Source organism: Corynebacterium sp. TAE3-ERU30 (assembly GCF_019209925.1).
In the GTDB taxonomy this organism is placed as follows: domain Bacteria; phylum Actinomycetota; class Actinomycetes; order Mycobacteriales; family Mycobacteriaceae; genus Corynebacterium; species Corynebacterium megadyptis.
On the sequence record NZ_JAHUTO010000001.1, the window covers coordinates 57,672 to 173,014 of the forward strand.

Consider the following 115,343-nt stretch of genomic DNA (forward strand, 5'->3'; position numbering starts at 1 on the left):
ACACCCGCCGGTGTGGTGGAGGTGCGGGTGAGCTCGGCGTCGACGGCCAACTCGCCCGAGACAAACACGGTGGGCTTGTTATGCGCCAGCACGGTGGTGATGAGATCTTCCCACCAGCGATAGCCACCCAGCAGCCGCGCGACGATGATCTCGGCGTCGCCCACCAGCTCATCGATGCGTTCAGAGCTCAACCCGGTGGGATTGGCATAGCGGAAATGAACATTGTCCTCGGCATTGGCGGCCTTAGCGGAGAGCAAGTCCGTATCAGACGTGGAGAGCAACAGAATCATGGAGCAGATGACTCGCTTTCATCGTGTGTGGGTGTGCGCGCCCACGCGAACAATGGGGGTACAACATCGGCAGCGGCCTTGAGGTCTGGCTATCACAGTGGCGCGACCGCGACCGGAGTTGCACCGGTTTCCCAAGACACTGACTGTGACCTAACCCTACACATATGTGATGTGTCTCAAGGGCACTAGCCGGTCAATCTACCGTAAGTTTTTATCTCTCTGCGTCATAGAGATGATCGCACAGCCACTGGGCATGACGACGCATCGTTAAGGCATAGGTGCCAAAGTGGCCCACAGTGAAGTGAAAGACGGTGGGCAAAAAGGCGTATACCCGATAGTCCAGATACTCCGGGCTGAGCCTAGCCCACCCGTGCGCCACTTCCTCTACCTGTGGAAAAGGGATCACATCGTCATAGCGGTTGCCCCACAATAGCGTGGGGTGATGCAGCGGCTGGGTGCCTAAACGATGCCGCTCTAACTCGGCGGTAAGCGCCGCAGACTCATCAAGACTGGCGCTAAGACGCTGGTCATTCGTAGTCCAGTGCCTACTGCCCCGCCAGCCGCCGCGCAGCGCCGCGCCGAAGGCCGAGAGCAGCGCTGTGGCCCGGATCTGCTCCAGCCCGTAGTCACTGACATTCGCCAATGCCGCGCGCACCGTCTCCGGATGGGAGGTATAGAAACCGAGCACGGCAAAGGAAACAATGCCGGTGAGGGTGTGGTGATCCACAAAGCGCAATACCTTCACCAGGTCCGAGGGCGGTGCCCCCACCACCGCTGCCCGGGGCAGAGGCTCAGCCGCAGCGGCCAGTTCGCAGGCCTTGCCCACGGCTCCCCCGCCCTGAGAAAATCCCCACCACCCCACCGGGGCGGCTGCGGGAAAGAAATGGCTACTGCAGGCGCGGACGGCGTCGATAAGCGCATAACCGCAGGCGATGTTGTTGGCGTAGAGCTGAATGCCGGTGCGTGGATCGCGGGGATAATCGATGACCACCACCCCCATGCCGCGGGAGACAAAGTGATTGATCACCGGCAGCTCATAGGCAAAGATCACATCCTCGATACGGCGGCCGCGGCGCCGCACCTCCCAGCCGATCGGCGCCGACTGCGAAGGATCAGAAGAAGCCCCCATGCCCTGGGTGGAGGGAGCGAACGCCACCACCGGGCGCGGCCCAGGCCCCGTCCACGGGCGCAACGGGCGGATATACAAGCCGGTGGCGGGAATGACCCGGCCGGTCGAATCGTCGGTGGTATAGCTAAAGCGCCAGCTGCGCGCCGGGATGGCGCGCCCACCCACCCCGACAGTGGAGGTGGGCTGGGCATCAATGAGGAGTCCTCGCGCATCCGGGTGCGGCTGGGTGCGCACCTCGACCGCAGGGGCCGCGGGCGGCCGCCGCAGCGCATGGCCAACCAGACCGGCCACCACCCGCAGCTGCGCGGCCACTCCCCGACCCGCAGGCATGCTGCGCCGCCGCTGCTCGTTAGGAGGAGACTGAGGATCATCCATGCCAGATAGGATAAACCCATGTCTGAATTTGACCAGAACATTGCTCTCGGAAGGGAGCTTTTCGGCGACACCCTCGATAGCTATGAACGCAGCGCACAGTCCCTGCTGGAGTCCTGGGACCAAGACTTCAGCGATGCCGCGCTCACGGAGCTCGACCAGATTCTGCTGCGCGCCTATGGTCTCGAGAGCGACTACGCAGATAAGGTTCTCGGCGCGTTGGGGCTGCCTGTTCCCGAGGAGGCGGAGTATGTGACCATGCTGCTCGGCCAGGCCCTCGTGGCCACTGGGCAGTGGGAGTGGGCGCTGGTGTGGGCGCCGCCGAAAATCCCCGGCGAAATCACCTTCACCTACTGCCTCGCCCGCGCCGACCACGAGCAGCTGCTCTTTCCTGGGTCCTGGGTGAAAATGGCCGTATTCGGCACCGCTCCCGAGGAGCCGCTCGACGCCGCGCCGGGGCTGGCATGGGCTCTGGGCTCGGCACGGGACTATCTTTAAAGCTATGGAGAAGTTCGATCACGTCCCCTCTGTCGCCGACACGCTCGGTCTTGGCAATCGCCAGCGCGGTGATGGCTGCCCTGGCGCGTTGAAGATGCATGAGGCCGCCGATGGGTTCATCGGCCGCATCCGCATCGCCGGTGGTCGCGCCAGCTCGGAGCATCTTGCAGCGCTCGCCCACCTTGCCGAGGAGCATGGCGATGGCGATATTCACGTCACCACCCGCGGCAACGTCCAAATCCGCGGCATCCGCCAGCGCGAGGCGTTTTCCTCGGCGGTGTGCGAGCTCGGACTTTTACCGAGCATCGCCCACGACAAGATCCGCAATATCATCGCCTCTCCCCTCTCCCGCGACCTCGACCCGCTCGTCGCCGACCTCGATCGCAGGCTCCTGGCCAGCGAGGAAGTCACCGGCTTATCCGGCCGCACCCTCTTCGGCCTCGACGGCGGCGACGGCGGCATCACCGCCCAGCACCCCGACTTCGGCATCCAATTGATCTCGCAGCGCGAGGCCATCGTGATCCTCGGTGGTCTCCCCACTGCTCTCTCGGTGCTTATCGACGCCGCCCCGCAGGTCCTCATCCACGCTGCTGAACAGTGGCAACGAATCCGCGGCGAGTGCTGGCGCGTCCAGGAAAGCCCAGAGTTGCGTGGCCAGCTGCTCGACTATCTGGCGGAGCTGCCGGAGTGCAGCCCCACCTGCGAGACCGTGCAGCTGACGAAGCGGGCCAAAGCCGAGGACGCCCCCATCGGCTGGCTGGAGCGCAGCGATGGCCGGGTGGATCTCGGCGCCTCCTTGCCTTTTGGCGTCCTCAGCGCCCGAGTGGCGCAGATGCTGGCCGCCAGCGACAAACCCGTTCGTATTACGCCGTGGGCCGGCGTGGTGGTGTGCGATCTCGACGAGGACGAAGCCGAGGCCGTGGCCAAGGTGCTTGCGCCCCAAGGGCTGGTATTTGACCGCCACTCCCCGTGGCTGCGCGTCAGCGCCTGCACCGGGCTTCCCGGCTGCACCAAATCCCGCAGCGATGTGCGCGGCGATGCCCTGAGCGCGATCCGCACCCAGGCCCTGCCCGATCCCTCCACCGCCGACGCGGTGCACTTCTCCGGCTGCGAACGCCGTTGTGGGCACCCCTTGCACAATTACTGGGACTATGTGGCCGAAAGCGATGGCGACTACGACGTCACCGTCGCCAGCGGCACTCCCGCTACCGCGCGCACCTTCTAACCCCGAGAGGAAACCCTGTCAGGTGTACACCTACGAAACAGACGGCAACGAGATTTACCGGCAGTCCTTCGCCATGATCCGCGAGGAATCCGATCTCTCCCCCTTCGATAAAGAGCAGTCCCAGGTGGCTGTGCGCATGATCCACGCCGCCGGCGCCACCGACCTCGCAGCCGATATCGAGTTCTCGGCGGGACTTGTCCCCGCCGCGCGAGAGGCACTACGCAGCGGAGCTCCCATCATTAGCGATGTGAATATGGTGCGCTCAGGCGTGACGCGCACCCGGCTGCCCGCGGACAACGATGTTGTCTGCATGTTGCGCGATGAGGAGACCGTCGAGCTGGCCCGCAGCAGAGGAACTACGCGCTCTGCCGCGGCCGTGGAACGCTGGGAGCCGATCCTCGAAGGCGCCGTGGTGGCCATTGGTAACGCCCCCACCGCGCTATTCCACCTGCTCAACTGGCTCGCCGAGGATCCGCAGCGACCTCGCCCGGCAGCCGTGCTCGGCATTCCCGTCGGTTTCGTCGGCGCCGCCGAATCCAAGGTGGCCCTGGCGGAGTCCGCTGCCGATCTCGGAATCGAGTTCCTCACCGTTCATGGCCGCCGCGGCGGCTCTGCCATCACCTGCGCCGCCCTGAACGCCCTAGCCACCGAGAAGGAGATCATCTAACCGTGGCTTCCGGAACACTCATCGGCATCGGGGTCGGACCCGGTGATCCCGAACTACTGACCCTCAAGGCCGTCGCCACGTTGAAGCAGGCCGATGTGGTGGTCTATCACGCCGGCCCGAAGCGCAGCTCGACCGCGCGATCTATCGCCGCCGACTACCTGCCCGAGGACTGCGAAGAGGAACTGCTCGCCTATCCAGTGACCACTGGGATTACCAACCACCCCGGCGGTTACGCTGGGGCCATGGCCGAGTTCTATAGCGAGGCCGCCGAAAGGCTCAGCGCGCATCTCGCCGTCGGCAAGACCGTGGTGGTACTCAGCCTGGGCGATCCCATGCTCTACTCCTCGTATCAGCACCTGCACCGGCTATTGGCAAGCGACTTTGAGGCGAGGATTATTCCCGGTATCCCGTCTATTACCGCTTCCGCTGATGCCTTGGGGCTTCCCCTCGCCGAGGCCGAGGACATACTCGCTGTGCTGCCCGCCACCGTGGGCGTGGAAAACCTCAAGCGCGCACTGAGCACCGCCGATACGGCCGTGATCATGAAGCTGGGCCGCACCTTCACCGCCGTCCGAGACGCCTTGGAGGCCACCGGCCGACTGGAGGACTCCTATATCGTCTCCCGCGCCAGCATGGACGGCCAGCGCATCGTGCCTGTCCGCGAGGCCGATCCGGAGAATATTCCCTACTTCTCCTGCGTTGTGGTGCCCAGCCAGCGTCAAGGCTTTGTGCTTGAGGATCAACAGCCCTCCCACGGTGAGGTGGTGGTGCTGGGACTCGGGCCAGGCGACTCTGCATGGACCACCCCCGAGACCTCATGGGAGCTCGCCAGAGCCACCGATGTGGTGGGCTACTCCACCTATGTGCGGCGGGTGCCGCAGCGGGCCGGACAGCGCCAGCACCTCTCGGACAACAAGGTGGAAGCCGAGCGCGCCGCCATGGCTCTCGACTTGGCGAAGGAAGGCAAGCGTGTGGCCGTGGTCAGCTCCGGTGATCCGGGAGTATTCGCGATGGCCTCAGCGGTGCTCGATGTGGCCCAAGACCCGCAATGGGCCGATGTATCGGTGCGGGTCGTGCCGGGAATGACCGCAGCGCAGGCTGTGGCATCGCGCGTCGGTGCCCCCTTGGGGCATGACTTCGGCATGATCTCCTTGTCCGACCGGCTGAAGCCGTGGGAGGTTATCGAGAAGCGGATCCGTGCACTTGCCTCCGCCGACATGGCCTTCGCGGTGTACAACCCGGCATCGAAGACTCGACGCGAGCAGGTGGCGAAACTCGCCGAGATTGTCGGCGAGTACCAGTCGCCCGAGCTGCCGGTGATCGTCGCCCGCGCCGTGGGCTCCGAGCAAGAACGGGTGCAGGTGACCACGCTCCGCGACTTCGACCCGGAGATCGTGGACATGCGCACCATGGTGATTATCGGCGCCTCCACCACCACCGTGTATCGCGGCGGGCCGGAGAAGACCACGAGGGTGTTTACCTCTCGCCGCTATGACACCCAGGACCCGTTGAACCTGTTTTAGGGTCTGAATCAGCAATGATGAAGCCGGCTGCGCACCTCTTAGGGTGCTGCAGCCGGCTGTGCTGTGTAGCGAAGCAATAAGAGCCTAGTTTTTCTTCGATTCCTGGCGCTTGTCTGGGCTCTGGCGAGCCCACGTGCCGATGGGACCGGCCACACGCGGAGTTTGTTTGCCCAGCAAAGCGCGTTTATTCGCGTCCTTTTCCTCCGGCGCGAGGACGGAGATGACAGGCCCCTTCCCCTGCGTCTTAGGGCTGCGCCCCGCAGTGGGGCCGAATGCCGCCATGGGGCCGCGACCAGGGCTGGGCTTGCTGTTGCTCGTATTCTGCCCCAGCACCGCCGGCGGTGGCGTGGCGGCACCGCGTGGCGACGCCGTCGGGTTCGGGGAGTGATTCGGAGTAGAAGTAGCCGCGGGCGGGATCAGCGGCTGAGCAGAGCGTGCCAAGGGGGTAGCCCCTGCCCCACTGCTACTACGCAGGGACGCACCTGGTGCGGAAAGCCCGGCGTGCCGCGGCGTAGTGGATGTCACCCCGCGGGCTGAGCCGGTGGCGTGTGGGATCGCTCCGAGTGGATGCACTGGACTGGTTGCGGTGTGGCGTCCGGCAGATGCTGGGGATGGCGAGCCCAACGTGGTGGGCGTGGTGAGCGCATTGGTGAACGTCTGTGGGCTTCTCGCGCCGCCCACCGTTCCGGCGAGCGGGGATGCCTGCGGTGAAGAAGGATGGAGCGGGTTCTGCGACAGCTGTGGTGCAGCCGCTGAGGTGCTGGGTGCTGTGGTGGTGCCGGCGGTCTCGGTGGAGGGCGCGGCAATACTGGAGAGTTCGTTGAGGGCGGCGTGGGCACGCGCCATAGAACCCGGCTGGTTGCTGGTGCTGTTGTGGGTGATGGCGTCGAGCGTTCGAAGTGTTTTAGGGACGTTGGCTCCTGCGGCGTCAACGGCGTGATCCATTCCCGTGGGAATGAGATGGGCGTAGCCGCCTTGTGGTGGAGTGGCCATGAGATTGCGGAGAACCGGTACACCCATGTGCAGTGTGGGCGGGAAGAGTGTGGTGGTGAAAGTTTTAACGAAGGCGTCCTCGGCCTGAGCCTTGAGGGCCGGATCGGTGATGTGGGCGGTACGCGCCGCCGCCTCGTTAACGAGGGAGTGGCCGTAGCTATGGATGGTGTGCAGGTTCTGCACCGTCATGCCCATCGCCTCGGCATTGACGGAGAAATTCTGGGCTTGTTGCGCAGCTTCCCGGATGGTGGCTGCAGAGGCTTCGACCGCTTCGCCCTCATTGGTGCCGGCGATATCCGCAGCTATGTGGTGCAGATCAGCGGAGATGGCGGCCGATTCAGTAGAAATCCATCGCCAAAGGTCGGCCGTAGCATCAACAAGGTTGATCCGTGTCGCGGCGAAGGCCGTCTGGAGCGCTTGCAAGGAGGTGGCTGGATTAACCACCGCTGGAGCGAAGGGGAAATCACTGTAGAAGATGCTCGGTTTCGGTGGAAACGTTCCCAAGACTTCCGCAGAGGATGTTCCGTAAAGGCTTTCACGCATAGCCTCATCCTGAAACTGGAACCCGCCATTTGTTGCATGCGTGGCGTCGCTGAGCCAGTGAACGTGCTCCACAAAAAGCGAGGCGACTTGTGTCAAGCTGCCTGGAGTGGACAGAAGAACATTCCCATGCTGCATGCCCAGCTGGTCTAGCCCGGAGACTTCGGTGAAAGTTTTTATGAAAGTACCGCCGAGTACGCGTATATTTAGCGCCTCCATCCTTTTTAGACATTCTATTAATCGGTCTCCGTTGGTGCCAAGATTGCCAGTGCAGACGTCCATGATGATTATTCCTTCGTATTCTGAGATATAAGTTTTAGTACGTTATATGCAGAAGTGCATGCATCGTCTTGGGTGTGCTTAAAGAAATGTGTTGTGGAAATAACCGACACCCGTCCTTCTGGGGTGAAACTTCCGACGCCACAATGCGTTGAAAAAAAATCTCTACTCTCAAAGGTGTGTACCTTTTCATCGGCGATGAATTTTCCTTGAGGGTGGACTAGTGCCTTGCCTTCGAGTGTCTCTAGAGTATTTGGGTCCGTCATCGTTAAATAGGTTCCGGACTCTGGTGGGTCGGTATGGTATGTGCATGAATCAATGCCGAAATTGAAAATATGGGGCACAATTTCACGGTCTCTTAGGCCAAGCTTTTCCATGTCTGCCGGCGAAATTACTTCGCAGGTATTGAAATAATCAAATCCCGGCGCCTGGTAGTCGAAGTTCTCTGAGGTGGCTTCGAACCAGTCGGATAATTCAGTTCCTGCTTCCTCAGTGGTCGTCGAATCTTCCTTGGTGGTGTTGCTTGTTGCCTCCTCAGTTTCTGCTTGCCCAGTCACTGTTGCGCAGCCGCTGGTTGTGATCAGCGCTAGGGCTAGGACGGTGCCGAGGGCGCGGCGGCGGTGTACTGCGGAGTGTCGGAGGTTCCTCATGGGGTCCTTTCATTAGGTGGGTAAAAATAAGAGTGGATGAGGATGGACAATCGTGCAGTACAACTCACTGCGGGTGCCCTTTTAAGGGGTAGCGAAGTGGGTGCAGAGACGACATCCCCCGAGGCCATCTCTGCACCACTTCGCCAATGTCGCCGCCATTGCCAGTGGATATGGCGGCGACGGGGCGCGCTGCTCAAACAACCCCTATGTTTGAGCACGCAGCCGATGCTGCCGGGGTGTGCGTCGCCACAATACGGTCCCCGCTGGAAGCGGATTCCGCCGCTGGGTGTGCGGTGGCGAGCACGCGCCTTCTCGGAGAGGCACCCCTCGCCGGGATCGCCGGCGTGAGGCTTTCTCCATGGGCGCACGCTGCGGTGAGAGGCAGTATCTTTCGAGTTCCGTTCCCACATCAGAGCCGCACCAAAGTGAAGCGAACGGTGAAGCGCCGCCGCGTCACTCTGCTGCGTAGTAGCACCACAAACCATGTGTGCTGCTTCCCCCTTAGTCTCAGATATTGGTACGTTCACTCGGCCACAGCGCTGCAATACAGTGTGGTTGCGAGCTCATGGTTCGCGCCGTGGTGTCATGGGTGGGACACCGCGGGCACTCATGCGCTCACAGGGAGTAGACGTATCCACGGGGCCGCGAGGTTCCCTTGGCCCTTTTAGGGGGTAATAGCCGATTGAGATCAGGACAAAGACCCCTCTCCCCTGCCGCTGTTATGCAGAAGGGATGGAGAGGGGTCGGAGAGATATCCGGTCTCGGAGCCTCGGGCCTCGGGGTGGGGATAGGAGCCTGTCGGCTAGACCAGCCGAGCTTCGCGCATAGCGTCGGAGGCGTTGTCCACCACGATCACGTTGGAGCCGCCCGGTAGCGGGGGTCGTTCGACCATGACTACGTCGATGCCGAGCTCTCGGGCAGCGTCGAGCTTGGCCCGGGTGTAGTTGCCGCCAGAGTTTTTGGTGACGACAACGTCAATCTGGTTGCCGATCATGAGTTTCTTCTCCGCTGCGACATCGAAGGGACCGCGATCGAGGAGAACGCGGTTGCGCGGCGGCAGCGCTACCTCTGGCGGATCGACGCAGCGGATGACGTAGAGGTTATGGGTATCGGCGGCGAAGGGCGCGAGCTTCTGCCGCCCGATGGTGAGGAAAATATGCGAGTAGTCGCGGGCCACCACGCGCGCTGCCTCGTCCACACTGTGCACGGAGTGCCAGCGATCCCGCGGCTGCGGGCTCCAGGCGGGACGGTGAAGAGCGATGAGCGGGCGGCCGGTGGCGCGGCTCGCCTCGGCGGCGGATTCGCTAATGACCTCGGCGAAGGGGTGGGTGGCATCGATGAGCACGTCGATATCGTTGCTCACGATCCACTGTGCCAGCCCCGCCGGTCCGCCGAAGCCGCCGATACGCACCATGCCCACAGGCAGGCGTGGATTCGCTACCCGGCCCGCCAGCGAGGTCGTGACCTCCCAGTTCTCGGCGAGCATGCGCTTAGCGAGGTCGCGTCCCTCCGAGGTGCCGCCCAAAATTAGTGCACGCATGGAATCGTCCTTCCGTGTTCATCGCGGGGCCGGTCATCCGAGTAGAGGAAGGAATCCGGGAACTGCTCGGCGGCGAGGACCTTGCCGACGATAATCATGGCAGTACGGGTAATTCCTGCTTCGCGAATGGCGGCAGCGATCGTCGATAAGCGCCCACGCACGATCTGCTCCTCGGGGCGGGAGGCATAGGCCACCACGGCCACTGGGCAGTCGCCATAGTAGGGCTCGAGAGTGGCCACGACCTCGTCAATTGCGTGAGCGGCGAGATGAATGCACAGGGTGGTGCCGGTGCGGGCGAAGTTCTCCAGCTCCTCCCCTTCGGGCATCTGGCTGGCGCGACCATTGATGCGGGTGAGCACCACGGACTGGCCCACGGTGGGCACCGTCAGCTCATGGCCGAGGCTGGCGGCCGCGGCGGCGAAGGAGGGCACCCCGGGCACGATCTCGTAGTCGATGCCGAGCGCGCTCACACGCCGCGCTTGTTCCGCTAGCGCCGAATAGACGCTGGGATCCCCCGACTGCAGCCGGGCCACGTCCTTGCCCTCCTTGTGGGCGCGCTCGATGACCTCCATGATCGCGTCGAGCGGCATGCGGGCGGTATTAATCACCTCCGCGCCGTCTGGGGTGTGCTCCAGTACCTCCTCCGGCACGATACTGCCGGCGTAGAGGCACACGGGGCAACGCCGAATGAGGGCATCGGCCCGCAGCGTTAAAAGATCGGCGGCACCGGGGCCAGCGCCAATGAAGTACACAGTCATAGGGGTTGTCTTTCTATTTGCTTACACGCCACTGCCATACAGGATAGGCCGGCTTATAGGCGGTGAAGGAACCGATCGAGGTTTCGTTTTCAATCGCGATGCGCCGCAGCGTGCCGCCGTAGTCTCGTTTCAGCTGCCAGAGCTTGTCGACGCTTTCTGCCGTCACCGCATTGGCCACCAGTCGCCCGCCTGGGCGCAGGGCCCCCCACGCCGCCTCCCAGACTCCCGCGGCGGTCAGCCCGCCGCCGATGAAGATGCAGTCGGGAGAGTCACTACGCAGTAGCGCATCGGGGGCGGCGCCGCTGATGTCTAGGTGGGGCACGCCGAGGGCGCGGGCGTTGGCCGCGATACGTTTGGAGCGCTGCGGATGGCTTTCGAAGATGCGGGCGCGGTTACGGGGATCGAGCCGCAGCCATTCGATGCTGATCGATCCCGAACCGCCGCCAATGTCCCACAGCAGCTCCCCCGCTCGGGGCGCCAGCGCGCACACGGTGAACGCACGAATATCTTGTTTAGTCAGCTGTCCATCATGGTCGTAGCTGTCATCGGGCAGCCCAGGGGCGAGGGTACGCGCCGCCCGTGCCGGCGGTTCGACCGCGATAACGGCAAGGCCGCTGTCTTGTTCCGGTGGCGCGGCGGCAGTACCGGTGGTGATGCACTCGTGTGCCGCCCCGAGATCAGCGAGCACCGTCACGGCCGTGTCCTCGAGGCCGCGTTCGCGAAGATAGTCGCATATCGTGGCCGCGGAGGAGCGATCGCGCCCGAGCACGAGGAAGGGCCGGGCCTGATCCACCAGCACTCCAATGCTCGCGACATCGCCGGTCACCAGCGAAGTGTGCGGGGTGTGCTGCTGCGCCCAGCCGAGACGCGCACAGGCCATAGCGAAGGAGGACACCGCCGGATAGATACGCAGCTGCGCCTCCGGCACCTCCCGCTGCAGCGTGCTGGCAATACCGTGGAAGAGCGGATCACCGCTGGCGAGCACAGCGACGCGCTGCTGCTGCAGCTCGGCGATCATGCCCGGCAGCGCGGGCACGAGCGGTGAGGGCCAGGCGCGGGTGGCGGGTGCATCGACCAGCGCGAGCTGGCGCGTCGAGCCCAGCACAATCTCGGCGGAGTCGAGGGCGGCACGGGCGGCCGGGCTGAGCGAGGACAGCCCCTCGGCGCCGATTCCGATGACATCAATGATCACAGAAGCTGACCTTTCTTAACGCGGCATCCGCCGCCATACCGGGCGCGGAACCAGAGACATGATCCACGCCAGCAGCCGCAGCCGACGCGGCACCCACACCGTGGCGCTGCGGCCGCGGGCAGCCAGCACCGCCTCGGCAACCTGATCGGGCGTGGATGACAGCGGCGCCGGCGACATACCGGTGGTCATGGACCCGATCACAAACCCAGGGCGGGCAGTGAGCAGATGCACCTCCGTGCCATGCAGCCGATCAGTGAGTCCTTGGCAGAAGGCATCTAGGCCGGCCTTGGTGGAACCGTAGACGTAGTTGGCGCGTCGGGCCCGCCAGCCGGCGATAGAGGAAAAGGCGTAGATGGTGCCCGAGCGCATCACATCGGCCAGCACGGTGAGCATAGATACCTGCGCCACGTAGTCGATGTGGGCGATCTCGGCGGCGTGCTGCTCCTCGTGTTCCGCGCGTTCTTGTTCACCGAGAATGCCGAAAGCGACGATGGCATCGGTGATCTCCGCTCCCCCTGCCTGTTCAACGAGGCGGCGGTGCGAGTCCAGCTCCGTGGCATCCCACTCGATGATTTGCACGCTGGCGGCTCCCAGCCGGCGGAGCCGCTCGGCCACCGGTTGCATTCTTTCCGGGGATCGCCCGGCCAGCACAACGGGCCGTCCGCGGCAGAGCCGGGACGCCATCTCGCCGCCGATATCAGAGGTGCCGCCAAGCAGCAGAAGGGTCTCTGACATCAGTGATCCTCGGGGTGCGCGCCGGAGCTATCGGGATAGAGATTCCGGGGACGTGTGTTGAGCACGCGGACCCCGTCATCGTCTACCGCCACGATGTCTTCGATGCGGGCGCCGAAACGCCCGCGCAGGTAGATACCCGGTTCCACAGAGAAGCACATACCCGGCTGCAGCACGAGATCATTGCCCGCGATGATGAAGGGCTGCTCGTGTACCTCGAGCCCGATGCCGTGGCCGGTGCGGTGGAAAAAGGCCTCGCCATAGCCCGCGGCCTCGATGATGTCCCGCGCGGCGGCGTCGATGTCTGCCGCGCGCACCCCAGGCGCAATGGCGGCGATGGCGGTGCGCTGCGCCCGATCCAGCACGGAGTACATCTCCGCGACGTCGGCGTCGATCTCGCCTACCGCGTAGGTGCGGGTGCAGTCGGAGTGATAGCCGCTAGGCATAGTGCCGCCGATATCCACGACCACGATGTCGCCGGCCTGCAGCCGGCGATCGGAGAAGCTGTGGTGCGGATTCGCGCCATTAGGCCCAGAGCCGACGATGACGAAGTCCACGGTGCTATGTCCTGCGCGGAGGATGAGCGTGTGCAGCTGCTCGGCGATAGCGCGCTCACTCACGCCCTCCTGAAGCAGCGCGGGAACCTGGGCGTGCACCGCGTCGATGGCGGCTGCGGCCTCGGCGAGCCACTCGATCTCGATGTCTTCTTTGACCACGCTCAACTCCGGAAAGGCGCTATCGACCCCACGGATCGGCCGGTCCATAAAGTGCGCTGCATGCGCGAGGGGCATCTGCTCACTCAGCGCCAGCGGGGCGTCGCTGGCGGCATCGTCGAATACCGCGCGAACCATGCCATAGGGATCCTGCCCATCGCGCCACCCGCGGACGGTGACGGAAGCGGGTGCCTCGTGGGCGTCCACTTCGGGGATCACCACCACGGGCTCGCCGTGGGCGGGAATCACCAGCGCGGTGAGCCGCTCGTGGGTATCGAACCCGAGGCCGGTGAAGAAACGAAACTCTCGCCCTGGGCTGGCTACCAGCGCGGCATAGCCTTTCTCCGCGATGAGCGCCTGGGCGCGTGCAATACGTGCTGAATAATCGATACTCACTACAGCCTTCACCTTCTTCTTCATGGGCACGGGGATACTGTGCGGTGCTGCCTGCCCACTACATTAGGCGGGCGGCGTCGACAAGCGTGCTAGGTGCCCACCGCCACCACGCCGCGCCGCATGGCGTCGATGGCCTGCCGTGCAGCCCGCTTGGTCTCCTCGTTATAGCCGGTCTTGCGCACCTGCTCGAGCAGATCCGCGACCTGGCGCACCTGGCGCACGAAATCGCCGGGGGTCAGCTCGGCGCCGCACTCATTGGCCGCAGCGAGGCAATAATCCAGGGGCGCGCCGGCGCTCCACTGATGGATCGCCAAGGCAAAGGCCGCATCCGGGACCGCCGTCTGGTCGAGCTGATGGCGCTTTTCATCCACCACCAGCTCATCCCACACCCGCATCGTGCCGTCGATAGCGGCTGCGAGCGCATCGGTCGGCGCTTGCGGGCTGCCTTGGCCCGGCTTGCGGTTCTCGAAGCTGGCGCAGCTCGCTGCCCCCGCCAGCTCAGCGGGGTCGAGGCCATCCCAGATTCCGCGCCGCAGACACTGGGCCACGAGCAGATCGGATTCGCTATGGATATGCGCGAGCTTCTCGCCTTCCTCGGCCACCACGGGCTCCCGAGTCTCGGGATCGAGTTCGACATAGTCCAGCTCGGTGAGCAGCCCGAGAATCCGGTCAAACTTTTTGCCGAGGCTATCGGTGGCGGTATCGATGCGCGTGCGCAGCTTATCGACGCGACGCTGCGCCTTCGCCGACTCCATGGCGATCGCCACCAGGTGCTCGCGCTCCGGATAGCGATGCGCGGGATGTTCAGCCAGCGCCGCGCGGAGAGCATTCACCTTCTTATTCGGGCGCGTGCGCACCCGCATCCGCTTGGGCCGGGCAAAACCGCCGTGGCGCAGCTGGCCAGTCAGCTGGCTGCGCTGCTTCTTCGAGGCTTTGCCGTGGACTATCGCCCGCGGCAGCCGCATAGTGCCCAGCCGCTCGGGCGCCATGCCCACCGCCTCCGAGTCGATGCGACCCATCCAGCCGCTTTCCAGCAGCACCAGCGGGGCCGGGTTATTAGCGAAGCGGGCCTTTTCAATCACCACCGCGAGCAAGGGCTTCTTTTGGCCGGGCACGGCGATAACTTCGCCCACCTCGAGCCGCCGCAGCGTGGCGTCTGCCTCCTGAAAACGATCGAGCAGCGAGGCACGTTTGGCCTGTTTTTCCTCTTCGCTGAGCCGCTGCCGCAGTGCGGCATAGTCGCTGAGCTGCTGGGCGGCCTCGGCTGCGGGAATATCGAGCTCGACATCCTCGAGGCTGCGTTCGAGTGTGGTGCGCGCCTCCTCGAGGCGTTTTTCTGCCCGCTGCAGCGAGCGAACCTCCTCCACCACGGTCCCATCGGCCTGGAACTGGGCAAAGGACTGCTCGATGAGGGTGAGCGCGGCCTCATAGCCTTGGGTGGCCAAGAGGTTCACGCTCATGTTGTAGCCGGGTTCGAAGGTGGAGTTGAGCGGATAGGTGCGGGTGGAGGCCAGCCCCGCCACGCGGTGCGGATCCATCGCGGGCTGCCACAGCACCACCGCATTGCCCACCGTGTCGATACCGCGGCGGCCGGCGCGGCCGGTGAGCTGAGTGTATTGGCCAGGGGTGAGATCCACATGTCCTTCGCCGTCGAATTTCACCAGCTTTTCCAGCACGACGGTTCGGGCCGGCATATTGATGCCAAGCGCCAGGGTCTCTGTGGCGAAGATGGCTTTGAGCAGCCCCCGCGAGAAGAGATCTTCCACGATGTGCCGGAACGCGGGCAGCATGCCGGCATGGTGCGCGGCAAAGCCCCGCATAAGCGCCTGCTTCCAGCGGCGAAACTGCAGGACTTCGAGATCGTCGGCGGGAATATCCGCCACGCCGGCATCCACGGCTGTGGCGATGGCCTGTGCCTCCTTCTCATCGGTGAGAACCAGCTTGGAGCGCAGGCACTGGTAGAGGGCGCCATCGCAGCCGGCACGAGAGAAGATAAAGGTGATCGCGGGCAGCATGTCGTGATCCTGCAGCACCCGCAGCACCTCGGGGCGAGCGAGGGGGCGATAGGCGTCCTGGGAGCGCGTCTGGCCCGAGCGGCGGGCCGAACGGGCGGGCGCACCGCGGGAGCTCGCCCGATTCCGGAAGGAGCCAGAACGCGGCGCGGCCGGGGTATCGGCGCGGGATTCGAGCTTGGTGATTTTTTCTACCAGGCCGCGATTGACCTCGGGATCCTCCGCGCCATCGCCTTTTTCGAAGAGCGGAAACAGCCGCCGGCCCACGAGCATCCACTGATCCAGCGGCACGGGGCGGGAATCGGTGACGATCACATCGGTATCGCCGCGCACGGTGCGCATCCATTCGCCAAACTCTTCCGAGTTGGACACGGTGGCAGATAGCCCGATCACGCTCACCCACTCGGCCAGGTTGAGGATCACTTCCTCCCACACCGCGCCGCGGGAGCGATCGGCGAGGAAGTGGATCTCATCCATCACCACATAGCCCAGCCGGTCCAGTGCTGGGGAGTCGGCGTAGAGCATATTGCGCAGCACCTCGGTCGTCATCACGAGGATATCTGCGGAGCCGTTAATAGAGACATCGCCGGTGAGCAGCCCCACCTCTTCTTCGCCATGGATGGCGACGAGATCGTGGAACTTTTGATTACTCAGGGCCTTGATGGGAGTGGTGTAAAAGCATTTGGTGCCGCGAGCCAAGGCGAGAGAGACGGCGAACTCCCCCACTATCGTTTTGCCCGCGCCGGTGGGCGCACAGACCAGCACGCCACGCCCGGCCTCGACTGCTTGGCAGCCCTCGATCTGGAAATCATCGAGCTCGAATCCGAGTTCCGCGGTGAACACTCCCAGATGAGATAAAGGATCAATCTTTAGCGCCATGCACCCCACTTTAAGGCATGCCCGCGACACCAGCTGCGGGCACCCAGTGCCTAGCGGAACTAGAGGACGTCATCGAAGTGCGAGGAGGGCGCACTGCCATAACTGGAGGAGGGTTCTTGGTCTCCCGGCTGGCTGGGACTGACCTGTCCTGGTTGGGCGATCGGGTTCGGCTGGCTGACGCCACCTGGCTGCGAGATAGCCCCGGCAGAGTTCACCGGCGCTGTCGGCGCTGTGGGGCGCACCTGCGCGGTGGCGGAGGGATCCGCGATCGGCTGCGGGGCATCCACCCCACCAGGCTGGGTGGACAACGTCGAGGCGTGTTCATCGTCCACATCCATCCAGTCGGGGCGCTGCTTTTTCCGACGCTTGTCATTGAAGCGGGTGAACTGCAGCGCTCCCTCGACGAGCAGGATGAGGCTCAGGGCGAGAACCACCATGGAGAAGGGGTCTTGGCCGGGGGTCATCACAGCCGCAAAAATGAAGAGCAGCACGATGATGATGCGGCGCTTATCTTTGAGCTGATCATAGGAGACCACGCCCATGATGTTGAGCAGGCCCAGGATGAGAGGCACCTCGAAGCTGATTCCGAAGATCAGCACCAGCGCCAGCAGGAAGCGGAAATACGAGTGGGCGTTCAGGCCCGCCACCGCCACATCGGAGGCCATGGTGATGAGGAATTCAAGCCCGATGTCCACGATGAAATACGCCAAGCAGGCACCCACGATGAATAGGGTCACGGCCAGCACCACAAAGGTGACCGTCCACTTGCGCTCGTTCTTCTTCAGCCCGGGGGTAACAAAAGCCCATAGCTGGTAGAGCCAGACCGGGGAGGCCAGCACGGCCCCCGCCAATGCACCGACCTTCATGCGCAGCAGGAACATCTCGAAAGGCGAGGTCACCAATAAGCGGCACTCGTCTCTCATCGTAAAGTCCGCCCGCAAATCTGGATCCACGCTGCAGTAGGGGCCGCGCAGAATCTCGCCGAGAGACTGGATCGGCCCCACACTCACCTGGAACCAGGCGAAGCCCACCACCGTGCCGATGCTGAACGCGATCAGCGAGATGATCACGCGCGTGCGGAGCTCGCGGATGTGATCCGACAGCGACATCGTGCCATCGGGGGACTTCGGTGGTTTCCGGCGCTTCGTCTTGCTGCGGCCGGCAGTACTCACCGCGCGCCGCGGAGAGCCGGGAGTGGAGCTGCTCATATGGATAGAATTCCTCTTCAACCCAGATAATGAACAACCGCGCGCACCACCACCACAGCTACTGGTGGCGGTCGCGCGCGGCGGCGGTTAACTAGCCCTGCTGGTTCGGGTACTGCTGCTGGTTCGGGTACTGCTGAGCGGCAGGATCGGGCTGCGGCTGCTGCACCGGCTGGGGCTGTTGGACGCCCTGCGGCTGCTGCATATAGGCACCATTAACCGGCTGCTGGCCCTGCTGTGGCAGCTGCTGTTGCTGGGGCTGGGCGGGCTGGGGGTTATCGTCGTTGCTCATCTCCTTGACCTCGGACTTGAAGATGCGCATGGAACGGCCCAAGGATCGGGCAGCATCCGGCAAACGCTTCGCACCAAAGAGGACAAGGATGACGAAGACGATAAGGGCAATTTCCCAGAAGCCTAGAGTTGGCATAGTTACCTCTCAGTAGCTGTCGCTGACGTGTGGTCGTTTATGAACTGATCATACGCGTCGAGTGCAGCACGGGCGCGCACGAGGCTCGCTTCTTGTGCCACCGCCGGCGAGGAGATTCTCACATTCTCTCCCAGCGATGCCACGAAGCAATAGAGCCAGTGCGGATGCAGCATGCGCACTGTGGCTGGATACCATCCGTCGATAGGCTCCAGCTGAAGCTGTACAGGATAGTATTCTGCCACCCATAGCGCTTCTTCTTTTAACTGGATGTGTACGTCTTCCCCCGAACTCGTGAGATCGAAGGGATCATCGGCGTCCAGGGTGACGATGCTGGGGACCTCCCGCGGCAGATCAAGCACGTTCGCGCTGTGGGCGCGGTCGGCGCGAAAGGTGCGCTCCGCAGCGCGGTCGTGGTCCCAGCCACGCACATAGGAGTGGCCATCGTGATCGAAAATGGCGACGGGGCTGATGGTGCGCAGCTGGGGCTCGGCGTCGAGCGCCCCGGAGTAGCTGAAGCGCAGCCGCTTATCCACGGCCACGGCGTGGCGCACCGTGGCGAGAAAATCTCGTTCCGCCGCGGAGAGACTCTGCTCCACATCCATCACCGGCGCCCCAGCGGCGCCGAGCGCGGTGCGTAGTTTCTCCGCAGCTGAGGTGATGGAGTCCACATCGGCCACCGAGCCACGCGATTCCAGGGCTTCGAGGGCGAGCAGCAGCGTGCCCGCCTCACTAGCTGTGAGGTTGAGCGCTTTGTCCATGCCCTGGCTATTGGTGATGGTCACGGACTTAAAATCCGTTTCGAAATCCACCAAGTTATCGGGCATCAACCCCGGGGTTCCACAGCACCACAACCGGCGCAAATCGGCGGCGATCTCACCGGGTGAGCGGCCCAGATCGGCGGCGGCCTCAGCGATGGTGGTGTCGGGATGCGCCTGGAAATAGGGAATGAGATTGAGCAGACGAACGAGATCATTGACCCGCTCGCCGGTGTGTGCACGGGCCATGAGATCAGTGTCCTTTCGCGGTGTCCGGGTCGAGGGACTCCTGGGTGGCTATGAATCCACGCAAGCGATGTGTGATGGCCTCGACGGCCTCCGGCGGGGAGATGACTAGCACCTCCGGCGCCTCACCTACCGCGGTGGTGACCAGCCAGTTGAAGTCCACACCGCTGAGGCTATAGTGCCCAGGCTCTGTTTCCTCCGCGGCACGCAAGAGTTCGGAGCTGAAACTGGGAGATTGCTGTAGCACGAGGTGGGCGTCGACAAGCGGCTGGCGAAAAGACAACAGCTCGGTGATGATCTCCGCGGGCGTGGTATCGGCGGGTGGCTCGTGGGTGCGCGGGCCGTTAGCGGCGATGTTATCGATACGGCTGATACGAAACGCGCGTGGGGCCGCGCGGTCGAGATCGAAACCGAGCAGGTAGATACGGCCGCCGACCGGGGCGAGCGCCCAGGGATCCATGGCGCGTGGCTGCGGGTCGGCGCCGACATGACGGTAGTAATCGAAGGTGATGGACAACCGGCGATGGCACACCCGCACTAAACGCTCGAAGGTGGTGGTACTCAGCGTGGAGAGATCACTCACACTGGTGTACTCCCCTGCTGGGCTGAGCTCCCCGCGCTGCGCCCCGCCGGCGGCGATCTTGGTCCAGCCGGAGCGGGCGAAGGTGGCGAGCTCGCCGCTCATGCCCTGCTCCCCCGCGAGCGCCAGCACACTCGCTTCCTCGGGGGTGAAGGTCATCTCCGGCAGGGAGTAGCGCGACTCCACGAGGCGGAAGCGCTTGGTGTTGAAGATATCTTCCTCAGAGACGATGGGCACGCCCACGGCGCGCAAGACCGCGCGGTCGCGCTGGAACATCTTGTCAAAGGCGGCATCGCTTTTGTTCTGGTATCCGGACACATGGGCGCGGATCCATTCCTTGCTCAGCCCGCGGCCCTGGGCCGGGGCATTGAGCAGAGCGAAGGTGAGGTTGATGGCTCGTTCCAGAGCCTCTTCGCTCGGCGTGCGCGTACTGGAGGAACTCATAGCCTCAGGTTATCGCGTTGGCGGCAGCAGTGTGCGCCTTCGCACAAAGGAAAATGCTTCTCCATATAGGCGATGAGCGCGTCCACGTCCGGATCGGCGGTGGCGAAAGGATCGCCGAGCTCCACCAGCTGCGGCTCCGGTCGTGAGACCTTCATCCGCATCCAATCCACCGCCACCGGCGCCGCGCGGCTATAGGCCGCATCGAGGAAACGGCCCCGCAGATGGGCGCGGGTGGTCGTCGGCGCGTGGTACATCGCGGCGTCAATGGCCTCGTCGCTCGTCCAGCGATTGATCAGGCCTTTGCGCTGCAGCAGCAGCGCCAGCCCGCGATCGGGGGCGATGTCATGATAGGTCAGATCCACCTGCGCCAAGCGGGGATGATCCAGTCCACAGCCGAGACGCGTTTGATAGCGCTGCAGCAGCGAGCGCTTGATTACCCAGTCGATATCCCGCGAGACAGGGGTGAAGTCTCCGGTGTCGAAGCAGTGAATCACCTTCTCCCACAGCTCGACGACCCGCTCGAGTTCAGCGTTCGGCTCGGGTCGCTGCTGCAGCCACTGTTGGGCGGCGTGGAGATAGATGCGCTGAATTTCGAGCGCCGGCAGCGTGGAGCCATTGCGCAGCGGCACGGCGGCCGCCCCGCTGAGATCGCGGGAGATCTCGCGAATCGCGCCCACCGAGGATTCCAGCTCCACATCGGGTAGCGGCATGCCTGCCTCGATGAGTTCGAGCACCAGCAGGGTGGAGCCGAGCTTGAGGGCGATGGTGGGCTCAGCCATATTGGCGTCGCCGACGATCACGTGCAGCCGCCGGTAGCGCTTGGAATCGGCATGCGGCTCATCGCGGGTGTTGATAATCGGCCGAGTGCGGGTGGTGGCCGAGGACACCCCCTCCCATACGTGGTCGGCGCGCTGGGACAAGCAATAGCCGAGGGAGAAATCATCCGCCTGCGGCAGCCGTGGGTGATGAATCATTCCGGCGCCGCAGATGAGCTGGCGGGTAATCAAAAAGGGCAGCAAGGTGCGCGAGAGCACCTTCAGCGAGGTCTCGCGAGAAACAAGGTAGTTCTCGTGGGCGCCATAGGAGTTCCCGCGCGAGTCCACATTGTTTTTGAAGAGATAGATCGAGCCGGGATAGCCCATGGTCTCCAGGCTCGCTTGGGCCTGCTCGGCCAGCTGATTGACCAGCCGATCACCGGCGATGTGATAGTTGATGAGCTGCTCGATGGAGTCGCATTCCGCGGAGGCGTATTCGGGGTGATCGCCCACATCCAGATAGAGCCGGCCGGCATTGCGGGTGAAGATATTCGTGGAGGAAAAACGCTCGCGGATCGGCCGATAGAGGTGGCGGGCCACCTCGTCCGGGGTGATCTCGCGGCAGCGCTGTCCTGGGGCGCAGCGGAAACTCACACCGTATTCGGTTTCAATTCCCATGATGCGCCGCAGAATTGCGGACTCGGCTGATTCCGCTGCTGCGTTCTGAGCTGCTGGCGTGCTATCCCCGTGTGTCATCGTGCTGGCCTACTGTCCGCCCTTTTGCACATAGGCGCGCACGAATTCTTCGGCGTTGTCCTCGAGCAGATCATCGATCTCGTCGAGCAGCTCGTCGGTGCCCTCGGTGGTGATGCTCAGCTGGCCGAAACCGCTGTCCTGGTTATTCTCCTCTGGCCCGCCACCGGGGGTGGTGATCTGTTCTTGTGCCATCGTCACTGTCTCCTTGAGTTATTCGGGGTTGATCATTCGTGCCGCGGCGGCGGCTGTGGGCTGCTCGAAGGCGGCCGCGGTATCGGCGCGGGTATATCCATCGACGGCCACCATAGGCACAGTGAGCATCGACTCGCCCTCGGCCACCACCACGCGGTCCCAGTTGGCACCCACGACCTCATCGGGGTAGCGCGTCATAAACATCCCGCGGGTATAGGCGCGCGAGTCCGTGGGCGGCTCATAGGCGGCGCGCCGGATGGTCTCTTCATCCACGAGAGTGCGCATGCGTTGTTTGCGCACCAAGGCGTGATAGAGCGAGGTGCGCGGATCGATATCGCTATATTGCAGATCCACCAGCGCAATCTTGGGATGATCCCAGCTGGCCCCGCGTGCCACGAAGCCCTTCATAAGCGCGTATTTGGCGACCCAGTCCAGCCGGTCCGCTGCCGCCAGCGGGTTGGTAGCAAGTAAGTCCGCGGCCTCATCCCACTCCGAAAGCAGGCGCTTATCGACGCCATCTCCTACCGCAGCAGCCGCACGGCGGCGGTATTCGCCGAGGATCTCCAGCGCCGTGAGGCGCCGGCCATCGGCGAGCTCGAGGCGGTGGCTCAACGTCAGATCCCGGGATACGGCCGAGACCTCGGCCACGGGATGCGCTAGGGCCAGATCGCTGAAGCGTTCGCCGCGCTGAATAGCGGCGATGACAAGGGAGGTCATACCGAGCTTGAGGAAGCTCGAGACCTGCGACATAGAAGCATCGCCGATAATCACGTGCAGTCGGCCATAATGCTCATCGTCGGTATGAGACTCGTCGCGGGTGTTGATGATGCCGCGGTTGAGCGTCGTCTCCAGGGAGATCTCTTGCTCGATATAGTCGGCGCGTTGGCTGATCTGAAAGCCCGGCTTGTCTCCATGGGGGCCCAGCCCCACTCGGCCGGCGCCGGTCACGACCTGGCGGGTGACGAAGAAGGGGATGAGCGCGGCCGCGAGCTCATCGAAAGGTACGGCGCGGGAATAGCGATAGTTCTCGTGGGAGCCATAGGAGGCGCCCTTGCCGTCCACATTGTTTTTATACAACTTCAGCGGCGGGCAGGGCTCGTGCTTATCCAGCGCGCTGATCCCAGCCTCACTCAGTTCCGCCACTGCGGCGATGGCGTCGAGCGCCACCCTATCCCCCGCCTGGTCGAGCACCATAGCGTAGAAGGGATCCGCGGTTTCTGGCGAGGACACCTCGGGATGGGCGTGATCCACATAGAAGCGGCCGCCATTGCCGAGCACGAGATTGGCCACCCCGAGCGCATGCGGGTCGATTGTCGGCGCGGTGTGATAGCGGCGCAGATCAAAACCGCGGGCATCGCGCAGCGGGGTTTCCGGTCCGAAGTCCCATTGCGTGCCCCGCCGTGCACCCCGCGAGGTGGCATATCCCACCACCGCGTGGGTGGAGGAGATAATCGGGCTCAGCAGCGGTGCGCTCGGGGTGGAAATACCGTACTCGGTTTCGGTGCCAATGAAGATCATGAGAGCACCACCTGGGCCTCCACGACGCGCGCGCCGTGCCGGCCGGTAATCCGCGCCCACTCATCGGGGTTGGAGGTATTGGGTAGGTCCTCGTTTTCTTTCATCTCCACCCGCACGGCCTCACGGAGGTGCTCGGCAGAAACGCCACACACTGTGTCCTGCGGATCCGCCAAATGCTGCTTGATGGCCAGCTTCTTAGCGCGGTCCACGATATTGGCGATCATGGCGCCGGAGACGAAATCATTGGTGTAGAGAGTCTCCTTGCAGCCATTCGACAGCGTCAGCACCACATAGGGGCGCGGGGTAAAGAGCTCCTCTGTGGCGAGGTGAATGAGCTCCTCGCGCTCGCACGCCAAAGGAATCGTGTCGGTGATATAGCGGCTAAAGATCTCATGGGCCTGTTCCCTATTCGGCCGCGATACCTTGATCTTCACATCCAGACGGCCAGGACGCAGGATCGCCGGATCAATGAGCTCCTCGCGGTTGGTAGCGCCAATCACGATGACATTGGCCACCGACTCCACACCGTCGAGTTCCGCCAGCAGCTGCGGCACCACGGTGGTTTCCATATCCGAGCTCCGCCCCGAGCCGCGGGTGCGGAAAATAGATTCCATCTCGTCGAAGAACACGATCACGGGGCGGCCCTCGCTGGCCAATTCCCGGGCGCGCTCGAAGATCAAACGAATCATGCGCTCGGTCTCGCCGACAAACTTATTCAGCAGCTCGGGGCCCTTGACGTTGATGAAATAGGAGGAGCCGACCTCCCCAATACGCGCCGAGAGTGAGTTCGCCACGGCCTTGGCAATCAGAGTCTTGCCACAGCCAGGCGGGCCATAGAGCAGCACCCCCTTGGGTGGGTGCAGATCAAAGTGCTTATAGAGCTCGGGGTGGGTAAAAGGAAGCTCCACGGCATCGTGGATCATCTCGATCTGCTCATCCAGGCCACCGATATCGGTGTAGGTGACATCTGGGATCTCCTCCAGCGCCAAACGGTTGATCTCCGTGTGCGCCACCACCTCCAGCGCCATCAGGGCACGGGAATCATAGAGCACCGTGTCACCCGGTTTGACCGCGCCGGGCTCGCGCAGCGCCTGAGACACGGTGAGTACCGCATTATCGCTGGTGGTGGTGCTAATCAGGATGCGAGAGCCATCCAGTATTTCCGACACAGTAGCTAATTGCCCGGTGGTTTGGGTGCCGCATACCTCGACCACCGCGGAGCTCTCCCCTAGCCGCACCAAGGCGCCGGGCACCAGCTCGGAGGCAGCGACCTCGGGGCTGACCATCAGCCGCATTCGGCGTCCGCCGGTAAAGACGTCCGCGCTGGAATCCTGATAGCCGGCGTCAAGCACGACCCCGTAGGTACTGGGAGGCTGGGCCATGGATTCCATCTGCTCGTTGAGCAGGGCGAGTTTATCGCGCGAGGACTTTAACAACTCCACGAGCTTGGTGTTTCTGCCGGCTAGCTCGCGGTTGATGCGCTGGAGGTGGCGGACCTCAAAGGTCGTCTCCTGAGCGTCGGTGGTCAAAATAGACGCATCTCCTCTAACAGTGTGTCGTACTTTTAAGGCATAGCTTACTTGCGGGCGCGGCGCTGTGGACGAGGAGGGGTCACTCCATCGGCCAATTTGCGGGTCCACACCAAAAATGCGGTGTGGGCATTCATCCGGTGCTCGGGTCGAGTGGCCAAGCCTTCCACCTTCCATTCGCGCACCAAGGACTCCCAAGCGCGCGGCTCGGTGAAGCACTTCTTGTCTCGAATGGCCTCCATGATCTTCATTAGCTGCGGCACCGTGGCCACATAGGTCATGAACACTCCGCCCGGCATGAGCAGCTCAGCGACATTGTCGATACACTCCCAGGGCTCGAGCATGTCGAGGATGATGCGATCGACCGGCCCGTCGGTGTCCTCGGGGCCCACCTGCGTCATATCTCCCAGCCGCAGCGACCAGTTCTTCGGAGCGGTGCCGCCGAAGTATTCGCTCACATTGTTCTGCGCCACCTCCAGGTGATCTTCTCGGATCTCATAGGAGATCACCTCGCCTTCGTCTCCGACAAAGCGGAGCAGCTGCATGGTCAGCGCTCCCGAGCCGGCTCCGGCCTCCAGCACGCGGGCACCGGGGAAAATATCGCCCTCGATGAGAATCTGCGCGGAGTCCTTGGGGTAGATCACCGCCGCGCCGCGCGGCATGGAGAGCACGTGATCTACCAGCAGGTGGCGGAAACAGAGATATTGCCCGCCCTGCGGGGTGGTTACCACCGAGCCTTCGTCGAGGCCGATGATGTCATCGTGTTTGATCTGGCCCTTGTGAGTGAACATGCTCTCACCCGGGGTGAGCTTGATGGTGTGGTGACGGCGCTTGGGATCCGTCAATTGCACCCGGTCACCGGGCTGAAAGGGGCCGGAATAGGCCATGGCGATTGTGCTCCTTTATTTAAGGGTATGAGAGGCGAAAGAGGGTTCTAGGACAGCAGATAGGCCTGCATCGCGGTGGCGAAGTTATCCACATCCTCCGGCGCGGCCAGCTCGCGGGCGGAGTGCATAGACAGCATGGGGATGCCCACATCCACTGTGTCGATGCCCAGACGCGTGGCGCTGATCGGGCCGATCGTCGAGCCACAAGGAACATCGTTGCGGCCCACGAACTGCTGGCATTGAACCCCGGCGTCATGGCAGGCGCGCTCCCAGAGCGCCCAGGTGTGGGCGGTGGTGGCATAGCGCTGATTGGCGTTGATCTTCGTCACCGGCCCCTGGCCGAGCTGCGGCAGATGCTCGGGGGCGTGCTTGTCTGCGTAGTTGGGGTGCACCGCATGTGCGGCATCGGCAGATAGGCAGCTGGCCTGCGCCAGCATCTGGTGATACTCCTCCCGATCGCCACCGAGGGCGGCGCAGAGCCGGCTCAGGACCTCCTCCAGCAGCGGCCCGCCGGCGCCGGTGGGCGATTGGGAGCCCACTTCCTCGTGGTCAAAGGAGGCGAGCACCATGATCGAGTCCGGTTCTGCTGCGGCAGCCTGGCGCAGGGCGAGCAGCGAGGGATAAAGGCTGGAGAGATTATCCAGCCGCCCAGCAGCCAGCATGGACTGCTCGGCGCCCAGCAGCGCCGGGGGCTGGGCATCGACGGTGATCACGTCGAAGCTGGCAATATCCTCTACCTTCACCTCGGCGCAGCGGGCGAGTTCTTCGAGAATCACCGCGCGGTCGGGGCGGCCGAATCCGGCGATGGGATGCAGCTGGGTTTGCTTATTCAGGGAGATATCGTTGTCGCGGCTTAAGTGGATAGCGAGATGCGGGATACGGGCGATCGCCGGGGTATGGACGAGCCGCGAGGTGGCGTCGTGAAGCACCAGCTCGCCGGCGAGGGCAAGATCCCGATCCAACCACGAGGCGAAGATCGGGCCGCCATAGACCTCTACTTCTACTTGGTTCCATCCATGCTGGTAGCTATCGGCATGGGGCTTGAGCTTGAAGCCTGGCGAATCGGTATGGCTGCCGATAATGCGCAGCGGCGAGGTGGCGCTGGCCTTCGCCGGCACCCACCACGCGAGCAGCGCCCCGCCGCGCACGAGATAGTGGCCGCCGGGCTGAGCGTCGAAGGGCTGGCTGCGGTTATAGGGGCGGAAACCCGCTTCGGCGAGCAGCTCGGCGCCGCTGCGGGCGGCGTGAAAGGAACTGGGCGAGGAGAGCAGAAAGTCGCGGAATGAGGTCATGGCACTTAAGGATAGTGCCGCCTACTCCCCACGCTTGCGCGGGGAGGCTTAGACTACATAGTCACTATGGCACAGCTAGCACTTTCTCCCTCCCGCGCCTCGGACTACCAGCGCTGCCCGCTGCTCTACCGCCTCCGCGCCATCGATAAAATCCCCGAGCCCACGACCCTGCCCCAGATCAAGGGCACTCTCGTGCACGCAGTGCTCGAGGAGATGCACAAAGAGCAGCGCTCCAGCCGCGACTTTCCCCGGGCCGTGAAAAAGCTGAAGCCACTATGGGCGCAGATGGTGGAGAAAGACCCGGAGCTGCTGGAGCTGGTGCCCGAGGAGGACCTCTATGATTTCCTCGTGGAATGCCGCGCCCTGCTGCGGGGGTATTTCGAGATGGAAAACCCGCAGGGCTTCGACGCCAAGCAGTGCGAGATGTATGTGAACACCACCCTGCCCAATGGGGTGCCGGTGCGTGGCTTCATCGACCGAGTAGACGTCGCCCCCACGGGGGAAGTGCGCGTGGTGGACTATAAGACCGGCAAAAAGCCACTACCCCGCTATTCCCACGACGCCACTTTTCAGATGCGCTTTTATGCCCTCGTGTACTGGCGGCTTTATGGGGTGATCCCGCACCAGCTGCGGCTGATGTATCTCAAGGTGATCGACTCGATGTTTCTCACCCCCTCCAAGGAAGAGCTGGAGTATTTCGAGCGGGATCTCGGCGAGCTCTGGGAGAAGATCCTCGCCGATGGTCGAAGCGGCACCTTCCGGCCCCGCACCTCGAAGCTCTGCGGCTGGTGCGCGCATCAGTCCCTCTGCCCCGCCTTCGGTGGCATCCCGCCGGAGTATCCCGGCTGGCCGGGGCCGCAGGACACGCTGCCCCTGCACGAGGTCAGCGCCGCGCAGTCCGCGCAGTCCGCGCAGGAGACCGGCCAAGACGCTAAGTAGAGCGCGGCCGGATCGCTAGTCTCGTCGTATGCGCGGCGGTGCCTCGCGTGCGCTCACCTCGCGAGCCGCCCGCAGCATCAGTGCTGCGGCCCCGCGCGGGCGCGATCCGGTGCGCCACAGCGCCCGAATGGGGCGGCGCAGCGTGGCATCGGCGATATCCACCTCCACCAGCGCCCCGCTGGCACAATGCTCGGCGACGCTGATTGCCGGCACCACGGCCGGAGCGCCGGTGCTGAGCGCGAGATTGATCACCGCCATGGGGCTGCTCGCCTCCGCAACGGGAGGAGCCCACGGCACCCCAACGGCAATGTCGAGCACCTCCCGCGTGCCGGAGCCATGCTCGCGCAGGATCAGCGGGGTGCGTGTCAGCTCGGCGCTGCGCACCGAGACCGCTGTCGCCCACGGGTGATCGGGGCGCACGACGAGACAGAGCCGATCCTCGCACACGACGGAGGTGCTGAATACCCGGTGGCCGCCGAGAGAGTCGGGGACGGGAACATTCACCGACTCAATAAATCCAAGACTGGTGTGGCCCTGCGCCACGGCGGTAGCCACCTGATCGGAATTGACGGCGACCATCTCCAGCTGGGCCTGCGGATGGCTGTGGCGTAGCGCGGCAAACCAACGCGGCAGGTAGTACTCGCTCACCGTCCGTGAGACGTAGACGCTCACCTTCGGTGCAGCGGGATGGCGTTCGAGCTCAAGCGCATCGCCCAAAGCAGCCGAGGCCCCCACAATCTCCTGGGCGGTGGCCTGCACCTTCTCCCCGGCGGCGGTGAGTCGGGTGCCCGTGGGGCCGCGATGAAACAAGGTGACACCGAGTTCGCCTTCGAGTCTCCGCATGCGTTCCGAGACGGCCTGTTGGCTCAAGCCATGGGCACGGGCCGCAGCCCCAAAAGAGCCTAAGCGGGCACTATCCACCAGGATCTGGAGGGCGCGAAGATCAGGAAGATCACTAAGCGACATGCCTTGATAGTAACCCTCACAGGCAGCGCTTGTGACCGCATCGGAAGAGGCGGTCTACTCTCCACATCACGGTGCTGGCACAGTGGTAGACGTGACTCAAGAAACAACCACCTCTCAGGCTCGCCCTTCCCTGCCGCACGCCCGCGTTCTGGGCAGGCAGCGTCCCCTCCTCGTTCCCGGACCCGGTCCCGCCTGGTTCGGTGCGGTAATGGGTACCGGCATCCTTTCTAATCTGTTCATCACCGTCGGTGGCTTGCGCCTGCTCGGCACAGTCATGCTCGTGCTGGGCTGGCTGATGCTGGTGGGCATCACCGCCGCGTTTTTCCGCCGTTCGCGGCGTGATCGGGCCGTGCTTTTTACCTCGATTACCGATACCGGCCAGTGCACCGGCTGGGGCATGGTGGCCATGGGCTATCTCTCGGTGGGCGCGGCCACTCCCGTGGTCTTGGGGGCCTGGGAGGCCCCAGCAGGGGTGATGGATGCCGCCTGGAACGTGGACATGCTGATGTGGCTGATCGGCACCACGATCGGCATCATCGGCGCCTTCGGCATGGGCTATGTGATCATCAGGAACCGCCTCGCCGAGCCGCGCCCAGTATGGGGACTGCCGATCGTCGCGCCGATGGTGGCGGCGACTACGGGCGCCTCGCAGGTACCGCAGCTGGCGTCGACAGGCGCCAAGGTGTGGCTGCTTATGGCGTCGACCGCCTGTTTCTTCATCGCCCTCGTGCTGGCCTCGATCGTCTTTATGCTGTCCTATGTGCATGCGTGGCGACGCTCTCCCCTGCCGCCGGCGGCGCTGACCTCGGCGTGGATTCCGCTGGGCATTATTGGCCAGTCGAGCGCGGCGGCGCAGGTGATCGCGCGCCAGGCAGCATCCTTCGCGCAACCGGAGCCTGCCAGCCATATCCTGCATATCGCCGACGTCTATGGGCTGGTGATGATGCTGCTCGGCATTCCGATGCTGCTGGCAGCCTTCTATCTCAGCTATAGCGGTTTCTTGAGCACGATGCCGGTACATCCCGGCTGGTGGGCGCTGACCTTCCCGGTGGGAACACTCGCGCTCGGCACCCACTTTTTGGGTATGCACATGCCACTGTTCGCGGCGCTGAGCCACGCCTTCTTGCTGCTCCTCGTCTTCCACTGGCTCGTCGCCGGCTATGGTTCGGTGCGCAGCATCGTCGCTGCGCACCAGCATCGTAAAGGCGCATCCAGCTAGAGGACGACGCCACCGATGAGAAAGCCCAGCCCCACGGCAAGGGCGATGCACACGGTGCCCGGTACGAGGAAGGGATGGTTAAACACTGCCTTGCCGATGCGGGTGGAGCCGGTATCGTCCATTTCCACTGCGGCCAGCAGCGTGGGATAGGTGGGCAGGATAAAGAGCGAGGACACCGCGGCGAAGGAGGCCACGGCCGTGAGCGGGGCAACGCCCACGGCTAGGGCGGCCGGCATGAGCGCCTTGGTGGTGGCGGCCTGGGAGTACAGCAGGGCTGCGGCGAAGAAGAGAATCACCGCCAGAGTCCAGGGGTAATCGGTGAGGAAGTCCGCCGAGAAGGCCGTGATCTGCTCCAGGTAGTTATTGATAATGGTGGTGCCCAGCCAGGCCACGCCCATGACGCAGACGCAGGCGCTCATACCGGCCTTGAACACCTGGGTGCCCACAATCTCTGCCGCCGGAATCTTGCACACCATCACGATGATGGCGGCGGTGCTGAGCATGATCGTCATAATCGCCTCATTGCGCGGCAGGCTCGGATCACTGATCAGCCCCACTTGCTCGGAGATCAGGGTGGCATAGACCATCACCAGCGCGATAGCCGCGAGAAAGATCAGCACCGAGGCACGCGCCCCAGCGGGAGCGGTATAGTCCCGTGCGCCCTGTGGCGGGGAGACCAGCCCTTGTTTCAGGCGGGACTGGTAGACGGGATCGTCCTCGAGTTCTTTGCCCGAGCGATTGGCGAGAAAGGCTGTGGGGAAGATCGCGAGGAATGTCGCGGGGATCACCACCGCGAGCAGCTGCAGATACCCCACCCCGAGTGGCTCCATGATCGAGGCCATAAACACCACCGCTGCGGAGATCGGGGACGCCGTGATGGCCATCTGCGAGGCCACGACCGCCACCGAGAGGGGACGCGAGGGGCGGACTTTGCCTTCCTTGGCCACCTCGGCGATCACCGGCAGGGTGGAAAAAGCAGTATGGCCGGTGCCGGCGAGCAGCGTCATGAGATAGGTGACCACCGGCGCGTAGTAGGTTACCCGCTTCGGATTGGATCGCAGGACCTTTTCTGCCCAGTGCACCAGATAGTCCATACCTCCGGCGCGCTGCATCGCGGCAATAGCGGCAATCACGGCCATGATGATGCCGATGACATCGAAGGGGATGTCCTCTCGGCTCACGGGCACGCCCGTGGCTCCCAGCAGCAGCACGCCCAAGCCGCCGGCAAAACCAATGGCGATCGAGCCGAGCCGGGCACCGAGGACGATCGCCGCGAGAACAATAAGGATCTGTAGGGCAACAAGCACGAAGGGCTCCTCACATCTTTGGGATGCTGCGCTGCGGTGAGCACAACCGCGCCCGCGGCTGCAGACACCGCCTAGCGCATCCCACACCTGAGGGCCTCAGAGAAGCCCTCAGCACTACAACAGGTACGTACACGTGCCGTCTGCGCTGCGGCAGGGGCCTTCACGTCTCGTGTGGAAGGCATGAGCGCACAGGCGGACACCGCATGCCTAGAGCCAGTGCGAGGGAGATGCGCAGCGGGCGAGCCAACGCCACAGCACGCATGGAAAATAGCTTCGAGGCATGCCAATAAAGGGGCAGTAGATGAGCCAGTGATAGCGCGGCTCATCCCCATGCCCGAGACATCCTACCTCACGTATGGGGGTGTCTGGGTGAAGGTACTGCTCCCCTAGCGCCCAGCAGGTAGAGCTACTGCTGCTCCTGCTGCTGGTGCGCGGCCTTGAACTTCGGGTGCATGAGATTGTCCACACTCAGCACCTCGTCCAGTGTCTCCTCATCGAGCAAGCCACGCTCCAAGACGAGCTCCCGCACGCTGCGGCCGGTACGGGCCGCCTCCTTTCCGATGAGATCGCCATTGTGGTGGCCAATGAAGGGGTTGAGATAGGTGATCACTCCAATGGAGTTATCCACGTAGTCGCGGCACACCTGCTCATTGGCGGTGATGCCATTCACGCACTTCTCACGCAGAGTGTCGCAGGCATTGCCCAGAAGCGAGATGCTCTCGAAGATCGCTTGGCCGATGGCCGGCTCCATCACGTTCAGCTGCAGCTGGCCGGCCTCGGAGGCCCAGGTGACCACGCTGTCATTGCCGAAGATCTTGAAGCACACTTGGTTCACGACCTCGGGGATCACCGGATTCACCTTTGCCGGCATGATCGAGGACCCCGCCTGCATCTCCGGCAGGTTGATCTCATTGAGGCCGGCGCGCGGGCCCGAGGAGAGCAGGCGCAGGTCATTAGAGATCTTGGACAGCTTCATGGCGGCGCGCTTCAAGGCGCCGTGCAGCAGCACATAGGCGCCGCAGTCGCTGGTGGCCTCGATGAGGTTCTCGGAGGCGGAAATATCGAGCCCCGTGACCTCCCGCATCGCCTCGATGATGGTGTCTTGATAGCGCTCGGGGGTATTGAGCCCCGTGCCAATGGCGGTAGCGCCCAAGTTCAGGGAGAGCAGCCGGTGGGCGGCGTGCTGGATCACCTCGTGCTCCTCGCCCAGATTGACCGAGAAGCCGGTGAACTCATCACCCAAGGTCATCGGAACGGCGTCTTGGAGCTGGGTGCGCCCCATCTTGATGACGCCAGAAAATTCCTCGCCCTTGGCCGCGAAGGCCTCGCAGAGGGCGTCGATCTTGGCCACCACGTCCTGCACGGCCGCATAGACGCCGAGCCGGAAACCGGAAGGATAGGCGTCATTGGTGGACTGGCTCATATTCACATCGTCATTGGGATTGATAAAGACGTATTCGCCCTTGTTCTTCCCGATGTGCTCGAGCGCGAGGTTGGCCACCACCTCATTGGTGTTCATATTCACCGAGGTGCCTGCCCCGCCTTGGAAGACGTCGATCGGGAACTGGTCCATGGCTACCCCATGGTCCAGAATCTGATCGCAGGCCCACACAATGGCATCCGCCTTATCCTTTGCCAGCACCCCGAGCCGATGATTGGCCATAGCCGTCGCCTTTTTCACCATCACCATTCCCCTAATAAATTCAGGGACGTCATTAATGGTGGTGCCGGAAATCTGGAAGTTCTGCATCGCCCGCAGGGTATGCACGCCATAATAAGCGTCCTGCGGAACCTGCATTTCTCCCAGCAGGTCTTCTTCAGTACGAAAAGCGGAGGTCGAAGCCATGCGAACCCTTTCAATTCACTCGATTCTTTGTCTATCCACCCAATGGTAACGCCGCTTCTGGCGCGGCGAATCGGGCCGCAAGAGTCTCGGCAGAAAAGAGATCGGGGCGAATATAAGAGGAAATGAAGAGTTTTTGTATAACGGTTGTACTGGATCAATATCCGTGCTGAGTATCCCCCATCGTCTGCGCTCCCGAGCTGAGAACACGTTGCGGTTTCAGAAGCGAGCCTTGCGGCTCCGGCGGCCGCTCCCCCAGAAACACAGAACGCCCACCTCCACCTATTTCGGGGGTGGAAGTGGGCTGGCTATGGCGCCGCCAACCCGTATGTATGCGGGTAGTGGCGGAGCGTAGAGTTCCTCGGCCGCAGCGACCGTTGAGCGCGGGCGCGGCTAGATGCGGGCGATGGCGATCTCGGAGGCGAGGATGGCCTTGGCGCCAACGGCGGCTAGCTGATCCATGACGGTATTGGCGTCCTCCCGCGGCACCATGGCGCGCACCGCCCGCCAATTCTCCAGCGCCAGCGGCGAGACGGTGGGACCGGATAGGCCGGGAGTAATGGCCACGCATTCCTCGAGCTTGTCGGCCTCGACGTTGTAGTCGAGCATCAGGAAGTTGTGGGCGTGCAAAATGCCCTCGATACGGCGCAGCAGCACGCGCTGCTCCTGGGTGACTTGGTGGCCCTTGCGGCCCACAACCACCGCTTCGGAGGTGATGATCGGATCACCGAAGGGAGCGAGGCCCTGCTTGCGCAGGGTGCGGCCGGTAGAGACCACATCGGCGATCACATTGGCCACGCCCAATTTGATGGAGATCTCCACCGCGCCCTCGAGGCGGATGACGCTGGCATCGATGTCGTGTTCCTGCAGGAAGGAGCGCACGAGGTTGGGATAGGAGGTGGCGATGCGGGCGCCTTCCAGATCCGGGATGCTCCACTGCTCGTCCTTGGGCGCGGCAAAGCGGAAGGTGGAATCGCCGAAGCCGAGGGCGAGCACCTCCTCGGTCTCCTCGCGGCAATCCGCGGCCAAATCGCGGCCGGTGATGCCGAGATCTAATTGGCCACTGGCCACATAGATGGCGATGTCCTTGGGGCGAAGGAAGAAGAACTCGACGTCATTGCGCGTGTCCATCACGGTCAGCGCTTTGGAATCACCGCGGGAGGGATATCCGGCCTCAGTGAGGATGGACATGGCCTTCTCGGATAAGGAACCCTTGTTGGGGACAGCTACTTTCAACATGATCTAGCTCGCTTTCTACGCTGGGTCGCACTGGGCGCTGCTTAGTGCCGCGGGAGCGCTGTGGGGTGCATGCTGCGCTGCACTGAGTAAAGGAGCGCCCGTTGCGGGGCGCCGTCGATCGTGCTTAGAGGTACTTGTACACGTCCTCGGGGCGGATGCCACGAGCCACCATAATCACCTGAGACCAGTAGATGAGCTGCGAGAGTTCCTCGGCGAGTTCCTCATCCGACTGATACTCCGCGGCGAGCCACACCTCGCCGGCTTCCTCAATAACCTTTTTGCCTAGGGAATGGACCCCGGCATCAAGGGCGGCTACAGTGCCCGAATCGGCGGGCCGATTCTTCTTGCGGTCGAGGAGCTCTTCATACAGCGATTCAAAATCTTTCACAATCGATCATTCTTTCACAGAGCCGCCGCGGGCGTGCGCTGAGGCGGTGTTTTCCCCTACAGCGAGGGCAGCCGCGTAGGGCTAGGGCAGCTGCTCGAACCACTGCTCGACCATATCGGCGGTGATCGTGGAGAAGTCGATGGAGCCATGGAGTTCGGCGAGGGTACGCACCCGCTCGGGCGTGGGTGTCGTGGCATCCGCCACTACGCCGATTACCCGACAACCAGCTGCGGCTGCAGCCTGCATGCCCGTGGCCGAGTCCTCGAAGACCAGGCAATCATGGGGGTCGAGGCCGTATCGCTGGGCGGCGAGAAGGTACATGTCCGGCGCCGGTTTGGCCCGGGGCACCTCATCGCCAAAGAAGGCGGTGTCAAAGAAGTGCTCCCCCACCGCAGAGACTGCGTGATGAGCCAAGGCGCGCGGGGTGTTGGTGGTGATCGCCATGGGGATGCCGCGGCGAGAGAATTCGCCCAAGAGCGCGCGCATTCCCGGTACCGGCTGCAGCTGATTATCAAAGAGCTCGGTCACCCGGGCATACATCTGCTCGCGCAAGCCCTCATAGTCGAGATCGGCCACCTCTACCCCGGCGTGGGCGGCGCAGATAGCCAGCGTGTTATCGAAATTGCCGCCCACTGTCTTTTCCCGCAGCTCTGGGGTGAGCCGGCGCCCTATCTGTTCGGAGAGTTCATAGGTAGCCACCCCCCAGAGCGGTTCGGAATCGACAAGGGTGCCGTCCATATCCCAGAAAATAGCTTTAAGCACTACGAATAATCCCTTTGAGCATGGAAGAAAGAATGAAGAGGTGGATGGGCAAAAGCGCGTACCAGTAGAGATTGCCGACCACGGAGGTGCTATGAAAGCGCGCCCTTTGAGTCAGGGTGTGGCCATGAATCTCCCAGGCGAGCGTGGCCTTGCCGGGAAGCCGTGCGGCGACCTTCAGTACCAGCCGCTCGGGGCGCTCGATCTCGGAGACCACGAAGAAGCCCACCGCATCGTCTTCGCGCAGGGTGCGCGGATGCCGCCTGGGTCGGCGCATTCCCGGCCCGCCGAGCAGCTCGTCCACGCGACCGCGGATGGCCCATGGCAGGGCCAGGGAGAACCAGCCATTCTCGCCACCGATACGCTCCAGCGTGGCGAACACAGCGTGGGGAGAGTGGCAGAACACGGCGCTGCGCTCGTCTTCAAAGGTCCGTTTCGGGGCAGTGAGCATGCGTTCGAGGATACCGCACGCCCCGTTTTCGGCCGGCGCTAGACGTTGAAGTACTTCGCCTCGGGGTGATAGAGCACGAAGGCATCGGTGGATTGCTCGGGGTGGAGCTGCAGCTCCTCCGAGAGGCCCACGCCGATACGCTCGGGCTCGAGCAGTTCCACGAGTGCTGCTCGATCTTCGAGGTTCGGGCAGGAACCATAGCCGAAGGAAAAGCGCGCCCCGAGATACTCGAGATCAAAGAAGCCGCTGACGTCGGTGGGATCAGCCTTGGCCGCATCGGAGCCATCCGCGAAGGCCAGCTCGGCGCGGACGCGCCCGTGCCAATACTCGGCGAGGGCCTCGGTGAGTTGAACGCTGATGCCGTGGATCTCGAGGTAGTCGCGGTAGTTGTCCTTGGCAAAGAGCTCATTGGCAAAGTCAGCGATGGGCTGGCCCATGGTCACCAGCTGCATCGGCCACACATCCACCGTGCCGCGGGCACGCGCCTCCTCCCAAGGCAGGATGAAATCGGCGATACACAGGAACTTGCCGCGCTGCTGCCGGGGGAAGCTAAAACGCATCCGCTCTGGGGCATCCGGGCGGGGCTCGGAGAGGATCACCACATCATCGCCCTCCGATACGGCCGGGAAGTAGCCGTAGACCACGGCGGCATGATCGAGGATCCTCTCGGGCTTGAGCCGATCAATCCACGCGCGCAGGCGCGGCCGGCCTTCGCTCTCTACGAGTTCTTCATAGCTTGGTCCGCCGTCGCCACGGCTGCCGCGCAATCCCCACTGCCCGAGGAAAAGGGCCCGCTCATCGAGGCACGTCATATACTCCTTCAAGGCAATACCCTTGACCACGCGGGTGCCCCAGAACGGCGGGGTGGCGACCTCTTCGGGGATACTTACTGCGGAGCGGCTGGGAACCTCCACTGGTTCCTGGGCGGCCTTGCGCTCGGCGGCAATACGCTTGGAGCGTTCGCGGCGCTCACGGCGCGCCTTCTTCTTCTCCTCGCGTTTCGCTTTCTCGGCTGCCTCGGCCTCGCTGAGTTGGCCCTTGTCGCCACGGGCATCCTGCATGACCTCGTTCATCAGCCGCAGCCCCTCGAAGGCATCGCGGGCGTAGAACACATCGCCGTGATAGAGCGCATCGAGATCGTCTTCCACATAGGTGCGCGTCAGCGCCGCCCCACCGAGAAGCACGGGATAACGATCCGCTTCTTCGCGCTCCGCGAGCTCGTTGAGCTCGAGCAGGTTGTCCTTCATCACCACGGTGGATTTCACGAGCAGTCCCGACATGCCGATGACATCGGCGCCGTGTTCCTTCGCCGCGGAGGCGATGGTGGCGATCGGCTGCTTAATGCCGAGGTTCACCACGGTGTAGCCATTATTGGAGAGGATGATATCCACTAGGTTCTTGCCGATATCGTGCACATCACCCTTCACCGTGGCCAGCACGATGGTGCCCTTAGACCCGGTGTTATCGGAGGCCTCCATGAAGCTTTCGAGATAGCCCACCGCCGATTTCATGGTTTCGGCGGACTGCAGCACGAAGGGCAGCTGCATCTCTCCGGAACCGAAGAGATCACCCACCGTCTTCATGCCCCGCAGCAGGTCCTCATTGATGATGGCAATCGGGCTCTTTTCCGCCATCGCGGCGTCGAGATCCTCCTGCATGCCGTTTTTCTCGCCATCGATGATGCGCTGTGCCAGCCGGTCGAGCAGCGGCAGAGCGGCGAGGGCTTCTTGGCGGGCATCCTGGGCAGAGGCCGCGGAGACGCCGTCGAAAAGCTCCATGAACACCTGCAAAGGGTCATAGTCCTCGCTGCGGCGGTTGTACACCATATCCAGCGCCACCTCGCGCTGGCGCTCATCGATGCGGTTGAAGGGGATGATCTTGGAGGAGTGCGCGATCGCGGTGTCGAGGCCCGCGTTGATGCATTCGGAGAGAAACACCGAGTTGAGCACCTGCCGGGCTGCCGGATTGAGCCCGAAGGAGATATTGGACAGACCCAGCGTGGTGTGCACCCGTGGATACTTCGCCTTGAGTGCTTTGATGGCCTCGATCGTTTCGATGCCATCGCGCCGGGTCTCCTCCTGTCCCGTCGAGATCGGGAAGGTGAGGCAGTCGACGATGATGTCCTCGTGCCGCAGCCCGTAGGTGCCCGTGATGTCCTCGATGAGGCGGGTGGCGATCTCCACCTTCTTCTCTGCGGTGCGGGCCTGGCCCTCCTCGTCGATGGTCAAGGCCACCACCGCGGTGCCGTGCGCCTGCACCAGCTCCATGATGCGGCGATAGCGGGAATCGGGGCCGTCTCCATCTTCGAAGTTCACCGAGTTCACCGCGCAGCGCCCGCCGAGTTTTTCCAGCCCCGCCTCGATCACGGCGGGCTCGGTGGAGTCGATCATGATCGGCAGCGTGGAGGAGGTGGCCAGCAGCTCTGCAAAGCGCGCCATGTCCTCGCGGCCATCGCGGCCCACATAGTCAATACACACATCGAGCATGTGCGCGCCATCGCGGGTTTGGGTCTTGGCGATATCCAGGCAGGTCTCCATGTCCCCAGCCAGCATCGCCTCACGAAAGGCCTTGGAACCATTGGCGTTGGTGCGCTCGCCGATCATGGTGATACCGGTGTCCTGGGTGAGAGGCACCGCCGTATAGAGCGAGGACACAGTATCCTCCGGCTCTTCTTGGGGCCGTGCGGTCGGGTTATCCCTTTTGCCCTCGAGCTTGTCGACGACAACCCGGATGTGTTCAGGCGTCGTACCACAGCAGCCGCCCACCATGGCCAAACCATAGTCATCGACGAAGCGGGCCAGCGCATCGCCGAGTTCTACGGGCGTGAGGGGATATTCGGCGCCATTGGGCCCGAGTACCGGCAAGCCAGCATTGGGCATCACGGACACCGGCACCGAGGCGTGGGTGGCCAGATAGCGCAGGTGCTCGCTCATCTCGTGCGGGCCGGTGGCGCAGTTGAGGCCGATCATGGAAATACCGAGCCGCTCCAGAGCGGTGAGGGCGGCGCCGATCTCGGAGCCGAGCAACATCGTGCCGGTGGTTTCCACGGTGACGTGGCAGATAATCGGCCGACTGGCCTGCAGCTCTGCCTCGGCCTGATGGATGCCGTGGATAGCGGCCTTGACCTGCAGCAAATCCTGGGCGGTCTCCACTAGGAAGGCGTCGACCCCGCCGCGGAGCAGGCCCTTGGCGGCCAGATAGTAGTACTGCTTGAGATCGCCGAACTGGGCGTGACCCAAGGAAGGCAGCTTCGTGCCTGGCCCGAGACTGCCGAGCACATAGCGCGGCGTGGCCTCGTCAGCAGCGGAGTATTCATCGCACAATTCGCGAGCGATCTGCGCGCCCGCGTAGGCCAGCTCCTCGCAGCGATCGGCGATGTCATAATCGGCCAGGTTCGGTAGGTTGCAGCCGAAGGTATTGGTCTCCACCAGCTCGGCACCGGCATCGAGGAAGCCGCGATGGATCTCGCGGAGCACATCGGGGCGGGTGACGTTGAGAATCTCGTTGCAGCCCTCGAGATTCAGAAAGTCGCTGTCTAAGTCCAGATCAAAGTTTTGCAGCTGGGTACCCATGGCCCCATCGCCGACGAGCACGCGGGTGCCGAGAACCTCGGCAAGAGGCGGGGTGGTGATCTGCGAAATAGCGTCAATCTGGCTCATGAAATAGACAGCTTAGTACGCAACTAGCGTGTGATCCAAGCCAATGGCCCTGCTCGCAAGAAACCGAGCGGTCTAATCAGTGCCTGAGCTCCGCTCTCTCTACCCCCGCCGGTGCTTATCGGCCAGCGCGAAGGTGCCCGGAAGGCGCAGCTCAGCAGCGTCTACTCGGTGTCGTTCGCGGACTCGCCGAGCTCCCACTCCTGCTCTAGCGGCGCGCCGAGGCTGCGGCATACAGCGCGGAAAAAATCACTGAACTCAGCGGATTCCTCGGTATCGAGGAGGGCATAATCGACGCTGCGGTCAATGCGTTCGAGTTCGGTGATGGCGGCATCTACCTCGCGGTGCAGCGCCGTCTCGCTCGCGGTGCCGGTCTCCTCGGCGCAGCGATAGGCGCGATCGAGAAAGCCCCGCAGCACGGATTCCACCAGTGGCACGATGGCCGGTGGATAGGGCTCCTCCCAGTAGTCGGTATCACCGTCGGAGAGATAGGCGCCGGTGGCGAAGTCACTGAGATCAGCACATAGCGTGCTGATCTGGGAATCGAAATGGCTGCGCGGTGTGGGCGTGGTCTGGCTCATGATGAGTATTCTGCCTGAGCACCCGCCGCCGCGCAGCCTCGGAGACCGCGGCCAGCCCCACCCCAAGCTGGATCGCGGTGTCGGCAGAGCTAGTTAGAGTTCCACGCCAAGCAGGGCGTCGAAGGCGGTGCGCACATACTCGCCTGCGGCCGAGAGCTGCTCCTGCCGGGACGCTGCTTCCGTACCCTCCGTATCCTGCGCTGCGGCCCAGGCATCTGCGGCCTCCAGCGCCCCCGGGGTGTCAAGATCCGCAGCCAAGCGTTCGCGCAGCTGCTGCACCAGGTGCTGCGCGGCAGCCTCATCGGTGGTGGCGGCCATCGCGGCGCGGTAGGCGGCGAGGCGCTCTTCCGCGCGTGCCAAGACGGCATCGGACCAGTCACGGTCCCCGCGATAGTGCGAGGAGTAGATGCCGAGGCGAATGGCGGCCGGCTCGTGACCGGCAGCGGTGAGCTTATGCACGAAGACGAGATTGCCCAGGGACTTGCTCATCTTCACCCCATCGAGGGCGATCATTCCGGCGTGCACATAGTGCCCAGCCATGCGCTGGGAATCGGTGAGCGATTCATAGTGGGCGGCGGAGAATTCGTGGTGCGGGAACGCCAGGTCGGAGCCGCCGCCTTGAATATCGAAGATATCCTGCAGGCGGTTATTGGCGATCGCGGAACACTCGATATGCCAGCCAGGCCGGCCCGCACCAAAGGGGGCGTCCCAGCTCGGCTCGCCCTCGCGGGCGGCGCGCCAAATCAGCGCATCCAAGGGGTGGCGCTTGCCGGGGCGATCGGGATCGCCGCCGCGGTCGGCGAAGACGTCCCGCATCTGCTCGGCGGTATAGCCGGAGATATAGCCAAAGTGCTCGGTGGCGTCGATCGGCGCGTAGATATCAGGATACTCCGGATCGTCCACCACATAGGCGGCGCCCTTGTCCAGCAGCTGCTGCACCACCGTAATCACCTCGCCGACGGCCTCGGACACCGAGACGAAATCGCGCGGCGGGATCACCTTCAGCGCAGTCATATCCGAGCGGAAGAGCGTGGTTTGGTCGTCGCCAAGCTCGCGCCAGTCCACATTATCGCGGGCGGCGCGCTCAAATAGGGGGTCGTCGACGTCGGTAACGTTTTGGACGTAGACCACCTCGTGGCCGTTATCCAGGAGCTGGCGGTAGATGAGATCGAAGGCGACATAGGTTGCCGCGTGGCCTAGATGCGTCGAGTCATAAGGGGTGATTCCGCACACGTACATCCCGGCGGTTGCTGCGGGGTGGACGGGGCGCACGCACTGATCTGCGGTGTCGTATAGCTGAAGTTCTACGCAGTCCCCGCTCAGGGCAGGAACATCAGGTTGAGGCCAAGAATGCATGCGCCCCACTCTAATCCATCGCAGAGTGGATCAAAGAGCGGGGCGATAGCCACGGGCACAGGCGCAGATAACTCCCTAGGCCTGCAGAACTCCGAATCCGAGCAGCGCCATCACGAGAAGGCCGAAGGGGATGCGGTAGGCCGCGAACCACGCGAAGGAGTTATTGGCCACGAAGCGGAGCAACCAGGCAATGGAGACATAGCCCAGCACGAAGGCGATCGAGGTACCGACCAGCAGCTGCAGGCCGCTGGCGGCTTGGCCGGCGTCCGGCGCGAAAGCGTCGGGAAGCGAAAATAGCCCCGATGCGAGTACGGCGGGAATAGCGAGCAGGAAGCTGAAGCGGGTGGCCACTTCCCTATCCAGGCCGACGAGCAGGCCGGCGGAGATGGTGCCGCCGGAGCGGGAGACGCCGGGAATAAGGGCCAGGCATTGCGCAAAGCCCATGGTCAGCGCATCCTTCATGGTCAGCTCGTCATAGCTGCGCTGTTTTTTGCCCACGCGCTCCGCCCAAATGAAGACGAAGGAGAACAGAATCAGCACGGTGGCGGTGATCCACATATTGCGGAAGTTGTCGCGGATGAGGTCCTTGAGCAGCAGCCCCAGCACGCCCACGGGGATGGAGCCGACGATGACCATCCAGCCCATGCGGTAGTCGAAGCCACGCTTGTTTTTATCGACTACGCCGGCGAACCAGCCGGTGAGGATGCGCCAGATGTCTTTGGCGAAGTACACCAGCACCGCGAGCTCGGTGCCGAGCTGGACCACGGCGGTAAAGGAGGCACCGGCATCGGCGCCCCAGAACAAGCTGGAGACGATGCGCAAATGCCCAGAGGAGGACACGGGAAGAAACTCGGTGAGGCCTTGCACGATGGAGAGCACAATGGTTTGCGTCCATGACATCGTTTCGGGGGCCTGTGCAGCGATTACGTCGTTCACCCGTTAGAGGCTACTACTCTTAAGGCGTGGAACAAACCAATGTAGGACGGAGCGGACTGCGCATCCCGCGCTTAGGACTAGGCACCCTGACATGGGGTGCGGGCACCGATCGGGAGGCGGCGAGCGAGATTCTGCGCCTGTTCACCAGCGCCGGCGCGTCGCTTATCGACGTCACCCCGCAGCACACCACCGGCACGGCCGCATTAGAGTACCTCGGTACATTTCTGGGGTCTGAGATCTCTCGGGAGGATCTCATCATCTCTGCCGCCGCGGGCACGCTGCCGGATCAGCCGGTGGGCCGTCGCGTCGATTGCTCCCGCCGCGGATTGCTCAACCAGCTCGATAGCTATCTGCGGCTGCTCGGAACGGATCATCTCGATCTCTTTTCCATCGACTACTGGGACGAGCTCACTCCCGTGGCGGAGGTCGCCGATGCCCTCGACTATGCGGTGCGCACGGGCAGGGTGCGCTATGTCGGCGCGCGTGGGCTCAGCGGCTGGCAACTCGCCGTGCTGCGTGCCGCCGCGCCTGTGGCCGCCCGAGGGGTGGTGGCCGCCAGTGGCGAATACAACCTGCTCAATCGCCTACCCGAGCAGGAGCTTTTGCCCTCGGCGCACCACCACCAAGTGGGGTTTATCGCCGGTGCGCCGCTGGCCCATGGGGTCCTGACCGGCAAGTATCGCGAGCAGAATGCCTCCGCTCAGGGGCGCAGCGCGGAGGCCCACGCCTATTCCGAGGCACGCGATCGCGCCATCGTCGAAGCACTGACTACGGCGGCTCTGGGATTGAATATCTCTGCCACCACGGCGGCCATCGCCTGGGTCTTGGCCCAACCTGGGGTCGACGCCACCCTGGTGGGGGCGCGCACGCTGGAGCAGTGCGAGGAGGCCTTCGCCGCGACCGAGGTGCAGCTGCCCAAGGCGATCATTGAGGCCTTAGACGACATTTCGCTCTGAGAGCGCTCTGGTAGCCTTAAGCGTTGTGAAGAAGCGTCGGAATCTAGTTCTAGCAGCACTTGTGACCTCCTCCGCTCTGGTGTTGGGCGCCTGCGGATCCAGTGGAGACGATCCCGGAAAACAGGCTCGTCCGGTCGGATCGGCAGAGGCGCAACGCTCCCCCGCCGCGGAGAACGTGGACGGTGAGGTGTTCACGCTCGGCGGCGAGTTCAGCACGATCGACGGGCTGGCCGTTCTCGGCGATCATATTGCTGTGCGCTCCGGCGATCGGCTCGGTATCGGAACGCGGGAAGAGTTCGAGGACAAGGACTTCACCGTTATCGATATCGCCGAGGACTGTGGAGAACTCAGCGCTGGCGCTACCGACTTTGTGCTCGCCTGCCCGCAGGCAGTAGACAGCACGGAAGAAGGCGGCGTGGTGTATCTCATCGACCCCGCCGCGCCGACGCTGGAGAATACGCGCACCGCCGAGGAGAACTTCACCACCGCCACCCAAACCAGCACCGGCGATGTGGTGGCTGCCGCCGCAGATTCCTCACGCATCATTACCTTCCCGCATGACGATCCCACGGCCACCACCGAGATCTCGATGACCGACACGGTAGATCAGCTGGTGTCCACTACCTATGCCGATCACCTCGACCCGGTCGTGGTGATCAACCGCAAGTTCACCACTATTCAAGGCCTCGACAGGGAGCAGCAGCGGGAGGGCGGACGTTTGCGCGCCGGCGCCGGTGTCGGCACGGTCGCCCCCGGCGATCAGGGTGTGTTCCTCGCCGCCGACACCGAAGGCGATCAGCTCTTGGTATATACCCGCTTCGATGTGGTGCGCCTGCATCAATCAATGCCCGTTGACCGCAGCCCGTGGGCGGTGGCCTGGGACTCCTCCCAGCAGCTGGCCTGGGTGGCATCCACCGGCACCAATAGCCTCGTGGGATATGACCTGTCCACCGGCGAGCCGCTCGAGCAGCAGCGCTACTCCACCGTGGCCGATGCCACGAGCTTGGCTGTGATGGATAATGGCACCAAGGTTCTTGCCTCGGCTAGCGGCGATGGCATTCAGTTCCTCGACTCCTAGCAGCGGCTATTGTCGTCGGCGCCGGCGGACTTTCCCCTGATTCACCGTTGATACTCATCGTTTAAGGACACCCCTGTATGGCCTCATCTTCGTTCCGTTCCACCCTCTATAACAAGGCCTTGAAGGCGATGTTCACCCTGCGTCCTGAACGCATCCACGGGATCATCAATAACGGCCTCTCCGTACTGCAGACCACCGGGCCCCTCAACCGCGGCCTGGAGAAGATCCTGCCGGTGCACGACGAAATCCTGGCCCAAGACATCTTCGGCGTGCGTTTCCCCCGCCCCCTGGGGCTGGCGGCAGGCTTCGATAAAAACGGCAACTCCCCAGATGCTTGGACCCCGATTGGTTTCGGCTACGCCGAGCTCGGCACCGTCACGGCCTCCCCGCAGCCGGGCAATCCCACCCCGCGGCTATTCCGCCTGCCGGAAGACCGCGCCATTCTCAACCGCATGGGCTTTAACAACGATGGCGCCGCAGCGGTGGCCAAAAACCTCAAGCGCCGTAACTCGGACGATGTCATCGGCATCAACATCGGCAAGACGAAGGTAGTGGACGCCGCCCACGCCGCCAGCGACTATCGGCGCTCCGCGACCCTCTTGGGCAATCTAGCCGATTACGTCACGGTGAACGTCTCCTCGCCGAATACCCCTGGCCTGCGCGATCTGCAGGCAGTGGACTCCCTGCGTCCCATTCTGGAGGCGGTCCTCGAATCCACCACCACCCCGGTGTTGGTGAAGATCGCCCCCGATCTCTCGGACGAGGATGTGCTGGCCGTGGCCGATCTCGCCCTCGAACTCAAGCTCGCCGGCATCGTAGCCACCAATACCACCATCTCCCGTGCGGGGCTGCGCACCGACCCCACCGAGGTTGAGGCCATGGGAGCTGGCGGCATCTCCGGCCCGCCGGTGGCCGCCCGTTCCCTCGAGGTGCTCCGACTCCTGCGGGAGCACGTGGGCGATCAGCTGGTGCTGGTGAGTGTCGGCGGTATCGAGACCCCCGAACAAGCCTGGGAGCGCATCGCTGCCGGCGCCAGCCTATTGCAGGGCTACACCGGCCTGATCTATGGCGGCCCCGACTGGATCCGCGATATTCATAAGGGTATCGCCCACCAGGTTCGTGCCCACGGCTTCTCCTCGCTCAGCGAGGCCGTCGGCTGCGGCAAGGCGTGGGTGGATTAGAACCAGCACACCATAGGAAAAAGGGCGGCCCTCGCTGGGCCCGCCCTTATTTTTCTGCCGTGCTTCGACTCCCCTGAGCGGCTATGCCACGGTGCGGCGGATCACCAGCGCACAGATAAGAGCCATGGTGGCGTAGACCGGCAGCCACCACGATTCCAAGATATAAATCGGCTCGGTGGTGATGAAGCGGCTAAACACGACGAGGCCCACAGCAACCACCAGCACCACGATATGGCGGGTGGTGCGTTCCTCATTGCGGTGAGTGGTGCCGAAGGCTCCCAAGAGCATGGCCGAGACGATGATCAGCAGAAACCCCCACGTCACGGGAAAGAAACCGGTCAGACCGCCAGTGATCAGGCTGATAAGCGTAAACAGCGCCAAGACTATGGCTAGGGCCAAAAAGGCGCCGCCAACGCGCAAAAACGGAGGGACGACGACCACGGGAGGCTCAGCCTGCGCCCGCGGTGTGCGGGCACGCTGCGCGGAGGATGCCGGAGTAGTGCGGGGCCGAGAACGCTTCTTTTTTCCCATAGTGATTCAAAACACTACCCCACGCTGGGGTTATATGCACGCCCCCGCACCGAATGCGGGGGCGCTGGCCTTGGCAGAGGGCGGCGAGATTAGGAGTTCTCGTGCCAGCCCCACGTGATCGCACGGCCGAGCGAGTGGAAGTAGAGATTGAAGCCGAGCACCGTGGGGGTGGCGTCCGGATCGATGTCGAGCTTCTCGGTATCGACGGCGTGCACCGCGAAGAGATAGCGGTGGGGGCCGTGGCCTTCCGGCGGCTGCGGCCCGAAGTAACCGCGGGAGCCAGAATCGCCGCGCAGCGAGACAACATCGCCCAGAGACTCCAGGGTGCCATCATTGGCGGCGCCGGTGGCGAGTTCAGTGATATCGGCGGGGATATTGAACACAGCCCAGTGCCAGAAACCAGAGGCCGTAGGGGCATCTGGGTCGAAGCAGGTGATAGCGAGAGACTTCGTGCCCTCGGGAAGATCAGACCAGGCCAGCTGCGGGGAGACATCCTGGCCGCCGAGCTGCTCCTCCTTGAAGGTGCCGCCGTCCTCGAAGTCACTGGAGGAGAGCGGGAAGCTCGGAAGATCCTTCAACGGGGCATAGGGGTCGGGTCCGGGGAATCGTGCATCGTTGTAGTTGCTCATACTCCCCGTTTTTACCGAAAAACTCACAGTCGCGCCGCAAGGCGGAACTTTCACCGCTGAGATTCGCTCCGTCCATAGGTGCGGAAATGGGCGCTTGTGCAGGGGATTTGATTATATTGCCGCGTTCGGGCTACAGTATGCGAGTGCCCAGCCGAGAGGCTGCAAACAAAACCCAAGCCCGGGTGGCGGAATGGCAGACGCGCTAGCTTGAGGTGCTAGTGTCCTATTAACGGACGTGGGGGTTCAAGTCCCCCCTCGGGCACTCTATGAATCCCGTGTTCATCTTCGGATGAGCGCGGGATTTTTTCATGTCTCGGTGCGCGGGGCGCACGGCAACCACGGCGGCGGGTAGCCCGCGATACCGGGCTCTACCCCACTGCCGCGTGCACATAGAAGCGAGCGGAGAGCCCGGTTCACGCTATACGTGCCGGGACGTCTCCCCTCGCCTTCAGCTCGCGGGCTAGGACTGCGGGGCGTGGCCCAGATACACCTTCGCCTCATAGGGGCGCAGAACGCTACCCGCATCGTCTGCGTAGTTCGACGAGATCAGCTGCCACCCAGCGCCCTCGACGCCGCGGCGCTGCAACGCCGCGGGAGATGCAGCTGCGTAGTCACACTCCACCGTGGTGGCGCTGACGTTGGCCACCACCACTAGCCTGTCCTCCGCGGTGGCGCGGGCGTAGCTGAAGATGGTCTCGCTATCTGGCTCGAGCAAGTGGAAACTCCCCCGGCGAATCACTGGATACTCGCGACGTAGGGCAATAAGACGCCGGTAGTGGTGATAGACGCTGTGCGGATCTGCCACGGCGGCACGGGCGTTGATTTCGGGATAATTCGGGTTCAGCGGCAGCCACGGAGTACCCGTGGTGAATCCAGCGTGCTCACTCTCATCCCACTGCATAGGGGTGCGGGCGTTATCGCGGCTCTTGGCGGCGATGAAGCGCATCATCTGCTCATGGGAGATGATTCCGCTGCGCACATACGTGTCATAGGCGTCGTGGGTTTCGAGATCGTCATAGTCATCGATCTCAGGGAAGCTGACATTGGTCATCCCTATCTCTTCGCCCTGGTAGATATACGGGGTGCCGCACATCATGTGCAGCACTGTGCCCAGCATGCAGGCGGACACCACGCGGTACTCGGGGCTGTCATTGCCAAAGCGGGATACGGCCCGCGGTTGGTCGTGGTTATTCCAGTACAGCGAGTTCCAGGCGCGATCTTCTAGTCCCTTTTGCCAGTGCTCCAGCGTGGCAGTGAGGGCGCTCAGACTGGTTCGACGATCCGACCATTTACCCCATCCCTGCTCGGAAAAGTCGAGGGATACATGCTCGAACGTGAAGATCATGTCGAGTTCCCCGCGCTCGAATCCGGCATAGAGAATGCCGTCCTCCACCGTGGTGATCGGGGTCTCCCCTACGGTGAGCGTGTCATAGTCGTCGAGTACCTCGCGGCGCATCTCCTGGAGAAACTCGTGGACGCGGGGGCCATTGACGCTCATAGCGAGCGAGGATTCGCGGCTTCCGCCTGCGACTGCGGGATCATTAACCGCCAGGGGTGCGTCGATAAGCTCCTGCGGCTTGGAAATCAGGTTGATCACATCCATACGAAAACCGCCCACGCCCTTATCAAGCCAGAAACGCATGAGATCATAGACTTCGCGACGAACCTCTGGGTTCTCCCAATTCAGATCGGGTTGTTTGGGAGAGAACATGTGCAAATAAAACTGCCCGGTGGTCTCATCGAATTCCCAAGCCGAGGGGCTAAAAGCGGAGATCCAATTATTCGGCGGCAGCGGCGTACCGTCCTCGCTATATCCGGCTGGGTCGCGCCAGATGTAGTAGTCGCGATAGGGATTGTCTTTCGAGGAACAGGACTGGCGGAACCACTCGTGTTCATCCGAAGTGTGATTGACCACCAGATCCAGCAGAATCCTCATCCCACGCTGGCGCGCCTGCGCAATGAGTTCCTCCACATCGGCCATGGTGCCGAATTCCTTCATAATGGCGCGATAATCGGAGATGTCATAGCCATTATCGTCATTGGGCGAGGCGAAAATAGGAGACAGCCACAGCACGTCGACGCCGAGCTGTTCCAGATAATCGAGTTTCTCGCATATGCCGCGGATATCGCCGATGCCATCGCCATCGGAATCTTTAAAGCTGCGCGGATAAATCTGATAGACCACCGCGTTGTCGAGCACGCTGCGGCGTGGGCTGGTCATTCGGTACTCCTTAGAGTTGTGGGTTGTCAGCATGTGTGGTGTCCAGGGAGACCACAATGCCGGAATGGTCGGAGACCGCCTCGGAGCTGTTGTCGGGAAAAACCACGGTGTGGCGGCGGGCGCGCACCCCGCTGCTGGTGAACACATAATCAATGCGCAAATCCTGGGTGTTGTCGTCCCAGCCGTGGATTGTTGTGTGCACGGTCGCCTCGCCGTGCACCTCGGCCGCCTGGTGGAAGCTATCGGCCCACTGGCCCGAGCGCATCACGTAGTCGTAGCCGCCGTCGGTGTCTCCGGCAGGAACATTAAAGTCGCCGCAGAGCACCACCGGCGCTTGGCGGCGCAGCTGGTCGAGCTGCGGACTCATGTGGCGCCATTCGCGGGCAAAGAAGGTATCGTTATCGCCTCGCCACCACGAGAAGTGGGAGGATACCCACCACAGGCCAGCGCTACGCACCGCGAGCGAGGCGCGGCGGCGCACGTCGTCATAGTCGAAGTCACCACCATGGCTGAGCTGGCGCGCCTCCTCGATGCCGTGGCGGGAGACGATCGCCACGCCTTCATCGAAGACGCCGAAGCCGCGGTGCACCGGAATCCATGTCCAGCTCCACGCGGTGTGGGGGTCGAGCTGACGCAGGGCCTGCACCAGCAGTAGTGCGTAGTTGTCCCCGTGCACGGCAATGGACTCCAGGGCATCCTGGGCGGGAATCCAGCCCTCGAGATCCGCGGCCGGCGGCATACAGCGGGACTGATTCACTTCCTGCAGCGCGACAATGTCTATTCCCTCGTCGACAAGCATGCGCGCGAGGGTGTACAGCTTGGGAATCTGCATCTCTTCCATCCAGCTGTGGGTGTTGAGGGTGAGAACCTTCATAGGCCTTCCTAGCTCACGGGGCGCAACAATAGCGGTCTCCCCCAGTGTATGAAGGCGCGGCGGCGCCACAGAAGGCCACGATGCTCCAAAATCTGGAGTGTTCTCCAGCCGGCCCAAAAGCGCTTCTCAGCATTGAAGCGAAGAACTATGAATAGAGACAAAGCCAATACACACGCAGCTCACAACACCTGCACCCTAGCTGCGCCCCTGAAGTGGAAAGGGACGAGACACCATGATGGAGAAAGTCCAGAGGTTCGGCTCGGCCATGCTGGCCCCGGTCCTCATCTTCGCTTTCGCTGGCCTCGCGGTGGGCCTGTCAATCATCGCGCTCAACGAGGACCTCGTGGGCGGAATTGCCGCCGAGGGAAGTTGGTGGTGGTCCTTCTGGACCGTGTGGCAATCCGGCGCCTGGACAGTCTTCAATCAGATGGAGCTGCTTTTCGTGCTGGGCCTGCCTATCGCCCTGGCAAAAACAGCCAATGCTCGCGCCGTGCTGGAAGCCGCAATGGTGTATCTGACCTTCCAGTACTTCCTCAGCTCTATCTTGGAGCACTTCGGCGAGAAGCTCGGCGTGGACTTCAGCGCTGAGGTTGGCGGCACCTCCGGTTTGAAAGAGATCGCCGGCATCAAAACCCTCGACACCGGTATTTTCGGCGCGATCATTATCTCCGCGATCGTGGTGTGGTTGCACAACCGCTACTTCAACACGAAACTGCCGGACTTCCTCGGTATCTTCCAGGGCACCCAATATGTCTATGCCCTCGGGTTTTTCCTCATGATTCCGGTGGCACTACTCACCGCGTTTATCTGGCCGAGTATCCAGAGCGGCATCGCCAGCATGCAGGGATTCTTTATCTCCTCCGGCGTCTTTGGCGTGTGGCTGTACACGTTTATGGAGCGCATACTCATCCCCACGGGCCTGCACCACTTCATCTACACCCCCTTCGTCTTTGGCCCCGCAGTGGTGCCCGATGGCATTACCAAGTACTGGGTGGCGCACCTGAATGAGTATGCCGCCTCCACCGAATCCTTGAAGGACCTCTTCCCCTCGGGCGGTTTCTCGCTGCACGGCAACTCCAAGGTATTCGCCCCCATCGGTATCGCGGCCGCGTTTTATACGACAGCTCGCCCCGAGCGCCGCAAGGAAACCCTGACCCTGCTGGTGCCGGTGTGCTTGACCGCCATTCTCATTGGCATCACCGAGCCGCTGGAGTTTACCTTCCTCTTCGCCGCCCCGATTCTCTTCGTCGTCCACGCCCTGCTGGCCGCGACGATGGCCGCGGTCATGTACTCCTTCGGTGTGGTCGGCAATATGGGCGGTGGCCTGATCGACTTCGTGTTCCAGAACTGGGTGCCGCTGTGGGCCAATCACCACGCCACCTATATCGCTCAGATCCTCATCGGCCTCAGCTTCACTGCCATCTACTTCCTGCTCTTCCGCTTCCTCATTCTCAAGCTCGACCTGAAGACTCCCGGCCGTGAGGCCGATGGAGCCGATGTGAAGCTCTACTCCAAGAAGGAATACCGCGAGATGCAGGCGGCGAAGAAGGCGGAGAAGAAAGGCAGCACGGACACCGGCGCTGAGGCGGTGGCCGATGATCCCTATAGCCAACGTGCCCGGGACTTCCTCGCCCTGCTCGGCGGAGCGGCCAACATCACCGATGTGAATAACTGCGCCACCCGGCTGCGGGTATCGGTGGATGATGCCGCGCTGGTCTCCGATAATGACGCCGATTTCAAGGACGCGGGTGCGATGGGCATCGTCCGTAAGGGCCGCGCCTTCCAGGTGATCGTCGGCATGGATGTTCCCCAAGTTCGCGACGCCTTCGAAGCGATGGTCACCAGCGACTCTCCTGCGTAGTGCCTCGCGTTGCACCTCGTGCCGTGTCTGCGGGCAGGTCCCACGAGGTGCAGCAGATGCGCTAACTCTAGAGATAGACTATGAGCCATGAATCTGGCGGATCATGTAAAAAAGATTGAGCTTCGGCTCAGTGCCACAGAACGTGATGTCTTGGCCTTCATTTTGGCCGAGCAGGAGTTCGTGGCCGATGCCACGCTGAGCGCTGTGGCACACCGGGCCTTCACTTCCACCTCGAGCGTGATCCGCTTGACCCAGAAGCTCGGCTTCACAGGCTTCGGCGAACTCAAGTTCTTTATCAAAAACTCCCTCGCCCACAGCCCGACTCCCTCAGAGGATCTGGTTGGGGTGCTGCGCTCGGATGTGGAGGCCACTCTCACGACCATGGAGGGCACCGATCTCTCCGAGATCCTGCGCTGGATCGCCGGCGCGCGCACGCTGTACTGCTTCGCCACCGGCTACGCGCAACAGCTTGCCACCGAGGAATTCGCCAAGTCAGTGATTTCGAGCCGGCGCTTTACCGTGGTGTTGCCGACCATCAACGAGTTCCGCGCCTCCACCGCGGTCATGGGGCCAGAAGACATGGTGGTCATCGTCTCTCTATCGGGAGCGACCGATGGCCTCGAGGAGATTCTGCACGAGATGGAGCTGCGCGGGATCAGGATACTGCTGATCGCGGCACGCAGCGATGGCTATATCGCCCAGCATGCCGATCGCACCCTCACCTACACCTCAACCCCGACGATGACCAGTATCAACACCGGGCTGCACCATTCCTTCGTGGGACTGAACGTGCTGCTGGACTATGTGGCCCGCAGCCTTATTGTCTACAACGAACAGCAACTAGAAAGCAGGCGCTCGTGAGCACATTCTTCGCGATGTTCAAGGACTATCGCCGTACCACTACGATTCTCTTTTGGTATTGGCTGCTCAGCGCCGTGGCCTATCTGCTCTACCAGACCGCAGTCAGCGCCCAGACGGGAATGAGCTTCGAGGAGGTCATTACTGATCCCGGCGTGGCGCTCGCGTTCGTCGCCAGCTGTTCAGTAATTATTATGGCCGCCCTCCTCCGTGTCGCCGAGGCCGAAAACCTGCGCACGCTGCGCATCTACGCCATATTCAGCGTGGTCCACCAACTGCTCACCGGCAATATCATTGGGCTTATCCTCGCCGCGCTGATCGTGTACTACATGCCCCCAGCGAAGGACGAGAGCTTCGCTCCCACCCAGAAACTGATCCTCATTGGCGGCATGGTCCTCATCGGGCTCGTGCTGGTGCTGTGGCTGGTCGCGCAGCTCAACCGTATGCTGGGCGGCTAGAGACAAGCGCAGACATAGCTGCACCGCCATCCCCGTGGACGTGGGGCTGGCGGTGCATTTTCGTGCTCTCATCAAGGTCGGCCTGAAAACGGTCCTGAGCGGATATCGGCCCTAGTTGGCGTCGTCACCCTGCTCCGGCGCCGGAGCCGGCTGCGCCGCATTATCGAAGGCGGCGAGGATGCGCTCCGCCGCGAGCGTCGGGGTGATCTGCCCCTGCTTGAGCTGCGATTCCACCAATTGCTTGGTCTCTTGCACCGAGGCATTGGTGTTGAGTCGCTGCAGAATGGTTTCGTGCACCATCTGCCACATCCAGCCCACCTGCTGTTCGCGGCGGAGCCGCTCGAAGGCGCCGGTATCCAATTGGCACTGGTGGTGCTTTTCCACGATCTCCCAGAATTCGGAGATCCCGGTGTCCTCCACGGCGGACATGGTGATTGTTGGCGGGTGCCAATCATCGTCCTCGGAACGCACCATGCGCATCGCCGCAGCCAGTTCTCGGGCGGCGCGCTTGGCGTTCTTTTTATTCGAGCCATCGGCCTTGTTGATGGCCACCAGATCAGCCATCTCCAGCACGCCCTTCTTAATGCCTTGGAGCTGATCGCCTGCCCCAGACAGGGCGAGGAAGGTGAAGCAGTCCACCATATTGGACACGGCCACCTCGCTTTGGCCGACGCCGACGGTTTCGACGATGATGATGTCGAAACCCGCGGCCTCGAAGACCACCATGGATTCGCGGGTTGCCTTCGCCACGCCGCCGAGGGTGCCTGCCGAGGGTGAGGGGCGGATAAAAGCGTTGTCCTGCGCCGAGAGCTTGGCCATGCGGGTCTTATCGCCCAAGATCGAACCGCGGGTCTTGGTGGATGAGGGATCCACGGCCACCACCGCCACCTTGTGGCCCTCATTCACCAGCTTCATGCCGAGGCTTTCGATCGTGGTGGACTTACCCACCCCGGGTACACCGGTGATACCCACGCGTAAGGCGTTGCCGCTAAAGGGCAGCAGCTTCACCAGCAGTTCCTGCGCTAAGACTCGATGCGCTGCCGCACTGGATTCCAGCAGCGTAATCGCGCGGGCAATCGCGGTGCGCTCACCGTTGCGGACGCCGTCGAAAAGCTCATCAACATTAATGCGGCGGCGCGCCCTTTTCACCTTCTCCGGGGCCACGGCGGTGGCAGTGCCAAGATCGGTTCCGGCCGTGGTAGTCAGCGATCCGAGGTTCTCCTCAAGATATTCGCGTGTGCCCTCCATGATTAGGTGCTCCCAGCCTTTCTCTGCAATACATAGTCTTTCGTTCCCCATTGTGCCTGAGTGTCCCAGCGCGTGAGCCCAGATGGGGGTTAATAAGAATCACCCTAACCACTCCAGAGCCATCGTGTGCCGAGCCCAGTGCGGGCCGCAGCGCGGCAGGTGTCTTCTGCCCCACACGCATAACCGCCCCTCGCACATGCCACGAGGTGGCGCTGTACAAGGGGCGGTGCGGCTAAGCCGGCAGCGACAGAGGCGTTGACGCGCTACTCCGCTGCGGCCTCCTCCTTCGGATCCGGAAGATCAAAGCCGAGATCGGCGGCGAGCTTCTGCATCATATCGATGGCAGAGTCCGCGATCACGGTACCCGGCGGGTAGATCGCGGCGGCGCCGTCGTCGTAGAGCTCCTGGAAATCTCCGGGAGGAATCACGCCGCCGACGACGATCATGATGTCCTCGCGGCCCAGCTTCTTCAGCTCCTCCTTCAGCGCGGGCACCAGGGTGAGGTGGCCGGCGGCCAAGGAGGACACGCCCACCACGTGCACGTCGGCATCCACGGCGGCGCGGGCAGCCTCGGCCGGGGTCTGGAACAGCGGTCCCACATCCACGTCCATGCCCAGATCGGCGTAGGCGGAAGCCACCACCTTCTGGCCGCGGTCGTGGCCGTCCTGGCCCATCTTGGCGATGAAGATACGCGGGCGGCGACCTTCCTCTGCCTCGAAGGCATCGGCCATCGTGATGGCGCGTTGCACGTTAGACACTTGGCCTTCCTTTCCGACCTCATCCTTGTACACGCCCGAGAGCGTGCGGATCTCGGCCTCGTGGCGGCCAAAGACCTTCTCCAGAGCCATCGAGATCTCACCCACGGTGGCCTTGGCGCGGGCCGCATCCACCGAGAGCTTGAGCAGGTTGAGGGAGAGATCCCCGGCTTCCTTCTCGTCCTCGTGGGCGGCGGCGTAGGTCAGGGCGTCGAGGGCCTTGGTTACTGCCTCTTCATCGCGGTCAGCGCGCAGGCGCTCCAACTTGTCCAGCTGTTCCTGACGCACGCGCGAGTTCTCAACCTTGAGCACCTCGATCTGCTCATCCTCGGCCACCACGTACTTGTTCACACCGATGAGGGCCTGGCGGCCAGAGTCGATGCGGGCCTGGGTACGTGCAGCCGATTCCTCGATGCGCAGCTTCGGGATGCCCTCGGCGGTGGCCTGAGCCATACCGCCGGCGTCCTCCACCTCCTGGATGTGCTTGCGGGCGCGGTTGGCCAGCTCATTGGTGAGCCACTCGATGTAGTAGGAGCCAGCCCACGGATCCACCGGACGCACGGTGCCGGACTCCTGCTGCAGCAGCAGCTGGGTGTTACGGGCAATACGAGCGGAGAAGTCGGTGGGCAGTGCCAGCGCCTCGTCGAGGGCGTTGGTGTGCAGCGACTGGGTGTGGCCCTGGGTCGCGGCCATTGCCTCGATGCAGGTACGCGGCACGTTGTTGTACACGTCCTGGGCGGTCAGCGACCAACCGGAGGTCTGCGAGTGGGTACGCAGCGACTGCGACTTCGGGTTCTTCGGATCGAAGGTGGCCACGAGCTCGCTCCAGAGGAGGCGGCCGGCGCGCAGCTTCGCGATCTCCATGAAGGTGTTCATGGAAATGCCCCAGAAGAAGGACAGACGCGGGGCGAACTTATCCACGTCCAGGCCCACGGCCTTACCGGCGCGGATGTATTCCACACCATCGGCGAGGGTATAGGCCAGCTCCAGGTCGGCGGTCGCACCGGCTTCCTGGATGTGATAGCCCGAGATGGAAATCGAGTTCCAGCGCGGCATCTTCATCGAGGTGTACTCGAAGATATTGGAGATGATGCGCATGGAGGGCTGCGGCGGATAGATGTAGGTGTTACGGACCATGAACTCCTTCAGAATGTCGTTCTGAATAGTTCCGGCCAGCTGCTCCGGCTTCACGCCCTGCTCCTCAGCAGCGACGATGTAGAGAGCCAGAATCGGCAGCACGGCGCCGTTCATGGTCATCGACACCGACACGCTCGAGAGATCAATGCCCTCGAAAAGCTGGCGCATGTCCAAGATGGAGTCGATGGCCACACCGGCCATACCGACGTCGCCCAGCACGCGCTCATTATCGGAGTCGTAGCCGCGGTGGGTGGCGAGGTCGAAGGCCACAGACAGGCCCTTCTGACCGGCGGCAAGGTTGCGGCGGTAGAAGGCATTGGACTCGGCCGCGGTGGAGAAGCCGGCGTACTGGCGAATCGTCCACGGCTGGTTGGTGTACATCGTCGGGTACGGCCCGCGCATGAACGGGGGCATACCGGGGAAGGAATCCAGCGGGTGCGAGGGGGTGTCGTTGACGGCCTCATCGCGGTTGTCACGGGTGAACACGCGGGCGACATCAATGCGCTCCGGGGTGGCCCAGACCTGCTCCTCGCCCTTGATCTCGTCTACGTTGCTAGCCGCTGTGGCCGCCTCGGGGGTACGAGCGACATCAGCGAAATTCGGGATGGTGGTCATTGTCTCCTCACGCTCCCAGCTTCTCGAGCAGCTCGGACAAGGTGCCGGCCGCGTCGATGGTCATGTTTACGTAGCCGTCTGGCTTCTCCTCGGCATCGGCGAAGGACTTCTCTGCGCCGGCCAGCAGGATTTCCTTCACGCCGGCCTCGCGCAGGGCCTTAACGGCCGCTTCGCCGGAGGCAGCGTATTCCTGGTCGGTGCCGCAGATCACCACGATCGGCGACGCCTGTGCCGCGGCGGTGAACTCCTCGGTGCCGGGCTCTACCTGGCCCGGGTTGAGGGCCTGGATACCGCCGGTGGCGAGCAGGTTGGTGGTGAAGCCGGTGCGCACATTGTGCTTGGCCAGCGGGCCCAAAGGAATCAAGCCGATCTGCGGGCGCTCACCCTTGTCGGCGAGGAATTCATCGGAGCGGTCGCGCAGACGCTCGAACTCGGCAGCCCAGCGGCGAATGCCAGGGGTGGCGTCGCGCTTCTCTGGGGGCAAGGGGGTTTCCGCGAGGTTCGGGAACTCGTTGATGCCCGTGACCTTTTTGCGGCGGTGAGCCACGTCCACGCGGGTGATCTCTGCCTGCTTATCCAGTGCGGCCTGCACTGTCTCGGTGGCGGAGGTGAATCCGCCCTCGCCCTCGATGGAGGTGAAGATCTCCCATGCGTTGTCGGCGACCTGGGCGGTCAGCGACTCCACGTAGAAGGAACCGCCGGCGGGGTCGATCACATGACCCAGGTGCGACTCCTCCAGCAGCAGCAGGTTGGTATTGCGGGCGATGCGGTGAGTGAAGTTACGCGAGGCGGTGGGCATGCCCCCGGGCACAGCCGCGTCGAAAGGCAGCACCTCGATGTCCTGGGCTCCGCCGACACCGCCGGCGAAGGCGGCTACGGTCACGCGCAGCATGTTCACCCACGGATCACGCTGAGAGAACATCACCGGCGCGGTCGTCGCGTGCACCACAGCCGAACCGGCTTCGGGCACGCCGATGACCTCGGCAACGCGGGCCCACAGGGTGCGCAGGGCACGCAGCTTGGCGATCTGCGCGAATTGCTCATCGGTGACGGCCACACGGAAAGCGATCTGGCCGAGCGCCTCCTCGGGCGAGAGCCCGGCGTCGACAAGCGCCCGCAGGTACTCGACACCAGCGGCAATACCGTAGCCAATCTCCTGGATATCGCTCGCGCCCTGGTTGGACAGCGGCACGGTATCCACGAGAATGGCGCGGACCGTGCCGGGGCGCTTGGCGGCAGCCACGGCCAGCTCCACGGCCTCGTCGAGCTCGATGGTCTCGGAGCCGTCATAGACGGCGGTGAGCGGGGCGGCGCCGAGATCGACGTTCACCCCCTGCGCCACATCCTCGCCGGCCTCGTCGATGAGCCGGTAGAGCGCAGATGCCGCGGCAGAGACCTTGGCGCCGGCGTTGAGGCGGATCGGGGCGAGATCCAGCAGCACGCCATCGAGGGTCTTTTCCAGATCGGTGCCATCGATGATGAGATGGGTGGTGCCCACCCGCAGGGCGTGCAGGATGTCCTTATTCGCTGTCTCGCCTTCGAAGGACTCGGCCACTCCCCAGCCCTCACGAGCATGAGCAGTCTTATCACCGCGCAGGTACGGGAAATGTCCGGGAGCAGCTGCCTCTGCGAGCTCATCGGCCCGGTTGTAGAGCGGCTTGATGTCTACATCGTTATAGGTGGCCTTCACCAACTTCTTCCACACATCGAGTGGAACGTCGGCGACATCTTTCTTCTGTACCCGTGCGAACACTTTGGCTACTGCCTTGTGCCACGCGTTCTCCATCTCCGAGTAGTTCTCGGGAAGATCAGCGTTGGGGGTACCGGACTGTGTATCAGTCACAGTGAACCTTCTCCCTTATTGAGCCGTCCCCTACCTGGTGTGCAGGCGCCGCGCATAAAGCACATGCCTCACCTTCTGGTGCGGCCGCACGACGCCCGAGTCCTGGTAGAGACCGACTCGCTAGCTTGATTTGTCGCAGAAATATTCTCTTCGAATCGTGACCTTTTCCAGCGCCAGAAATGGTCCCGCAGGGCGGTGCGTCGAGCACCGGTTCCCTGTCGCAGTGCGGGCTCCGTTTCCGCCACGGCAGCGCTCGGGCGCGAGGCGATGTGCTCACACCGAGCCGCCGTATCCGGAGACGGTCACATTCACCTCATCAGTGTAGTGCCAAGCGCCTGCTTCATGTGAAGATTGACGCCGCCGCGACCAGCCCTGCCCGCGCATAGCTGCAGAACTGCATGGATTCATACTCACCAATGTGGGTAATAAAGCAACACCGCCCTGTTGGTTTGTCCACAGAGTGTGTCCGCAGTCCGTGGCCATATGGGCGGATACGGGCAGGGGCGCTATGCTCAGAGCCCATGCACAGACTCTCCGCCGCCGCGCGCCGCGTAGCTCGCTCGCTGCGTGGAATCGCCCGCGGTTTCCGCGCCCAGTCGCGGCTGCGCCAGGTGGCTATCGTGGGGTGCGTCCTGGCGGTGATCGTGGTGCCGCTGCTGGTGGATGTTCCCAGCTTGGAGCAGTGGCGAGCCTGGAGCGAGGCTCTGGGCCCAGGGTTCGTGCTGGCCTTTGCCCTCATCTACATCGTGGCCACCCAGTTCCCTATTCCCCGCACCGTCTTCACCCTCTCCAGCGGGGTGCTTTTCGGGCCACTGATCGGCATTGTGCTGGCGCTGAGCTGCACTACTATCTCGGCATGGATCTCGTTGAGCGTGGTGCGGGCCTTCCTTAGCGACTGGATCCGCCCCCATCTCACCCACCCAGCGGTGGGGACCATCAACGCCCATCTGCGCCGTCGCGGCTGGCTGGCCGTGACCAGCCTGCGCATGATCGCCGGGGTGCCCTTTTCCATTCTCAACTACGTGGCCGCCATCTCAGAGGTGCCGCGTCGCTGGTTCACCCTCGCCACCCTCATCGGCTCGGCACCAGGCACCATCGCCACCGTGGTGCTGGGATCCGCATTGAGCCACGGCGGTGATGCACGTCTGCTGCTGATCACTATCGCCCTGCTCATCGTGGGCGGCATGGGGATGCTTATCGACGCCCTCCTGCCGCTTCGCCCGGCCTCCCCACACCCGCCTCAGCCTTCGGTATAGTCTACGTTTAGGACTTGACTTAAGGGACGCGCACTCGGCCATTATCCAGGCCCGGTGGCGTCCCCTCCCTATGAGTGCAAGGTGAAAAAGGGATCTAGATGTTTGCTGTACACGCCCGTTATCGAGGCCGTTCCACTCACCGCGCCGAGCTGGTGGCACGCTCCGCCGAGGCGCTATCCACCCTCGACGGGGTGGGGACCTTCGATGTCTTAGGCGTGGAGGATATTTGTGCGGCCATCGACTCCGCCCGTGCCACCACTGATACCGCGATGGCACTGCTGAGCGCCGGCGAGTGGGCGGTATCCATCGGGGTGACTCCCCTGTCCAATGACCCCGAGCGGGTGCGGGCCATCGCCACAGCCGCGATGCCGCAGCGCGTGCGCGCGGGCACGGTCAAGGCTCAGATCTCCGCCCCCGGGGTGGATACCGCGGATATCACCGAAGACATTATTGCCGTGTTCGCCCTGCTCAATCATGTCTTCTCCAAGCGCACCCACGAGGGACGCGAGGCCACCGCCTTGGTGCGCCAGGGATTGAATCAGAATGAAGCCGCCGAGGAGCTCGGCATCTCGAAACAGGCGATGTCGCAGCGGCTGCAGGCAGCCGGCTGGCTGGCGGAATCCGCCGGCTGGCAGTTGGCGGTCCACCTATTGCAGCGGGCCGATTCACTCGCCTAGCCCCGATACGCCGCCCCAGACGTGCATGCGGCCCCGTCCCCAGCAGAAGAAGCGTGGGGCGGGGCCGCGTATGCAGTCCTTAGTCCGCGGGCTGCTGCGGTGCGGGTGCCGCCGGAGTATCCGGTAGCGGGCTGGGTGCTGTGTCGAGCGCTGACTGCTGCGGCGCAGCCGTGCCATCCGGTACGGAGGCCTCGATCGAGCGGGCCGGATCGGACTCGTCCACCGGCTTATTGGCCACGGCATTAGCGGCGGCCACCGCCGCGGCGATCTCGGGCGCGGATTCGGTATTGAACCAATCCTCGTCCTCATCCACCTCGGCGACGCGCTTGGTTTCCTCATCCACGCCGCTGGGCTCGTAGCGGAACACTCCCTCCTCGTCCTTCTGGGCGAAGGACTTGGCGAAGCGCTCCAAGGAGTCACCGAATTGGGATGGGATCATCCAGGTGGTGTTGCCCTCGCCCTCGGCGATCTTCGGCAGCTTCTCCAGGTACTGATAGGCCAGCACCTCCGGGGTGAGCTTGGAGGCCTTGACTGCGGCGTTCACCTTCTGAATAGCGCGGGCCTCACCCTGGGCGCGCAGATAGATAGCGGCGCGCTCACCCTCAGCCTTGAGCATCATGGCCTGCCGCTCGGCTTCGGCGGCGAGAATCGAGGCGTGCTTTTCGCCCTCAGCGCCGAGGATACGAGCCTGCTTCTCACCCTCGGCGGTCTTGATGTCCGCCTCGCGCTGGCCCTCGGCAGTGAGGATCATGGCGCGCTTTTCCCGCTCGGCCTTCATCTGCTTCTCCATGGAAGCCTGAATGGAGGATGGCGGATCAATAGCCTTCAGCTCCACACGGGAGATGCGCAGCCCCCACTTCGTGGTGGCATTATCCAGCTCACCGCGGAGACGACGGTTAATCACCTCGCGGCTGGTGAGGGTTTCCTCCAAGGTCATGCCACCGACCACATCACGCAGCGTGGCCACAGAGATCTGTTCCACGCCCACGATGTAGTTGTCCACACCATAGATGGCGCGATCGGGTTCGTTGATTTGGAAGGTCACCACCGTGTCGATAGCGACAGTGAGGTTGTCTTGGGTGATCACGGCCTGCGGCGGGAAGGACACCACCCGCTCACGGGTGTCGACCTTGGCGCGCACCTTATCCACGAAGGGGATGAGGAAGCCAATACCGGGGGCGATGGTCTGAGTGTATTTACCCAGGCGCTCCACCACGGCGGCAGAGCCCTGGGGAACGATCACAATAGAGCGTGCGATAGCGACCGCGACAAACACGATCACTAACGCAAATAATGCGAGAGGAAGAAATTCCATGGCTAGGGTTATGAGCTCTCTTTCCACACGACGGCGGTGGCGCCGTCAATTCTGAGGACATGAACGGTATCGTCCGGTTGATAGGACTCGGCAGGATCAACTGCACGGGCCGACCACAGATCGCCATCGAGGCGAATCAAACCGCGGTGCTCATCCACCGGCTCCACCACCACGGCGGAGCGGCCAGCAAGCGCTGCAAGCGAGCTACCTCGATCAGAGGTAGACGAGAGCATCTTCTTCCGAAGAACCGGTTTGACGAAGAAGATCATGCTCACTGATACCACTGCGAACACGATGAGCTGCACCCACAAGGAATCGCTGAGCAGCGCGGAACCAGCCCCGGCGAGGGCCCCTGTTCCGAGCATGAGAAAGGTGAGCTCGCCGACGAACATTTCTGCGCCGACGAGCGCTATGCCTGCAATGAACCAAATTAGTGCACTCACGCTGTCCAGAATACGTGAAAAAGTACTAAGTGAGGTCTTCCTTAGTTAGCTCGGGAACGGTGACAAAATCCACGAGCCTTTCCACCGCCCCGATGAGCGTGGAATCGAGATCACGGAAGCTGTGAACGGCGTTATATACCCGGTTCCATCCCTCGCGCGGATCAGACCAGCCCACCCGGCGGCAGATCCCTTCCTTCCAGTCTTCGCCATAGGGCACCTCCGGCCATGCTGTGAGACCGAGGCGCTCGGGCTTGACCGCCGCCCAGATATCCACATAGGGGTGACCGGTGACGAACACATCGGGGCCGAGGCGCTCGGTTAAGCGCGTCTCTTTAGAGCCGCGCACGAGGTGATCGGCCAGCACCCCGATACGCCGGCCGGGGCCGGGCTGAAACTCGGCCAGTCGCTGCTCGAGATTATCCAAGCCCTCCAGATATTCCACCACCACGCCTTCGACGCGAAGATCGTGGCCCCATACCTTTTCCACGATCGCGGCATCATGGATACCTTCTACCCAAATGCGCGAGGGGGCGGCGACCTTCGCCTGCACATTGGCTACCTTGCGGGAGCCGGAATTGGAGCGCTGCGGGGCACTCGGTGCCACATAGCGCTGCAGCGTGACCCGCTGTCCCTCCACGAGGAAAGCGCCTGGGCGCAGCACGAATACGCGGCGGGTACCGCGGCGGTCTTCTAGCCGCACCACATCGCCCTCGACAGCCTTTTCATAGCCCACGATGGCACCGACGAACCCGGTGGCCAGCACCTCCACCACCTCGCCTGGGGGCAGCGCCAGCTGCGGGTAGCGGGGCGCGGAGCGGGAGGCGTGACCGGAGAAAATATCAGATGAGTAGCGCGACATATCAGCCCTCTGCAGTAGCGGGTCGGGCAGCCGGCCGGGTGGGCCGTGCCGAAGGACAGCATTCCGGAGAACAGGGTGATCCATTGATCCCGCAGCCATAGCTGGGCTCATGGCCCAAGCGCTGCGGGCTCACCAGCCCACGGGCCTCGAGGATCAACTCCATGATCATCTGCACGAAACGGGGGTTGTGTCCTACCGAGGCAGCGCGATAGACGGAGACATCGCGCTTGTTGGCCGCAGCCACCAGCTCGGTATCGAGATCCCAAATCACCTCGATATGGTCCGAGACAAAGCCAATGGGGAATACGATGAGCTCGCGTACTCCCTTATCGGCCAGGGCCTCCATATGGTCCACAATGTCGGGTTCCAACCACGGGATATGTGGAGCACCGGAGCGGGACTGCCACACCACATCCCAGTCAGTGATTCCGAGCTTGTCCGCGACCAAACGCGCCGCCTCGGCGATCTGGTGGGAGTACAGCGCCCCGTCCTCGGGGCGGCCGGAGGCAGCGTCCGCCGCGGTGGGGATGGAGTGGGCCGTAAACACCATGCGCGCCTGCGGGTGCTCGGCGATAAGCGGCGCCACCTCGTCCACGGCGGCCTGAATGAACGTGGGGTGATCGAAGAACTGCCGCAACTTGGTGAATTCGATCTCCGGCAGCCCCTTCTCGGCAAGGTGGCGGCGCATCCGAGCAATATCCTCGTGGTATTGCTTGCAGCCGGAATATCCCGCCCAGGCGCTGGTGGCGAAAACGTAGGCAGAGCGCACGCCAGCAGCGGCCATGCGCTCGACCGTCTCCTCGGCGAAGGGATGCCAGTTGCGGTTGCCGAAATACACCGGCAGATCCCAGCCATGGGCGGCCAGGCGCTGCTGCAGGTCGGAAATGATCTCACGGTTTTGCTCGTTGAGCGGGCTCACACCATCAAAATGGGCATAGTGCTCACCCACCTCCACGAGCCGCTCATCGGGGATACCGCGACCGCGGGTGACATTGCGCAAAAAGGGCAATACATCATCGGGGCCTTCCGGGCCACCGAAGGAAAGAACGAGCAGTGCATCTGCCTCCGGGACCGAGTCCACGGGAGTTGAATCAGCAGAACGAGGCGATGTCATAGAAAGACACACTACCAACTTCAGCCCTAGCTCCTTCACGCGGCGGCGCCGATGTGTGTCACCTGCGGCTAAGAGACGAGAACGACGCCGCTCTCCGTGGCTCTTTTCCCGCGGGGAGAAAAGTCAGGAGGGCGACGTCGATAAGCGCCAGAGTGCTGCTAGATCAGGCGAACCACATAGGGGCTCATGCCGGCCCAGCGGACCGGGGACTTCTTCACATAGGAGCCGGACTGCGGCGCCTCGATCATCATCCCATTGCCCAAGTAAATGGTCACGTGGTGCTGTGCGTGGGTGCCGTAGAAGATGAGGTCACCGCGCTGCATCTGCGAGGGGCTCACCTTGGTGCCACGCTGATACTGATAGCCGGAATAGTGCGGCAGGGAGATGCCCACACCAGCGAAGGCGTAGAGCGTCAGCCCGGAGCAGTCGAAGCCGACCTTGTTGTAGTCGCCATAGGAGTCAGCCACGCCGCCATCGCGGATACCCTTCGTGGGGCCATAGGCATTGCCGCCGCCCCAGGCATAGGGCACACCCAGCTGGCTTTCGGCGCGGGCGATCACGGTCTCGATCTTTTGCTGGCGAGTACCAGAGACCACCTCGGTGGCCTGCTCGCTCACATCCTCATCGGTGGTGGTGTTCGCCGTCGCCTCAGTGGTGTTTTCCCCCGACACGGCTGCCACCGTGGTTGCCTCGGCGTCCTCATCGGTGGGATAAGGATTGTCCAAGGCAGTGTGGTCCGGCTCATTGGCGGCGACCACGGCCTCGGCGGCTTCCTGGGAGGCACGCTGGGCTTCTTCGCGGGCGGCCTGAGCCTTCTCCTCATCCTCGGCAGCCTTCTCCGCTTCGCGCTGGGCGGCTTCGGCCTCTGCGCGCTTCGCCTCGGCCTCCTTGCGGGCCTGCTCGCGCTCTGCGGCACGAGCCTTCTCCGCTTCCTCGGCGGCCTTGGCGGCGGCTTCGGCTTCCTTGCGGGCCTGTTCTTCCCGCTCCTGCTTGGCGCGACGCTCCTCGGCGGCCTTGCGCTCTTCCTCAGCCTTGCGCTTGCGCTCTTCTTCCGCGCGCTGATACTCCTCGTACTCGCTGCGCTGGGAGTTCAGCTCATCGGCGTGGCCACGGGCGGCGTCGAGCTGCGCCTGAGCCTCGGCCTGCTCGCGCACGAGCTCAGAGCGGCGGGCTTCCGCCTCTTCCAGCTGGCGGGAGCTCTCGTCGATCTGGTTGCGGGCGTCTTGCTCCGCGTCCTCGGCGGCGCTGAGCTGCTCATCGGCCTGCTGGCGGGCCTGGCGCAGCAAGGACTCGGCATTGGCTTTAGCGGTGCGCAGTGAATCCAGATCCCGGATAGCGTCCTTTTGCTCCTCCGCCCGCTGCCGCAGATAGGTCAAGCGGTCCAACGCATCGTCGGACGTGGAGGATCCGACGAGATCATTGAGGGAGGACGGAGACACCGAGCGGCGATAGGCCGAACGGGCGATCTCATTCAGCAGTTCCTGAGCCTCGGCGATATCCGCCTGGCTCGCATCCAGCTCCTCGCGTGCCGTCTGGGCTTGCTGGCGCGATAGCTCGGCCACCGCACGGGCATCCTGCAGATCCACCAAGGCCTTATTCACGGCTTCGCGGAGAGCACCCATCTCGTTTTCGATCGCAGCGATGGACTCGGCGGCATCCGCGACGGTGTTCGCCAATTGGGCGACACTCTGCGAGGAGGAATCCACAGCACTTATGGCGTCCTGGATGGCCTCATCGGATGGATTACTCGGCGCTGCGTGGACGGACGTCGAAGCCAGCACGCACACAAGCGAGGAGGAAACAAGCGTCATCAGTGCACGGCGTGCGCGCCGCCGAGGGAAACGACCTCGGTGCTCGGTAGACGTGGCCACAAATTCTCCTTAGGCGCTATCGAAAACTAGATCAGAACTACTCCTATTCCCGCCTCGGCCGCCTTTTTAAGACACGCCGAGATCAGGATAGGGGTGCAGCGGCCGCGGCCTTGCCCGCGGGAACCGGGCGTGCGGCAGCCGCACCATCTATCGGCCAGTGAGTACCGCACGGCTATCGCTATCTAAGCGCCGCGTCTTCCTCTCGAGTTCTGCTCTCGTTCTCTCCTGCGACCACGGCTAAAAGCAAGCTTCCCCACGTGCTCTTCGGTGTGGCCATACTCCATCGCAGTGCGCCACAGGCCGCACCTTTGATTGCGGCCCACGCGTCTGTGATGAATGCGGGTAAAAACCAGCAGTCACTGAACTCGATATGAAGATATCCCGCCGCCGGCATGGCGCCAGAGGCGAGGGCGTTGTCCTGGATCACCCCGCCGCGTGAAGCGGCGCTGTGGAACAACTGTGGCGTCTGAAGGTGATAGGGGCTGAGAGACTCTCGTCTTTCGAACCCAGCACTACTCACAAGCTGACAATGGAAACATTAGGACACAATCGGCACCAATAACCAGACAATCCACTTGAGTCACACGAGTAAAGCCCTGCCCCATGACTGTGCGGGCGGCTCACCTGCAGACTTAGCTTTATCAAAACTATATGTGAGTTTCGTCACTTGGGCGGAGATATCGGCGTGTCACGCTGCGAAAAGGAGTGAAGGTAGTGTTCGACTTTCGAACACGCCTGAACACTAGGTTTAGCACTGTCCAGCCTGAGGGCTTTACCTGTGGTGAAGCTTCGCGCTCCAGCGAACACTAAAGGCCGTTGCGGCGGCCACAAGGGTAAGCGTTCCAATAACTAGAGGTACAGCCCCTACGCTTGACTCGGGAAGCTCTTCGACCACCTCACGCGCTCCGAGGACATAATCCTTTGTGGTGGCGAGCTCATACTGAACACTTTCGATATCGGCGCGGGCATGCTCGCTCGAGACCACCGCGGCACTGCCGGGAGTGCGCACCATCATCAAGCTGGAGTCCGTGGCATCGGCGGCCGCCTGTGCAATATCGCGTTCATCCCCCGGTCCCGGCTGCGTCGCACCCAGCACGATGATCCCAGGGTTTTCATACCCCTCGCCCGCGGCCATCTCCACGACCTCCACGAGCTTGGCGTTGAGCGCCGCATTGCCCTCATGCTCATAGCTAAAGGCCACCCCGTCCTCCTCCAGCTGGGCAATTATGGAGGCCATGTCTATAGAGCTCGGAACCATGGATGCTGTATCGCTTTCTTGCTTATCGACGCTCACTCGCCGCCCCTCGGGACACCCCTCGTTAAGGGGGGCGGATCATTGCCCCCTGAGTCTAGTGCACCACTCACCCAGATCGAGCAGCCGCGCGGAGGGCATATATATTGCCCAATTCTTTGCCCACACGTGCCCTAATCTCCTCCATCTCCACGGCATTGCGGCTACCATAGATAGATAGGTGCGGCGTGACGCACGCCGCCGTTTTCACCCCCGCGATGGGGTGGAAGCGCTGGCTGCACCGCGTTGCCCGCCCAATCTTTATTAAACATAACGAGCGTACTGTTATGCTGGTTTGGGTTCGCACCGGATACCAGTGCCCATGCATGTGAGTGGCACGGATTCGGGGCGCCGCGAGGGAGGAGTCAGCCTAAGACGAACCGCCCCTCGCAGCAGTTCACTCATATTTTCTAGGAAACGGAGCTTTACGTGACTGAAAGCAATAACTCCTTCGATGCGAAGAAGACGCTCGAGGTCGGCGATAAGTCTTATGACTACTTTGCCCTCGATGCCGTCGATGGCATGGAGAAGCTGCCCTACTCTCTGAAGGTTCTCGCCGAGAACCTTCTGCGTACCGAGGACGGGCTCAACACCACCGCCGACCACATCAAGGCACTCGCCAACTGGGATCCGGAGGCGGAGCCGGACACCGAGATTCAGTTCACCCCGGCCCGCGTGCTCATGCAGGACTTCACCGGTGTGCCCTGTGTGGTGGACTTGGCCACCATGCGTGAGGCCGTGTCCAGCCTGGGCGGCAACCCTGATCAGGTGAACCCCCTGAACCCGGCCGAGATGGTTATTGACCACTCCGTGATCGTCGAGGCCTTCGGCCGTTCCGACGCCCTGGAGCGGAACGTGGACATCGAGTACCAGCGCAATGAGGAGCGCTATAAGTTCCTCCGCTGGGGCGCCGAGAACTTCTCCAACTTCCGCGTGGTGCCTCCGGGAACCGGCATCGTCCACCAGGTGAACATCGAGTACCTGGCCCGCGTCGTCTTCGACAACGAGGGTCTCGCCTACCCCGATACCTGCATCGGCACCGACTCCCACACCACCATGGAAAACGGCCTCGGCATCCTCGGCTGGGGTGTCGGCGGTATTGAGGCAGAGGCCGCTATGCTCGGCCAGCCCGTATCCATGCTGATCCCGCGCGTCGTGGGCTTCAAGCTCACCGGCGAGATCCCCGCCGGCGTGACCGCCACCGACGTGGTGCTCACCATTACCGATATGCTCCGCCAGCACGGCGTGGTGCAGAAGTTCGTCGAGTTCTACGGCAATGGCGTGAAGCAGGTGCCGCTGGCCAACCGCGCCACCATCGGCAACATGTCCCCCGAGTTCGGTTCCACCTGTGCGATCTTCCCGATCGACGAGGAGACCACCAAGTACATGCGCCTGACCGGCCGCCCCGAGGAGCAGGTTGCTCTGGTCGAGGCCTACGCCAAGGCCCAGGGCATGTGGCTGGAGCAGGACGCCCCCGAGGCCAAGTACTCCGAGTACCTCGAGCTGGACCTCTCCACCGTGGAGCCCTCCATCGCTGGCCCGAAGCGCCCGCAGGACCGCATCAAGCAGTCCGAGGCCAAGGAGCAGTTCCGCAAGGATCTGCCGGACTACTGCTCTGCTGAGCCGGTCGACGCCTCCGAGCCCGCCAAGCGTATGGACCACGAGGGTCCGACCGGCGAGTCCGATGGTGAGTCCAACTACAACGCCTCCCGCTCCGGCCACGGCGAGTCCGCCGCTGTGGGCGCCGAGGGCCGCCAGTCCAACCCGGTCGTGGTGCAGTCCCCGCACGGTGGCGAGTTCACCATCGACCACGGCATGGTGGCTATCGCCTCCATCACCTCCTGTACCAACACCTCCAACCCCTCCGTGATGCTCGGCGCTGGCCTCATCGCCCGCAAGGCCGCGGCGAAGGGCCTGAAGGCAAAGCCGTGGGTGAAGACCATTTGCGCCCCCGGTTCCCAGGTTGTGGACGGCTACTACAAGCGCGCTGATCTGTGGAAGGACCTGGAGGCCATGGGCTTCTACCTTTCCGGCTTCGGCTGCACCACCTGTATCGGTAACTCCGGCCCGCTGCCGCAGGAGATCTCGGACGCCATCAACGAGCACGACCTCACTGCTACCGCCGTGCTCTCCGGTAACCGTAACTTCGAAGGCCGCATCTCCCCCGATGTGAAGATGAACTACCTGGCCTCCCCGATCATGGTGATCGCCTACGCCATCGCCGGCACCATGGACTTCGATTTCGAGGCCCAGCCGCTCGGCCAGGACCAGGACGGCAACGATGTCTTCCTCAAGGACATCTGGCCCTCCACCCAGGAGATCGAGGACGTCATCGCCGAGTCCATTTCTCGCGACATGTACGTCGAGGACTACGCCGATGTGTTCAAGGGCGACGAGCAGTGGCGCTCCCTGGACATCCCCACCGGCAAGACCTTCGCATGGGATGATGATTCCACCTACATCCGCAAGGCTCCCTACTTCGATGGCATGCAGTCCGAGCCGGCTCCGGTGGAGGACATCCACGGTGCTCGCGTGCTCGCGAAGCTCGGCGACTCCGTCACCACCGACCACATCTCCCCCGCCTCCTCCATTAAGCCCGGCACCCCCGCCGCGCAATACCTGGACGAGAACGGAGTGGAGCAGCAGGACTACAACTCCCTGGGTTCCCGCCGTGGTAACCACGAGGTGATGATGCGCGGTACCTTCGCCAACATCCGCCTGGCTAACCAGCTGGTGGATGTGACCGGCGGCTACACCTTGGACTTCACCAAGGATGACGCTCCGCAGTCCTTCATCTTCGACGCCTGCGAGAACTACAAGGCCGAGGGCACCCCGCTGGTCGTGCTCGCCGGCAAGGAGTACGGCACCGGTTCCTCCCGTGACTGGGCTGCTAAGGGCACCCTGCTGCTGGGTGTGAAGGCCGTGATCACCGAGTCCTTCGAGCGTATTCACCGCTCCAACCTGATCGGTATGGGCGTCATGCCGCTGCAGTTCCCAGAGGGCGAGTCCCACGAGTCTCTGGGCCTGACCGGCCACGAGACCTTCGACATCACGGGCATCGAGGAGTTCAACAACGACTCCATCCCGAAGACCGTGCACGTCACCGCCACCGCGGAAGACGGCTCCACCACTGAGTTCGACGCCGTTGTGCGTATCGACACCCCCGGTGAGGCCCAGTACTACCGCCACGGCGGCATCCTGCAGTACGTGCTGCGCAACATGGTCAAGAGCTAGGTCCTAGCTCAGACGTGAGACAAGGCGGGCAGGAAGCATCCAATGCCACCTGCCCGCCTTTGTCGTGAAGAAAGTAGGTGCGGGACTATGCCTCGAGTCAGTTCGAGTGACCTCAATCGGCGCCGCCAAGGCATTCTCGACGCGGCGCGGGCCTGCTTTGCCCAGCACGGCTACGAAGGCGCCACTGTGCGCCGGCTGGAAGAAGCCACGGGAAAATCCCGCGGCGCCATCTTCCACCACTTCAACGATAAAGAGCACCTCTTCTTGGCACTCGCCCGAGAAGACGCTGCCCGCATGGCGGAAGTGACCGCCCGGGAAGGCCTAGTGGAGGTGATGCGCGATATGCTGCACCACCCCGAGCGCTATGACTGGCTCTCCACCCGGCTAGAGATCTCGCGCATGCTGCGCACCGATCCCCACTTCCGCTCGCTCTGGCAGCAGCATCAGGCGGTGCTGGATGAGGCCGTGCGCTCTCGCCTCAGCGACAATGCCAGCCGCGGTCGGATGCGCGACGACGTAGAAGTGGATGTGCTCATGGTCTACCTCGAGACCTTTATGGATGGATTCATCTCTCAGCTCGTGAGCGGCCAGGAACCTGCCCACTTGGAGCAGGTTCTCAACCTCATCGAGGAAACCATCCGCGGCCGTTAAAACAGCCCCGAGATTCGCCCGCTGCCATCGACATCAATGCCGTTGGCGGCGGGTTTTTTCGGCAGCCCCGGCATAGTCATCACATCGCCGGTGAGAGCGACGACGAAGCCAGCGCCAATCTTGGGAATCAGCTGCCGCACATGCAGGGTGTGGCCCTCAGGCGCACCCAGCTGGCTCGGATCATCGGAGAAGGAATATTGCGTCTTGGAGATCACCACGGGCAGGGTGTCCCAGCCATGATCGCGCAGCACCTGGAGATCCTTGCGGGCCTGCTTGCTGAACTCCACATCCGCCGCACCGTAGACGGTGGTGGCAATGGTGGTAATGGAGGCCTCCACGCCCTCGGCGGGGTCATAGAGCGGAGCCGGGTTATTGCGCCCGGAGTTCATCTCCTCGGCCACTGCTGCCGCCAGCTCGGCGGCACCGGCACCGCCCTCGGACCATACCTGGGTATCCACCACGGCGAAGCCGGTACGCTCGGACCACTCCTGCAGCACCGCCCGCTCCGCATCGCTATCGGAGACGAAGCGGTTGAGCGCCACCACGGGATGCGCCCCGATGGTGTCGATAGTGCGGCAGTGCCGCTCAAGATTCGCCAGACCAGCTCGCAAGGCATCGAGATTCTCCTCGTTGAGTGCCTCACGATCCACCCCGCCGTTGTACTTCAGGGAGCGGATGGTGGCGACCACGACCACCGCATCGGCGGAGATCTCGCCCATGCGGCACTTGATATCAAAGAACTTCTCCGCGCCCAGATCGGAGCCGAATCCGGCCTCGGTCACCACCACATCAGCATGACGCATGGCGGTCGTGGTGGCGATGAGCGAGTTGCAGCCATGGGCGATATTGGCGAAGGGGCCGCCGTGCACGAGAGCCGGGGTGCCGCCCAAGGTTTGGACGAGGTTGGGGTGAATGGCATCGGCCATGAGGGCGGTCATGGCGCCCTCGGCGTGCAGATCGCCCGCGGTTACGGGCTCGCCGTCGGTAGTGAAGCCAATAACGATGCGGGCGAAGCGCGCCTTGAGATCCTCCAGATCGCTAGCGAGACAGAGAATGGCCATGATCTCGCTGGCTGCAGTGATATCGAAGCCGGTCTCGCGCGGCACGCCGTGGGCGCGACCACCCAAGCCGATCACGGCGGTACGCAGCGCCCGATCATTGACATCGAGGCAGCGTTTCCAAGTGATGCTGCGGGGATCGATACCGAGCTCATTGCCCTGGTGTAGGTGATTGTCGATCATTGCCGCCAAAGTGTTGGTGGCGGTGGAAATGGCGTGGAAATCTCCGGTGAAGTGCAGGTTGATGTCTTCCATGGGCACCACCTGGGCATAGCCGCCGCCGGCGGCGCCGCCCTTGATACCCATGACGGGGCCAAGCGAGGGCTCGCGCATAGCCACGATGGTGTTGTGGCCTGCAGTGCGCAAGGCATCGCCCAAGCCGATGAGCACGGTGGATTTTCCTTCCCCGGCGGGGGTGGGCGACATGGCGGTGACGAGCACCAGCTTGGCGTCGGCGGGTTTCTCGATGCTCGAGGTGATATCCACCTTGGCCTTGCGGGTGCCATAGGGGATCAATGCTTCGTCGCTGAATCCAGCGCGATGGGCGATATCAGTGATGGGCTCAAGGGTGTGAGCCTGGGCAATGTCAACGTCCGAGGGTTGGGTGCGAGAACTCATAGTATCCATCGTAATGAACGCTCGGACACAGCATGTATTGACAAAATAGACCAAGCGGTATGTACACTGTCTGCCATGCGTACTTTCTTGGTGGTTTCCCCTCGTCTGGGCCATGCGGTGGCCCGCGCAGAATTCGACGACTTCCTCAACACTGCAGGACTCGACGCCACCGAGATGGAGCACTACATGCTCGACTCCCCCACAGCGCAGCTGCCGGATCTCCGCCGCTACGCCGGGGTGTTCATCGGCGGCAGCCCCTTCAACGTGACCAATGAGCACTACAGCGAGCACCAATTGGCCGTCCATGAGCAATTGGATGCCATCCTGCACTCCCCCGTGCCGAGCCTTTTCGTCTGCTTCGGTACCGGCTTTAGCCAAGCCGTCCGCGGCGGCGAAGTTGGCAATACCCACCCCGAGGTGGCTGGGCTGACCACGGTGACGCTGAGCGACGCCGCCGCCAGCGATCCCTTAACCGCCGGGATGCCCACGACCTTCCGCGCCATGACCGGCCATAAAGAAAACGTCGTGACCCCCGCACCGGGCTCCACGGTTCTCGCGACTGGCCCCGGCGGGTTCGCGCACATGCTCCGCACCCACGAGCATTCCTGGGCCACCCAGTTCCACCCCGAGATGAATGCCGCGGGCATGAAGCGTCGCATGAGCTTCTATATGAACGACGGCTACTTTGCCCAGGACGATTATGAGCGCATCTGCGCGGAACTCGATGCCGCCGATGTCAGCCCCGCCCACACAATCGTGCACAACTTCATCGCTTTCGCCCGTGACTATGTTCCGCAGTCGTCGGCGCTGCGCGCACCCGCGCTCTAGGCGGCGGCTGCGGGCGCGGTGCTGGGCGGCGGGGTGGCGTCGATAAGCATCCGCTAGCCGAGGGTGTCTGGGTGGTGTGGTCTAATAAGACCATGATCGCAATCATGACAGTCACCGGTTTGGACCACACCGGCATTATTGCTGCCGTCTCCACCAAGTGTGCAGAGCTGGATGTGAACATCCTCAACGTCTCTCAGACCATCATGGATAAGTACTTCACCATGATTCTGCACTGCGAATTCGACGATTCCGTCCGTGGCATCTCCGATGTGCAGAACGCCATGAAGGAAGTGGAGGCCGCCGAGAAGCTGGAAATTCGCGTCCAATCGGAGGCCATTTTCTCCGCCATGCACAGCATTTAGCGGGTGTAGTCCGCGAGTAGTCGATACCACATCCGAGAGAGAAGACACATGGATTCCCGCTACCGTCAGGGCAATAGCCTTGACATTCTTGAAACCATTGAGATGATCGAACGCTACCGCCTGGATATCCGGACGGTGACTATGGGCATCAACCTCATGGGATGCATTCGTTCCGATATGAGCGCCACCGCCGAGGCGGTCTATGAGCGCGTGGTCTCCGCCGCCGAGAACCTCGTTCCGGTGTGCCAAGAGATCGAACGCGAGCTCGGCATCCCGATCGTGAATAAGCGCATCTCCATCACCCCCGTGGGCGTATTGGCCTCCGCCGTCGACGGCAACCCCGTGGAGATCGCCCGCGCCCTCGACCGGGCGGCCGCCGAAGTGGGAGTGAACTTTATCGGCGGCTATTCCGCCCTAGTAGATAAGGGCGCTACCCCCGGAGAGAAACGGCTCATCGCCTCCCTTCCCGAGGCGCTCAGCACCACCGATGTGGTCTGTGGCTCGGTGAATGTGGCCAGCTCTCGCGCCGGAATCAACATGGATGCCGTGGCCACGCTGGGCCACATCATCAAGGAGTGCGCGGAGAATACCGCGGATCGCTCGGCCATCGCCTGCGCCAAGCTGGTCGTGTTTGCCAACTCGGTCTCAGATAACCCCTTCATGGCCGGGGCCTATCACGGCCTCGAGGAGCAGGACGTGGTGATCAACGTCGGCGTCTCCGGCCCCGGAGTGGTCGATCGCGCCGTCGGTAGCCTCGCCGGCGCCTCGCTGAACCAAGTGGCCGAAGAGATTAAGCGCGCCGCATTCAAAATCACCCGCACCGGCCAGCTGGTAGGCGTGATGGCCGCCGAGCGACTCGGAGTGGACTTCGGCATCGTGGACCTCTCCCTCGCCCCCACCGCCGAATTGGGCGACTCGGTGGCGCACATTCTCGAGCACATGGGCCTCGATCAGGTGGGAACCCATGGCACCACCGCGGCGCTCGCCCTGCTCAACGATGCCGTGAAGAAGGGCGGGCTCATGGCCTGCTCCCGCGTCGGCGGGCTATCCGGCTCCTTCATCCCAGTCTCCGAGGACAAGGGCATGATCGATGCGGTGCGCTCGGGCGCGATCAGCATCGACAAGCTGGAGGCCATGACCGCCATCTGCTCGGTGGGCTTCGACATGATCGCCATTCCCGGCGACACCCCGGCCTCGACCATCTCCGGTCTCATCGCCGATGAGGCGGCCATTGGCGTGATGAACCATAAGACCACCGCCGTGCGCGTGATCCCGGTACCGGGCGCGCAGGTCGGCGATGAGGTGGACTTCGGCGGGCTCCTGGGCTATGCGCCCGTCATGCCCGTGAATACTGTGGGCAATCAGGCCTTTATCGACCGCGGCGGCTTCATCCCCGCGCCCGTGCACGGTTTCCGCAACTAGGCACCGGCGCCGCGGGGCGCCTCGCGCCCGTACTCCGTGTGTGGGCCTGCGGGGCGTGCTGCACGCTGCGCTGTTGCCTTAGGCGAGCTCCACAATCTCGAGATAGGACTCGTTCCACAGATCCTCGGTGCCATCGGGTAGCACGATCACGCGCTCGGGCTCGAGGGCTTCCACCGCGCCCGGGTCGTGGGTGACGAGCACCACCGCTCCGGTGTAGGTGCGCAAAGCATCGAGCACCTGCTCGCGGGATTGCGGGTCGAGGTTATTGGTGGGCTCGTCCAGCAGCAGCACATTGGCGCGCGAGCTCACCAGCGTGGCCAAGGCCAGGCGGGTTTTCTCACCACCAGAGAGGGTGCCGGCGCGCTGCTCGAGCTGATCGCCGGAGAACATGAATGCGCCGAGAAGACCACGCAGGTCCTGCTCATTGGCATCGGGGCAGGCGTTGATGGCGTTCTCCCATACGCTCGCCTCGGTATCGATGGTGTCGTGTTCCTGGGCAAAATAGCCGATCTTCAGGCCATGACCGCTGACAATGCCGCCTTCGCCATCGGTGCGTTCCACCCCGGCGAGCAGTTTGAGCAGCGTGGTCTTGCCGGCGCCGTTGAAGCCGAGCACCACCACGCGCGAGCCCTTATCAATGGCCAGATCCACCCCAGCGAAAACCTCGAGGGAGCCATACATTTTGGTCAGGCCCTGCGCATTGAGCGGTGTCTTGCCGCAGGGTGCCGGGGTGGGGAAAGAAATGGAGGCCACACGGTCGCTCACGCGCACCTCGTCGAGGGAGTCCACCATTTTCTCCGCGCGGGCGGCCATCTGCTTGGCGGCCTTCGCCTTGGTGGCCTTCGCGCCCAGCTTCGCCGCCTGCTGTTTGAGGGCGGCGGCCTTCTTCTCCGCATTGGCGTGCTCGCGCCGGCGGCGCGCCTCGTCCGTGGCACGGGCGTCTAGGTACTTCTTCCAGCCCATGTTGTAGACATCGGCTTCGCCGCGCACCGCGTCCAAGAACCACACCTTGTTACACACGGCCTCGAGGAGCTCGACGTCGTGGGAAATCATGATCAGCCCACCCTCGTGCTTGGAGAGGAACTCCCGCAGCCAGGTAATCGAGTCCGCGTCGAGGTGGTTGGTGGGCTCGTCGAGCAGCAGCGTGGTCGCTGAGCGCCCCGAGCCGGCGGTGGCCGCGAAGAGGATCTGCGCCAGCTCGACACGGCGGCGCTGCCCACCGGAGAGCGTTTTCAGTTGCTGCTCTAAGACGCGCTCCTCGAGGCCGAGCGCATGGCAGATGCGGGCAGCTTCGCTATCGGCCTCATAGCCGCCGAGAGAGTGATAGCGTTCCTCCAGCCGGGCATATTTGCCGATCGCAGCGTCCCGCTTGGTATCAGAGAGCGTGGATTCCATGATCTCTTGCTGCTTATCCATACTGCGCCGGATCTGATCCAGCCCCCGAGCAGACAGCACGCGATCCCGGGCGGTCTGCTCGATATCGCCCTCCTTGGAATCCTGGGGCAGATAACCGATCTCGCCGCTGCGGGTCACGCTACCGCCATAGGGCTCGCCCTCCCCCGCGAGGATGCGCATGGTGGTGGTTTTTCCTGCGCCATTGCGCCCCACCAAACCGATACGATCACCGGGCTGCACGCGCAGCTGCTGCCCCGGTGCGTTGAGCAGGGTGCGGGCGCCAACTCGGACTTCAAGATCATTGGTTACAATCACAAACAGCCAAGATAGCAGGTGCACCTTGGCATCGATGCGGCGAGGCGGCGCGAACGGCACGGGGTGGCACATGACTCGGGGCCACGGCCATCACCGAACCTGCGTGCTCCCACCCATCGGCGGCGGCGAACACCGACAACAACCGGAAGGTAAGCGTGCGCATAGCGATACTCGGACTAGGGCCGGCCGGGGCGATGGTGGCGCTGCGCGCCGCGGCCCGCGGCTGGGAGATCGACGCCTATGACCCGCACGGGCTGCGGCAGTGGAACGCCACCTATGGCCTGATCGATCATCAGCTGCCCACCTGGCTGGAGCCGCTACTCGGGCCGCCGACTCCCATGCAGGCCAGCGGCAGGAGCGCTCAATTGCAGCCGCTGCCCTTCTGCTATCGCATGCTGGACAATGCCGCGGTGCACGAGGCCGTAGAGCGGCTGTGCCGGGCAGGTCAGCTCCGAGTTCACCCCGAGGCTGTTCATAGCGCCGCCGATGTGAGCGCCGATGCGATCATCGATTGCCGTGGCGCCAACCCGCACCGCGCGCTCTGGCAGGTCGCCGTCGGCCGGCTGCTGCCCGCGGCCCCGCCGCAGGATACGCCGGTATTCATGGATTGGCGGCAGCCCACGACCCAGCAGCAGCTGCCGCCGAGTTTCCTCTACACCCAGCGGGTGCAGGGGCAGTGGCTGTGGGAGGAAACCATCCTCGCCACCGATATCGATTGCACTGATGCCGCTTCACGACGCCATCTCCTCGCTCTTCTCCGCGAGCGGCTCGACACCCGCCTGGCGGACCATCTCGCGGATCCACGCGCAGGCGCAGCCGCGCAGGAGGATGAGGAGATCGTGTTCATCCCGATGGGCACCTATGGCCGGCCGCTGCCCGGTGCCTGGGCGTGCGGGGCGCGAGCTGGGGCCATTAATCCTGCCACTGGCTATTCGGTGGCTGACACCGCACGCAGCGTCGATCCCCTGCTGGATCGGCTCGCCGCGGCCGAGCGCTCTGTTTTTCCGGCTCTGCGTGTGCCGCAGCCACGGCGCTGGCTGGCTCATCTGCTGCGCAATATCGGCGCCCAGTTGATTACCCAGGCCTCTGGGCCGCAGCTGCAGGACTTCTTCGGCTGTTTCTTCGCCTTGCCGGCGGCGGATCAGCTGGCGTATGTCACCGGCGAGGATGCGTGGGCGGTGGCGCGCACCATGATCCGGCTGCAGAGCCGCATCAGCCTGCGCCACCCCTTTCTGCGCCCGCTGTGGCGGCGGCCGTGGGCGATTGTGCTTCCCGCGCTGCTGCGTAGTAGCAGAAAGCGCCGCCGTATCCCCGCGGCTATGCGGTGAGATACAACGGCGCCGTGGCTGCAGGCGACGGTGGCTCGTACTTAGACGGAAAAGCCGAGCGCGCGCAGCTGCTCGCGGCCTTCCTCGTTGATCATCTGCGGGCCCCAGGCGGGCATCCATACCCAGTTGATCTGGAGTTCGCTGATTTCGCCCTCGAGGTTCGTGAGTACGGCGGTATTGGCCTGCTCTTCGATGACCCCCTGCAGGGGGCAGGCGGGAGAGGTCAGCGTCATGTTCACCATGGCGGTGCTCTCCCCTTCGATCCAGATGTCATAGACCAAGCCGAGATCAACAACGTTGATGCCGAGCTCGGGGTCGATCACATCCATGAGGTATTCCTCTACCTTGCCGGCGAGCGCTAGCTGCTCTGGGGTGCGCTCGGCGGGTGGTTGCGGCTGCTCGGCGGCCGCGTCGATGGTGGTGTCCTCGGTCTCGGGCGTGGTGTGTTCTTCAGACATGCGTCCTCGCTTTGGTGTGGGTAGCTGCTCGGGCTGGCGGTGGTGTGGCTCTAGGTGGCGGGGTCGGCGCCGGCATCATACGTGGCGGCCTCGAAGGCTTTCCAGCCCAACAGAGCGCACTTCACGCGGGCCGGGTATTTCGAGACGCCGGCAAAGGCGATGCCATCGCCAATGATCTCGTCATCGCCCTCGATGGTGCCGCGGGAGGTGACCATCTTCTCGAACTCGGCGAGAATCGCGAAGGCCTGCTCTACGGACTTGCCCACAATCTCCTCGGCCATCACCGAGGTGGAGGCCTGGCTAATCGAGCAGCCGATGGCCTCATAGGAGACATCCTCCACGGTGGACTTGTCCTCGGACAGTCGCACGCGCAGGGTGAGCTCATCGCCGCAGGAGGTATTCACATGATGCACTTCCGCATTGAAGGGTTCGCGCAGCCCTGCGTGTTGGGGGTTTTTATAGTGATCCAAGATCACTTCTTGATACATGTTTTCCAGCTTCATCAGCCTGGACTAGCCCTTCTGCAATACAAAGTCGGATTTTCGCACGGGGTATTCCGCGGTGCAGGCGTGCACACGCCCGCCTCAAGCTATCAACCTATCTCCCCGATCTTAGCGGCTTGGGGAGATGGTGGCCGTGGCCGCCTGTGCTATCAGCGGCTCAGGCCAAAGAATGAGCGGGCGGCCGTGATGGCCTCAACGAGGGCGTCAATCTCCGATTTCTCGTTGTAGAGGTAGAAGCTCGCCCGCGCGGTGGCTTGGACACCCAAGGTGGTGTGCGCCGGCCAGGCGCAGTGGTGGCCCACCCGGATGCACACGCCGTGATCGTCGACGACCTGCCCCAGATCGTGCGGATGAATGCCCTCCACCACGAAGCTCACGGCACTACCCCGATTCTCGGCGGTGGTGGGGCCAATGATGCGCAGCCCCTCGATCTGCTGCAGCTGCTCCAAGGCATAGGCGGTGAGTTCGTGCTCGTGGGCGGCAATCGCCTCCATCCCCACCTCTTCGAGATAGGCCACCGCAGCGCCGAGCCCCACGACTTGGCTCGTCATCTGGGTGCCGGCCTCATAGCGTTGCGGCGCCACCGTATAGGTGGAGCCGTCCATGTTCACCTTCTCGATCATGGAGCCGCCGGTGAGGAAAGGAGGGAGGCAATCCAGCAGTTCTTGGCGGCCATAAAGTACACCCACTCCCGTGGGGCCGAGCATCTTGTGCCCGGAAAAGGCGGCGAAGTCCACCCCCAGCTGATGCAGATCGACCGGCATATGCGGCACCGACTGGCAGGCATCGAGCACGAAGAGTGCCCCTACCTCGTGGGCGCGGCGCACGGCTTCCTCGACATCGAGCACGGCTCCGGTCACATTGGACTGGTGGGTCAGTGCCACCACCTTGGTGCGGGGGCTGAGCTCGAGGGAATCGAGGTCGATACGACCATCTTCGGTGCTGCTGTACCAGCGAAGGGTGGCGCCTGTACGTCGCGCCAGCTCCTGCCAGGGCACGAGATTGGCGTGGTGTTCCAGCTCGGAGACCACGATCTCATCCTCTGCGCCCACGGTGTACTCGCCGGAGCGATCATCGCCGAGAATATAGGCGACCTCGTTGAGGGCCTCGGTGGCATTTTTGGTGAAGGCGATCTCCCCTACCGATGCGCCCACGAAGCCAGCGATACGCTCGCGGGCCTGCTCGTAGTCATCGGTGGCTTCCTCAGCCAACTGATAGGCCCCGCGGTGCACGGGGGCATTGTGGTGGAAGAGGAAGTCTCGCTCCGCATCCACTACCTGACGAGGGCGCTGGGCGGTGGCGCCAGAATCCAGATAGATCAGCGGGCGCTCTTCGCGCACCGTGCGGCTCAGGATCGGGAAATCCGTGCGAATCCGCGCGGTATCGACAGGGCTCTGCCGTTCTGCCATGGGTGATTCTCCTCTAGGGGTGTCTCGGTCGAGGTGATCGCAGCGGCGGCGACTACTCGCTGGGCTACTACTTAATGAACTTCTCGTAGCCTTCTGCCTCGAGCTGCTGGGCGAGCTCGGGGCCGCCGGACTCCACCACGCGACCAGCGGCGAAGACGTGCACGTAATCGGGCTTCACGTAGTTGAGGATGCGCTGGTAGTGGGTGATCATCAGCACGCCACCGTTCTCACGCTCCTTATAGCGGTTAATGCCCTCGGAGACGATACGCAGAGCGTCGACGTCCAGACCGGAGTCGGTCTCGTCCAGCACAGCGAACTTCGGCTTCAAAAGGCCGAGCTGCAGCACCTCGTGGCGCTTCTTCTCGCCACCGGAGAAGCCTTCGTTCACCGAACGCTCGGCGAAGGCCGGGTCGATGTCGAGCTCATTCATTGCGGTGCGGGCTTCCTTCACCCAATCGCGAATCTTCGGGGCCTCGCCGCGCACGGAGGTGGCGGCGCTGCGCAGGAAATTCGCCATCGAGACGCCGGGTACCTCGGTCGGGTACTGCATGGCGAGGAAGAGTCCGGCGCGGGCGCGCTCGTCGACGTCCATCTCCAGCAGGTTCTCGCCGTCGAGAAGCACCTCGCCCTCGGTGATTTCATAACGGGGGTGGCCGGCGATCGCATACGACAGGGTGGACTTGCCGGAGCCATTGGGGCCCATGATGGCGTGGGTTTCACCGGACTTAATGGTGAGGTTCACGCCGTGCAGGATCATCTTCGGCTTCTCGTTTTCGTCGGCCGGCACAACCTGGGCGTGCAGGTTCTTAATCTCAAGAGTGCTCATGAGTGGTATGTATTCCTAACTGTGGTGAATCGGCACCGAGCATAGCGGCGCCTTGTCGCAATGGTGTGGCAGGGGCGGTGGTGTAGCGCACGACGCGCTAGAGCACCGTGGCGGTCAGTTCCTGCTCCACCATCTCTTCCAGGTTGTCGCGGATCTCCTGCAGCGGGATCCGCTTGATCACGTCGGTGAAGAAGCCGCGCACGATCAGCATTTTGGCCTCGGACTCGGGGATACCGCGGGACTGCAGGTAGAACATGTGCTCATCGTCGAAGCGGCCGACGGTGGCGGCGTGGCCGGCACCGACGATTTCTCCGGTCTGAATTTCCAGGTTCGGCACCGCATCGGCGCGGGCCCCCTGGGTGAGCAGCAGGTTATTGTTTTTCTCGTAGGTATCGGTACCGGTGGCCTCGGGGCGGATCAGCACATCGCCGATCCACGCAGTGCGGGCTTCGGAGCGGCTGGACTCACCAGTGGACTGCAGTGCGCCCTTGTAGAGCACATTAGAGCGGCAGTTCTTTATGGAGTGATCCACCAGCAGGCGCTGCTCGAAGTACTGGCCGGAGTCGGCGAAGTAGAGTCCGAGCATCTCGGCGTCACCACCGGGGGCGGTATAGCGCACGTGCGGCACGGCGCGCACCACCTCGCCACCGAAGGCGGCGTAGTAGTGGCGCACGGTGGCGTCGGCTCCCACCAGCAGGTGCGAGTTGGACAGGTGAACGGCGTCATCGTCCCAGTCCTCGAGCACCACAGTGCTCAGTCGGGCATTGTCGCCGATGATGAACTCCACATTGTCGGAGTGGGCGCCACAGCCCTCATAGCGCAGGAACACCACGGCCTCGGCGCTCTCTTCGAGCTCGATCACCAAGGTGCCATAGGAGACGGCATCGGTGCCTGGGCCGCTGATGGTAATCACCACGGGCTCGGAGAGAGCGACGTTCTTGGCCACCTTCACGTGGTCGGCTACCTCGGAGTTCTCCCATGCCTGAGCGGCGGCACGATCCACGGGGGCGCCGGCGCGGCCGAGCGAGGGATCGTCCATCGCCAGTTCGCTGACGCTCACGCCCTCAGTCGCGCCCGTGACGGTGATCGCGGCGCGCTGACCCGCAGCGGCGCTGCCATCGTGCAGCCCGCGGAGTTTGCGCATGGGGGTAAAACGCCAGTCCTCGTCGCGTCCCTTCGGGATTTCGAAATCGGCGGTGGAGAACGATGTGAAGCGGTCGCCCTTAGTTTGGTGGCCGGTGCCGGCCCCAACTGGGGTGATAGTTGCTTCGGTTTCAGTGAGGGGAGTTGACATTGTGCTTAACCCACCGATCCTTCCATCTGCAATTCGATCAAGCGGTTGAGCTCGAGGGCGTATTCCATCGGCAGCTCCTTGGCGATCGGCTCCACGAAACCACGCACGATCATGGCCATGGCCTCGTCTTCGGGGATGCCGCGAGACATGAGGTAGAAGAGCTGATCGTCCGACACCTGCGAGACGGTGGCCTCGTGGCCGAGGGTCACGTGGTCATTGCGAATGTCGTTATAGGGATAGGTATCCGAGCGGGAGATGCTATCGACTAGGAGCGCATCGCATTCCACATTGGAGGTGGAGTGATGGGCGTCCTTGTTGATCTGCACCAAGCCGCGATAGGCGGCGCGACCGCCGCTGCGGGCCACGGACTTGGAGACGATATTCGAGGAGGTGTAGGGAGCCATGTGGGTCATCTTGGCGCCGGTGTCCTGGAACTGGCCCTCGCCAGCAAAGGCCACAGACAGCACCTCGCCCTTGGCGTGGGGGCCGGTCATCCACACGGCCGGGTACTTCATCGTCACCTTGGAACCGATATTGCCATCGACCCATTCCATGGTGGCGCCCTCTTCACACTTGGTGCGCTTGGTCACCAGGTTGTAGACGTTATTGGACCAGTTCTGAATGGTGGTATAGCGGCAGCGACCACCCTTCTTCACGATGATCTCGACCACGGCGGAGTGCAGGGAATCCGACTTGTAGATCGGGGCGGTACAGCCCTCCACATAGTGCACATAGGCATCCTCGTCCACGATGATGAGGGTGCGCTCGAACTGGCCCATGTTCTCCGTGTTGATTCGGAAATAGGCCTGCAGCGGGATGTCGACGTGGACTCCCTTGGGCACGTAGATGAAGGAGCCACCGGACCAGACGGCGGTGTTCAGCGCGGAGAACTTATTATCGCCGGCCGGAATCACGGAGCCGAAGTACTCCTTGAAGAGCTCGGGGTGCTCCTTCAGGGCGGTATCGGTATCGAGGAAGATCACACCCTGGGCCTCGAGGTCCTCGCGAATCTGGTGGTAGACCACCTCGGACTCGTACTGCGCGGCGACGCCGGCGACGAGGCGCTGCTTTTCGGCCTCGGGGATGCCCAGCTTGTCATAGGTGTTCTTGATGTCCTCGGGCAGGTCATCCCAGGTCTGTGCCTGCTCCTCGGTGGAGCGGACGAAGTACTTGATCTGGTCGAAGTCGATGCCGCTGAGGTCCGCGCCCCATGTGGGCATGGGCTTCTTATCGAAGATGCTGAGCGCCTTGAGGCGGTTGTTCAGCATCCACTCCGGCTCATCTTTCTTAGAGGAGATGTCGCGAACGATGTCCTCGGAGAGGCCGCGCTTGGCGGTGGCGCCAGCCTCATCAGAGTCATGCCAGCCGTAGTTATAGGGGCCAATGGACTCAATGATCTCGTCATCGGAGGACGGAGCAGTGGGTGTTGCTTGAGTCATGTTCAGCTCCTTTCTTCAGGAGTGTGGTCTATGGGTGTTAAGGGAATGTTGGTCGTGCAAATTCCGTGCCCCTCGGTAATGGTCGCCAGTTGTTGCACGTGTTGACCGAGTAGCTCGGAGAGCACCTCATACTCTGCAGCGCACAGCTCCGGATGTTCCGAGGCCACGTGCGAGATGGGGCAATGGTGGTGGCAAATTTGCACGCCCCCACCAGCTTCTTTGACTTCGGATGCGTAGCCATTGGCGTTGAGTGCATCCGCGACCTGTTGGGCTGTTTTATATGTCGAGTCTTCATCGTCCGCCGCAGGGTCCACATGCGCAAGTAGCTGGGCTACACGCTGCCGAGCGAACTGCCGCACGGCCTCGGACCCACCGGTCTCCCGCAGCGCCGTGATAGCGAGCGCAGCGAGAGTGTCGTAGTCGTGCCCAAAGTGGGCCCGGCCTTCGTCGGTGAGCTGGAATGCTTTGGCTGGTCGACCGCGCCCACGCCCGCGAGAGGAGCGAGGCTCCACCGTTTCCGCGAGGGCGTCGTCAACCAAAATATCGAGGTGACGCCGCACACCTGCTGCGGATAGCCCCAAGGCCTTGCCCAATGCGGAGGCCGTCATCGGCCCCTGCTTGAGCAGAGTCATGAGGATGTGCTTGCGGGTATCACCATCCGTTGAGCGAGTTTCGACTTCGCCGCGTTTCTTCTCCTCGCCGCGGGCGGGGCACGGGCGAGCAGCAGACGCCGCCCGTGGCTGCACGGACGGAGTGGTGAGACGGGAAACAGAGTGCGTCATGTGCGCGTTCACCTCCTTAAATTCACTATGATGGACAACTCGTGTCTCATTATAAGACAACACTAGTGTTCCTTAATTAGCCGGGGCCGCGCAAACGCGATCCCCGCCGGATAGCGTGCGCCAGGAATGTCCCGGTGATGTTTTAGACTCATAGCTGTGTCGGATCCCCAACAGCCCCGCCGCCGGCGCGCGGCCGCAGCAGCAGATGATTTCAAGGCGACCCTGCCGCGTCTCGGCCACGCTGGCTCGCGCTCGGCCAGTCTGCACATTGGTGCCGAGTCCGAGGCGGGCGGATCCACCATCGTTCGCGCCGCAACCGGCCATGATCTCCTCCCGGTCTCTAGCTCCCGCGCCCCACGGCGCTTGGATCCACTGCAGCTCGCTCGCTTTGCGACGCTGCGCTGGCTGGGCACCCTCGGGGCACTGATGTTGGCCCTCGGCGGTCTCGGCGCCGGGGCCAAACCGGTATTGGGAGATCCCTATACGTCCTTCCCCGGCGGCTCGATCATGGGGCGCATGATCCAAACCTCCTCCATCTTGGTCATCACTGGGGCGGGGTTGATGGTGATCGCGTGGCTACTCATTGCTCCCTTTGTGGGCGCGGATATCGCCCGCCCCCGCCACTCGCGGGTGCTGGTATCGACCTCCATGCTGGCGCGCACCTTCGTGGCATGGGTAGCGCCCATCTTCTTCACCGCTCCCCTATTCACCCAAGACATTTATTCCTATCTGGCGCAGGGGGCGATCGTTGACCGCGGTTTCGATCCCTATAGCGCTGGCCCCGTGGATATCCTCGGCACCGATGATGTACTGGCCCGCTCGGTGCCGTTGATTTGGTCCCACTCCCCCTCTCCCTATGGCCCCGTGGCACTCGGCATCGCCTCCGTGATCGCCAAGATCACCGGCGATTCGATCGCGGCCGGGGTATTTGCCCACCGCATCGTCAGCTTGGTGGGCATGCTTCTCGCGGCGTGGGCGCTCAGCCAGCTTGCCACTCGCTGCGGGGTGTCCGTACAGGCGGCGCTGTGGCTGGGCATTCTCAATCCCTTAGCTATCTTGCACCTGGTGGGCGGGATTCATAATGAGTCGATTCAATTAGGCCTCGTGCTGCTCGGCATGGAATTGGGGCTGCGCGGCATCGACCGGCTCAGCGCCCTCCAGGGACCGGCCTGGCAGGCGTGGGGCTTGGTGGTGGCCAGCGGCGTGCTGATCTCCGGCGCAGGCATGGTGAAAGTCACCGGCTTTATTGGCCTCGGCTTCATCGGCATGGCACTCGCCCGTCATTTCCATCTGCGTGGGCGGCACACGAGCATGGCAGTTCTCAGCGCCGGCGCGGTGCAACTCGCCGTCCTCGTCGGCTCCGTGGCTGCCGTCACCGCGCTCACGGGGATCCCCACGGGTTGGATTAGTGGCCAAGGCGGTGCAGCCACCATTCGCTCCTGGCTCTCCCTCACCACCGACATCGGGGTGATCGGCGGCTGGATCGGCATGCTGCTCGAACTCGGCGACCACACCGAGGCACTATTGACCATCACCCGCGGTGTGGGCCTGCTGCTGGCCGCCGCCTTTATGGTGCGCATGCTTTTTGCCACCTATCGCGGCACCATTCATCCCATTGGCGGACTGGGCGTGGCCACCTTCATGCTGGTGATTCTCTTTCCGGTGGTGCATCCCTGGTACATGCTCTGGGCAATCTTGCCCCTCGCCGCCTGGGCCAACCGGCGACTCTTCCGCGCCGGGGCAGCCGGCTACTGCGCGTTGTTGAGTTTGTTCATCATGCCGCGCGGGTTGTCTCTTCCCCCCACCACAGTGATCGCCATCTATGTGGGCTCTGCCCTGCTGGGCGTGGTTTTCCTCACCCTGGTCTACGTTTTCCTGCGCCGTCGCGGGATCGTTGGCTGGGACTAAGCGTCGATAAGCGGCCCAGGATGCGCGCCACGGTGGGCAGGTTATGCCACGCGGCGGCTGGGTATCATAGACTATCGAGTTGTGAATACTGAGCACAGAGATCGAACGGCGGCCCCAGGTCCCGCCCTCGCGCTTAAAGAGCTAAGCAAATCCTTCGGGGCCACCCGGGCCGTCGCCGCGCTCAGTCTCAGCGTGGACCACGGCGAGGTCGTGGCCCTGCTTGGCCCCAATGGCGCAGGCAAGACCACCACGATCGAGATGTGCGAAGGCTTCCTCACCCCCACCGCAGGCAGCATTGAGGTGCTGGGGATCAATCCCACGACTCACCCAGAGCACGTCCGCCGGCGCATCGGCATCATGCTCCAAGGCGGCGGCACCTATCCAGGCATCAAGGTCGGAGAACTGCTCCGGCTGGTGGCCTCCTATTCGGCCCGCCCCCTCGATGTGGACTGGCTCCTGCACACCCTCGGCCTCGAGGGGATCGTCAAGACCAACTACCGGCGGCTCTCTGGCGGCCAACAACAGCGCGTCTCCCTAGCCTGTGCCCTCATCGGGCGCCCCGAACTGGTGTTTTTGGATGAGCCCACCGCAGGAATGGATGCCCAATCCAGGCTGCAAGTATGGGAGATTATCCGCAGCCTCAAAGCGGATGGGGTGACGGTGATCTTGACCACCCACATCATGGACGAGGCGGAGGCGCTCGCGGATCGCGTCGTCATCATTGACCACGGCAGCGTCGTGGCCGAGGGCACCCCCGAAGAGCTCAGCTCCTTGAGTGCGGAGACCGCCGATATCAGTTTTGAGACCAGCGTGGGTATCGATACCGCAGCCTTCTCCGCCGCCGTGGGGGCGAACGTCGTGGAGACCCACCCCCGCAGCTATCGCGTGCAGGCGGCGGCCACCCCGGCACTGATCGAAACGCTCGCCGCCACCGCCCGCGCCCAGGACGTGCTGCTGCGCAGCATATCCACCAACCATCGCACCCTCGAGGATGTTTTCCTTGATCTCACCGGACGCGAGATGCGCTCCTAGAAGCGCGAGCGCCCCACGTTGCATGACGCTGACTTGAAGCAGAGAAAAGAGGAATAACCAGTGACTAGCGCGCAGACCCCCTTCCCCGCGGGCACGTTTCGTGCGGATCCCCAACGGGCCTCCGTGCCGGCCATGGTGTGGGCCCAGGCGGTGATTGAATCCAAGCTCTTCCTGCGCCACGGCGAGCAGCAACTGCTCAGTGTGATCATTCCCATTGCCCTGCTGCTGGGAATAAGCAAGGTCAACGTCTTTGATCTCGACGATCCCATCGCGCTCGCCGTGCCCATTACCTTCGCCATTGCGGCGCTCAGTTCCGGCTTTACCGGTCAGGCCATCGCGGTGGCCTTCGATCGCCGCTACGGGGCGCTCAAACGCATCGGCGCCTCGGGAGTGCCGGCCTGGGCCATCATCGTGGGCAAGATCTGCGCGGTGGTGGTAGTCACTATCGTGCAGGTGGTACTCATCGGCGGCACGGCCCTGCTCCTCGGCTGGCACACCAGCGGCATAGGGGTGGCCTATGCCGCGCTCATGCTCGTCATCGGGTTGTGCGTCACCACTTCGCTCGGCATGCTGCTCGGCGGCACGCTCTCCTCCGAGGCAGTGCTCGCACTCGCCAATCTCATCTGGTTCATTCTCATCGGCATCGCCGGTTTTTCCATGCTCGACCCCGCCGCGGCTGGGCTGTTGAATGCGGTGCCCTCGGTGGCCTTGGCCATCGGCCTCGACCGGGCCTTCAACGGCACCTTCCCCCTCGCGCAGGCACTGATATTGGTGCTGTGGGCAGCGGCGGCCATGTGGGCTGCGAATCGCTGGTTTAAGTTCCACGACTAGAGCCGTGTCACACCTCGCTATTCTCATGCACGCCTAAGTTTCTTTCAGCCACGTCAGACAATAAAATAGGACAACTGTGAGTACCCACGCATCGACCCCAACGCCGCCGCAACCCGTGCAGAATCGTCGCATGGGCCTGCGCAGCCAGTCGCCCAAAGTATCCACCCAGCGCCTGCTCGCCCTATTCACGCTGATCGCCCAAGGCGGCATCACCGTAACCGGCTCCATTGTGCGCGTCACCGGCTCCGGATTGGGGTGTAATACGTGGCCACAATGTCACGATGGCTCCTTCGTGCCCGTGGCTGGGGCAGCGCCGTGGATTCAACAGGCCATCGAGTTCGGCAACCGCCTGCTGACCTTCGTGCTCATCATCTTCGCCGGCATGCTCTTGCTCTCAGTGATTTCCGCTGGGCGCCGCAAGGAGATCATCAACCTCGCATTGGTACAGGTCCTCGGCATCGTGCTGCAGGCAATTATCGGCGGTATCTCGGTGCTCATCAATCTCCAGTGGTGGTCGGTGGCCCTGCACTTTATCCCCTCCATTCTGCTGGTATTTTTCGCCGGCATACTCTTCGTGCGCGTCCAAGAGCCCGATACCGGCACGATCACCTTCAACTATCCTGCCGCCCTTCGCGGGCTTGCCGCCGGCGCGGCCGTGGCGTTGCTCATCACCGTGATCACCGGCACCATGGTCACCGGCGCTGGAACGCACTCCGGTGATGCGGATATCCGCCCCGAGGATCGCCTGCAGGTAGACATTGTGGAGATCGCCAATCTGCACGCGCACGCGATGTATCTCTATCTCGGCCTCACCATCGGTTTGGCCGTGGCCTTCGTGGCAGTGAAGACCCAGCTGAAGATCGTCAAGCTCGGCTTCTGGTTGGTAGCCATGGTCGTGGTCCAGGGTGCTATCGGCATCATCCAGTACAACTGGTCCATTCCGGCGTGGACCGTGCCGGTGCACGTCGGCATGAGTTCGGTGTGTACCGCACTGACCGCCGTGGTCTACGCTCATTACGCCCGCCGTCAAGGTTCGGCGCTCGTGACCGGTTCTCCTGCAGGCGACGAAAAACGCACCATCATCCACGAGGATCGCAGCAACAAGACCGCGAAGAACTAGCGCCCTGTCGAGCGCTCGAACCCCTCTCCCCCAGTACCTCGCTGCTAAACCCGCAGCGCGGTGCTGGGGTTGTTCATTAGTATCGACACTATGACTGCACATACCGCATCGAAGACCACTGTCCCCAGCACCATGCGCGCGATCTGCGTGGAGGAGCCTGGTGGCGTCGAGAAGCTCCAACTACAGGAGGTCAGCGTTCCCGAGCCAAGTGATTCTGAGGTGCTGGTGTCCGTGGATTATGCGGGCGTCAACTATATCGACACCTACTATCGCGAGGGCATTTACCACTCCTCGCTGCCCATGACTATCGGCTTCGAAGGCACCGGGCGGGTGGCCTATGACCCCCAGGGCGAGATCGCCGCTGGCACGCTCGTCGCGTGGTGCGATGGTTTTGGCTCCTATGCGGAATACGCCACCGTGCCCCGGGATCGTCTCGTGGCGGTGCCCCAAGGCATCGAGCCCGAGGTCGCGGCCTCCATGCTGCTGCAGGGCATTACCGCCCACTATCTCACCGATGGCGTCTATCCCTTGAAGCAGGGCGATAGCTGCCTCATCACCGCCGGCGCGGGCGGTGTGGGCCTGATGGCTACCCAGTTCGCGCGGCTGCGCGGGGCCACCGTCTACACCGTCACCTCCTCCGAGGAGAAGGCCGAGCTCTCCTATGAGGCCGGCGCCACCGAGGTCTTCCGCTACTCCGATAACCTTGCCGAGCAGGTACGACGCTTCAATGGCGGGCATGGCGTCGATGTGGTCTATGACGGTGTGGGCCAGGCGACCTTCCACGAATCTCTCGAGGTGGTCAAACCGCGGGGCGTGGTGTGTCTCTTCGGTGCCGCCTCCGGGCCGGTGGAGCCTTTCGACCCGCAGCTGCTCAATACCCACGGATCCATTTATCTCACCCGCCCCTCTATCGGTGCGTGGACCAGCCTCGAGGGCGAATTTACCCGTCGCGCCCAGGCCGTAACCCAAGAGATTATCGACGGCAACCTCAACGTCCGAGTCGGCGGGGTCTATGATCTTGCCGACGCCGCCCAGGCGCATCGCGATCTGCAGAGCCGCGCCACCACCGGCTCGATTGTGCTGAAAATCTAAGACCCGTCGTGCCCTCGGCACACACAACAGCACCCTCGATACCTGCGCTGAACTCTCAGGGATCGAGGGTGCTGCTGTCGCTGGGGACCAGCTGGGCGAGTGCCGGTGTTAGAAGAGGATCTGGCCCCAACCGAAGCCTTCGCCGAGGGTCTGTAGCCCCAAGGCGGCGTCGACGGAGAGCGCCACGAATACCACGGCCAAATAGTTATTAGAGATGATAAACAGCCGGTAGGGCTTGGAACGATCACCGGCGGCGGTGAGCCGGTGCACGCGATGGGCTTCCATGATGAACCACACGCCCGCAGCCACAGCTGCTACGGCGTAAATCCAGCCTGTGGCTGGCAAGAGCAGCAGCGTGGTCGCCACGGTGATCCAGGTGTAGACCACAATCTGTTTGGTCACCTGCGTTTCGGTGGCCACCACCGGCAGCATGGGCACGCCCGCGGCCGCATAGTCCTTCTTATACTTCATTCCCAGCGCCCAGGTGTGCGGCGGGGTCCAGAAGAAGATGATGAGGAAGAGCACGATGGCCTGCCACCACTGGGCATTAGCGAGGTTGGGGATGTTATCGGTAATCACCGCCCAGCCCACGAGCACGGGCATACAGCCCGCGGCGCCGCCCCACACAACGTTCATCGGGGTGCGACGCTTCAGCCATTTGGTGTAGACGAAGATATAGAAGGCGATGGTCACCATCACCAACATCGCGGCGGTCAGCGAGCCACACAGCAGCCATAGCCAGAGGAAGCTGGCGACGGTCAGTGCCCAAGCGAAGACGGCGGCGTTGCGGGTAGAGACGCTCGATTTCACCAGCGGCCTCGTGGAAGTTCGGGCCATTACCTGATCGATATCGGCATCAGCCACCATGTTGAATGTATTAGCGGCGGCCGCGCCCATCCAGCCACCGATGAGGGTGAGCAGGATCAGGACGAGGTCGATGGAGCCGCGATCGGCTTGGAGCATCGCGGGGAAAGTAGCCACGAGGAGAAGCTCGATCACTCTGGGCTTCGTCAGCGCAAAATAAGCCTTGATCGTCTCCAAGAAATCGCCTTCCCACAGGTGTACATCGCTCGTCGCTGGTTATCGCTGTCTGGTGCTTGCCGCGCACCCGTGCACAACGCACGAAACGGCGGCATCGGTGCGTCTACTCTCAGTTCGCTGCATGAAAAATTCCGCAGTCCACCTCGAGAGTAGTCGGTGGCCGGGGCAAAAAAGTTCCCACACGCCGCCCCCTAGTGGTTCGGGAACCGATCTCGCATCGCTTATGCGGACTCGAATTCCGTACCCCGCTTATATGGGGCGGGCCGCTACCGAATAAGTGTGCCGCAACCCACACCACGGGCCGCGGCGGCGGCCACGACAGCCACCAAGGGCCTAATCCTAGCGTGCGCCAGCGCCGAAGGTGAATCACCGCCACACCTTCCCACCGTGTGGGAGGGAGGAATCGGCCTCATCCGTGGGGTGTGAGAAACACCGCTACCGCGTGTGGGTGCGAGGGCGCTGCACCCACTACACTGGTGAACGATTGTGCGTGGCCCCGTCGCGCACTGCCGTGGCCACCGCCCCTGCCCCACCCCAACGCGGGTGGGTCTCACAGTTTCGGTGGACGCGACCATACGACCAGCACTGATAAGAAGGATGATTGAAGCAGTGGCCCTTTCCCCTGAGCTGAAGGAATTCACCGCCCGGAACTACCCGGAGACGTGGACTGAGTTGGACACTCGCGCCGTGGATACCGCGCGCGTCCTCGCCGCCGACGCCGTCCAGAACTGCGGCTCCGGCCACCCCGGTACCGCCATGAGCCTGGCCCCGCTGGCTTATACCCTCTACCACCGCGTCATGAACGTCGCGCCGCACGATCCCACGTGGGCCGGACGTGACCGCTTCGTGCTGTCCTGCGGCCACTCCTCGCTGACCCAGTACATCCAGCTCTATCTCGCAGGCTTCGGCCTCGAGCTGGACGATCTCAAGGCGCTGCGCACCTGGGGATCGCTCACTCCGGGACACCCCGAGTACGGCCACACCGACGGTGTGGAAATCACCACCGGCCCGCTGGGCCAAGGCCTCGCTTCCTCTGTGGGCATGGCTATGGCCGCCCGCCGTGAGCGTGGTCTCTTCGACCCCGAGGCCGCCCCCGGCGAGTCCCCCTTCGATCACTTCATCTACGTCATCGCCTCCGACGGCGATGTGCAGGAGGGCGTGACCGCCGAGGCGTGCTCCCTGGCCGGCACCCAACAGCTGGGTAACCTCATCGTGTTCTGGGACGATAACGGCATCTCCATCGAGGATGACACCACCATCGCCTTCACTGAGGACGTCGCCAAGCGCTATGAGGCCTATGGCTGGCAGGTGCTCGAGGTCACCGGCGAAGATGTGACCGCCATCGAAGAGGCGATCGCTCAGGCCCAGGCCGAGACCTCGCGCCCCACCTTCATTCGTATGCGCTCGGTGATCGCCTACCCCGCCCCGAACGCCATGAACACCGGCGCCTCCCACGGCGCTGCCCTCGGCGAGGAGGAAGTGGCCGCCATTAAGCGCGAGCTCGACTTCGACCCCGAGGCACACTTCGCCGTCGACGACGCCGTGATCGCCCACACCCGCGAGGCCGTGGAGCGCGGCAAGGAGAAGGTGGCGGCGTGGACCGAGAAGTTCGATGCTTGGTCCGAGGCCAATCCCGAGAACCGCGCCCTCTTCGATCGACTCAAGGCCTATACCCTCCCCGAGGGCTATGCCGATGAGCTGCCCACCTGGGATGCCGATGCCAAGGGCGTGGCCACCCGCAAGGCCTCTGAGGCCGTGCTGCAGGCTCTGGGCGCCACCCTGCCCGAGCTCTGGGGCGGCTCCGCCGACCTGGCTGGTTCCAATAACACCGTGATCAAGGGCGCCGATTCCTTCGGCCCGACGGAGATCACCACCGATACGTGGTCCACCAGCCCCTATGGCCGCAACCTGCACTTCGGTATCCGTGAGCACGCTATGGGCTCGATCATGAACGGTATCGCGCTGCACGGCGGCACCCGCCCCTATGGCGGAACCTTCCTCATCTTCTCCGACTACATGCGTCCGGCTGTGCGCTTGGCCGCCCTCATGGGCACCGACGCCTTCTACGTGTGGACCCACGATTCGATCGGCTTGGGCGAGGACGGCCCCACCCACCAGCCGGTGGAGCAGCTGGCCTCGCTGCGTGCCATCCCGAATATGTCCATGCTGCGCCCCGCGGATGCGAATGAGACCGCCGCGGCGTGGAAGGCGGCACTGGAGTACCGCAAGGGACCGAAGGGCTTGGCGCTGACCCGCCAGAACATCCCCGTGCTGGAAGGCACGAAGGACAAGGCTATCGAGGGCGTCGCCCGCGGCGGCTATGTGCTGGTGCAGGAATCCGCTGAGACCCCCGATGTGATCCTCATGGCTACCGGCTCCGAGGTGCACCTGGCTGTGGAGGCCGCGCAGCGTCTGGAAGCCGAGGGCACCGCCACCCGCGTGGTCTCCATGCCCTGCATGGATTGGTTCGCCGAGCAGGACCAGGACTATATCGACGAGGTGCTGCCGCCCGCAGTGACCGCCCGCGTGTCCGTGGAAGCCGGTGTGGCTATGCCGTGGTACCAGTGGCTGGGCAGCCAGGGCGAGGCCGTGTCTCTGGAGCACTTCGGTGCCTCTGCCCCCTATGAGAAGCTTTTCGAGGAGTTCGGTATCACCACCGACGCCGTGGTGGCCGCCGCCAAGAAGAGCCTCTCCCGCTAAGCACTTCTTCACCATCCTCTGCCCATCGCCATAGCCGCCGGCGGTCCGCCGCGACCGGGGTTATGGTGGTGGGCATCCATTACCCCACTAGCTCTCAAGGAGAGTGTGCAGTTTATGAGCACTATCGATGACATCTATGAGCTCGGAACCTCCACATGGCTCGATGATCTCTCGCGCGATCGCCTCGACTCCGGCAACCTCGCCGAGATGATCGCCTCCACGTCCATTAAGGGCGTCACCACCAACCCGGCGATCTTCGCCAAGGCCATGACCACCGGCAACGCCTATGATGCGCAGCTGCAGGAGCTCGCCAGCTCCCGCCTGGGCGCGGATGAGGCCGTCTACGCCATGGCGATCGACGATGTGCGTCGCGCCTGCGATGCCTTCGCCGAGGTCTATGAGCAGACCAAGGGCGTCGATGGACGGGTCTCCATCGAGGTTGATCCCCGCATCTCTGCTGAGCGGGAGGCCACGCTGGTGCAGGCCCGCAACCTGTGGCAGCGGGTGGACCGTCCGAACCTGATGATCAAGATCCCCGCCACCGAAGAGTCTCTGCCGGCGATCAGCGATGCGCTGGCCGAGGGCATCAGCGTCAACGTCACCCTTATTTTCTCCGTGGCCCGCTACCGGGAGGTTGTTGCCGCCTATATCGAGGGCATTCAGCGCGCCGCCGAGAACGGCCACGATGTCTCCACTATTCACTCGGTGGCTTCCTTCTTCGTCTCCCGCCTCGACACCGAGGTGGACGCCCGACTGGAAAAGATCGGCTCCGAGGAAGCCCTGGCACTGCGCGGCAAGGCGGGCGTGGCCAATGCTCGCCGCGCCTATGACGTCTTCCAAGAGCTTTTCGACGCCGCCGATCTGCCTGACGGCGCCCATGTGCAGCGCCCGTTGTGGGCCTCGACCGGGGTGAAGAACCCGGACTATCCCGCGGATCTCTACGTCACCGAGCTGGTGGGCCCGCACACGGTGAACACCATGCCCGAGGCGACGATCGACGCAACCCTCGCCGCCAGCGCCAAGGGCGAGACCCTCACCGGCCACTCCGCCGAGTCGGACGAGCTGTTCAGCCAGCTCGATAAGCTCGGCGTGGACTTCGAGGATGTCTTTGACACCCTCGAGCGCGAGGGCGTGGAGAAGTTCGTCGACAGCTGGAATGACCTGCTGGAAAAGATCGACGCCCGCATCTAGCGGCCGAACCTGCACCGCCTAGGGGAATATCTCCCCTCTAGGCGGTGTTTCCGGCTGTATGGCCCTGCAGCCTAGAATGAAGCGGCTCGCTTTCGTACCCCGAGGAGGCGGCGTCGTCAATGCTGCAGCGTGCGCGCTAGATTTGGGGTAGTGAGAACGCAGGAACGATCCACACATCAGAAGAGGACTGACATGGACTATCAGCCGCCGTCGAACCCCTTGCGGGACCCGCACGATAAGCGCCTACCGCGTATCGCCGGCCCCTCCGGCATGGTGATTTTTGGCGTCACGGGCGATCTGGCGCGCAAGAAGCTGCTGCCAGCGGTATATGATCTCGCCCATCGTGGGCTGCTGCCGGCTGGTTTTAGCTTGGTGGGTTATGGACGTCGCGAGTGGGATAAACAGGACTTCGAGGACTATGTGCGCACCGCCGTGAAGGAAGGCGCCCGCACCTCTTTCCGCGAAAACGTGTGGGAGCGGCTCGCCGAGGGCATGGAGTTTGTCACCGGCAACCTCGACGTGGACGAGGACTTCGATCGGCTGCGCGACGCGCTCGACTCCATTGATTCTTCTCGGGGCACCGCCGGTAACTGGGCCTTTTATCTCTCGGTTCCGCCGGCATTCTTTACCGATGTGTGCCATCAGCTAGATCGATCCGGTCTCGCCGAGGACGAGGGCGAATCGTGGCGCCGCGTGATTATTGAAAAGCCCTTCGGCCACGATCTGGAGTCGGCTAAGGAACTCAATGAGATCGTGAACTCGGTTTTTCCCGAGAATGCCGTCTTTCGTATCGATCACTATCTCGGCAAAGAGACGGTGCAAAACATTATGGCGCTGCGCTTTGCCAATCAGCTTTTCGAGCCCTTCTGGAATGCGCAGTTTATTGATCACGTGCAGATCACCATGGCCGAGGACATCGGCCTCGGTGGGCGCGCCGGCTATTACGACGGTATTGGCGCGGCCCGGGATGTGATCCAAAACCACCTGCTGCAATTGCTGGCGCTGGTAGCGATGGATGAGCCACGCACCATCTCCCCCAATGAGCTCCAGTCGGAAAAGGTGAAGGTGCTGCGGGCAACAAAGCCGGTCTATCCGCTCGGCAAGACCACCGCCCGCGGGCAGTACACCGCCGGCTGGCAGGGCTCGAAGAAGGTAATTGGGCTGCGCGATGAGGACGGCTTTGATCCCGATTCCAATACCGAAACCTTCGCCGCCTGCACCCTCGAGATCGAAAATCGTCGCTGGGCAGGGGTGCCCTTCTACCTGCGCACGGGCAAAAGGCTTGGCCGTCGGGTCACCGAGATCGCCGTGGTATTGAAGAATGTGCCCCATAATCCCTTCGGGGATTCCACCATGGGCACCCTGGGCCCGAATGCCGTGGTGATTCGCGTGCAGCCGGACGAGGGCGTGCTCATGCGCTTTGGCTCCAAGGTGCCCGGCTCCACCATGGAGGTCCGCGACGTGAACATGGACTTCTCCTATCGCGAAGCCTTCACTGAGGAATCGCCCGAGGCCTATGAGCGTCTCATCCTCGATGCGCTTCTCGACGAAGCCAGCCTCTTCCCCACCAATGAAGAGGTGGAGTTGAGCTGGAGGATCCTTGATCCCATCCTGGAGTTTTGGGCGCAGCGCGGCCAGCCCGATGACTATCGCGCCGGCACGTGGGGCCCAGAATCCGCCGACACTATGATGGAACGCGACGGACGCCATTGGCGTCGCCCCTAATGCGACCACCGCGAGCTATGATGGCCCGCCCTTTATCGTCCGCTGCCCCAACGAAGGAAAGACAAGTCTCCCGTGATCTTTTCTCTGCCCTCCACAACGTCTAGGGATATCTCTAAGGCGCTTGTTAGCATCCGCGACACCGGCTCCCAGGTGATGACCGGCCGCGTACTCACTCTCATCATTGTGGCCTCCACCGAGGACAACACCACAGAACTCATCGAATTGGCTACCGACGCCACCCGTGAGCACCCCGCCCGCGTGCTCATGGTGCTACCCGACCACACCGAGGGCGAGGACAATCTCAACGCGGAAATCCGCATTGGCGGCGACGCCGGCGCCTCTGAGATCGTGGTCATGCGAGTGCGCGGCGAATTGGCCTCGCATATCGATTCCTTGGTCACTCCCCTGTTGCTGCCGGACACCCCGATCGTGGCTTGGTGGCCCTCTCGGGCGCCGGAGATTCCGGCGGAGGATCCCATCGGCAAGATCGCCCAGCGGCGCATCACCGATTCCTTCTTCGATCCCCGCGAGGACGCCATCTACGTTCGCCGCAGCAACTATGCCCCCGGCGATTCCGACTTGGCGTGGTCGCGCCTGACCACCTGGCGCGGTGTGGTGGCCTCGGCACTGGATCGGCCGCCGCATCACGAGATCGTGGGCGTGGAGATCACCGGTCCGCAGGAGTCCCCCTCCGTGGAGCTCGCCGGCGGCTGGCTGGCCGATCGTCTGGGGCTCACTGTGGCGCGCCACTCTGTGGCCTTTGCCCGCCTCGCCTCGCCGGTGTTCAGGCTCGTATTGCACCGCAAGGATGCCGAGCCGTTGGTGGTCGAGGCCGTGGATCGTCGCACCATGCGCGTCTCCGTACCCGGCTCCACCGATGCCTTGGTGGCGGCGTCGCGGCGCAGTATCGCGGACTGTCTCGCCGAGGAGCTGCGTCACCTCGACCCAGATCGCGCCTACGGCCAAGCGCTACGCGGGATCTCGCGGGTCCACCCCGCCGATGAACCGGCGGGCAGCGCTGCCGCCACGGACTAACCCCTACCTTTCGCAAGGAGCACGCACTATGGATTCTATTGTGGCCATCCGTGAATTCGATACCAAAGAGGCCGTGTGCACGGGCGCGGCCCGCGATATCGCCGATATCATCGCCGAGGCCATCGCAGAACGCGGCGAGGCGCATGTGGTACTGACCGGCGGCTCGGTGGGTATTGGCACCCTCGCGGCCTTGCGTGAGTGCCGCGTGGACTGGCAGAAGGTGCACGTGTATTTCGGCGATGAGCGTGCCGTTCCGGTCGATGATCCGGAGTCCAATGAAGGCCAGGCCCGCGCGGCGCTATTAGATCATGTGGACATCCCCGCTGCGCAGATTCACGGTTATGGCCTGGGCGAGAAGAGCCTCGAGGCTGCTGCCCGTGACTACGCAGCTGTGCTGCCGGAGCTCATTGATCTCCACCTTCTGGGCATGGGCCATGAGGGGCACATCAATTCCCTCTTCCCACATGCCGCTGCGACTCTCGCCAGCGAGAGCACGGTGATGGCTGTGCAGGATTCCCCGAAGCCGCCCGCCGAGCGCGCCACCCTCACCCTTGCCCGAGTACAGTCCTGCCGCTACGTGTGGCTCTTGGTCTCTGGGGAGGAAAAGGCCGAGGCGGTCTCCCATGTGGTCCACGGCGGCGATCCCGTCGAGTGGCCGGCCTGCGGGGCGCGCGGCACGGTGGAAACAGCCCTATATGTCTCTAGTGATGCGCTGAGCCAGAGCGAGGTCGAGCGCTGAGGCCACGGTCGAGCCGCTAGCGGAGCAGACTTCGCACACCGCAGCCGGAACAGCACAAATGCCGCGTCACCGATCACAGGTGGCGCGGCATTCTTTCTCCCGCACAGCATGTGCGTGGGGGATATCTCTAGCTAGGAGGCGTAGGCCTGCAGCAGGTTCAGACCGACAATGCAGCCGATCCACACCAGGGCGGTGAGGATGGTGAGACGGTCGAGGTTCTTTTCAACGACGGTCGAACCGGAAAGATTCGACTGCATGCCGCCACCGAAAAGGCTGGACAGTCCGCCACCCTTGCCCTTGTGCAAAAGGATGAACAGGGTCATCAGAAGTGCGGAAACAACCAGCACAATTTGGAGTGCGAGAACCATGTGTCTCCTCTGGATTAGGCAGTTAAGACGTGGGCGGCAGACGCCGGTGGCGCACCGCCCGATGAACGATCCCTAAGCATACACCAACGCCGCCTACGGCTGGTAGACGGCGCGAGGTGTGTGCCGCGTGGGATTTTAGGACACGGCCTGAGCGGCGTTAGCGGCCAGCTTGGCGAACTCTTCGCCGTCCAAGGAGGCGCCACCGACGAGGCCGCCGTCCACATCGGCCTGAGAGACGATCTCGGCGATGGAGTCCACCTTCACGGAACCACCGTAGAGAATGCGCATACCGGCGGCGATGTCCTCATCGGCCAGCTCGGCGACGGCGGAGCGAATGGCGGCGCAGACTTCCTGGGCGTCGGCCGGGGAGGCGACCTTGCCGGTACCGATGGCCCAGACGGGCTCATAGGCGATGACGGTCTTGGCGAGTTCTTCCTTGTCCAGACCGGCCAGGGAGGCCTTGGTCTGCTCGACCACGAAGGAGACGTGCTCGCCGGACTCGCGGACCTCGAGCTGCTCGCCGACGCACACGATGGGGCTGATGCCGTTCTTCAGAGCGGCCTTCGCCTTGGCAGCGACGATCTCGTCGGTCTCGTGGTGGTACTCGCGACGCTCGGAGTGGCCCACTACGGCCCAGGAGCAGCCCAGCTTGGCGAGCATGCTGCCGGAGACCTCGCCGGTGTAGGCGCCGGAGTCGTGCTGGGAGACGTCCTGGGCGCCGTAGCTGATCTGCAGCTTGTCGCCCTCGATAAGGGTCTGTACGCTACGCAGGTCGGTGAAGGGAACGGTGAGGGCGACGTCGACGGTCTCGTAGTACTCCTTCGGCAGGGCGAAGGCGAGCTTCTGTACGACGGCGGTGGCCTCGAGGTGGTTGATGTTCATCTTCCAGTTGCCGGCGATAAGCGGGGTGCGGGTAGCCATAAAGTGTTCGTTGTCCTCTCAAAAGGTGGTGGATAGCGGGGGGAATGCCCCCTGCCGCCTCAGGCCGGTGCACAGCACAGTCGTGCGGCCCAGACCTGAGGCGGGTGATAGTGGTGGGTTTTAGGCGAGCACAGCCACGCCGGGCAGTTCCTTGCCCTCGAGGAATTCGAGGGAGGCGCCGCCGCCGGTGGAGATGTGGGAGAAGCCGTCCTCGTCCAGGCCGAGCACGCGGACGGAGGCTGCGGAGTCGCCGCCGCCGACAACGGTGAAGCTGTCGTTGTTTTGGGTGGCGTTGATGATGGCCTGGGCCACGCCCTTGGTGCCGGCGGAGAAGGCCTCGAACTCGAACACGCCCATGGGGCCGTTCCAGAACACGGTCTTGGAGGACTCGATGACCTCGGCGAAGTGCTTGACGCTCTCCGGTCCGATGTCCAGGCTCATCCAGCCTTCGGGGATGGAGTCGAGATCCACAACCTTGCTCTCGGCGTCCTTGTTGAACTCGGAGGCGGCAATGAGGTCGACGGGCAGCACGATCTTATCGCCGTACTTCTCGAGCAGCTCCTTGCAGGTGTCGATCATTTCTTCCTGGAGCAGGGACTGCTGGACGTTGTGGCCCTGTGCGGCGAGGAAGGTGTAGCACATGCCGCCACCGATGATCAGCTTGTCCGCCTTGGAGGACAGTGCCTCGATCACGCCGAGCTTATCGGAGACCTTGGAACCACCGAGCACCACCATGTACGGGTGGGCGGGATCCTCGGCAACGCCTTGGAGCACGGATACTTCCTTCTCCACCAGGGAGCCGGCGTAGTGCGGCAGACGCTTGGCCACATCATAAACGGAGGTCTGGGCGCGGTGGACCACACCGAAGCCGTCGGAGACGAAAGCGCCGTCCGGGACCAGAGCCACGAGCTGGTCGGCGAACTCGCCGCGCTCGGCCTCGTCCTTGGAGGTCTCGCGCGGGTCGAAACGCACGTTCTCCAGCAACAGCACATCGCCCTCGTTCAGGCCATTGGCGCGCTCGTGGGCATCCTCGCCCACGACATCGCCGGCCAGAGCCACGTACTGGCCCAGTTCCTCGCTCAGGGCCTCGGCGACGGGCTTGAGAGAGAACTTCGGGTTGACCTCGCCTTTGGGACGGCCGAGGTGGGCCATCACGACGACCTTCGCGCCGGCCTCGGTGAGGGCCTTGAGGGTGGGCAGGGAGGCCTTGATGCGGCCCGGATCGGTGATCTCCTGGTTCTCGTTCAGCGGCACGTTAAAGTCCGAGCGAACGAGGACGTAGCGGCCGTCCACGCCGTCATTGATCAAATCCTGAATGTTCTTCAAAGCCATCTCGGCTGAGCTCCTTAAAAATGTGTCAACACAGTGTGTCTCTTGGGGCGGCACTCCCCCAGCGCGCAGCTCAAGGGTGGTGCCGTGGATATTCACTTATTCGCTAGTCAAGCCTAGTGAAACCAAACGCGGCCCGTCGGTGGTGTGCCGCGAGGCACACCCCGGGGCCGCGAGGTAGGGTCTACGCCGAGCCGCGTCTCACGACGGGGACGCAGCGGAGGGCGTAGAGAGAGCCGAGGCTCTTAGAGGCGCTCACCAACGTACTCGGTCAGGGAGACGAGCTGGTTGGAGTAGCCCCACTCGTTGTCGTACCAGGAGACAACCTTGACCTGGTCGCCGATGACCTTGGTCAGACCGGAGTCGAAGATGGAGGCGTGAGCGTCGGTAACGATGTCGGTGGACACCAGCGGCTCATCGTCGGAGTAAGCCAGGATGCCCTTGAGCTCGCCCTCGGCAGCTTCCTTCATGGCAGCGTTGACGGCCTCGACGGAGACCTCGCTCTTAGCGGTGAAGGTGAGGTCGGTGGCGGAGCCGGTGATCACGGGCACGCGCAGTGCGTAGCCGTCCAGCTTGCCCTTGAGCTCCGGAAGAACCAGGGCCACAGCCTTGGCAGCGCCGGTGGAGGTGGGGACGATGTTCTGAGCGGCAGCGCGGGCGCGACGCAGGTCCTTGTGGGGAGCGTCGTGCAGGCGCTGGTCACCGGTGTAGGCGTGCACGGTGGTCATGAGGCCGCGCTCGATACCGAACTTCTCGTCCAGCACCTTTGCCATCGGGGCGAGGCAGTTGGTGGTGCAAGAAGCGTTGGAGATGACGTGGTGGTTCTCCGGGTCGTAGTCGGTGTGGTTCACACCCACGACGAAGGTGGCATCCTCGTTCTTCGCCGGAGCGGAGATGATGACCTTCTTGGCGCCAGCCTCGATGTGAGCCTTGGCAGCGTTAGCGTCGGTGAAGAAACCGGTGGACTCGATAACGATGTCCACGCCGAGCTCGCCCCACTTCAGGTTCTTCGGGTCGCGCTCTGCGGTCACAACCATGCGGTGGCCATCAACGGTGATGGACTCATCGTCGTAGGAGACCTCCTTGCCCAGGCGGCCAAGGATGGAGTCATACTTCAGCAGAGTGGAGAGAGTCTTATTGTCGGTGAGGTCGTTGAAAGCGACGACCTCGATGTCGGCGCCGCGCGACTGAATAGCGCGGAAGAAGTTACGGCCAATGCGGCCGAAGCCATTGATACCAACACGAATGGTCACGAAAGATCTCCTTGAAGATTGGGGATGTTGTCTCCGAATGAAGCCACCCACAGGGGCTAGTCCCCTACTCACTGGGGCGGTTGTGGTTTCCCACACTCACCTTGGCAGCGGGCCGGTTGGCTCATCCGGTGTCGCTTACTTACTCTACCGACGTAGCAAGGTTTATGCAGTGGCGGATCCCCACTTTTTTCGCTTATCGACGCCCATTCATGCCCGCATCCGCTCCCAAAAACCAATAAAACAAAAAGGTTTCTCTGCCCGTTTATGCGATTGACCCGCCCCGACGCCCGATTTCCCACCGCATGCGCCTCTCATCACCCCCGAATGTGAAAATCCTCCCGCGCGGCGGGGGCGATTGCTACGCCTGCCTCCACCTTCGCGAGAGGATAGTGGGATTACTCACAGTTACTGTGGCGGTGGATGGATGGCACGGGCACAGCGCCCCAGCAGTCACAACAACACCACCCGCCACAGGAGAGCGTTAAATATCCTCGAGGTTCTCTTCGACCACGGCCTCGCTGGTGGGCGGCACCCCGATCTCGGCGGCTTTTTTATCGGCCATCGTCAGCAGCCGGCGGATACGCCCGGCCACCGCGTCCTTAGTCATGGGCGGATCGGCCAGACGCCCGAGTTCCTCGAGGGATTCCTGGCGATGCTTGATGCGTAGTGTGCCGGCTTCGACGAGATGCTCGGGCACATCATCACCGAGGATCTCCATGGCCCGCTCCACCTTGGCGGCCGCGGCCACCGCTGCCCGCACCGAGCGGCGGAGATTGGCATCGTCGAAGTTGGCGAGCCGGTTGGCCGAGGCTTGGTCTTCGCGCTTGATACGCTCTTCATCCCACTGCAGTCGTGTCAGATGAGCGCCGAGACGGGCAAGCAACACCCCGATATCGGTGCCATCTTTGACCACTACCTTCACTACCCCGCGGGTTTCTTTGGCCTTGGCGTTAACGTTCAGCCGGCGCGCCCCACCCACCAGCGCGGAGGCCGCCAGGGTGCAGGGCGCGGCGATCTCAAGTGCGGTCGAGCGGGCGGGATCGGCCAACTGCCCGGAGGCGAGGAACGCACCCCGCAGCGCCGCTTCGATCTCCACCACGGTGCCGGAGACGATATGCGGCGGCAGCCCCACCACGAGATGCCCCGAGCGGGTCACCAGCCCCAGCCGGCGAATGATATCGGTGGTGCCATCTTCGAGGTGCAGCACATAGCGGCCATCCCGCGAGGTCGAGCCAGGTCCGGGGGTGGTGATGCTCGGGGTGGCGTCGAAAAGCTCGCGGAAGAAGGTCTCGGCGCGGGTGGCAATGGCCTCGGTATCTACCTCGATGTCGATGACCGGCTGGCTCTGGGCGATGCTGATCTCGCCGCCGTAGCGGATAAGAGCGGCCAGTTCCGCCGCGCGGGCCTGGGGCCGGGTACAACGGGCAACGGCGAGTTCTTCTTTGACTCGCGCGGTGAGCGAGGCCATGGTCCTCCCTGTGTTCTATGCGGTGGTGGTGCGTCTAGCGCTGGGCGTAGGCGTGCTCGAGAGCCGTGGCGAGGCGCTGCGGATCGTGGGTATCAAGGTACCTGCCGGCCTCGTCGCGACCACGCACGGGGGCAAAATCGATCTCCGCGGAGAGCTTCTGCGCGGCGCGGATGAGATAGTTTTTCTCGTTGTGGGTGAAGGGGGTATCGGCATCGATGATGATGCGATCCACCTGCAGCCGCGGCGCGTGCTGGGAGAGCATGTGAATGTGCCGCTCGATGGAAAAGCCCGCCGTTTCGCCCGGCTCAGAGGTCAGGTTGAGCACCACCACGCGTTGCGCTTTCGTCTCTGCGATGGCGTCGACGATTCCGGGCACCAGCAGGTGCGGAATCACGCTGGAAAACCACGAGCCCGGGCCTAGAGTGACGATATCGGCGCCCAGAATGGCCTCGCGGGCGTGCTCGCTGACCTGCGGGGCCTCCGGGATTACGCGCACGCGCCGCACGGTGCCGGGGGTGGTGGCCACAGCCACCTGGCCGCGCACCGGGTGCATGATCCGCGGATCATCGTCCAGCCCCGCCACGTCGGCTTCGATATCGAGGGGCTCTTCCACCATGGGCAGCACCCGCCCCGAGCAGCCCACGAGCTGCGCCACCGTGTCCAGGGCGGCCACCGGCGAGTCGAGGATCTCCCCTAGCCCTGCCAGCAGCAGGTTGCCCACGGCGTGGCCGGCGAGGGCGCCATTGCCGCCGAAACGGTGCTGCAGCAGCTCCTCCCAGAGCTGGCCGTGCTCGGTGCGGGCCGATAGCGCCGCCAGCGCCATGCGGAGATCCCCGGGCGGCACTTGGTTGAGCTCCTTGCGGATGCGTCCCGAGGAACCGCCATCATCGGCCACGGTGACCACGGCGTTGACGGAGTCAGTGGCCAATAGCCGGGCAGCACGAAGGGTCTGGAAGAGGCCGTGGCCCCCACCAAGGCTGGTAATCACAGCAGGTTGGGAAGACATAGTTGGTGTATAACTCGTTTCTGCAACGACGAGAGACGTATAAGGACAGCGGGCGAGCCGCCGTTAGTTGCGGCTGAAGTGACGGTGCGCGACCGAGACATCCACATCGCTGAAGTTGTTCCGGATGCGGCGCGCCAATTCCTCGGCCACTGCCACGCTGCGGTGGTGCCCGCCGGTACAGCCCACCGCCACCGAAATGAAGTTCTTTCCCTCGCGGCGATAGCCGGTGGTCATCGGGGTGAGCATGGCCAAAAAGGCGGTGATGAACTCCTCGGCACCGGGCTGGGAGAGCACATAGTCGGACACCGCCTGGTCGGTGCCGCGGAAGGGCCGCAGCTCCGGCACCCAATAGGGATTGGGCAAAAAGCGCACATCCAGCACGATATCGGCATCCGCGGGAGCGCCGTGCTTGAAACCGAAGGATTGCACGGTCACGTGCTGGCGGCGGCGTTCCAAGGTGGCGAAGCTCGATTCGATGGAGCGACGCAGATCGTGCACGGACATCTCGGAGGTGTCAATGACCACATCGGCTTGTTCCTTCACCGCCGAGAGCATCTCGCGTTCGCGTTCGATGCCGGTTTGTAGCGTGCCGGAGCCCTGCAAGGGGTGGGTGCGGCGCACCGAGTCGAAGCGACGAATGAGCACATCATCGCGAGATTCCATGAACAAGACGGTGGGGTTATTGCCGCGCTCGTTCAGCTCCGCGATGGTTTGATCGAGGCTGCCTTTGAACTCGCGGGAGCGTACATCGGTGACCACCGCGAACTTCGACACCGGCGAGCCCTCGCGCAGGCAGAGATCCACAAACTCCAGCACCATTGCTGCCGGCAGATTCTGCGCCACGTGATAGCCCAGGTCTTCCAGCACGCGGGCCGCGGTATTCAGCCCCGCACCGGACATACCGGTGATGAGCACAGGCTTCGACTCCAGCGGCCGTTCTGCATCCTTATGCACGGCGCTTGTCGACGCCTTCTCGCTGCGGCTCTCAGCCGCCTCGGCGGGGCGGGAATCGTCTGTCAGGTCCGGGGAGTGAGGGGCTCGATCCATGGCTTTCATTCTAGCCACAGAGCGGAGGAGGGGAAGAGGCGTCGTCACGCGCACTAAGTAGTGGAGGAATGCAGCCCGTCATAGACGGCTTGGGCGAGATTCGGCCCGAAGCCTTTGACGGCCTGAATTTCCTCCACACTGGCCTCGCGGAGCTTTTTTACCGAGCCAAAATGCTTCACCAGATCCGTCCGGCGGGCCGGTCCCAGACCCGGGATGGAATCCAGGGCGGAGTGCCGCAGCCGCTTGGAGCGCTGCTGGCGGTGGAAGGTAATGGCGAAGCGGTGGGCTTCATCGCGGATCTGCTGCAATAAGAACAGTCCTTGGGAGTTGCGCGGCAGGATCAGCGGATCCTCCTCGCCGGGCAGCCAGATCTCCTCGAGGCGCTTGGCCAATCCGATGAGAGTGACATCCACCACCCCGAGCTCATCGAAGACGGCCTGGGCAGCATTCACCTGGGGCAGACCACCATCGACGATGAATAGATGCGGCGGGTAGGCGAAGCGCTTGGCCTCGGCGGACTGTTCCTCGACCTTTTCATCGCTGAAGGTGGAGCCGTCGAATTCTTCCTCGTGCGGCACCGCGGATTTATCGGTGCTGTGGCGCATGAAGCGGCGGCGGGTGACCTCTGCGATGGAGGCGACATCGTCCGAGCGCCCCTCGCCGGCGGCCTCTTTGATTTTGTAGCGGCGATAGTCCGACTTGCGCGGGGCGCCGTCCTCGAACACCACCAAGGAGGCCACCACATCGGTGCCCTGGATGTGGGAGATATCGGTGCACTCGATGCGCAGCGGCGCCTGCTCGAGCCCGAGGGCTTCTTGGATGTCGTGTAGCGCGGCAGAGCGGGCGGTGAGATCGCCGATCCTTTTCAGCTTGTGCTGCTTCAAGGCTTCGGCGGCATTGCGGGCCACGGTATCGGCGAGGGCCCGCTTATCGCCGCGCTGCGGCACGCGGAGATCCACATTCGCCCCGCGCAGCTGGCTGAGCCAGGTCCGCAGCTGCTCGGCGTCCTCGGGCATGACTGGCACCAGCACCTCGCGGGGAATCACCGCCTGGCGCTCCGGGGTGGCCCGGGATTCCTGATCCACCCCGCGGCGGTTATCGGACATATCGAGCTCGGCGTGTTCGGAGGACTCGGCGGCATCCCCATAGAACTGGGTCAGGAAGGTGCCCAGCAGCGCGGGGATGGCCGGGTCGGCGGCGTCGTTGAACTCGGTGTTGCTGGCGGTCGAGGCGTCTTTTTCCACAATCCATCCACGCTGGCCACGGATACGGCCCTGGCGGACGTGGAAAAGCTGTACTGCCGCCTCTAACTGATCGGTGGACACGGCGATGATATCGCAGTCGGTGCCATCGCCGAGCACCACGGCTTGGCGCTCCATCACTTTCTGGACGGCGGCAAGATCATCGCGCAGCCGCGCCGCCTTTTCAAAGTCCAGCTCCTCGGAGGCGGCGTACATATCGGCTTCGATGCGGCGGAGCACCTGATCTGTGCGGCCGGACATGAAGTCGATGAACCCGGCGACGATCTCGCGGTACTCTGGGATGGTCACCCGCGCCACGCACGGGGCACAGCATTTGTCGATATAGCCAAGCAGGCAGGGGCGGCCGAGGCTTTCGTGGCGCTTAAACACCCCCGTGGAGCAGGTGCGCAGGGGAAATACTCGGGTGAGCAGATCGAGGGTCTCCCGGATGGCCCAAGCATGCGAGTAGGGGCCAAAGTAGCGGACGTTCCGGCGGCGCGGGCCGCGGTAGACGAAGGCGCGGGGATAGTCCTCCCCCATGGAGACGGCCAGGACGGGGTAGGTTTTATCGTCCCGGTATTTGACGTTGAAACGGGGATCAAATTTTTTGATCCACGTATATTCCAGCTGCAGCGCCTCTACCTCGCTGGATACCACCGTCCATTCCACGCTGGCACCCGCGAACACCATGTGCCGGGTGCGGGGGTGTAGATTGGCCACGTCCTGGAAATAGCTGGACAGCCGCGAGCGCAGCGATTTGGCTTTGCCCACATAGATCACGCGGCCGTGCTCGTCGCGGAACTTATATACCCCCGGATCCACAGGAATGGTGCCGGGGGCGGGGCGATAGGTTGCTGGATCAGCCATGGGGTGTGGTCTGGACCTTCACGTAGCTGTGCGGGTGTGGGAGGAAAGACAGCAGCGGCGCTGCTGGGCTGGGCTAGTCCTGGGGCATATACCTGGACTCAAGCTCACGGAAATCGGTGACGGCGCGCACCACCTGTTCTCCATCACGGGCGAAGAAGGCCCACATGGGAACGAACTCGAAGTCCGGCAGCTCCAGCCGGGCGGCGGGGCTTTTCTTGGGAAAGGACAGCCCATAAATCAGCTGCCACGGGTAGAAGCGGGTACCGATAAAGTTACGTACCTCTACCCCATCTGCGTTGGCCCGCACGCGAGGACGACGAATGCCCCAGCACAGCCACACGAAAACGAGGCCGATGCCCACGAAGGCCCACTGGTCGATCGGGGTGACGGCGGCGCCGGTATCGCCCACAGCCACCACGAAGGCCATGAAGATATGGACGGCGAGCACCACCGCCATGGATGCCCACGAAATCACGCGCAACATCCGAGACGTCACCACGAGCTCCCAAGGCTTATCGGTAGTGGTGGCCGCATCCGCCGAGACATACGTCTGAAGGTTCTCTTCGCGAGAGCTAGTCACTATCTTTCCCAACCACTTTCTGCTTTTGCGTGGCACCGGGGTGCAACCGACGCCTTCACTATCACTAGACCAAACTTACCTGCCTACATGCTCAAGGGCTAAAAACTCCGGCAGCCGAGCGCGCCGGCCGCCGCCTCTTAGCGACGCAGCCGCGCCAGCGTTGCCGCAGTGTGCAGCGCCGCCACGGTGGCCTCTGCGCCCTTGTCCTCGACAGACTCGGCAAAGCCGGCCCGCTCGCGGGCCTGTTCTACGGTGTGGGTGGTCAGCACCCCATTGCCCACTGGAGTGCGCTCGTCGAGGGCGACGCGGGTAAGTCCCTCGGTGACGGAGTCGCAGACATAGTCGAAGTGCGGGGTTCCGCCCTGGATCACGCAGCCATTGGCGACGACGGCATCGCACTGCTCGGCCAGCGCCTGGGCCACCACGGGCAGCTCGAGGGCGCCCATCACGCGGGCCTCGATCACCCTAGCGCCCAGCTCCTTGGCTTGGGCGATGGCGCGGGCGTGCAGCTGGTCGCAGATCTCCTCATTCCACGTGGCGCTCACAATGCCCACAGTCAGGCCCTCTGCCTTGATATGTGGGGTGCTGGGGAGTCCTTCTTTGGCCATGTTTTTAGCTCCTTTTCGGCTCGGTGCTGGGGTGGGTCGCGTCCCACTGCTCGACCACGGGAAGATCGTGGCCCATGCGGTCGCGCTTGGTACGCAGATAGCGGATATTGTCCTCGTGGGCCTCGACCGGCACGGGGGTGCGTTCGGCAATAGTGAGCCCGTGGCCCTCGATCCCATGCCGCTTGGCTGGGTTATTGCTCAGGAGGTTCAGCGAGCGTATGCCTAAGTCCTTGAGGATCTGCGCCCCGGTGCCGTACTCGCGGGCATCGGCCGGATAGCCGAGGGAGAGATTGGCGTCGACGGTATCTGCTCCCCCATCCTGCAGCTGATAGGCCTTGAGCTTGGCGAGCAGCCCGATACCGCGGCCCTCATGGCCCCGCATATAGAGCACCACGCCGCGGCCTCGTTGCTGCACCATCGCCATCGAGCTATGCAGCTGCTGGCCGCAGTCACAGCGCCGCGAGCCGAAGGCATCGCCGGTGAGGCACTCGGAGTGGATGCGCACCAACACATCCTCACCGCCCTCGCTGGCGGGATCGCCCACCACCAGTGCGACATGCTCGGCCCCATCGACGAGACTGCGGTAGCCGATCGCGCGGAAGGTGCCATAGTCGGTGGGCAGCACGGTGTCGGTGACTCGCTCGACCAGTTGTTCTTTGCGGCGGCGATAGTGGATGAGCTGCTCGATGGAGATCAGGCGCAATCCCTGCTCATCGCAGAAGCGCCGCAACTCTGGGGCCCGGGCCATGTCGGTGGGATCGTCTTCGGAGACCACCTCGCAGAGCACCCCGGCGGGCCGCAGCCCCGCCAGCCGGGCGAGATCCACGGCTGCCTCGGTGTGGCCGGCGCGCACCAACACCCCGCCGGCCCGCGCCCGCAGCGGCACCACGTGGCCGGGACGGGTGAAGTGATCTGGGGTACTGGAGGGATCAGCCAGCCGCCGCACGGTTTCGGCGCGGCAGCTCGCGGAAATACCGGTGGTGCCAGTATTGGCGTCCACGGTCACGGTATAGGCGGTGCCGCGGGCGTCCTCGTTGTGCGCGGTCATCGGCGGCAAACCCAGCCGGTCGCAGTCGGCGGCCGGCAGCGGGGCGCAGATATAGCCGGAGGAATAGCGCACCATAAAGGCCATGAGTTCGGGTGTGGCTTTTTCGGCAGCGAAGATAATATCGCCTTCGTTCTCGCGGGTTTCATCATCCACGACCACCACGGCTTTACCCTCGCGGATATCGCGCAGCGCCTCCTCTACGGAATCTAGGCGCACGCCTGCATGATCAGTCATCCTGTGGGGTGTCCTTTCCCTCGCGGGGCGTGGTGCCGAGAGTCATCTTCTCCACATACTTGGCGATCACATCGACCTCGAGGTTCACCGTGTCCCCAGCCTGGAGCTCGCCGAGGATAGTATCGCGCAGCGTGGTGGGGATCAGCGAGACCTCGAAATACTCCTCCCCCACGGCGCTGACGGTCAGCGAGGTGCCGCTGACGGTGATGGAGCCTTTTTCCACCACATAGCGCGCCAACGGGGCGGGCAGGCTGAAGCGGACAACCTCCCAGCGCTCGCCCGGGGTGCGCGAGAGCAGCGTGGCGACGCCGTCGACATGTCCCTGCACGATATGGCCACCGAATCGACCGCCGGCGGCCATGGCGCGCTCGAGATTCACCGCATCGCCCACCTGGAGCTGTCCGATGCTGGAGCGATCGAGGGTCTCCTGCATGACGTCCACGCTGAAGCTCGTGGCGTTCCACTCCGTAATGGTCAAGCACACTCCGTTGACGGCAATGGAGGCGCCGGCGGTGGCGTCCTCGAGCACGCGCTGGCAGGCGATGCTGAGCCGCGCAGAGTCACTGCCATGGTCGATCGCGGCTACCTGGCCGATTTCTTCGACGAGTCCGGTGAACATTTATTCCTTCCTGGTTGCGAGCAGCCGGTGGGCCTGCGGGGATCGTGCGATAAGTAGTACGTCGTTATCGAGGACTTCGCTTGATTCAAGCACAAAACGACGCTGCTCGGAGATGGTGGTGGCCAGCCCGCCGGTGCTGATTCCGCGGCCGCTGCCGAGCAGCGTGGGGGCGGTATAGGACTCGAGGGCGTCGACGAGCCCCGCCCGCAGCAGCGAGCCGGCCACGGCCGCGCCACCTTCGATGAGCACATCCACGTGCCCGCGCTGCCGGAGGTAGTCCAGCAGCTCCTTGATGCTGGCGCACTGGCGGACGCCGCGGCGGTTCAGGTGGCTCTCGGGTGGCAGGGCGCGCGTGCCGAGCACGATCGCCTCGGGCTGGTGGGGATATTCGTGGCCCTCGGGGGTGCGGGCGCTCAGCCGCGGATTATCGACCCATACCGTGCCGGTGCCCACCACGATGGCATCGCGGCGGGAGCGATCCTCGTGGACTCGGGCGCGGGCGACTGGGCCGGTGATCCACTGGCTGGTTCCATCGGCGGCGGCGCTAAACCCGTCGAGGGTATGCGCTGTTTTCAGCGTGAGATGCGCCCGGCCGAGGCGGGTACTGAGAAGCCAGGGCACGAGTGTGTCGCTGCGCAGCTGCGGATGCTGCACCACTCGCACACCGCGAGCGCGCAATCGCTCGACTCCGCCTGCGGCCACGGGATTGGGGTCGGCGTGAATATAGTGCAGCTCGGCAATACCTGCCTCCAGCAGCGCCTCGACGCAGGGTCCGGTGCGGCCCACGTGGTTGCAAGGTTCGAGAGTGACGAAGGCACAGCCGCCACGAGCAGGCGCGCCCGCAGCGCGCAGGGCCTGGATTTCAGCATGGTCCCCGCCAGGCGGCTGCGTGGCGCCCTCGCCCAGAATGCGGCGCTGGGTGGCATCGGTGATCACACACCCCACCGCTGGGTTGGGTGCGGTCGTGCCGGCCACTGCACGGGAGAGCTCGATGGCGCGGCGCAGCAGCGCCGCCGGGTCTGGCTGCATCGGCGCGGTGGTTTAGCGGGCGCCAGCGGCCAGCTCGCGGAGCCGATCCACCTCTGCTCCGGGATCCTCCGCGCCAAAGACAGCGGAGCCGGCCACGAAGGCATCGCAGCCTGCGGCCGCGGCCTGCTCGATGGTGCCGGCGCCGATACCGCCATCGATCTCGATGAGAGTGGATAAACCGCGGGAGTCGATCTCCGCCCGCAGGGCGCGCACCTTCTCCAGCTGCTCCGGCATGAAGGACTGGCCGCCGAAGCCGGGCTCCACGCTCATCACCAGCACGAGATCGAAGTGCTCGAGCTCGCTGAGCAGCGGTTCAATGGGAGTGCCAGGCCGCAGGGAGAATCCAGCCTTGACCCCGTGGGCCCGAATCTGGCGGGCCACGGCCACGGGATCGTCCACTGCCTCGACGTGGAAAATAATGCAGTCGGCGCCGGCCTTGACGTAGGTGTCGATCCAGGCCTCGGGGCGCTCGATCATCAAGTGCACATCGAGGTGGGTATCGGTGTGATCGTTGACATTGGCGGTCACACCGGGACCGAAGGAGAGGTTGGGCACGAAGTGGCCATCCATGATGTCCACGTGCAGCCAATCGGCGTTGGCCACGCGATCAATCTCCGCACCGAGGGCGGTGAAATCGGCGGCAAGAATCGAGGGGGCGATGATCGGGGTACTCATGCCTCGATCATACGACACGCTTAGGACACACTCTTTTTGCGCAGCACCGCGCAGAACATCGCGTCGGTGCCATGACGGTGCGGCCACATGTGTGCCGAGAGGTACTCGCCCACCTGCTCCATGGGCGCCAGCAGGGGCCGTACATCCAGCTCTTCCAGCTCCGGGTGCTCCCGCAGCGTCTTATCCACGATCTCTCGGGTTTCGCGCAGATCCGGAGAGCAGGTGGAATAGAGGATCACTCCCCCATCCCGGACCAAGTGAGCGGCAGAATCCAGCAGCTCCGATTGCAGGGCGGTGAGCTCGGCGATATCGCTCTCCGATTTGGTCCAGCGGGCTTCGGGGCGGCGTCGTAAAGAGCCCAGCCCGGAGCAGGGGGCGTCGACGAGGATGCGGTCATAGCCAGAGCGTAGCCCCGGGGAGCGGCCATCGGCTTCATGGACAGTGACCGGCAGCCCCTCGGTGGCGGTGCGCACCAGCTTCGCGCGGTGCGGGGTCGGCTCCACCGCGTCCACGGCGGCGCCATCGATACCGGCAATCGCGGCAATCAGGGCCGCCTTGCCGCCGGGGCCGGCGCACAGATCCAGCCAGCGACCGCTATCCTCGCCCAGCAGCGGGGCCTCGGTAAGGGCGCGGCCAATGAGCTGGCTGCCCTCGTCCTGCACGGCGGCCAGCTTCTCCTGCACCGGCGGGCACTCGGCCGGGTCACCCCCGGGCAGGTAGACGGCATAAGGGCTATAGGCGCCCTCCTCGCCGCCGCTGATCAAGGCCAATTCCTCAGCACTCATCAGCCCCGGCTTGGCCACCAGGTGCACGGTGGGCCGCTCCGAGTTGGCCGCCAAGGCCTCCTCGAGTTCCGTGGCTTGGCCCTCGGCATCCAGCCCCAGCGCCGCCGCAAAGGAGCGAGCGATCCACGTGGGGTGCTGGGCGCGGAAGGCGGTGCGGGCGATACCCATGTTCGGCCCGGCATCATCCAGCCACTGCTCGAGACTGGAGCGGCTGATGGTGCGCAGGGTGCCGTTGATGAAACCG

99 protein-coding genes and 1 tRNA gene (2 of these 100 cut by a window edge) are annotated in these 115,343 nt (G+C 63.5%); 31 read left to right on the top strand and 69 right to left on the bottom strand.

What is annotated here, in order from left to right:
* Positions 1-290, bottom strand: partial view of a cobaltochelatase subunit CobN gene (gene cobN / locus KR227_RS00275; RefSeq protein WP_218363224.1) — the 5' portion only. It extends 3,331 nt beyond the left edge of the window; 290 of the gene's 3,621 nt are visible here — the first part of the coding sequence; the start codon lies at positions 288-290; its stop codon lies beyond the left edge, outside the window.
* A gap of 211 nt (positions 291-501) precedes the next feature.
* On the bottom strand, positions 502-1,794 hold the full coding sequence (locus KR227_RS00280; protein WP_218363225.1) for a lipase family protein: 1,293 nt from the start codon (positions 1,792-1,794) through the stop codon (positions 502-504).
* Positions 1,795-1,812: 18 nt separating this feature from the next.
* Between KR227_RS00280 and KR227_RS00285 the strand changes: the two genes are divergently transcribed.
* The 4 genes from KR227_RS00285 to cobJ are packed head-to-tail and all read left to right on the top strand — an operon-like array spanning position 1,813 to position 5,704.
* On the top strand, positions 1,813-2,289 hold the full coding sequence (locus KR227_RS00285; RefSeq protein WP_218363226.1) for a hypothetical protein: 477 nt from the start codon (positions 1,813-1,815) through the stop codon (positions 2,287-2,289).
* Positions 2,290-2,293: 4 nt separating this feature from the next.
* The gene (gene cobG / locus KR227_RS00290) at positions 2,294-3,514 is read left to right on the top strand and encodes a precorrin-3B synthase (protein WP_218363227.1); all 1,221 of its coding nucleotides are present in this window, start codon (positions 2,294-2,296) and stop codon (positions 3,512-3,514) included.
* A 22-nt stretch (positions 3,515-3,536) separates the two neighbouring features.
* Positions 3,537-4,181, top strand: coding sequence for a precorrin-8X methylmutase (locus tag KR227_RS00295; protein ID WP_218363228.1), 645 nt, complete (start codon positions 3,537-3,539; stop codon positions 4,179-4,181).
* A 2-nt stretch (positions 4,182-4,183) separates the two neighbouring features.
* Positions 4,184-5,704, top strand: coding sequence for a precorrin-3B C(17)-methyltransferase (gene cobJ / locus KR227_RS00300; RefSeq protein WP_218363229.1), 1,521 nt, complete (start codon positions 4,184-4,186; stop codon positions 5,702-5,704).
* Positions 5,705-5,788: 84 nt separating this feature from the next.
* On the opposite strand, the gene KR227_RS00305 is transcribed toward cobJ, so the two are convergent.
* The 18 genes from KR227_RS00305 to KR227_RS00390 all read right to left on the bottom strand — a co-directional run bounded on the left by KR227_RS00305 (position 5,789) and on the right by KR227_RS00390 (position 26,974).
* The gene (locus KR227_RS00305; protein ID WP_218363230.1) at positions 5,789-7,240 is read right to left on the bottom strand and encodes a hypothetical protein; all 1,452 of its coding nucleotides are present in this window, start codon (positions 7,238-7,240) and stop codon (positions 5,789-5,791) included.
* 284 nt (positions 7,241-7,524) lie between these two features.
* Positions 7,525-8,166: a DUF3558 family protein gene (locus KR227_RS00310; RefSeq protein WP_218363231.1), complete on the bottom strand. Its 642-nt coding sequence runs from the start codon at positions 8,164-8,166 to the stop codon at positions 7,525-7,527.
* Between the two features lie 802 nt (positions 8,167-8,968).
* Positions 8,969-9,706 carry a cobalt-precorrin-6A reductase gene (locus KR227_RS00315; RefSeq protein WP_218363232.1) on the bottom strand — a complete coding sequence of 246 codons (738 nt, stop codon included), beginning with the start codon at positions 9,704-9,706 and terminating at the stop codon, positions 8,969-8,971.
* Complete coding sequence (gene cobM, locus KR227_RS00320) at positions 9,694-10,464, bottom strand: precorrin-4 C(11)-methyltransferase (RefSeq protein WP_218363233.1); 771 nt, start codon at positions 10,462-10,464, stop codon at positions 9,694-9,696. The genes KR227_RS00315 and cobM overlap by 13 nt, the downstream gene beginning before the upstream one ends.
* Before the next feature lie 13 nt (positions 10,465-10,477).
* The gene (gene cbiE, locus KR227_RS10865; protein ID WP_218363234.1) at positions 10,478-11,656 is read right to left on the bottom strand and encodes a precorrin-6y C5,15-methyltransferase (decarboxylating) subunit CbiE; all 1,179 of its coding nucleotides are present in this window, start codon (positions 11,654-11,656) and stop codon (positions 10,478-10,480) included.
* Between the two features lie 15 nt (positions 11,657-11,671).
* Positions 11,672-12,391, bottom strand: a complete 720-nt coding sequence (locus tag KR227_RS00330; RefSeq protein WP_218363235.1) for an SDR family oxidoreductase — start codon at positions 12,389-12,391, stop codon at positions 11,672-11,674.
* Positions 12,391-13,521, bottom strand: coding sequence for a Xaa-Pro peptidase family protein (locus tag KR227_RS00335; RefSeq protein WP_218363236.1), 1,131 nt, complete (start codon positions 13,519-13,521; stop codon positions 12,391-12,393). The genes KR227_RS00330 and KR227_RS00335 overlap by 1 nt, the downstream gene beginning before the upstream one ends.
* A 65-nt stretch (positions 13,522-13,586) precedes the next feature.
* Positions 13,587-16,388 (bottom strand): RNA helicase, encoded by a 2,802-nt coding sequence (locus tag KR227_RS00340; RefSeq protein WP_218363237.1) that lies wholly within the window; start codon positions 16,386-16,388, stop codon positions 13,587-13,589.
* A 59-nt stretch (positions 16,389-16,447) separates the two neighbouring features.
* A complete protein-coding gene (tatC, locus tag KR227_RS00345) occupies positions 16,448-17,596 on the bottom strand; it encodes a twin-arginine translocase subunit TatC (RefSeq protein WP_218363238.1) in 1,149 nt (382 codons plus the stop codon).
* Positions 17,597-17,687: 91 nt separating this feature from the next.
* Positions 17,688-18,020 carry a Sec-independent protein translocase subunit TatA gene (tatA, locus tag KR227_RS00350; protein ID WP_218363239.1) on the bottom strand — a complete coding sequence of 111 codons (333 nt, stop codon included), beginning with the start codon at positions 18,018-18,020 and terminating at the stop codon, positions 17,688-17,690.
* A 2-nt stretch (positions 18,021-18,022) separates the two neighbouring features.
* A complete protein-coding gene (locus KR227_RS00355; protein ID WP_218363240.1) occupies positions 18,023-19,024 on the bottom strand; it encodes a YafY family protein in 1,002 nt (333 codons plus the stop codon).
* A 4-nt stretch (positions 19,025-19,028) separates the two neighbouring features.
* Complete coding sequence (locus tag KR227_RS00360; RefSeq protein ID WP_218363241.1) at positions 19,029-20,045, bottom strand: YafY family protein; 1,017 nt, start codon at positions 20,043-20,045, stop codon at positions 19,029-19,031.
* Positions 20,042-21,556 carry a Pup--protein ligase gene (gene pafA, locus KR227_RS00365; protein WP_218363242.1) on the bottom strand — a complete coding sequence of 505 codons (1,515 nt, stop codon included), beginning with the start codon at positions 21,554-21,556 and terminating at the stop codon, positions 20,042-20,044. The genes KR227_RS00360 and pafA overlap by 4 nt, the downstream gene beginning before the upstream one ends.
* Before the next feature lie 9 nt (positions 21,557-21,565).
* On the bottom strand, positions 21,566-21,754 hold the full coding sequence (locus tag KR227_RS00370; RefSeq protein WP_370451569.1) for a ubiquitin-like protein Pup: 189 nt from the start codon (positions 21,752-21,754) through the stop codon (positions 21,566-21,568).
* A 12-nt stretch (positions 21,755-21,766) separates the two neighbouring features.
* A complete protein-coding gene (dop, locus tag KR227_RS00375; RefSeq protein ID WP_218363243.1) occupies positions 21,767-23,266 on the bottom strand; it encodes a depupylase/deamidase Dop in 1,500 nt (499 codons plus the stop codon).
* Positions 23,263-24,798 carry a proteasome ATPase gene (gene arc, locus KR227_RS00380; RefSeq protein ID WP_218363648.1) on the bottom strand — a complete coding sequence of 512 codons (1,536 nt, stop codon included), beginning with the start codon at positions 24,796-24,798 and terminating at the stop codon, positions 23,263-23,265. The genes dop and arc overlap by 4 nt, the downstream gene beginning before the upstream one ends.
* Before the next feature lie 44 nt (positions 24,799-24,842).
* Entirely contained in the window at positions 24,843-25,682 is an 840-nt protein-coding gene (locus KR227_RS00385) for a tRNA (adenine-N1)-methyltransferase (RefSeq protein ID WP_218363244.1), read from the bottom strand.
* A 47-nt stretch (positions 25,683-25,729) separates the two neighbouring features.
* Positions 25,730-26,974: a M18 family aminopeptidase gene (locus KR227_RS00390; protein ID WP_218363245.1), complete on the bottom strand. Its 1,245-nt coding sequence runs from the start codon at positions 26,972-26,974 to the stop codon at positions 25,730-25,732.
* A gap of 66 nt (positions 26,975-27,040) precedes the next feature.
* Between KR227_RS00390 and KR227_RS00395 the strand changes: the two genes are divergently transcribed.
* Positions 27,041-27,913 carry a RecB family exonuclease gene (locus KR227_RS00395; protein ID WP_255548997.1) on the top strand — a complete coding sequence of 291 codons (873 nt, stop codon included), beginning with the start codon at positions 27,041-27,043 and terminating at the stop codon, positions 27,911-27,913.
* 15 nt (positions 27,914-27,928) lie between these two features.
* On the opposite strand, the gene KR227_RS00400 is transcribed toward KR227_RS00395, so the two are convergent.
* Entirely contained in the window at positions 27,929-28,879 is a 951-nt protein-coding gene (locus KR227_RS00400) for a LysR family transcriptional regulator (RefSeq protein WP_218363246.1), read from the bottom strand.
* A gap of 91 nt (positions 28,880-28,970) precedes the next feature.
* Here KR227_RS00400 and KR227_RS00405 point away from each other — a divergent pair, with 91 nt between their 5' ends.
* Positions 28,971-30,098: a TDT family transporter gene (locus KR227_RS00405; protein WP_218363247.1), complete on the top strand. Its 1,128-nt coding sequence runs from the start codon at positions 28,971-28,973 to the stop codon at positions 30,096-30,098.
* Here the strand turns inward: KR227_RS00405 and KR227_RS00410 are convergent.
* The 10 genes from KR227_RS00410 to KR227_RS00455 form a co-directional block, all read right to left on the bottom strand.
* Positions 30,095-31,405 (bottom strand): anaerobic C4-dicarboxylate transporter, encoded by a 1,311-nt coding sequence (locus tag KR227_RS00410; RefSeq protein WP_218363248.1) that lies wholly within the window; start codon positions 31,403-31,405, stop codon positions 30,095-30,097. The genes KR227_RS00405 and KR227_RS00410 overlap by 4 nt on opposite strands.
* 406 nt (positions 31,406-31,811) lie before the next feature.
* A complete protein-coding gene (aspA, locus tag KR227_RS00415; protein ID WP_218363249.1) occupies positions 31,812-33,251 on the bottom strand; it encodes an aspartate ammonia-lyase in 1,440 nt (479 codons plus the stop codon).
* Positions 33,252-33,641: 390 nt separating this feature from the next.
* Positions 33,642-34,487, bottom strand: coding sequence for an ATP phosphoribosyltransferase (gene hisG, locus KR227_RS00420; protein WP_218363250.1), 846 nt, complete (start codon positions 34,485-34,487; stop codon positions 33,642-33,644).
* A 124-nt stretch (positions 34,488-34,611) separates the two neighbouring features.
* A complete protein-coding gene (locus tag KR227_RS00425) occupies positions 34,612-34,875 on the bottom strand; it encodes a phosphoribosyl-ATP diphosphatase (protein WP_151548577.1) in 264 nt (87 codons plus the stop codon).
* An 81-nt stretch (positions 34,876-34,956) separates the two neighbouring features.
* Positions 34,957-35,637, bottom strand: a complete 681-nt coding sequence (locus tag KR227_RS00430; RefSeq protein ID WP_218363251.1) for an HAD family phosphatase — start codon at positions 35,635-35,637, stop codon at positions 34,957-34,959.
* A complete protein-coding gene (locus KR227_RS00435; RefSeq protein WP_218363252.1) occupies positions 35,630-36,085 on the bottom strand; it encodes a DUF2867 domain-containing protein in 456 nt (151 codons plus the stop codon). Before KR227_RS00435 ends, KR227_RS00430 begins: the two co-directional genes overlap by 8 nt.
* A gap of 38 nt (positions 36,086-36,123) precedes the next feature.
* On the bottom strand, positions 36,124-39,744 hold the full coding sequence (metH, locus tag KR227_RS00440; protein WP_255548998.1) for a methionine synthase: 3,621 nt from the start codon (positions 39,742-39,744) through the stop codon (positions 36,124-36,126).
* 161 nt (positions 39,745-39,905) lie between these two features.
* Positions 39,906-40,322 (bottom strand): hypothetical protein, encoded by a 417-nt coding sequence (locus KR227_RS00445; protein ID WP_218363253.1) that lies wholly within the window; start codon positions 40,320-40,322, stop codon positions 39,906-39,908.
* 93 nt (positions 40,323-40,415) lie between these two features.
* Positions 40,416-41,678 carry a cysteine--1-D-myo-inosityl 2-amino-2-deoxy-alpha-D-glucopyranoside ligase gene (gene mshC / locus KR227_RS00450; protein WP_218363254.1) on the bottom strand — a complete coding sequence of 421 codons (1,263 nt, stop codon included), beginning with the start codon at positions 41,676-41,678 and terminating at the stop codon, positions 40,416-40,418.
* Positions 41,679-41,753: 75 nt separating this feature from the next.
* Positions 41,754-42,578, bottom strand: coding sequence for an undecaprenyl-diphosphate phosphatase (locus tag KR227_RS00455; RefSeq protein ID WP_151528874.1), 825 nt, complete (start codon positions 42,576-42,578; stop codon positions 41,754-41,756).
* A 62-nt stretch (positions 42,579-42,640) separates the two neighbouring features.
* Between KR227_RS00455 and KR227_RS00460 the strand changes: the two genes are divergently transcribed.
* From KR227_RS00460 to KR227_RS00470, 3 genes are all read left to right on the top strand, one after another.
* Positions 42,641-43,570 carry an aldo/keto reductase gene (locus tag KR227_RS00460; RefSeq protein WP_218363255.1) on the top strand — a complete coding sequence of 310 codons (930 nt, stop codon included), beginning with the start codon at positions 42,641-42,643 and terminating at the stop codon, positions 43,568-43,570.
* A gap of 61 nt (positions 43,571-43,631) precedes the next feature.
* Positions 43,632-44,648 (top strand): YncE family protein, encoded by a 1,017-nt coding sequence (locus tag KR227_RS00465; RefSeq protein WP_218363256.1) that lies wholly within the window; start codon positions 43,632-43,634, stop codon positions 44,646-44,648.
* 77 nt (positions 44,649-44,725) lie between these two features.
* On the top strand, positions 44,726-45,829 hold the full coding sequence (locus KR227_RS00470) for a quinone-dependent dihydroorotate dehydrogenase (protein ID WP_218363257.1): 1,104 nt from the start codon (positions 44,726-44,728) through the stop codon (positions 45,827-45,829).
* Between the two features lie 81 nt (positions 45,830-45,910).
* On the opposite strand, the gene KR227_RS00475 is transcribed toward KR227_RS00470, so the two are convergent.
* A complete protein-coding gene (locus KR227_RS00475; RefSeq protein WP_218363258.1) occupies positions 45,911-46,360 on the bottom strand; it encodes a hypothetical protein in 450 nt (149 codons plus the stop codon).
* An 89-nt stretch (positions 46,361-46,449) separates the two neighbouring features.
* Complete coding sequence (locus tag KR227_RS00480; RefSeq protein ID WP_218363259.1) at positions 46,450-46,989, bottom strand: YbhB/YbcL family Raf kinase inhibitor-like protein; 540 nt, start codon at positions 46,987-46,989, stop codon at positions 46,450-46,452.
* Between the two features lie 176 nt (positions 46,990-47,165).
* Here KR227_RS00480 and KR227_RS00485 point away from each other — a divergent pair.
* A tRNA-Leu gene (locus tag KR227_RS00485) sits at positions 47,166-47,251 on the top strand.
* 198 nt (positions 47,252-47,449) lie between these two features.
* Here the strand turns inward: KR227_RS00485 and KR227_RS00490 are convergent.
* Together KR227_RS00490 and KR227_RS00495 are read right to left on the bottom strand one after the other, a co-directional pair.
* Positions 47,450-49,210 carry an alpha-glucosidase gene (locus KR227_RS00490; RefSeq protein WP_218363260.1) on the bottom strand — a complete coding sequence of 587 codons (1,761 nt, stop codon included), beginning with the start codon at positions 49,208-49,210 and terminating at the stop codon, positions 47,450-47,452.
* Between the two features lie 10 nt (positions 49,211-49,220).
* Entirely contained in the window at positions 49,221-50,084 is an 864-nt protein-coding gene (locus tag KR227_RS00495; RefSeq protein ID WP_218363261.1) for an endonuclease/exonuclease/phosphatase family protein, read from the bottom strand.
* Between the two features lie 232 nt (positions 50,085-50,316).
* On the opposite strand from KR227_RS00495, the gene KR227_RS00500 reads away from it, so the two are divergent.
* The 3 genes from KR227_RS00500 (at position 50,317) to KR227_RS00510 (ending at position 53,261) form a co-directional block, all read left to right on the top strand.
* A complete protein-coding gene (locus KR227_RS00500) occupies positions 50,317-51,945 on the top strand; it encodes an alpha-glucoside-specific PTS transporter subunit IIBC (RefSeq protein ID WP_218363262.1) in 1,629 nt (542 codons plus the stop codon).
* A gap of 87 nt (positions 51,946-52,032) precedes the next feature.
* Positions 52,033-52,806 (top strand): MurR/RpiR family transcriptional regulator, encoded by a 774-nt coding sequence (locus KR227_RS00505; protein ID WP_218363263.1) that lies wholly within the window; start codon positions 52,033-52,035, stop codon positions 52,804-52,806.
* The gene (locus tag KR227_RS00510) at positions 52,803-53,261 is read left to right on the top strand and encodes a hypothetical protein (protein WP_218363264.1); all 459 of its coding nucleotides are present in this window, start codon (positions 52,803-52,805) and stop codon (positions 53,259-53,261) included. The genes KR227_RS00505 and KR227_RS00510 overlap by 4 nt, the downstream gene beginning before the upstream one ends.
* A gap of 111 nt (positions 53,262-53,372) precedes the next feature.
* Here the strand turns inward: KR227_RS00510 and meaB are convergent, their stop codons facing one another.
* The 3 genes from meaB to KR227_RS00525 form a co-directional block, all read right to left on the bottom strand.
* Positions 53,373-54,509, bottom strand: a complete 1,137-nt coding sequence (gene meaB, locus KR227_RS00515) for a methylmalonyl Co-A mutase-associated GTPase MeaB (protein WP_218363265.1) — start codon at positions 54,507-54,509, stop codon at positions 53,373-53,375.
* A gap of 263 nt (positions 54,510-54,772) precedes the next feature.
* Positions 54,773-57,016: a methylmalonyl-CoA mutase gene (scpA, locus tag KR227_RS00520; protein ID WP_151548593.1), complete on the bottom strand. Its 2,244-nt coding sequence runs from the start codon at positions 57,014-57,016 to the stop codon at positions 54,773-54,775.
* 7 nt (positions 57,017-57,023) lie between these two features.
* Positions 57,024-58,859: a methylmalonyl-CoA mutase family protein gene (locus KR227_RS00525; protein ID WP_370625111.1), complete on the bottom strand. Its 1,836-nt coding sequence runs from the start codon at positions 58,857-58,859 to the stop codon at positions 57,024-57,026.
* 521 nt (positions 58,860-59,380) lie between these two features.
* Between KR227_RS00525 and KR227_RS00530 the strand changes: the two genes are divergently transcribed.
* Positions 59,381-60,115 carry a TVP38/TMEM64 family protein gene (locus KR227_RS00530; RefSeq protein WP_218363266.1) on the top strand — a complete coding sequence of 245 codons (735 nt, stop codon included), beginning with the start codon at positions 59,381-59,383 and terminating at the stop codon, positions 60,113-60,115.
* A 98-nt stretch (positions 60,116-60,213) separates the two neighbouring features.
* Entirely contained in the window at positions 60,214-60,792 is a 579-nt protein-coding gene (locus KR227_RS00535) for a MarR family transcriptional regulator (protein WP_151528756.1), read from the top strand.
* Between the two features lie 79 nt (positions 60,793-60,871).
* Here the strand turns inward: KR227_RS00535 and KR227_RS00540 are convergent, their stop codons facing one another.
* The 6 genes from KR227_RS00540 to KR227_RS00565 form a co-directional block, all read right to left on the bottom strand.
* The gene (locus KR227_RS00540) at positions 60,872-62,107 is read right to left on the bottom strand and encodes an SPFH domain-containing protein (RefSeq protein WP_218363267.1); all 1,236 of its coding nucleotides are present in this window, start codon (positions 62,105-62,107) and stop codon (positions 60,872-60,874) included.
* Positions 62,108-62,115: 8 nt separating this feature from the next.
* Complete coding sequence (locus tag KR227_RS00545; protein ID WP_151528754.1) at positions 62,116-62,550, bottom strand: NfeD family protein; 435 nt, start codon at positions 62,548-62,550, stop codon at positions 62,116-62,118.
* A 25-nt stretch (positions 62,551-62,575) separates the two neighbouring features.
* Positions 62,576-63,409, bottom strand: coding sequence for a DUF3097 domain-containing protein (locus KR227_RS00550; RefSeq protein ID WP_218363268.1), 834 nt, complete (start codon positions 63,407-63,409; stop codon positions 62,576-62,578).
* A 1-nt stretch (position 63,410) separates the two neighbouring features.
* Positions 63,411-64,523 (bottom strand): ferrochelatase, encoded by a 1,113-nt coding sequence (locus tag KR227_RS00555; RefSeq protein ID WP_218363269.1) that lies wholly within the window; start codon positions 64,521-64,523, stop codon positions 63,411-63,413.
* Positions 64,524-64,681: 158 nt separating this feature from the next.
* On the bottom strand, positions 64,682-66,394 hold the full coding sequence (locus tag KR227_RS00560) for a DIP1281 family NlpC/P60 protein (RefSeq protein ID WP_370625112.1): 1,713 nt from the start codon (positions 66,392-66,394) through the stop codon (positions 64,682-64,684).
* Positions 66,395-67,166: 772 nt separating this feature from the next.
* Positions 67,167-67,688, bottom strand: coding sequence for a DUF6676 family protein (locus tag KR227_RS00565; protein WP_218363270.1), 522 nt, complete (start codon positions 67,686-67,688; stop codon positions 67,167-67,169).
* 426 nt (positions 67,689-68,114) lie between these two features.
* Between KR227_RS00565 and acnA the strand changes: the two genes are divergently transcribed.
* Both acnA and KR227_RS00575 read left to right on the top strand, forming a co-directional pair.
* Positions 68,115-70,919 (top strand): aconitate hydratase AcnA, encoded by a 2,805-nt coding sequence (gene acnA / locus KR227_RS00570; RefSeq protein WP_218363271.1) that lies wholly within the window; start codon positions 68,115-68,117, stop codon positions 70,917-70,919.
* Between the two features lie 87 nt (positions 70,920-71,006).
* Complete coding sequence (locus tag KR227_RS00575; protein WP_151528750.1) at positions 71,007-71,570, top strand: TetR/AcrR family transcriptional regulator; 564 nt, start codon at positions 71,007-71,009, stop codon at positions 71,568-71,570.
* On the opposite strand, the gene KR227_RS00580 is transcribed toward KR227_RS00575, so the two are convergent.
* Positions 71,567-73,246, bottom strand: a complete 1,680-nt coding sequence (locus KR227_RS00580; RefSeq protein WP_218363272.1) for a formate--tetrahydrofolate ligase — start codon at positions 73,244-73,246, stop codon at positions 71,567-71,569. The two genes, KR227_RS00575 and KR227_RS00580, sit on opposite strands and share 4 nt — an antisense overlap.
* A 75-nt stretch (positions 73,247-73,321) precedes the next feature.
* On the opposite strand from KR227_RS00580, the gene KR227_RS00585 reads away from it, so the two are divergent.
* The 3 genes from KR227_RS00585 (at position 73,322) to KR227_RS00595 (ending at position 75,858) form a co-directional block, all read left to right on the top strand.
* Positions 73,322-74,074, top strand: coding sequence for a glutamine amidotransferase (locus KR227_RS00585; RefSeq protein ID WP_218363273.1), 753 nt, complete (start codon positions 73,322-73,324; stop codon positions 74,072-74,074).
* Between the two features lie 92 nt (positions 74,075-74,166).
* Complete coding sequence (locus KR227_RS00590; RefSeq protein WP_218363274.1) at positions 74,167-74,436, top strand: ACT domain-containing protein; 270 nt, start codon at positions 74,167-74,169, stop codon at positions 74,434-74,436.
* A 48-nt stretch (positions 74,437-74,484) separates the two neighbouring features.
* The gene (locus tag KR227_RS00595; protein ID WP_218363275.1) at positions 74,485-75,858 is read left to right on the top strand and encodes a PFL family protein; all 1,374 of its coding nucleotides are present in this window, start codon (positions 74,485-74,487) and stop codon (positions 75,856-75,858) included.
* A gap of 78 nt (positions 75,859-75,936) precedes the next feature.
* Here KR227_RS00595 and KR227_RS00600 read toward each other — a convergent pair whose 3' ends face one another.
* Positions 75,937-77,568: an ABC-F family ATP-binding cassette domain-containing protein gene (locus KR227_RS00600; protein WP_218363276.1), complete on the bottom strand. Its 1,632-nt coding sequence runs from the start codon at positions 77,566-77,568 to the stop codon at positions 75,937-75,939.
* 155 nt (positions 77,569-77,723) lie between these two features.
* Here KR227_RS00600 and KR227_RS00605 point away from each other — a divergent pair, with 155 nt between their 5' ends.
* Positions 77,724-78,896 carry a lycopene cyclase family protein gene (locus KR227_RS00605; RefSeq protein WP_218363277.1) on the top strand — a complete coding sequence of 391 codons (1,173 nt, stop codon included), beginning with the start codon at positions 77,724-77,726 and terminating at the stop codon, positions 78,894-78,896.
* Between the two features lie 41 nt (positions 78,897-78,937).
* Here the strand turns inward: KR227_RS00605 and KR227_RS00610 are convergent, their stop codons facing one another.
* The 7 genes from KR227_RS00610 to KR227_RS00640 form a co-directional block, all read right to left on the bottom strand.
* Positions 78,938-79,354: a metal-sulfur cluster assembly factor gene (locus tag KR227_RS00610; RefSeq protein ID WP_218363278.1), complete on the bottom strand. Its 417-nt coding sequence runs from the start codon at positions 79,352-79,354 to the stop codon at positions 78,938-78,940.
* 50 nt (positions 79,355-79,404) lie between these two features.
* Positions 79,405-79,857, bottom strand: a complete 453-nt coding sequence (gene sufU / locus KR227_RS00615) for a Fe-S cluster assembly sulfur transfer protein SufU (protein ID WP_218363279.1) — start codon at positions 79,855-79,857, stop codon at positions 79,405-79,407.
* A gap of 149 nt (positions 79,858-80,006) precedes the next feature.
* Positions 80,007-81,266 (bottom strand): cysteine desulfurase, encoded by a 1,260-nt coding sequence (locus KR227_RS00620; RefSeq protein ID WP_218363280.1) that lies wholly within the window; start codon positions 81,264-81,266, stop codon positions 80,007-80,009.
* 67 nt (positions 81,267-81,333) lie between these two features.
* Entirely contained in the window at positions 81,334-82,092 is a 759-nt protein-coding gene (gene sufC / locus KR227_RS00625) for a Fe-S cluster assembly ATPase SufC (RefSeq protein ID WP_218363281.1), read from the bottom strand.
* 97 nt (positions 82,093-82,189) lie between these two features.
* Entirely contained in the window at positions 82,190-83,386 is a 1,197-nt protein-coding gene (sufD, locus tag KR227_RS00630) for a Fe-S cluster assembly protein SufD (RefSeq protein ID WP_218363282.1), read from the bottom strand.
* Between the two features lie 5 nt (positions 83,387-83,391).
* Positions 83,392-84,825, bottom strand: a complete 1,434-nt coding sequence (gene sufB, locus KR227_RS00635) for a Fe-S cluster assembly protein SufB (protein ID WP_218363283.1) — start codon at positions 84,823-84,825, stop codon at positions 83,392-83,394.
* A gap of 2 nt (positions 84,826-84,827) precedes the next feature.
* On the bottom strand, positions 84,828-85,607 hold the full coding sequence (locus KR227_RS00640) for a helix-turn-helix transcriptional regulator (RefSeq protein WP_370625114.1): 780 nt from the start codon (positions 85,605-85,607) through the stop codon (positions 84,828-84,830).
* Between the two features lie 156 nt (positions 85,608-85,763).
* Here KR227_RS00640 and mptB point away from each other — a divergent pair, with 156 nt between their 5' ends.
* From mptB to KR227_RS00665, 5 genes are all read left to right on the top strand, one after another.
* Positions 85,764-87,515, top strand: coding sequence for a polyprenol phosphomannose-dependent alpha 1,6 mannosyltransferase MptB (mptB, locus tag KR227_RS00645; RefSeq protein WP_218363284.1), 1,752 nt, complete (start codon positions 85,764-85,766; stop codon positions 87,513-87,515).
* A gap of 81 nt (positions 87,516-87,596) precedes the next feature.
* Positions 87,597-88,547, top strand: a complete 951-nt coding sequence (locus KR227_RS00650; protein WP_218363285.1) for an ABC transporter ATP-binding protein — start codon at positions 87,597-87,599, stop codon at positions 88,545-88,547.
* Between the two features lie 60 nt (positions 88,548-88,607).
* Positions 88,608-89,378, top strand: a complete 771-nt coding sequence (locus KR227_RS00655) for an ABC transporter permease (protein ID WP_218363286.1) — start codon at positions 88,608-88,610, stop codon at positions 89,376-89,378.
* Between the two features lie 130 nt (positions 89,379-89,508).
* Entirely contained in the window at positions 89,509-90,498 is a 990-nt protein-coding gene (locus KR227_RS00660; protein ID WP_218363653.1) for a heme A synthase, read from the top strand.
* A gap of 132 nt (positions 90,499-90,630) precedes the next feature.
* Positions 90,631-91,590 (top strand): quinone oxidoreductase, encoded by a 960-nt coding sequence (locus KR227_RS00665; RefSeq protein WP_218363654.1) that lies wholly within the window; start codon positions 90,631-90,633, stop codon positions 91,588-91,590.
* Positions 91,591-91,698: 108 nt separating this feature from the next.
* On the opposite strand, the gene KR227_RS00670 is transcribed toward KR227_RS00665, so the two are convergent.
* Positions 91,699-92,631, bottom strand: a complete 933-nt coding sequence (locus tag KR227_RS00670) for a heme o synthase (RefSeq protein WP_218363287.1) — start codon at positions 92,629-92,631, stop codon at positions 91,699-91,701.
* A gap of 609 nt (positions 92,632-93,240) precedes the next feature.
* Between KR227_RS00670 and tkt the strand changes: the two genes are divergently transcribed.
* From tkt to pgl, 5 genes are all read left to right on the top strand, one after another.
* Positions 93,241-95,331, top strand: coding sequence for a transketolase (gene tkt / locus KR227_RS00675; RefSeq protein WP_218363288.1), 2,091 nt, complete (start codon positions 93,241-93,243; stop codon positions 95,329-95,331).
* A gap of 114 nt (positions 95,332-95,445) precedes the next feature.
* Positions 95,446-96,522, top strand: a complete 1,077-nt coding sequence (gene tal, locus KR227_RS00680; RefSeq protein WP_218363289.1) for a transaldolase — start codon at positions 95,446-95,448, stop codon at positions 96,520-96,522.
* 192 nt (positions 96,523-96,714) lie between these two features.
* Positions 96,715-98,247, top strand: a complete 1,533-nt coding sequence (gene zwf, locus KR227_RS00685) for a glucose-6-phosphate dehydrogenase (protein WP_218363290.1) — start codon at positions 96,715-96,717, stop codon at positions 98,245-98,247.
* Between the two features lie 72 nt (positions 98,248-98,319).
* The gene (locus KR227_RS00690) at positions 98,320-99,282 is read left to right on the top strand and encodes a glucose-6-phosphate dehydrogenase assembly protein OpcA (RefSeq protein ID WP_218363291.1); all 963 of its coding nucleotides are present in this window, start codon (positions 98,320-98,322) and stop codon (positions 99,280-99,282) included.
* 28 nt (positions 99,283-99,310) lie between these two features.
* Complete coding sequence (gene pgl, locus KR227_RS00695) at positions 99,311-100,021, top strand: 6-phosphogluconolactonase (RefSeq protein ID WP_218363292.1); 711 nt, start codon at positions 99,311-99,313, stop codon at positions 100,019-100,021.
* A 131-nt stretch (positions 100,022-100,152) separates the two neighbouring features.
* On the opposite strand, the gene secG is transcribed toward pgl, so the two are convergent.
* The 15 genes from secG to KR227_RS00770 form a co-directional block, all read right to left on the bottom strand.
* Positions 100,153-100,389, bottom strand: a complete 237-nt coding sequence (gene secG / locus KR227_RS00700; RefSeq protein WP_018019764.1) for a preprotein translocase subunit SecG — start codon at positions 100,387-100,389, stop codon at positions 100,153-100,155.
* Positions 100,390-100,524: 135 nt separating this feature from the next.
* Positions 100,525-101,310, bottom strand: coding sequence for a triose-phosphate isomerase (gene tpiA / locus KR227_RS00705; protein WP_218363293.1), 786 nt, complete (start codon positions 101,308-101,310; stop codon positions 100,525-100,527).
* Positions 101,311-101,430: 120 nt separating this feature from the next.
* The gene (gene pgk, locus KR227_RS00710) at positions 101,431-102,642 is read right to left on the bottom strand and encodes a phosphoglycerate kinase (protein ID WP_151548619.1); all 1,212 of its coding nucleotides are present in this window, start codon (positions 102,640-102,642) and stop codon (positions 101,431-101,433) included.
* A gap of 242 nt (positions 102,643-102,884) precedes the next feature.
* Entirely contained in the window at positions 102,885-103,892 is a 1,008-nt protein-coding gene (gene gap / locus KR227_RS00715; RefSeq protein WP_151528728.1) for a type I glyceraldehyde-3-phosphate dehydrogenase, read from the bottom strand.
* A gap of 481 nt (positions 103,893-104,373) precedes the next feature.
* Entirely contained in the window at positions 104,374-105,360 is a 987-nt protein-coding gene (gene whiA, locus KR227_RS00720) for a DNA-binding protein WhiA (RefSeq protein ID WP_218363294.1), read from the bottom strand.
* Positions 105,361-105,394: 34 nt separating this feature from the next.
* On the bottom strand, positions 105,395-106,366 hold the full coding sequence (gene yvcK, locus KR227_RS00725; RefSeq protein ID WP_218363295.1) for a uridine diphosphate-N-acetylglucosamine-binding protein YvcK: 972 nt from the start codon (positions 106,364-106,366) through the stop codon (positions 105,395-105,397).
* Positions 106,367-106,429: 63 nt separating this feature from the next.
* Positions 106,430-107,296, bottom strand: coding sequence for an RNase adapter RapZ (gene rapZ, locus KR227_RS00730; protein ID WP_192796099.1), 867 nt, complete (start codon positions 107,294-107,296; stop codon positions 106,430-106,432).
* A 170-nt stretch (positions 107,297-107,466) separates the two neighbouring features.
* Entirely contained in the window at positions 107,467-109,521 is a 2,055-nt protein-coding gene (gene uvrC, locus KR227_RS00735; RefSeq protein ID WP_218363296.1) for an excinuclease ABC subunit UvrC, read from the bottom strand.
* A 73-nt stretch (positions 109,522-109,594) separates the two neighbouring features.
* Complete coding sequence (locus tag KR227_RS00740) at positions 109,595-110,101, bottom strand: PH domain-containing protein (RefSeq protein WP_151528723.1); 507 nt, start codon at positions 110,099-110,101, stop codon at positions 109,595-109,597.
* Positions 110,102-110,238: 137 nt separating this feature from the next.
* Entirely contained in the window at positions 110,239-110,709 is a 471-nt protein-coding gene (ribH, locus tag KR227_RS00745; RefSeq protein ID WP_218363297.1) for a 6,7-dimethyl-8-ribityllumazine synthase, read from the bottom strand.
* Positions 110,710-110,713: 4 nt separating this feature from the next.
* Complete coding sequence (locus KR227_RS00750; protein ID WP_218363298.1) at positions 110,714-111,991, bottom strand: bifunctional 3,4-dihydroxy-2-butanone-4-phosphate synthase/GTP cyclohydrolase II; 1,278 nt, start codon at positions 111,989-111,991, stop codon at positions 110,714-110,716.
* Positions 111,984-112,610 (bottom strand): riboflavin synthase, encoded by a 627-nt coding sequence (locus KR227_RS00755; RefSeq protein ID WP_218363299.1) that lies wholly within the window; start codon positions 112,608-112,610, stop codon positions 111,984-111,986. Before KR227_RS00755 ends, KR227_RS00750 begins: the two co-directional genes overlap by 8 nt.
* Positions 112,611-113,639, bottom strand: coding sequence for a bifunctional diaminohydroxyphosphoribosylaminopyrimidine deaminase/5-amino-6-(5-phosphoribosylamino)uracil reductase RibD (gene ribD / locus KR227_RS00760; protein ID WP_218363300.1), 1,029 nt, complete (start codon positions 113,637-113,639; stop codon positions 112,611-112,613).
* A 12-nt stretch (positions 113,640-113,651) separates the two neighbouring features.
* Positions 113,652-114,314, bottom strand: coding sequence for a ribulose-phosphate 3-epimerase (gene rpe / locus KR227_RS00765; RefSeq protein ID WP_151528718.1), 663 nt, complete (start codon positions 114,312-114,314; stop codon positions 113,652-113,654).
* Positions 114,315-114,334: 20 nt separating this feature from the next.
* A protein-coding gene (locus KR227_RS00770; protein WP_218363301.1) for an RsmB/NOP family class I SAM-dependent RNA methyltransferase crosses the window boundary here: on the bottom strand, positions 114,335-115,343 show its 3' portion. Its footprint extends 578 nt past the window's final position; only the last 1,009 of its 1,587 coding nucleotides appear in the window; the start codon falls outside the window, past its right edge — the gene reads right to left on this strand; it ends in the stop codon at positions 114,335-114,337.

Excerpts from the sequence above, each read along its gene's own strand:
- cobM (WP_218363233.1), bottom strand. The coding sequence starts at position 10,464 with ATGACTGTGTACTTCATTGGCGCTGGCCCCGGTGCCGCCGATCTTTTA.
- cobG (WP_218363227.1), top strand. The coding sequence starts at position 2,294 with ATGGAGAAGTTCGATCACGTCCCCTCTGTCGCCGACACGCTCGGTCTT.
- KR227_RS00550 (WP_218363268.1), bottom strand. The coding sequence starts at position 63,409 with ATGTCGCGCTACTCATCTGATATTTTCTCCGGTCACGCCTCCCGCTCC.
- KR227_RS00435 (WP_218363252.1), bottom strand. The coding sequence starts at position 36,085 with ATGCTCACTGCCCCGAAACGGACCTTTGAAGACGAGCGCAGCGCCGTG.
- KR227_RS00500 (WP_218363262.1), top strand. The coding sequence starts at position 50,317 with ATGATGGAGAAAGTCCAGAGGTTCGGCTCGGCCATGCTGGCCCCGGTC.
- KR227_RS00535 (WP_151528756.1), top strand. The coding sequence starts at position 60,214 with ATGTTTGCTGTACACGCCCGTTATCGAGGCCGTTCCACTCACCGCGCC.
- KR227_RS00390 (WP_218363245.1), bottom strand. The coding sequence starts at position 26,974 with ATGACCTCATTCCGCGACTTTCTGCTCTCCTCGCCCAGTTCCTTTCAC.
- sufC (WP_218363281.1), bottom strand. The coding sequence starts at position 82,092 with ATGAGCACTCTTGAGATTAAGAACCTGCACGCCCAGGTTGTGCCGGCC.
- KR227_RS00610 (WP_218363278.1), bottom strand. The coding sequence starts at position 79,354 with ATGTCTGAAGAACACACCACGCCCGAGACCGAGGACACCACCATCGAC.
- tpiA (WP_218363293.1), bottom strand. The coding sequence starts at position 101,310 with ATGGCTACCCGCACCCCGCTTATCGCCGGCAACTGGAAGATGAACATC.
- metH (WP_255548998.1), bottom strand. The coding sequence starts at position 39,744 with ATGAGCCAGATTGACGCTATTTCGCAGATCACCACCCCGCCTCTTGCC.
- pgl (WP_218363292.1), top strand. The coding sequence starts at position 99,311 with ATGGATTCTATTGTGGCCATCCGTGAATTCGATACCAAAGAGGCCGTG.
- KR227_RS00470 (WP_218363257.1), top strand. The coding sequence starts at position 44,726 with ATGGCCTCATCTTCGTTCCGTTCCACCCTCTATAACAAGGCCTTGAAG.
- KR227_RS00310 (WP_218363231.1), bottom strand. The coding sequence starts at position 8,166 with ATGAGGAACCTCCGACACTCCGCAGTACACCGCCGCCGCGCCCTCGGC.
- uvrC (WP_218363296.1), bottom strand. The coding sequence starts at position 109,521 with ATGGCTGATCCAGCAACCTATCGCCCCGCCCCCGGCACCATTCCTGTG.
- KR227_RS00660 (WP_218363653.1), top strand. The coding sequence starts at position 89,509 with ATGGGCCTGCGCAGCCAGTCGCCCAAAGTATCCACCCAGCGCCTGCTC.
- sufB (WP_218363283.1), bottom strand. The coding sequence starts at position 84,825 with ATGACTCAAGCAACACCCACTGCTCCGTCCTCCGATGACGAGATCATT.
- KR227_RS00280 (WP_218363225.1), bottom strand. The coding sequence starts at position 1,794 with ATGGATGATCCTCAGTCTCCTCCTAACGAGCAGCGGCGGCGCAGCATG.
- hisG (WP_218363250.1), bottom strand. The coding sequence starts at position 34,487 with ATGTTGAAAGTAGCTGTCCCCAACAAGGGTTCCTTATCCGAGAAGGCC.
- KR227_RS00455 (WP_151528874.1), bottom strand. The coding sequence starts at position 42,578 with ATGTCATGGACGCAAACCATTGTGCTCTCCATCGTGCAAGGCCTCACC.
- KR227_RS00750 (WP_218363298.1), bottom strand. The coding sequence starts at position 111,991 with ATGACTGATCATGCAGGCGTGCGCCTAGATTCCGTAGAGGAGGCGCTG.
- meaB (WP_218363265.1), bottom strand. The coding sequence starts at position 54,509 with ATGGAGGGCACACGCGAATATCTTGAGGAGAACCTCGGATCGCTGACT.
- KR227_RS00400 (WP_218363246.1), bottom strand. The coding sequence starts at position 28,879 with ATGTCGCTTAGTGATCTTCCTGATCTTCGCGCCCTCCAGATCCTGGTG.
- KR227_RS00480 (WP_218363259.1), bottom strand. The coding sequence starts at position 46,989 with ATGAGCAACTACAACGATGCACGATTCCCCGGACCCGACCCCTATGCC.
- whiA (WP_218363294.1), bottom strand. The coding sequence starts at position 105,360 with ATGGCCTCGCTCACCGCGCGAGTCAAAGAAGAACTCGCCGTTGCCCGT.
- KR227_RS00330 (WP_218363235.1), bottom strand. The coding sequence starts at position 12,391 with ATGTCAGAGACCCTTCTGCTGCTTGGCGGCACCTCTGATATCGGCGGC.
- ribD (WP_218363300.1), bottom strand. The coding sequence starts at position 113,639 with ATGCAGCCAGACCCGGCGGCGCTGCTGCGCCGCGCCATCGAGCTCTCC.
- KR227_RS00355 (WP_218363240.1), bottom strand. The coding sequence starts at position 19,024 with ATGGCCCGTGCACACACCGGCGAGCGGGTCAATGATCTCGTTCGTCTG.
- mshC (WP_218363254.1), bottom strand. The coding sequence starts at position 41,678 with ATGCATTCTTGGCCTCAACCTGATGTTCCTGCCCTGAGCGGGGACTGC.
- sufU (WP_218363279.1), bottom strand. The coding sequence starts at position 79,857 with ATGAAGCTGGAAAACATGTATCAAGAAGTGATCTTGGATCACTATAAA.
- KR227_RS00595 (WP_218363275.1), top strand. The coding sequence starts at position 74,485 with ATGGATTCCCGCTACCGTCAGGGCAATAGCCTTGACATTCTTGAAACC.
- KR227_RS00580 (WP_218363272.1), bottom strand. The coding sequence starts at position 73,246 with ATGAGTTCTCGCACCCAACCCTCGGACGTTGACATTGCCCAGGCTCAC.
- KR227_RS00360 (WP_218363241.1), bottom strand. The coding sequence starts at position 20,045 with ATGAGTTCCTCCAGTACGCGCACGCCGAGCGAAGAGGCTCTGGAACGA.
- KR227_RS00540 (WP_218363267.1), bottom strand. The coding sequence starts at position 62,107 with ATGGAATTTCTTCCTCTCGCATTATTTGCGTTAGTGATCGTGTTTGTC.
- secG (WP_018019764.1), bottom strand. The coding sequence starts at position 100,389 with ATGGTTCTCGCACTCCAAATTGTGCTGGTTGTTTCCGCACTTCTGATG.
- tatC (WP_218363238.1), bottom strand. The coding sequence starts at position 17,596 with ATGAGCAGCTCCACTCCCGGCTCTCCGCGGCGCGCGGTGAGTACTGCC.
- dop (WP_218363243.1), bottom strand. The coding sequence starts at position 23,266 with ATGATCTTCATTGGCACCGAAACCGAGTACGGTATTTCCACCCCGAGC.
- KR227_RS00575 (WP_151528750.1), top strand. The coding sequence starts at position 71,007 with ATGCCTCGAGTCAGTTCGAGTGACCTCAATCGGCGCCGCCAAGGCATT.
- KR227_RS00620 (WP_218363280.1), bottom strand. The coding sequence starts at position 81,266 with ATGGCAGAACGGCAGAGCCCTGTCGATACCGCGCGGATTCGCACGGAT.
- rpe (WP_151528718.1), bottom strand. The coding sequence starts at position 114,314 with ATGAGTACCCCGATCATCGCCCCCTCGATTCTTGCCGCCGATTTCACC.
- KR227_RS00445 (WP_218363253.1), bottom strand. The coding sequence starts at position 40,322 with ATGAGCCAGACCACGCCCACACCGCGCAGCCATTTCGATTCCCAGATC.
- KR227_RS00385 (WP_218363244.1), bottom strand. The coding sequence starts at position 25,682 with ATGGCCTATTCCGGCCCCTTTCAGCCCGGTGACCGGGTGCAATTGACG.
- KR227_RS00490 (WP_218363260.1), bottom strand. The coding sequence starts at position 49,210 with ATGACCAGCCCACGCCGCAGCGTGCTCGACAACGCGGTGGTCTATCAG.
- KR227_RS00340 (WP_218363237.1), bottom strand. The coding sequence starts at position 16,388 with ATGGCGCTAAAGATTGATCCTTTATCTCATCTGGGAGTGTTCACCGCG.
- KR227_RS00590 (WP_218363274.1), top strand. The coding sequence starts at position 74,167 with ATGATCGCAATCATGACAGTCACCGGTTTGGACCACACCGGCATTATT.
- KR227_RS00505 (WP_218363263.1), top strand. The coding sequence starts at position 52,033 with ATGAATCTGGCGGATCATGTAAAAAAGATTGAGCTTCGGCTCAGTGCC.
- pafA (WP_218363242.1), bottom strand. The coding sequence starts at position 21,556 with ATGACACACGGGGATAGCACGCCAGCAGCTCAGAACGCAGCAGCGGAA.
- pgk (WP_151548619.1), bottom strand. The coding sequence starts at position 102,642 with ATGGCTTTGAAGAACATTCAGGATTTGATCAATGACGGCGTGGACGGC.
- KR227_RS00285 (WP_218363226.1), top strand. The coding sequence starts at position 1,813 with ATGTCTGAATTTGACCAGAACATTGCTCTCGGAAGGGAGCTTTTCGGC.
- KR227_RS00395 (WP_255548997.1), top strand. The coding sequence starts at position 27,041 with ATGGCACAGCTAGCACTTTCTCCCTCCCGCGCCTCGGACTACCAGCGC.
- sufD (WP_218363282.1), bottom strand. The coding sequence starts at position 83,386 with ATGTCAACTCCCCTCACTGAAACCGAAGCAACTATCACCCCAGTTGGG.
- tal (WP_218363289.1), top strand. The coding sequence starts at position 95,446 with ATGAGCACTATCGATGACATCTATGAGCTCGGAACCTCCACATGGCTC.
- KR227_RS00315 (WP_218363232.1), bottom strand. The coding sequence starts at position 9,706 with ATGCGTGCACTAATTTTGGGCGGCACCTCGGAGGGACGCGACCTCGCT.
- tatA (WP_218363239.1), bottom strand. The coding sequence starts at position 18,020 with ATGCCAACTCTAGGCTTCTGGGAAATTGCCCTTATCGTCTTCGTCATC.
- zwf (WP_218363290.1), top strand. The coding sequence starts at position 96,715 with ATGGACTATCAGCCGCCGTCGAACCCCTTGCGGGACCCGCACGATAAG.
- KR227_RS00640 (WP_370625114.1), bottom strand. The coding sequence starts at position 85,607 with ATGACGCACTCTGTTTCCCGTCTCACCACTCCGTCCGTGCAGCCACGG.
- KR227_RS00530 (WP_218363266.1), top strand. The coding sequence starts at position 59,381 with ATGCACAGACTCTCCGCCGCCGCGCGCCGCGTAGCTCGCTCGCTGCGT.
- KR227_RS00475 (WP_218363258.1), bottom strand. The coding sequence starts at position 46,360 with ATGGGAAAAAAGAAGCGTTCTCGGCCCCGCACTACTCCGGCATCCTCC.
- yvcK (WP_218363295.1), bottom strand. The coding sequence starts at position 106,366 with ATGTCTTCCCAACCTGCTGTGATTACCAGCCTTGGTGGGGGCCACGGC.
- KR227_RS00305 (WP_218363230.1), bottom strand. The coding sequence starts at position 7,240 with ATGCGTGAAAGCCTTTACGGAACATCCTCTGCGGAAGTCTTGGGAACG.
- KR227_RS00665 (WP_218363654.1), top strand. The coding sequence starts at position 90,631 with ATGCGCGCGATCTGCGTGGAGGAGCCTGGTGGCGTCGAGAAGCTCCAA.
- scpA (WP_151548593.1), bottom strand. The coding sequence starts at position 57,016 with ATGACCACCATCCCGAATTTCGCTGATGTCGCTCGTACCCCCGAGGCG.
- KR227_RS00555 (WP_218363269.1), bottom strand. The coding sequence starts at position 64,523 with ATGACATCGCCTCGTTCTGCTGATTCAACTCCCGTGGACTCGGTCCCG.
- KR227_RS00755 (WP_218363299.1), bottom strand. The coding sequence starts at position 112,610 with ATGTTCACCGGACTCGTCGAAGAAATCGGCCAGGTAGCCGCGATCGAC.
- KR227_RS00495 (WP_218363261.1), bottom strand. The coding sequence starts at position 50,084 with ATGAAGGTTCTCACCCTCAACACCCACAGCTGGATGGAAGAGATGCAG.
- ribH (WP_218363297.1), bottom strand. The coding sequence starts at position 110,709 with ATGGCCAAAGAAGGACTCCCCAGCACCCCACATATCAAGGCAGAGGGC.
- KR227_RS00585 (WP_218363273.1), top strand. The coding sequence starts at position 73,322 with ATGCGTACTTTCTTGGTGGTTTCCCCTCGTCTGGGCCATGCGGTGGCC.
- KR227_RS00335 (WP_218363236.1), bottom strand. The coding sequence starts at position 13,521 with ATGAAGAAGAAGGTGAAGGCTGTAGTGAGTATCGATTATTCAGCACGT.
- aspA (WP_218363249.1), bottom strand. The coding sequence starts at position 33,251 with ATGGCTTCGACCTCCGCTTTTCGTACTGAAGAAGACCTGCTGGGAGAA.